The sequence below is a fragment of the Pseudomonas sp. KNUC1026 genome (assembly GCF_021650705.1).
Taxonomy (GTDB): Bacteria; Pseudomonadota; Gammaproteobacteria; order Pseudomonadales; family Pseudomonadaceae; genus Aquipseudomonas.
In genome coordinates, this window is sequence record NZ_CP087138.1 from 3,150,470 (window position 1) to 3,264,990 (window position 114,521).

Genomic DNA, 114,521 nt, shown 5'->3' on the forward strand with positions numbered 1-114,521 from the left:
AGCCCCCTGCCAAGGAGCACTCGATGTCCGATGTGAAGACGATGTTTCAACTCAGCGGCCGCGGCCATTCGCCGTTCACGCTGAGCAATGCCACCCTGCTGATCATAGACGCGCAGAAGGAGTACCTCAGCGGCCCTCTGCAACTCTCTGGCATTGAAGACGCCGTCGAACACATCGCGCAGCTGCTCCAGGCTGCGCGCGCTGCCAACCGCCCCATCGTCCACGTCAAGCATCTAGGCACCGTGGGCGGGCTGTTCGACCCCCAGGGCGAGCGTGGCGAGTTCATCGAAAAAGCCGCCCCGCTCGAGGGTGAGCGGATCATCGAAAAGCGCATGCCCAACGCCTTCAACAACACTGGCCTGCACGATGTGCTGCAAAGCCTGGGTGGCGTCGACCTGATCGTCTGCGGCTTCATGACCCACTCGAGCATCAGCACCACGGTGCGTGCATCCAAGGACTACGGCTACCGCTGCACGCTGGTGGAAGACGCCTGCGCCACCCGCAACCTTCCCTACAAAGGCGGCGTGCTGAGCGCTGAACAGGTCAAGCAGGTCGGCATGGCAACCATGGCTGACAACTTCGCTGCAGTAGCCATGACCGCCGACGTCATCTGACCGCCTATCCGCCCGGCCTACCCAGAACCATGCAATTGCACGCCAGATCGGAACCTCGAGCGCCAACCCGGGTCGAACCGCCGATATCTATCCATGAGAATCGGACGACAGAATGAAGCTATCCGACGACGGTTTTGACGCTCGCCGTCTTCGCCCCCGCGGTCCCCGGCACTGGCGTACGCGCATCGGCGCAGCCTTCGCAGCACTGCTGGCGACCCTCGGCATCCTGCTCAGCCTGGCCGGCGCGGCCAATCTGCTTGGCAACCCTCCTGCCCTGCAAAGCCTGGACACCACAACCGGTGGCGGCATCACCATGCTGGTGATCGGCCTGGTACTGCTCTACCTGGGCATCGCCTTGTGGCGCCGCAGCCGCCGGCGCCTGCGCCGCAGCCGCAGCGACCTGGAGATGGCTCCGGGCCTGATGAAAAAACACGACTGACTCAAGGCCGCTCACGTAAACTGCCCCACTTGCGTGGAGGCCGAAGATGCAAGACGACGATTTTTCCCTGTTCAAGAGCCAGATGCAGGGGGTCAAACCCCACAAGCACGAACGTGCCGAGGTGGGAAAACCCAAAGCCGACCGGCAGAGGCTCGAAGCCCTGCGCCAGGCCGCTACGGTGCGCACCGGCACCACCACGGTCGACGGGCTCTCTCGATCAGTTCGTCATCGACGTGGGCGCCGAAGACGAGCTGTACTGGGCCCGCGATGGCGTGCAAGACAGCCAGATGCGCAAGGTCAAGGCCGGCCAGGTGAGTTTCGAGGGCAGCCTCGATCTGCATGGCATGAATGTGGAGAAGGCCCGGGAAACGCTTTGGGCATTCCTCGCCGAGGCAGCCAAGTACGAAATACGCTGCGTTCGGGTAACCCATGGCAAGGCGGCACGCCTGGACGGCAAACGCCCGATGATCAAGAGTCATGTCAACACCTGGCTGCGCCAGCACCCTCAGGTGCTGGGCTTCACGTCCTGCCTTGCCAAGCACGGCGGCACCGGTGCGCTGTATGTGGTGCTCAAGCGCACGATGCTCGAAGGGCGCGACGAATAAACCCCTCACGATGGCCGCACTTGCAGCCGCACTTGCAGCCGCACTTGCCCACGGCAAGGCGCGGCCTTACCCTGTGCGCCTGCGATAACACCTACAGGTAGATCCATGTCCCTGGAACAGCAATACACCGCGATTCTCGGCCAGATCGGCGAGGACGTGACCCGTGAAGGCCTGCTCGACACCCCCAAGCGCGCCGCCAAGGCAATGCGCTATCTGTGCCGCGGCTATGAGCAAACGCTGGAAGAAGTCACCAACGGGGCGTTGTTCAGCTCCGATAGCAGCGAAATGGTCATGGTCAAGAACATCGAGCTGTACTCGATGTGCGAGCACCACATGCTGCCGTTCATTGGCAAGGCCCATGTGGCCTACATCCCTTCAGGCAAGGTGCTGGGCCTGTCCAAGGTTGCGCGCATCGTCGATATGTATGCCCGGCGCCTGCAGATCCAGGAAAACCTGAGCCGCCAGATCGCCGAAGCAGTGCAGTCGGTGACCGGCGCTCTGGGCGTGGCCGTGGTGATCGAGGCGCAGCACATGTGCATGATGATGCGCGGCGTCGAGAAGCAGAACAGCTCGATGATCACCTCGGTGATGCTCGGCGAGTTCCGCGACAATGCCTCTACCCGCAGCGAGTTCCTCAGCCTGATCAAGTGACCGGGCAGCTCACTCGAGCATGTCCACGTACCCGGCCTGCTCCGCCACGCGCGCAAGCCATGCGCGCAGTGCCGGGTAAGGTTCGAGGTCGAAGCCGCCCTCGTGCGCCACGTGGGTATAGGCGTACAACGCAATATCGGCGATCGAGAAATGCTCACCCACCAGATACGGCGTGAGCTGCAACTGCCGCTCCATCACCTTCAAGGCCTTGTAGCCGCCCTTGTGGCACGCCTTGTACTCTTCGAGCCGCTCGGCCGGCATGCCCTGATAGAACTGAATGAAGCGCGCTACAGCCACGTACGGCTCATGGCTGTATTGCTCGAAGAACTGCCACTGCAGCACCTGGGTGCGCAAGCGAGGCTCACTGGGCAACAGCGCGCTGCCTTCGGCCAGGAAGTTGAGAATGGCATTGGACTCCCACAGGCAGTTGCCGTCTTCTAGCTCCAGCACCGGGATCTTGCCGTTGGGGTTCTTGGCCAGGAAGGCGTCGGTCTGGGTATCACCGGCGAGGATGTCGATCGGCACCCACTGATAAGGCTTGCCCAGCAGATGCAGCATCAGCTTGATCTTGTAGCAGTTGCCGGAGCGGTAATCCCCATAAACCTTGTACATCGTTACACCCTCCCGTGTCGTAAGCGCCGATAACGGCGGCCTGTCGCGCATAGTGCCAAATGTTTACGCCCAGGCGATAGCGCGGCTTCGCTATGCAGTTTAACCTTGCGCTTCCCATGCCCTGTCGCAGGAAGCCCTTGCCATGCCCCAGCCAGCCCCAGCGCGCCTTCGGCCGCTGGCAGACGCCAGCCCCAGCGCCGTGGTCGCCGGCCTGATCGCCACCCTCACCGCCTACACCAGTTCGCTGGTGCTGATTTTCCAGGCCGGCAAGGCTGCGCACCTTACCGATGGGCAAATCAGCTCTTGGATCTGGGCGCTTTCGATCGGCATGGCGCTGTGCAGCATCGGCCTGTCACTGCGTTATCGCACGCCCGTGAGCGTGGCCTGGTCCACCCCTGGCGCGGCGTTGTTGATCACCAGCCTCGGCGGGGTGAGTTATCCCGAGGCGATCGGGGCGTTCATCACCTGTGCCGCCTTGATTACCTTGTGCGGCATAACTGGCAGCTTCGAGCGTTTGATGAGGCGCTTGCCCAGCTCGCTGGCAGCCGCCCTGCTGGCGGGTATTCTGTTTCGTATCGGCAGCGAGATCTTCGTTGCCGCGCAGCACCGGCTGGGCCTGGTGCTGGCGATGTTCCTGGCCTATCTGCTGGTCAAACGCCAGGCCCCGCGCTACGGAGTGCTGGCGGCTTTGCTGGTAGGTGGCGCCATAGCGGGCGCCCAGGGGCTGCTGGATTTCAGTGCGTTTCACCTGCAACTGGCAGTGCCGCAATGGACAACCCCTGAGTTTTCCCTGGGTGCGACCATCAGCATCGGCCTTCCGCTGTTTGTCGTAGCGATGGCCTCGCAGAACATGCCGGGGGTGGCGGTGCTACGGGCCGATGGCTACCAGGTGCCTGCCTCGCCGCTGGTGAGCGTAACCGGCATCGCGTCGCTGCTGCTGGCACCCTTTGGCGGCCACGGTATCAACCTGGCAGCGATCAGCGCAGCCATCTGCACCGGCCCCAATGCCCACGAAGATTCGTCCCGCCGCTATGTGGCGGCGCTGGTATACGGCAGCCTGTGCGGGCTGCTGGGTATTTTCGGCGCAACATTGGCGGGGCTGTTCACGGCGCTGCCCACGGAGCTTGTGCTGTCGATCGCGGCGCTGGCGTTGTTCGGGTCGATCGTCAACGGGCTGACCCAGGCCATGGCGGTGCCCGTAGAGCGTGAGGCCGCGCTGGTGACCTTCATGGTCACCGCCTCAGGCATGAGCCTGTTCAGCATTGGCTCTGCCTTCTGGGGCATCGTCGCAGGCGTGCTGACCTTGCTGCTGGCGCGCCGCTGAACAGCCGCTTCAACCGTGCGCCTCGGGCAGGCGCAGCAAGTGCAAAGGCACCTGCGGCTGCCCGGCGAAATAGCGCTGGGCGCGGCGCCCTACCCATTCGCAATGAAAGTACTCACGCAGCAGAGGATAGAGCGCCACCGGGTAGAGCGACGCCGTAAAGCCCTGGCCATCCTCCCCGCGGTGGCTGTAGCGAGCAAAACCTTGCCCGGCGGCCCCCCGCAGCTTCAGCCAGCGCTCGAACGCCTCGTCGTCATCGGCGCCGGGCATCAACCGTGCGGGCCAGGGGAAGCCGAACCTGCGCAGCGGCGCGACAAAATGCAAGGTCAGCTCGTTGAACAGCGAAAACTGTTCATAGGCCAGTGGGCAAGGCTCGATGCGAGCATGCCGCTCGGGCACCGAGAGGCTGTCGTTGCCTGCCTGTTCCCACTCCCATAACCAGCGGCCGGCACACAGCGCCCATTCAGGCGACATGCCCAGCGCCAACTGCACCATCAGTTGAGGATGGAGCCAGGCGACGGCGCCTTGCGTGCTCAGGCGGCGGTCCACCAGTTGCCAGGGCTGGCAGCCGACCCGCTTGGCGACCAGCGCCTGCGCCGCGCGTACCGAGCGGCTGGCAAGCCATTGCTCCTGGAGTTTTCCGATGGCCAGGCACCAGTTGGTGATACTCACAAAACCGTCCTGTTCACGCTGCAGCACCTGCAAGTCGCCCACCCAGCGTTCAATCACTCGTTCCGGCTCCACCGTTGTTCCCTCCACGTGAGCGTGCCAGCGCGAAGCTTAGAAAGGACAGGCGACATCGCAAGCCGGCTTTTTCTGAACGTCACCACCGAAAATTCTGCATTTATTGTGGGATTATTCTTGGGATCCTGATTCAAGGGAACCGATACGGCCTCCAGGCAATCCTTTCTACTGCATTGCATATGACTAACCAGGAGCTTTTCATGCCCGCCCCTCTGTTCCGCCCCCGCCTGCTTACGCTTGCCGCCAGCCTTGCGCTGGGCCTGGCTACCTTGGGTAACGCAAACGCTGCCAACAGCGCCCAGCCTGCCGCCAAACCTGCTGCGGCCAGCACCAAGGCGCAGAGTGTCAGCGCGCTGGGCGGCAAGTTCAGCTTCACCCTGCCCGCCGGTTTCGCCGCCACTGCACTGCCAGCCGGCACCGAGCAAAGCGGTACTGCCGGCGCCAAAGGCACCATGTACATGAACCAGGCGCAACGCAGCGTGGTGATGGTGACCGAAGTGCCGATCCCCAATGGCGCCACCACCGGTGACAACGACGATGAGTTCCTCAGTGGCGCCAGCGAAGGCTTCATCAAGCAACAAGGCCAGGCGCTGCCCGATTTCAAGAAAACCGGCCAGAAGCGCCTGACGGTCGGCAGCCTGGGCGTCGAACAGGTCGACAGCACCGCCAGCATGGGCGGTGGCCCTACTCGTTCATCGACGTTCCTGGCAGGCTCCGGGCCGACCATGGCACTGGTGCAGGTCATCACCAAAGCCAGCGACCAGGCCAACCATGACGCGCTCGTAAAAGCCGTCACGCACGGCAAGTGATTTTTCACAGACCATTGACGGGCTTTTCACGGCCGCTGCCGTAGCCTTCACAACAGCTCCTCAGCACACTCTTATGGCCCGCCTCTGGCGGGCTTTTCTTTGTCTGTGAATTGGCGACGCAAGCTGAAAGGCCATTTTCACTGGGAGTTGACGCGCTTTTCACAGCAAGGCGGGCATCCTGCAACCAGCTCCTCATTATTGTTGCTTCCAGCCCGCGTTCCCCAGGCGGGCTTTTTTCTGCCTGCGATTTACCAATTTCACGAATGTTCAGGCAAACAAAAAGGGCGACCCTTTCGGATCGCCCTTCAAGTGCCCGCAACGCGGGGCTTCGGATTTGGTAGGCACAATTGGACTCGAACCAACGACCCCCACCATGTCAAGGTGGTGCTCTAACCAACTGAGCTATGTGCCTGCTGTGGCGCGGCATTCTACGGGTTTTGCCGGCACTGTCAAGGGCTGTGTCACGGCAGCTTCAGCCTGGCCCCGCCTGGATGTTTGTTCACCTGCGCCCATGGCAGCACCGGCCACTCTGGCGATTCGCACGAGCGCATCACCCGAGCGAAATACGGCCCCAGGTACAGCCCCTTCTCGGTGAAATGCCAGGAAGGGAACGTCCACACCTGCGCGTCGGTGTAATCACAGTCGTCTTCGCTCTTCGGTGCCTCCATGTCGCTGGGATACAACTTCGTGAAGGCCTTGAGCAGCCAGGGAACCAGCTTCTGCTCACGGTATTGGCTCAAAGCGTCGAAGTCCTTGCTTTCGCTGCCGTCTTCAAAGTGCCGAGCCGGGCCGTCGCCGACCCAGAGCACGTCTTCCAGGGTCAGTTCCTGCCCCGTTTCGACCGAAAGGCTCAGCCCGGAATCACCTGCATCAGGGTGTGCGCCGCCGCAATAATAGCCAGTGCTGATGTTCAGGCTGACGACCGATGCGGAGAAGTAGGTGGGCGCCACACTCTGGGTGTAATCGAAATTCTCGCCACCGGTGGCCTGGCAGCTGTGCCAGGTCACTACCTCGGCCAGCAAGCGGTCGCGCAGCACGGCATTTAGCCGCTGGCGCTGTGCATCGGTGTAGCCGCTGCTCAGTTGCGGCATGCGCAGGCCCGTGACCGGTTCATCGAGCCACTGCAGGCTATACCCCATGAAACTGCCTTGCTTGCCGGGCTTGAGCGGGGTTTGCAGCAGCCGCAGGTAATCGTAAGGGGCCTTCTCGCGCTGCTCAGCCATGAAGGCACCTGCGCCATCGGGGAGCGGCGGCACCTGTGCCTTGGCCAGGGTTACAGGCAGTTGCTTGCCCTTGGCGCCCTGCCATTGCCCGGCCCAGCCGCCGTTGGTGCGCTTGAGCAGCAGCTGTGCCTTGGGCCCGTCGGTGAAACGATCGCCCTCGTCCAGCGCCAGCTCGTCACCCTTGAGCGTGCCGGCCAGAGGCAGGTCCTTATGGAATTTTTCATAGAAATAACGCCCGGTGGCCTCGCTGCCGTCGGCGTCGATCTCTACCACGATCGGCATCTTGCCCAGGGTACCGCTGAACACCTCGGGGGCTGCCTGCAGTGCCGGCGCCAGTGCCCACAATGCCAGGGCGTAATACTTGGTTTTCATGGCCATCCTTGCTGAGGGAAGTTGGCCGGCATTTTAAGGCGGCGGGCGCCACCGTCAATTGACGGTGTGCACAGCCTTCAATTGGGAAAACAGCACCTGCCCACCCTCGCTGCTGTAGCCGGTGTTGTCCTGGGTGTAGACGCCAGCCTTGAAGTACAGGGTTTCGTTTTTCCAGGCCGAGCCGATCTTGGTGCTGTAGCCCTTGTTGCGCGCAGTAACGGACAGGTCGCCGCGGGTGCCCAGATGGATCATGTAATTGAAACGGGTGTTCATCGGCACATCCTCGGCCACAGTGATCACCTGCGCATGCTTCTCGCTGGGCGTACGCCGCAGCTTGGCGACGATCTTGCCGGTCTTGTAGCCGTCGCTGTACTGGTATTCCAGCTTGAGCAAAGGGCGAGTGCTTTCATAGCAGTGGATCTGGCCGATCACCACTTTCCCGGAAGACGGCACTTTGCTGACCGTCACCTGCGCGCGCAGCATGTTGTTGGCTTCGGTGTACTTCCAGTTGCGCAACTGGCCGTCCTTGAAAGTCTCGCGCAGCTCGGTACGGGGGTAGATGGCATTGGCGGTCTTGGCCCCGGTCACCGGTGCCCAGAAGAACAGCTGGCCATGCTTGGAATTGAAATACTTGTCGTTGTAACCAGAGGTCAACTGCGGCGTTTCGACAGTTTTCGGCGGGCTTCCCACGGGGATGCTGAGGTTCCACACGGCGAGGTCGATCATGACGGTTGGGCCTTGTAAAAGAGCTGTATAACGACGTCCTTGACAGAGGAGGTGTGATCGTCCGGATCAGAGAAGGCAGGTTTTATAAGAGCAATCCGAAACGATGGAAAGATTTATTTCGATTCGAAATAAAGGCCATTCGCCAGCCTAGCAAAATGCAATTACGACCAAACGCCCAGCCTTCCACGTGTCTACCTGAAATTGCCGTTCGTCGGCGAATACGTCGATTTGTTGAACCCGCCGTTAACAAATCATGACGCCAATATTCCGGTGTCATAAAGCCATCACTTTTAACCTGTACAAAGGTGCCAGGTTTTCCAGGCCCGCAGGTTGCCGCCGTGTCCATACTGTTTCGCTTCAAGCGCCCCCTCAATTGCTGCGTCGGCTGAGCATCGGCCGCCGCCTTTTCGCCGGTTTCGGCATTACTGCGCTGCTGGTCGCGGGCCTGGGTGGCTTCTGCCTGTGGCAGATGCAGGGCATCCGCGCTCAGGGCGAGCGGGTCGAGCAAGGCCCGATGACCAGCATCGCCCAGGCCGACGCCATCGCACTGGACCTTGCCAAGCTGCGAGGCGAGGCGCTGATGCTGCAAGCGCACGCCAATGATCCCGCCGAGCTGGTTAACCGCAAGATCAACGTCGAGCAGTTGAGCAACTCGCTGAACGCTGCATTCAACGAATACCTGGGGCGCATCCCGGCCGGTGCCGAGCAGGATTCGGTGAAACTGCTGCGCGATGCCTACTTGCCCTTTCTGGAGTCGGTGAAAAAAGGCATCACCCTGGTGGAAAGCAAGCAGATCGACGACGCCGTCGCCCAGACCGGCATGGCCCTGGACATCCAGGGCGGGCTGATGGACATGCAGGTGCAACTGCTGCGCGAGCTGAACAAGCAGACCAGCGCCGAAGCGTTGGCGCAGGCAGCCAGCAACGCCCGCCAGGCACGCATCGTGGTACCGGCGATGCTGGGCGCAACGTTGGTGTTGATGCTGTTGCTGGCCTGGCGCCTGACGGTGAGCATTACCCGCCCGCTGCGCCAGGCGCTGCAGGTGGCGCGCACCGTGGCATCCGGCAATCTGGCTCAGCCTGTACTGGCGGCAGGCACGGATGAGGCCGCGCAGTTGCTCGGCGAGCTGGGCCACATGCGTGATCAGTTGCACAGCGTACTCAGCCAGATCGGCGGAACAGTCGGCCGGCTGAACTCGGCCACTCAGGAAATGGGCGCGATCATGCACGACAGCGCCGAAGGCATGCACCTGCAATACAGCGAGATCGAGCTCGCGGCCACGGCAGTCACGCAGATGACCCAGGCGGTCGAGGAAGTGGCCGGCAACGCGGTATCGACCTCCACCGAGTCGCGCAACTCCAGCGAGGCGGTGCGCAAGGGCCAGCAACAGCTGGACGACACCATGCACGACATCGGCCGCCTGGCCGATCAGGTGCAGAGCGCCGCCGAGCAGGCACGCAACCTGGCCGAACAGACCCAAGGCATCAATAAAGTGCTGGATGTCATCCGTGCGGTGGCCGACCAGACTAACCTGCTGGCACTCAACGCGGCCATCGAGGCGGCTCGCGCCGGTGAAGTGGGCCGCGGTTTTGCCGTGGTGGCCGATGAGGTGCGCGGGCTGGCGCACCGTACCGGAGTGTCGACGCGCGAGATCGAGCAGATGATGGAAGGCATTCACCATGGCACCGGCCAGGCCGTGCAAGCCCTTGCCGACAGTGCCTCGCAGGCCGGGCAGACACGCCAGCGCGCGCAAGCGGCGCGTGATGTACTGGGTGACATTTCTCGCTCGGTGGCCGGCATCGACGAGCGCAACCAGGTCATCGCCAGCGCAGCCGAACAGCAGGCTCAGGTGGCGCGGGAAGTGGACCGAAACCTTGTACGCATTCGTGACCTGTCGATGCAGAGCGCCCATGGTGCCGAGCAGACCAGCCAGGCGAGCCAGGAGCTGGGCCGCATCGCCGCCGAGCTCGATGCCACCATGGCGCGCTTTGCCCTGTAGGCAAGCCTCAGCCGCCGGTCACCTGGTTCACCAAAACCTCACCGCGGGCCAGGCGATCGATGTTCTCGGCAATGACCCGGTAGCGCCGCTCGAACAGGCCGTGGGTCCAGCCCGAGATGTGTGGGGTGCAGAACGCGTTGGGCAACGTTTCGAACGGCTGCTGCGCTGGCTGCACCGCATCGCCCTCCCCCGCCGGGTACTGATACCAGACATCCAGAAATGCGCGTGCGATGCGCTCGTCCCGGAGCGCCTGGTACAGCGCCTGCTGGTCGACCACAGCGGCGCGAGCGATATTGACCAACACTGCATCACGGCGCATCGCAGCCAATTGGGCGCTGCCAAAGGCGCCACGCGTGTGCTCGTTGAGCGGGCAACTGAGCACTACGAAGTCAGCCCGGGGCAACTGTGCGAGCAGCTCAGCCTCGGTGTAGGCCTCATCCATCGGCCCCTCTACACGGCCATCGCGAGCGCGGCTGGAGATGGCAATCACACGAATGCCGAACGCGCGGGCGCGCACTGCCACCGCCTGGCCGATGCGGCCGAAGCCCAGGATCAACAGCGTCTTGCCGTACAACTCGCCGCGCGGCCTGCGGCTCAGGTAGGCCTCGGAGAAGGTAGCGCTGTCGAACGCAGCGCCCACCCGCGCCAGGCCGATCTGATGTTCCAGCAGGCAGGCCATGGCGTACTCCGCCATCGGGATTTCGTGCTCGAACACGTTGCATACCTGGCAACCTTCTGGCAGCACCGCGAAGTCGATGCCATCGAGCCCCGCGCCAGGCACGTGCAGCAGGCGAAAGCGCGGTGCCGGTGCAGCGCGCTTGAAGCGCATCGCTACAAGCACATCGGCGCCTTCGATCTGCTCGTCCCAGGCTGCAGATTCATGCGCCTGGCGTGGCAGCGCCACGAACCGGGATGGGGTTTGCAACGCAGCGGCCAGTTCCGCTTGATGAGTGGCGGCTTCGCCGATCATGACGATCTTCATATGGATTCCTTTGAGCGATGCATCATTGGCCTGGCTGTGCGCCGACCAGTGAGGTCTTCAGTTGCAGGCGCTGGATCTTGCCCACCAGCACCAGGTAACACAGGATGGCGCCGACCGCATGGGCAGCGATGAACACCAGGGCGATGGAGAAGTTGCCGGCGTCGCTGACCAGATAGCCAATGATGATTGGCGTGACGATGCCGGCGATATTGCCGAAACCATTGAACAGCGAGCCGGCCAGGCCCGAGGCCTCCTTGGGCACCACGTCCGACATCACCCCCCAGCCTTGGGCCCCGAAGCCCTTGCCGAAGAATGACGCGGCCATCAGGGTGACAACCAGCCATTCGGTGTCGATGTAGTTGCAGATGATCATCGAGGTGCACAACAGCATGCCGGCCACCAGCGGGATCTTGCGCGCCGCGCTCAGGGAAAAGCCCCGGCGCAGCAGCCAGTCGGAAAACACACCGCCCAGCACCCCGCCCAGGAAGCCGGCGATGGCGGGGATTGCGGCGATGATGCCGGCCTTGAGGATCGACATGCCGCGGTCCTGGACCAGGTAGATGGGGAACCAGGTCAGGAAGAAGTAGGTGAGCGTGGTGACGCAGTACTGGCCCAGGAAGATGCCGGCCATCATGCGGTTGCGCACGATCTCGCCTACGCATGCCCAGGTGCGCACGCTGCCTTCTTCGCCCTTCTTGCGCCGGGTGTTCTCGGGGCTGTCCATATCGACCACCGCGCCGCCTTCGACGATGTAGTCAAGCTCCGCCTGGTTCATCCGCGGATGCTGGCGCGGCGCGTGGATCACTTTGAGCCAGATGCCCATGGTCACGAAGCCAAGGGTGCCCATCAGCAGGTACACGTACTGCCAACCGAACTCCTGGGTGATCCAGCCCATCAGCGGGGCGAAGATGACCTTGGCGAAGTACGAAGAAGACGTGAACAGCGCCGAGGTAGTGCCACGTTCCGAGGCCGGGAACCAGGTTGCGACCACCCGGCTGTTGGCTGGAAATGCCGGCGCCTCTGCAATGCCGATCAGAACGCGCAGCAGAAACAGCGCAGCGATGCCTACGGCTGCCGGCAGGCCGATGACGAAGCCCATGGTGAAGGTCAATGCCGACCACAGGCCGAAGCTGACGGCGTAGACGCGCTTGGAACCGTAACGGTCGAGCAGCCTGCCGCCAGGGATCTGCGCGAGCACGTAGGTCCAGGCAAAAGCCGAGAACAGGTAGCCGAGCGTGACTGGCGACAATCCCATGGATTTCTGAATGGCTACGCCGGTGATCGACAGCGTGGAGCGGTCGGCATAGTTCATGGCTGTCATGAAGAACAGCATGGCCATAATGCCGTAGCGCACGCGGGTGGCCTTGGCGGCCTGAGCGGTCGACTGGTTGATGGTATCGCTACCATCTGCAGCGGCCGCTGGAACGGAGTCAGTCTTGGACATGTCTGGGCCCTGGGCTGGGTGTTGTATTTATTCTTCGCGCTGGCCACCGTCGAACGATGGTAACGCAACCATCCACGCCCGAAACACTATGCCCTTTACGGCCGCCACGCAAGCCTCTGCCTACAGGCTGCTGCCTCGGGTGATGATCTGAAAGCCGATATCGCGGCACGCCGGGCCGCAGTCGCCGCCGTTGAGGCGGGCCAGCAACAGGTTGGCGGCGGCGGTGCCCATGCTCTGCCCGTCGATGCGCACCGTGGAGAGTGCCGGCCAGGTGTGGGCGGCAAAGCCCATGTCACCGAAACCGATCACGGCCAATTGCTCAGGCACCTTCAGACCGCGCGCTGCCGCCTCGGTGAGCACACCGTGGGCGATGGTGTCGGAGGTGCATACCACCATCAGCGGCTGCTCGCCGATGGGCATGTGCGCGAGTATCCGGCCAAGCCCCTCGCGCCCTTGTGCAAGGCTCGGCAGGCCGCTGAAGCGTTCGGTGTACGCCACAGTCATATTCGCGTCAGCAAGGGCCTGGCTGAACGCCTCGCTGCGCCGCGAGCCGCGGGGGTCACCTACCTGCACCACGGCGAACCGCTGGTAACCCCGGCCGAGCAGGTGGCTGGCCAATTGCTCACCTACCTGCTCATGGGAAAACCCCACCAGCATGTCGATCGGGTCATCGGTGAGGTCCCAGGTCTCGACCACGGCGACGCCATTGGCGCGCAAGCGCTGGCGGCTGGCCTCGGTGTGCAAGGTGCCGGTGAGGATGATGCCATCGGGCCGGCGACTGAGAATGACCTCCAGCAGCTCCTGCTCCCGGGCCGCTTCATAGCCGCTCATGCCCAGCAGCACTTGATAGTTGGCGCTGGCCAACCGCTCGGTGATGGCCTGGAAGGTGTCGGAGAAAATCGGGTTGGTGAGCATGGGCACGATCACCGCCACCAGCCGGCTGCGGTTCGAGGCCAGGGCACCGGCGACGCGGTTGGGTACATAGCCGGTCAGCTCGATGGCCTTGAGGACCTTTTCGCGGGTTTGCTCGCGCACGGCTTCGGGCTGGTTGAGCACCCGCGACACGGTCATGGGTGCGACACCTGCCAGCTTTGCCACATCGATGAGCGTGACACCACCGGTGTGGCGCCCACTGAGAGATTTAGGAGGCATAAGCACCTTGCCAGAAGCGGAGGCCGCATCCTACCCTGCCCCGCCCGGCCCCGCCAGCCAGCCAGCCCTGCGTGGCGGCACAGGCTTTGCACGGGCAGCCGTTGTGCTTGCCCCCGTCAGGAGTTCGACCTTGCCGTTTTTCCCCGTTCACCGCCGCAAGCGGCTGCTGCTTGCCTTCGCCGCCCTGCTGATCGTGCTGCTGCCCTATGGCTGTTCTCGGCTGGCCTACAAGGAGCGCGAGCTGATCTTCAGCATCGAGCCGGGCACCGCCAGCTGGTTCAAGGGCTTGCCAGAGGGCGTCCAGCAGCTGGACATCCCGCTGCGCAGCGCCACCAGCAGCGCCCAGCACGTCCATGCCTGGTGGTGGCCGGCGCCTTCTCGCCAGGCGCCGGTCGCGCTCTATCTGCACGGCACCCGCTGGAACCTCACCGCTCAGTTGGGCCGTATCACCCAATTGCGCGCACTAGGCTTTTCAATCCTGGCTATCGATTACCGCGGCTTTGGCCAAAGCCCGGGCGATCTGCCGTCGGAGCGCAGCGTGTACGAAGACGCCCAAGCCGCCTGGCAACACCTCGCACAGCTGCAACCCGATGCCAGCCGGCGCTTCATCTATGGGCACTCGCTGGGCGGGGCGATCGCCACCGACCTCGCCAGCCGCATCGGCGGCGGCGAGCAGCCCGGCGCCGCAGGGCTGATCATCGAGTCTACCTTCACCGACATGGGCGCCGCCGCGCAGGCAGTGATCGGTACGTCCTTGCCGGTGCGCTGGCTGCTGTCGGAGAAATTCGACTCCATCGACAAGATCGCCCACATCGGCATGCCGGTGCTGATCGTCCATGGCACCGACGACCGCTACGTGCCCGACCGCTTCAGCCGCGAACTGTACGAAGCCGCCAAAGGGCCCAAGCAGCTGCTACTGGTGCCGGGCGGCACGCACAACAACAGCATGATCGTCGGTGCCAATGCCTATGCCCAGGCCCTGCAAGAGGTGTTCGGCATGAAGACGGCGCGCAACTAACCGGTGGGATCCACAGTCTGTGATTCATCCCGACACAGAGCTACCACCATGGAAAAACCGTCCGCCCTGGAAGAACAAACACCTGGCCTCTCCGCCGATGAGCAGGAGGAAGCCGAAGAGAACCAGCAACCTCGCGCAGCGGTGCTGCACGAGATCATCCGCGCCCAAGGCGACCACGAGCTGGAACGCAACTGGGTCGCACTGTTCTGGTCGGCATTGGCCGCTGGCCTCACCATGGGGTTGTCGCTCATGGCGATGGGCCTGCTGAGCGCTCGGCTGCCCGACTCTCCCGCAAGCCATGTGCTGGCAAGCTTTGGCTACAGTGCAGGCTTTCTCGGCGTAATCCTCGCGCGCCAGCAACTGTTTACGGAAAACACCATCACTGCCGTGCTGCCGGTGATGAGCTCCCCGTCATTTCTGAATTTCGGCCGCCTGGCGCGGCTGTGGGGCGTGGTATTGGTGGGGAACCTGGCCGGCACGCTGTTGGTGGGCTGGGTGATGTTGCGTTTGCCGATCTTCGACGCCAACACCGATGCAGCCTTCCTGGAAATCGGCCGCAAGGTCCTGGAAAACGACGCCGGTACCATGTTCGCCAAAGGCATCATCTCGGGCTGGATGATCGCTACCATGGTCTGGATGATTGCCGCGCTGGATCAGGCACGCATCTGGATGATCATCATGGTCACCTGGCTGATGGCCCTGGGCGAGTTCACCCACATCGTGGTGGGCTCGCTGGAGGTGGGCTACCTGGTGTGGGCCGGTGAGGCCGGCTGGCGGGAATTTCTGCTGCAGTTCGGCGGGCCGACACTGGCAGGCAATATCGTGGGGGGGACGTTCATCTTCACCCTGATCAGCCACGCCCAGATCAGAAGCGACCATGCTTCCCCCCGCAAGGAAGGCCCAGGCCGCAAGGCCTGAGCCCCCTTCACAGGCTTATTGCAAACGCCAGGTAGTGCCGCCCTTGCCGTCCTCGAGCACGACACCGAGGGCGGTGAGCTTGTCCCGGATACGGTCGGACTCTGCCCAGTTCTTCTCGGCACGCGCCGCCAGGCGAGCCTGGATCAGTGCTTCCACCTGTGCGGCATCGACACTGGCGCCGGCCCGCAGGAAGTCGTCAGCTTCCAGTTGCAGCACGCCAAGCAGGCCACCCAGCTCGCGCAAACGGCCAGCCAGGCCGGCAGCGGCCTCGGCATCCACTTCGCGCAGGCGGTTGATCTCACGCACCAGATCGAACAGCACGGCGCATGCTTCAGGTGTGCCGAAGTCGTCGTTCATGGCTGCGGTGAAACGCTCGACGAATGCCTCGCCGCCAGCCGGCGCCACGCGCGGCAGGCCCTTGAGCGCATTGTAGAAACGCTCCAGCGCAGCCTTGGCGTCGCGCAGGCTCTCTTCGGAGTAGTTGATCGCGCTGCGGTAATGGCTGGACACCAGCAAGTAGCGCACCGTTTCGGGGTGATAGCTTTCGAGCACGTCGCGGATGGTGAAGAAGTTGTTCAACGACTTGGACATCTTCTCGCCGTCGATACGGATCATCCCGCAGTGCATCCAGCGCGCCGCGTACAGCTTGCCGGTGGCAGCTTCGCTCTGGGCGATCTCGTTCTCGTGGTGCGGGAACTCCAGGTCGCTGCCACCGCCGTGGATGTCGAAGGTGTCCCCAGGCAGCAGGTAGACATCACCGAGCACTCGATATGCCAACCCGGCCGGCCGGGGCCCCAGGGTGATTCCCAGCTCGGCTCGCCGGGCTTGACGCCCTTCCACAGCACGAAGTCGAGCGGGTCCTGCTTGGCCTCGTCGACCTCGATGCGCGCACCGATGCGCAGGTCTTCGATCTTCTTGCGCGAGAGCTTGCCGTAGCCCTGGAACTTGCCGACGCGGTAATACACGTCGCCGTTGCCCGGCGCATAGGCATAGCCTTTGTCGATCAGGGTCTGGATCATCGCGTGCATGCCCGGGATGTGGTCGGTGGCACGCGGTTCCTGGTCGGGGCGCAGGATACTCAGGCGCGCTTCATCCTCGTGCATCGCCGCGATCATGCGTTCGGTCAGGGCGTCGAACGGCTCGCCGTTGGCCTGGGCGCGGTTGATGATCTTGTCGTCGATGTCGGTGATGTTGCGCACGAAGGTCAGGTCGTAACCGCTGTAACGCAGCCAGCGGTTGACCAGGTCGAAAGCCACCATGCTGCGGCCATGGCCGAGGTGGCAGTAGTCGTACACGGTCATGCCGCACACGTACATGCGCACCTTGTTGCCATCGAGCGGGGTAAAGGCTTCCTTGGTTTTCGTCAGCGTGTTGTAAACGGTCAGCACGGCCAGTCAGCTCCAGGAGTCACGCAGGGTCACGGTCAGGTTGAAGACCGGTTTGGCGGCGGTGTGGTCTTTGAGGTCCGCGCAGAAGTAACCCTCGCGCTCGAACTGGAAGCGATCTTCAGGTGCCGCCTGAGCCAGCGACGGCTCCGCACGGCAACCGGCCAGCACGCTCAGCGAGCCCGGGTTGATGTTGTCCAGGAACGTGCCGCCTTCTTCGGTTTTTTCCGGGTTGGGCGAGCGGAACAGGCGGTCGTACAGGCGCACTTCGCATTCGACAGAAGCAGCAGCCGGCACCCAGTGGATCACGCCCTTGACCTTGCGGCCTTCGGGGTTCTTGCCCAGGGTGTCGGGGTCGTAGCTGCAGCGCAGCTCGACGATGTTGCCGTCTGCATCCTTGACGGCCTCGTCGGCGCGGATCACGTAGGCGCCGCGCAGGCGCACTTCGCCACCGGGCTCCAGGCGCTTGTAGCCCTTGGGCGGCTCTTCCATGAAGTCTTCACGGTCGATGTACAGCTCGCGGGCGAACGGCAGCTGGCGGGTGCCCATGTCCTGCTTGGGATGGCGCGCCAGCTCCAGGGTTTCGACCTGGCCTTCCGGGTAATTGGTGATCACCACCTTCAGCGGCCGCAGCACGCACATGGCGCGCGGCGCGTTGTGGTCCAGGTCTTCGCGGATGCTGAATTCGAGCATGTTCATGTCGACCACACCGTCGGAGCGGTTGGTGCCGATCATGTCGCAGAAGTTGCGAATCGACGCCGGGGTGTAGCCACGGCGGCGGAAGCCCTGCAGGGTCGACATGCGCGGGTCGTCCCAACCGGTGACGTGTTTTTCGTCGACCAGTTGCTTGAGCTTGCGCTTGCTGGTGATGGTGTAGTTCAGGTTGAGCCGGGAAAACTCGTACTGGCGCGGTTTGCACGGCACCGAGAGGTTGTCGAGGAACCACTCGTACAAAGGCCGGTGGCCTTCGAACTCAAGGGTGCAGATCGAGTGCGTTACCCCTTCGATGGCGTCGGACTGGCCATGGGTGAAATCGTAGTTGGGGTAGATGCACCATTTGTCACCGGTCTGGTGGTGGTGGGCATGGCGAATGCGGTAAAGGATCGGGTCGCGCAGGTTCATGTTCGGCGAGGCCATGTCGATCTTCGCCCGCAGCACGCGTGCGCCGTCTTCGAATTCGCCGGCCTTCATGCGCGCGAACAGGTCGAGGCTTTCTTCGACGGGGCGGTCGCGGAACGGGCTGTTCTTGCCAGGCTCGGTCAGGCTGCCGCGGTACTCACGGGCCTGTTCCGGGGTGAGGTCGCATACGTAAGCCTTGCCGGCCTTGATCAGCTCCACCGCCCAGTCATGCAACTGGTCGAAGTAGTCGGAGGCATAGCGCGGCTCGCCCGCCCACTGGAAGCCCAGCCACTGTACGTCGCTCTTGATCGCGTCGATGTACTCCTGGTCTTCCTTGGCCGGGTTGGTGTCGTCGAAGCGCAGGTTGCAGGCGCCCCCGAATTCCTGGGCCAGGCCGAAGTTCACGCAGATCGACTTGGCATGCCCGATGTGCAGGTAGCCATTTGGCTCCGGCGGGAAACGGGTGACGATGGCGGTGTGCTTGCCGGCGTCCAGGTCGGCCTGGACGATCGGCCGCAGGAAGTTGGTGGGCGCCACGGGGGCCTTGGCGGCGGAACTGTCGGCGGTAGGCTTGCTCATAGAATCCTTGAATACGGGTGTGCCAGCTATAACAAAGCGCTTATCATAGCCGAAGCTGTCAAGCCACTGACAGGCCGGCGCGGTGCCGCGCCGCCCTGCCCCTGAATTTTCGACAAGAGTACTGCATATGTCCCAGGTCAAGCTCATCACCAACCACGGCGAAATCGTCCTCAAGCTCGACGAGGCGAAGGCGCCTGAGACCGTGGCGAACTTCGTCCAGTACGTCAAGGACGGCCACTACAACGGCACCGTGTTTCACCGCGTGATCAACAACTTCATGATCCAGGGCGGCGGTTTCGCACCGGGCATGGAGCAGAAGAAAACTCGCGCCAGCATCAAGAACGAGGCCAACAACGGCCTGAAGAACAAGAAGTACAGCATTGCCATGGCCCGCACCATGGAGCCTCATTCGGCTTCGGCGCAGTTCTTCATCAACGTCGGCGACAACGACTTCCTCAACCACAGCGCGCCCACTGCACAGGGTTGGGGCTACACCGTGTTCGGTGAAGTGACCGAAGGCCAGGATGTGGTCGATAAAATCAAGGACGTTCCTACCGGTTCCAAAGCCGGCCATCAGGATGTTCCCAAAGAAGACGTGATCATCGAGACCGCAGAGATCATTGAGTGATTCTGCTGGTTTCCGATCTGCACCTGCAGGAAGAACGCCCGGACATCACCCGGGCGTTTCTGGATTTTCTCGGTGGCCGCGCCCGCGGCGCCGAGGCGCTCTACATCCTTGGCGATTTCTTCGAAGTCTGGATCGGCGATGACGCCACCAGCCCTTTCCAGGACAGCATCGCCCAGGCGCTCAAGGCGCTCGCGGAGCAAGGCACACGCCTTTACCTGATGCATGGCAATCGTGATTTTCTCATTGGCCAGCGTTTCTGCCGCGCTGCCGGCTGCACGCTGCTGGCCGATCCCAGCGTGGTGAACCTGGGCGGCGAGCCGGTGCTGCTGATGCACGGCGACCTGCTCTGCACCCGTGACGAGCGCTACCAGAAGATGCGCCGTATCCTGCGCAACCCCGTCGTGCTCTGGATGCTCAAGCACCTGCCCGTCGCCACTCGGCGCAGGCTCGCACGCAAGTTGCGCAACGAAAGCCGCCAGCAGACGCGCATGAAGGCCAGTGACATCGTCGATGTAACGCCCGACGAAGTCGCCCAATGCATGGCCCGCCACGGCACGCACACGCTGGTGCACGGCCATACTCACCGCCCGGCGATCCACCACTTGCTGGTGGAGGGCCAGGCCGCCCGGCGCATCGTGCTCGGCGACTGGGACCAGCAAGGCTGGGTGCTGGAAGTCGGCGCCAATGGCTGGCATCTGGACCCTTTCGACCTCGCACCGGCGCCCTGAGGCCCGAACCACAGGCACAGTCCCATGCCCACCAACATCATCACCCGCGAAGGTTTCGACGCGCTCAAGCAAGAGCTCGATCATCTGTGGCGTGTCTACCGGCCCGAGATCACCCAGAAGGTGGCCTGGGCCGCGTCACTGGGGGATCGCAGCGAGAACGCCGACTACCAGTACAACAAGAAGCTGCTGCGCGAAATCGACCGCCGCGTGCGCTACCTGCGCAAGCGCCTGGAGGACACCAAGGTCGTGGACTACGCCCCGGAACAGGAAGGCCGAGTGTTTTTCGGCGCCTGGGTGGAGATCGAGAACGACGACGGCGAAACCAAGTACTTCAGGATCGTGGGTTACGACGAGATCTACGGGCGCAACGACTACATTTCCATCGATTCACCCATGGCCCGCGCCCTGCTCAAAAAGCAGGAAGGCGACGACGTGCTGGTACAGGTACCCGGCGGCGAAGCCACCTGGTACATCAACCGCATCCACTACGGCGCCTGAACCCGCCAGCGTGTCACGGCGCGTCCGGCCTGCTATCTTGCCGGTGCCGTGGCGAGGTATGGCGCCACGTTTGCCGCCGGCATCGGCCGGCCGAACAGGTAGCCCTGGCCGTACTGGCAGCCCCGGTGCGCCAGCCAGTCCGGCAGGTAAGGTGTGTTGGTGTTCTCGATCCCCTCGGCAGTGACCTCGATCTGCAGGCTGCGGGCCATGCCAAGAATCGCATCGGCCATTTTCAGACCGTGGGCCTGGCCGTGTTCGAAGAACGACTGGTCGATCTTGATCTTGTCGATCTCCAGCCGCGCCAGGTGATACAGCCCGCTGTAGCCGGTGCCGAAGTCGTCCAGTGCAACGGTGATGCCTTGCGCACGCAGCACACACAGGTTGCGCCGCGCGGCATCGAGATTCTCCACCAGTGCCTGCTCGGTGATCTCGACCTCCAGCCGCTCAGGCGCAAAGCCTGCTTTTTTCAATTGCTCGACCAACTGATCGGCAAAGAAGGGCTCCACGATCATCTGCGAAGTCAGGTTCAGCGACAGCTTGATGTGCGCCGGCCAATCTGCAGCGATGGCACAAGCTTTGGCCAGTACCTGGTAGGTCATCTCGGGTATCCGCCCCAGAGCCTGGATCACCGGGATGAAGTCGCCCGGCATCACCGGCTCATCGCCCGGCCTGACCCAGCGCGTCAGGATTTCGAACCCGACCGGCGCCTGTTTGGGCAATTCCACGATCGGCTGGAAATAAGGCTCGAACTCGCCCAGCGCCAGGCCCATCAACAGGCGCTCTTCGAGGTGGCGCCGGTCGCGCTCCATCGCCTCATGGCCTGAGTCATAGAAGCTGTAGCGTGCTCGGCCGGTGCGCTTGCCCCAATACATAGCGTTGTCGGCCTTGTGCAAAAGCTCCGAGGGCGTCTTGGCATCCTGAGGCGCACGCGCGATACCTACCGTCGCCCCCACTTGCAGGGCACGGCCCTCCAGCATGATAGGGGCGTACAGCGCAGTGATCAGATGTTCGGCGAAGGCTTCCAGGCCCGCGCGCTCCCAGCGGCCGATGTGCACAAGGGAAAACTCATCGCCTCCCAACCGCGCTGCAGTAGCGCCGTGGGCCTGGGCGACAGTGTTCAGGCGCCGGCCGGTTTCAGCGATCACATAGTCCCCGCAGCCATGGCCGTAGGTGTCATTGATCACCTTGAATTTGTCCAGGTCGATGAGCATCACCGTGGTCGGCTCGCCCGCCTCCAGGCAATGCGCCAGTTGCTTCATGAAAAAACGGCGATTCACCAGGCCGCTCAGCTCGTCGACACGTGAAACGTGTTCGGACTGTTCCTTGGCGATGCGCAGCTCGCGATAGCCCATGCGGGTGTTGGCAATCAGCTTTTTCAGAAGGATCGAGGGCGAGATGATCGACAGGCCCGCGAACAGCGTCGAGGTCACCACGAAACGCCAGCGTTCGCAGTTCTGCGAGGCTTCGTCGTAAGGCAAGCCAATCCACTGCGAGAGCAGCCGCTCGAAATAGAATTCCCACACGATAGCGATGCACAGCGTAGTGAGCAGGGTTACAGCCACCAGCAACCACAGGCGAAAAGGCCGCCTCAACGTCAGGTCAAACATGGAAAACCTCCGCATACGCGGGCGTATGGCAGTGGGCACCTGTCGTCGAATGGATCGCACGGGGGCCCGGGGCCGCTGGGGTAGCGTGTCGAACGGATCCCTGTCGTTGAAAGCAACCTTGCGCACTACAGACTAACGCCGCAGCGCAAAGTGCCATCATTATGGCACTATCTTTAAAAGTCGCCCATAGCCTGCATGCCAACTGCCGACGAAACGGTGGTGCGCGCGACGAATGCCCGGCTGCCATGCGATACTGCGCCGCTCGTTGGCACATCAGGATTGCCGTGGCCAGAAAATCCCGCAGGAGCCTCGCGCTGCCTGAAAGCGCCGCATTACCAGTCACTGTCACGGATGTGGCCAAACAGGCCGGTGTGTCGCCGATTACTGTCTCGCGCGCACTGCATCGCCCTGAGCTGGTCAGCAAGGCTACCCGCGAGCGCGTGCTGGAAGTGGTCCGCCGCATGGATTACCGGCCAAACCTGCTCGCTGGCAGCCTGGCTACCAGCCGCAGCCACCTGGTGGCGATTCTGTTGCCGACCATCGCCAATTCCATCTACGCCAACGTCGTCCACACAGCCATCGACCGCCTGACCGAGGCCGGTTATCAGTCGTTGATCGGGCCAACCGGTTATTCGGCCGAAGAAGAAACACTGCTGGAGGCGATTCTCGGCCGCCGCCCCGACGGCATCATCCTGACCGGCACGTTGCATACGCCCGCGTGCCGTGATCGCCTGGCCAACGCAGGGGTGCCGGTGGTCGAGGCCTGGGACCTGTCGGATCACCCACTGGACATCCAGGTCGGGTTCTCCCATGAGGCGGTGGGCAAGCAGGTGGCCGAGCATTTTCTTGCCAAAGGCTGCCTGCGCCAGGCAATCGTTTCGGTAGACGACCCTCGGGCACGTCGGCGCAATCAGGGATTGAAGCAGGCGCTGCTCGATGCGGGCGCCCCGCAGATGCCGGAAGTCATCCTGCCACTGCCATCCACATGGGAAGTGGGCCGCCGTGGCCTGGCTACGCTTCTGAACACCGACCCCGCCCCACCTGACCTTGTATTCTGCAGTTCCGACACCGTTGCCTTGGGCGTTATCGCTGAGGCCAGCAGCCGCGGCTTGCGGGTGCCGCAAGACCTGCGCGTGCTCGGGTTCGGCGACACTCAGAATGGCCGCTTCGCCTGGCCGGCGCTGTCTACGGTGAGCGTCAACTCCCCCGCCATGGGCGAGCAAGTCGCTCTGGCGCTGTTGCGTCGCTTCGCTCAGCAGCCTACCGAGAATCGTGTCGATACCGGCTTTGAGCTCATAGAACGCGCCAGCACCTGACCGCCTGTAAAAAAACTCAGCGAGGGGGGTTGAATGATAACGTTATCTGCCTATGATGATACGGCCATTGTTGTACGACGACTAACAACGTACGTGTGACACCCGCACCGCCCCGCCAGACAAAAACAATTCGTGGGAGCTTCATCATGCAAAGCACCAAGCAGTCCCGCGTTCGCTATCTGATCCTGTTCATGCTGTTCCTGGTGACCACGATCAACTACGCCGACCGCGCCACCATCTCCATCGCAGGCTCAAGCATCCAGAAGGAATTGGGCATCGATGCCGTTTCGCTGGGTTATATCTTCTCCGCCTTTGGCTGGGCCTATGTGATCGGCCAGATCCCGGGTGGCTGGCTCCTCGATCGTTTCGGTTCGAAGAAAGTCTATGCCGCCGGCATCTTCCTGTGGTCGGTGTTCACCATCGCGCAAGGGTATGTCGGTGAGTTCGGTACCGGCGTGATCGTCGCGTCGCTGTTCTGCCTGCGCATGCTGGTGGGCCTGGCTGAAGCCCCTCATTCCCGGGCAACGCGCGCATCGTGGCGGCCTGGTTCCCTACCAAAGAGCGCGGTACCGCCTCTGCGGTGTTCAACTCGGCGCAGTACTTCGCGACTGTGCTGTTCGCGCCGATGATGGGCGCCATCGTCTACCACTGGGGCTGGCAGCATGTGTTTCTGGTGATGGGCGCGCTGGGGATCGTGATCTCGGTGGTCTGGATGTTCACCATCTACAGCCCCAAGGATCACCCGAAGATCAACGCTGCCGAATACGACTACATTGCCCAGAACGGCGCGCTGGTCGAGCTCGATCAGCCAGGCGCGAAAAAGGACGCAGGCCCCAAGTGGAGCTACATCGGCCAGTTGCTGAGCAACCGGATGATGGCAGGCATTTACCTGGGCCAGTTCTGCATCAACGCCCTGACCTACTTCTTCCTGACCTGGTTCCCGGTGTACCTGGTGCAGGAACGCGGCATGACCATCCTCAAAGCCGGCTTCATCGCCTCGCTCCCTGCGGTATGCGGCTTTATCGGCGGGGTGCTGGGCGGGATCATTTCCGACTGGTTGCTGCGCCGTGGCAATAGCCTGAGCGTCGCGCGCAAAGTGCCGATCGTGGGCGGCATGCTGCTGTCGATGAGCATGATCCTGTGCAACTACGTCGATGCCGACTGGATGGTGGTGGGGTTCATGGCCCTGGCATTCTTCGGCAAAGGCATCGGCGCCCTGGGCTGGGCAGTGATGTCGGACACCGCGCCCAAGGAGATCGCAGGCTTGTCGGGCGGGCTGTTCAACATGATCGGCAACCTCTCGTCGATCAGCACCCCGATCATCATCGGCTACATCATTGCCTCGACCGGCTCGTTCAAGATGGCCCTTGTATTCGTAGGGGTGAACGCTTTCATCGCCGCGTTCAGCTATCTGTTCATCGTTGGCGACATCAAGCGGATCGAACTCAAGGGGGTCACCCGTGACGCGCCTGCCGAGGACGGCAAGGCGCCGGTGGCGCGCTGAGGTACACACTCGCGGGCGCTGCAGGCTGGGTAACGAGCTTCACCCAGTTACTGAGGGCCCCTTGAGGCAGATGACAAGCAAAGAGGGCGCCCGCAGGCGCCCTCTTTCGTTCAGGCCACCGGTACTGGTGGCGGCTGGTCGGGGATAGTCGGCTCACCTGGTTCGGTGGGTGGCTCCGGCTGGGCCGGATAGGGGACATCCGGATCAGGCTGGCCCGGCATACCGCCGGCCTGGTACGTCGCCAGAGGGTTGGCGAGCAGCGTCCATGCCATCATGCCGATCTGGTTCGGCTGCAGATGTGCGAGTGTCGCACGGATGGTTGGGTCGAGCTTCATAGGCACTCCTGGGTCGTTGGCCTGCGCTGCGCATGGGTGCGCATCGCATGGCGACTATTCTTGGAGTACGAGAATGAGCGCAAATTCCCCCGCCTCATCAGCCTGAGGCGATTGTCAGGTTCTCGGCAGCGTTACACCGCGCTGGCCCTGATACTTGCCGCCGCGGTCCTTGTAGGACACTTCGCACTCTTCATCGGACTCAAGGAACAGCATCTGCGCCACGCCTTCATTTGCGTAGATCTTCGCCGGCAGCGTGGTGGTGTTGGAGAACTCCAGGGTCACGTGGCCTTCCCACTCGGGCTCGAGCGGAGTGACGTTGACGATGATGCCGCAACGGGCGTAGGTGCTCTTGCCAAGGCAGATGGTCAGCACGTTGCGCGGAATGCGGAAGTACTCGACGGTACGCGCCAGGGCGAAGGAGTTGGGCGGGATGATGCACACGTCGCTCTTGATGTCGACGAAGCTGCCGGCGTCGAAGTTCTTGGGGTCGACCGTGGCGCTGTTGATGTTGGTGAACACCTTGAATTCGTCGGCACAACGCACATCGTAGCCGTAGCTGGAAACGCCGAAGGAGATCAACCGGTCAGCGCCCTCGCCGCGCACCTGGCGCTCGACGAACGGCTCGATCATGCCGTGCTCTTGCGCCATGCGACGAATCCACTTGTCCGATTTGATGCTCATTTGCGGGGGCCCTGAATTAGCGAAAAGAACGAAATTGCGCGCATCTTACCGGCGCACGCAACGCAGCGCAAAAGACACGGCGCACAAGGGCATTGGCAGGGCTGTCGAAAACGGTTAAGGTGGCGCCACTGTGATGCTACGTGTCGCTGAGAATGACTGCACGATGTTAGGTTTCGATATCTCCATCTACAAGAATTTTTCCGCTCTTTGCACTCAGTCGCGTCTGGGGATGTTCCCGAGCGCTGTTAACTTAGTCCAAGGAGACTGATTCAAATGTCCAACCGTCAAAACGGTACCGTCAAGTGGTTCAACGATGAGAAAGGCTACGGCTTCATCACTCCGGAAGCTGGTGACGACCTGTTCGTTCACTACAAGGCCATCGAATCCGAAGGCTTCAAGAGCCTGAAAGAAGGCCAAGCGGTCAGCTTCGTTGCTACCCGCGGCCAGAAAGGCATGCAAGCCGAGCAAGTTCGCGTAGCCTAAGCTTCGCGGCACTGCCCAGGAAGAACCCGCCAATCGGCGGGTTTTTCTTTTGTACGCCGTGTAACGGACGCCGTGTAATGGACGCCGTGTAGCCGGCGCCCCCTCCGGCCTCAGCCGTCAGTCATCACTCACCGTGATGGTCGGCATCTGCGGCGCCTGCGCCGCCTGGCGCACGATGCGCGCGCCCACCTGGCGGGCCAGTTGCTGATAAGTCATGGCAATCAGGCTTTCGGGCTCTGCCACCACGGTAGGCCGGCCGCTATCGGCCTGTTCCCGAATCGCCATGGCAAGCGGCAACGAGGCCAGCAGCTCGACCCCGTACTGCGCCGCCAGCTTTTCTCCGCCACCCTCACCGAACAGGTGCTCGGCATGGCCGCAATTCGAGCACACGTGCACGGCCATGTTTTCCACTACGCCCAACACCGGGATGTTGACCTTTCGAAACATCTCGACGCCCTTGCGCGCGTCCAGCAAAGCGAGGTCCTGCGGCGTGGTCACTACCACCGAACCTGCGACCGGGACTTTCTGCGACAGGGTCAGCTGAATGTCGCCGGTGCCTGGCGGCATGTCGATGACCAGATAATCGAGGTTATCCCAGGCGGTCTGGGTAATCAGTTGCAACAGCGCTCCCGAGACCATCGGCCCACGCCAGACCATAGGCGTGTTGTCGTCCGTCAGGAAGGCCATGGACATCACCTCGACCCCGTGCGCCTTGATTGGCACGAACCACTTCTGCTCGCGCACCTGCGGGCGTGTGCCCTCGGCGATGCCGAACATGATGCCCTGGCTTGGGCCGTATATGTCGGCATCGAGAATCCCCACACGAGCACCTTCGCGGGCCAGCGCCAGGGCCAGGTTCGCTGCCGTGGTCGATTTGCCGACCCCGCCCTTGCCCGAGGCCACGGCGATGATGTTCTTGACGTTGGCCATCACTGGTATCTGCGCCTGGGCCTTGTGGGCAAGCACCTCGGTGCGCAGTGTCACCCTGGCGCTCGTTACGCCGGCCAACTGCTCCAGGCCAGCCTGCAAGGTCTGCGCCCAGCCCGGATGGAACTGCGCGGCCGCATAGCCCAGGCACAGCGCCACCTCGACCTGGTCGCCACTGACCTCGATACGCTCCACGCAACCGGCGCTGACCGGGTCCTGCTCGAGATAGGGGTCGGTGTATTGGCGAAGGGCCGCTTCGACGGCGGCACGGGTGACAGCGCTCATGGGGGCTCCGGAAAGGTCTGCTTGCACATTGGCCGCCTATGCTAACGCCAAAGGGCACACGCGCCTGCCCCGCAGGGTGAAGAAAACCGCCTGCCGAGATATAGTTGCCGGTCACGTTCCACACCACAGTAGCCGCCAACCATGTCCGAGCCCCGCAAGATTCTCGTTACCAGCGCCCTGCCCTACGCCAATGGTTCGATCCACCTTGGCCATATGGTCGAGTACATCCAGACCGACATGTGGGTGCGCTTCCAGAAGATGCGCGGCAACCAGTGCTACTACGTCTGCGCCGACGACACCCACGGCTCGGCAATCATGCTGCTGGCCGAAAAGCGCGGCATCACGCCCGAGGCGCTGATCGACGGCGTGTGGGCGGAGCACAGTACCGACTTCGCCGACTTCATGGTCGAATTCGACAACTACTATTCCACCCACTCGCCGGAAAACCGCGAGCTGTCGGCCGAGATCTACCGCCGGTTGCGCGAAGCAGGCTACATCGCTACCCGTTCGGTCACCCAGTATTTCGACCCTGAAAAACAGATGTTCCTGGCCGACCGTTTCATCAAGGGCACCTGCCCCGAATGCAACGCCGAGGATCAGTACGGCGACAACTGCGAAAAATGTGGCGCCACCTACGCCCCCACCGAGCTGAAGAACCCACGCTCGGCAGTGTCCGGGGCCACGCCCGTGCTGCGTGATTCCGAGCACTTCTTCTTCCGCCTCACCGCCTTCCAGCAGATGCTGCAGCAGTGGACCCGCAGCGGCACCCTGCAGGAGCCGGTGGCCAACAAGCTCGCCGAGTGGCTCGACAGCGGCCTGCAAGACTGGGACATTTCTCGCGACGCTCCCTACTTCGGCTTCGAGATCCCGGATGCGCCAGGCAAGTATTTCTACGTATGGCTCGACGCCCCGGTCGGCTACATGGCCAGCTTCAAGAACCTCTGCGCCAAGCGCCCGGAGCTGGACTTCGACAGTTTCTGGAAAGAGGGCTCAGAGGCCGAGCTCTATCATTTCATCGGCAAGGACATCGTCAACTTCCATGCCCTGTTCTGGCCAGCCATGCTCGAGGGCGCCGGCTATCGCAAGCCCACTGCGGTGAACGTGCACGGCTACCTCACCGTGAACGGGCAGAAGATGTCCAAGTCGCGCGGCACCTTCATCAAGGCGCGCACGTATCTGGACCATCTCTCGCCCGAGTACTTGCGTTACTACTACGCCTCCAAGCTGGGCCGCGGCGTCGACGACCTGGACATGAACCTCGATGACTTCGTGCAGAAGGTCAACTCCGACCTGGTAGGCAAGGTCGTCAACATCGCCAGCCGCTGTGCGGGCTTCGTGCACAAAGGCAATGGTGGGCGGCTGGTGGCTGAAAACGCGGCGCCGGAACTTGCCGCCCAGTTTCAGGCCGCCGCACCGTCGATCGCCGAGGCTTACGAGGCTCGCGACTTTGCCCGTGCCATGCGCGAGATCATGGCGCTGGCTGACCGCGCCAACGCCTGGATCGCCGAATGCGCCCCTTGGTCGCTGGCCAGGCAGGAAGGCCAGCAGGCCGCCGTGCAGGCGATCTGCGCAACCGGTATCAACCTGTTCCGCCAGCTGGTGATTTTCCTCAAGCCGGTGCTGCCGAACCTGGCCCGTGATGCCGAAGCTTTCCTCAACGAGCCAGCGCTGGAATGGGCAGGCCATACCAAATGGCTGGCCGACCACCAACTCAACCCGTTCAAGGCCCTGATGACGCGAATAGAGCCGGCCAAGGTCGAAGCGATGGTCGAGGCGTCACGTGAAAGCCTGGCCGCCGCACCCGCCGCCCCTACCGGCAACGGTGAGCTGGCTGCCGACCCGCTGGCTGCCGAGATCGACTTCGATGCCTTCGCCGCCGTCGACCTGCGTGTGGCGAAGATCCTCAAGGCCGAAGCAGTGGAAGGCGCTGACAAGTTGCTACGCCTGACGCTGGATATCGGCGACGAACAGCGCAACGTGTTCAGCGGCATCAAGAGTGCCTATCCAGACCCGTCTGCGCTGGAAGGCCGGTTGACCATGATGATCGCCAACCTCAAGCCGCGGAAGATGCGCTTCGGCGTTTCGGAAGGCATGGTACTGGCCGCAGGCCCCGGGGGTTCGGAGATCTACCTGCTCAGCCCGGACAGCGGTGCCAAGCCAGGCCAGCGCATCAAGTAATGCCCACGCCCCGGCATCTGCCGGGGCTTTTCGCCTGAACACACGACCATGACCCTGATCCAACACATCGACGCACGGCTGCCGCAAACCCAATGCGGCAAGTGCGGCCATGCCGGCTGTCGCCCTTATGCGCAGGGCATCGCTGGCGGCGAACCCATCAACCGCTGCCCGCCCGGCGGTGAAGAAACCATCGCCAGCCTGGCGCAGCTGTTGCAATTGCCTGTCATCGCGCTGGCCCCCGAGCGGGGCAAGGCCCCGGCGCAGGTGGCTTACATCCGTGAAGCGGAATGTATCGGTTGCACCAAATGCATTCAGGTGTGCCCGGTGGATGCGATCGTTGGCGCGCCGAAGCTGATGCATACCGTGCTCAGTGATGAATGCACCGGCTGCGACCTGTGCCTGGCGCCCTGCCCCGTCGACTGCATCGACCTGCTGCCGCTGCACGGCGACGGCCCAACGCCCATGGTCGGAGGCAGCGCCGATACGCCCGAACAATGGCAAGCCCGCGAAAGCCGACGCCAGCGTGCCCGTGCGCGCTTCGAGCAGCGCAACCGCCGGCTGCAGCGTGAAGAGGAGCGTAAGCGCAGTGAACGTGCCAAGCGCCTGGCGGGCCCTGAGCCCTCCCCGGCCGCCTCGTCGCCCCTTGCAGGCACCTCTGGTAACGAGCAGGCAATCAAGCAGGCGAAGATCGCTGTCGCCATGTGCCGGGCACAACTCGTGCGCTCGCAGAAGGCCTTTGGCGAGGCACCATCGCCCCCGCAGCAGCAAGTGTTGGCCACGCTCGCCCAGAGCCTGGTACAGGCCGAACACGAGCTTGCGCGCATTCAAGCACCTGCCGCCTGCATACCCGATCAGAAGAAAGCCAAGATCCAGCTGGCGATGGCGAAGGCTGATCTGGCGCGCCTTGAAACCTCGGGCACCGGCACGCCCCAGGCACTGGCTGAGGCGCGCTTGCGTGTCGAACAGGCGGGCCTTGCACTTTCCCCTATCGCCAAGCCTCAGAGCGCCCCATGAACGCTGCCAAACGCCTGGAAATCTTTCGCCGTTTCCATGATGACAACCCCGAGCCCAAAACAGAGCTGGCCTACAGTACGCCGTTCGAATTGCTGATCGCAGTGATTCTCTCTGCACAAGCCACCGACGTAGGCGTCAACAAGGCCACTGCCAAGCTGTTTCCAGTCGCCAACACGCCCGCCGCCATCTACGCACTCGGTGTCGATGGCCTCTCGCACTACATCAAGACGATCGGCCTGTACAACAGCAAGGCCAAGAACGTGATCGAAACCTGCCGCCTGTTGATCGAGCAGCACGCAGGCCTGGTGCCACAAGGCCGTGAGGCGCTGGAGGCGTTGCCGGGTGTAGGCCGCAAAACGGCCAACGTGGTGCTCAACACAGCATTCAGGCAACTGACCATGGCAGTCGACACCCACATTTTCCGGGTGGCCAACCGCACGCGCATCGCCCCCGGCAAGAACGTGCTTGAGGTCGAGCGCGGGCTGCTGAAGTTCGTACCCAAGGCTTACCTGCTCGACGCTCACCACTGGCTCATCCTTCACGGGCGCTACGTTTGCCAGGCACGCAAGCCACGCTGCGGCAGTTGCCGAATCGAGGATCTGTGTGAATACAAGGCCAAGACGTCCGACGATTGATTTTTCTGAAGAAAATCGAAACCTCAATTGAAAAACTTTTGTACCGCCGCTTTTTTTGTCGCTATAAGGTGCGCCAATGGCATCGTGCCCGGAGTGATGAATGAGCGACAAAGACGAGATCGACGTAGAAGACGACTTCGCCAGCCAGGACAGCGACGAAGCCGAAGCGCAAGCACCCGTCGAAACCAGCAAGGCCAACCTCAACAAACGCCGCACCATCGACAACCTGCTCGAGGAGCGCCGCCTGAAGCGCCAGCTGGCGGATTATGATTTCGACCTGTGAGCACCCCTTCACAGTATTCGGTTGCGCTGGGCCAGCTCGATCAGGTCGACCAGCGAGCGAGCATTCAATTTGACCAGTAACCGGGTCTTGTAGGTGCTGATGGTTTTATTGGAAAGGAACATGGTTTCGGCGATTTCCTTGTTCGACCGGCCTCGCGCCAACTGCTGCAGCACGGCCATTTCCCTGGCAGAAAGGCGCTTTACCATCTCCTTTCGCTGACATTGCCCAGGTGCGACCGTACCGAATGCAGTGCCTGGTTGGGAAAGTAGCTGTAGCCCGACAACACCGCCTTGATCGCGCTGAGCAGCTCGGTAAGGTCTTGTCGCTTGCTCACATACCCTGCCGCACCAGCCTGCATGCAACGCATGGAAAAATGCCCAGGCGCCTGCGAGGTCAGCACCAGCACACGGCAGCGCCCTGCCGTGGCCGATGCGTTGAGGCGGTCGATCACCTGCAAACCATCAAGCCTGGGTATGCCAATATCCAGAATCACAAGATCAGGTGAATAATCGCGGGCCAGCTTCAAAGCATCTGCACCGTTGTCGGTTTCCGCCACGACGTCATAGCCATGGCGCTCCATCAACATTCTGACCGCAAGCCGAATGACGGGGTGATCGTCTACGATCAACACTTTATTCATAGTGAATTCACTACCCACACTTTAATCGTTCCTACGATAGCTCAGTGAGGCCTTGGGTTACACCACAGCCTTGTAGCCACATCAGTGCTTGAGAAAATTCCTACTTACTTATAGGAAACTTCCTACAAAGTAATATGCCGCAATAAGTTCTGGTATCCATGGCGTGAACTCCTTTTCGGCATGAATGGTACGAGATCGTCCCACGGCGCCTGTCAAAATTACAATTGAGTGTGTTCTGATAAACACTTTCGAGAAGTACATAAGTACCGGATTGATTCGCTTGGGCAGGGAAGCTAGCGCCATGCATCAAGGACTGGTGAAAAAGGAGGCTCTCAATGGCCAAACTGATTCCAGGGCGCAACCCGCTGGCGCTGATCGCCATCTTCGCTGGCACCATAGAAGCCTCTGCATTGGCTAGCCTGCCGATGCTCAAAGTGCGGAAAAACAAATTTATGTCTGGTTTCTGGTTGGATTTCCACCATTCCTTACACTTTTGTTTTTTATTACTTTGAATTTCAATCATGGAGCGTTGTTTGCACCGGCAAAGGGTACAGGCCCAACCCATGCGGGCAACAACGAAACCGAAATATTTTCTAAAGTCTTGCAGCTCGATTACAACTTCTCCGAGCCGTCAGCGGAGGTGATAAGCGGCGCATCCAGAGCGCTGGAGCTGATATTTCAGCAACAATCCAGAAGCCCAGCAAAATGCAGAACTTTGAGAATCGATATTCACGCCTAAGGCATGATTGGAAGGCATGAACAGTAAAATTTTTTTACTGAAAAAGAAAACCCGGCCAAAGCCGGGTTTTCCATGTTGCCAAGGCTCGTCAGAAGAAGCTGCGGCCCTTGTTCGCTGCGATGCGCATGCGCAATGCGTTGAGCTTGATGAAGCCTGCTGCATCTGCCTGATCGTAAGCGCCACCATCCTCCTCGAAGGTCGCGATGTTCGCGTCGAACAGCGAGTCATCGGATTTGCGGCCCACCACGATCACATTGCCCTTGTACAGCTTCAGGCGCACAACACCATTTACGTTGGCCTGCGAAGCATCGATCATCTGCTGCAACATTACTCGCTCAGGGCTCCACCAGTAACCGGTGTAGATCAGGCTCGCGTAACGGGCCATGAGCTCATCCTTCAGGTGAGCCACTTCGCGGTCGAGAGTGATGGACTCGATCGCACGGTGAGCGCGCAGCATGATGGTGCCGCCGGGGGTTTCATAGCAGCCGCGCGACTTCATGCCGACATAGCGGTTCTCGACGATGTCGAGGCGGCCGATGCCGTTTTCGCCACCGATGCGGTTGAGCGTGGCCAGCACGGTCGCCGGGGACATTTCCACATCGTCCAGCGCAACGATGTCGCCGTTGCGGTAGGTGGGCTCCAGGTAGGTCGGGGTGTCCGGGGCCTTCTCCGGGAGACGGTCCAGCGCCACATGTCTTCTTCGTGCTCGGTCCAGGTGTCTTCCAGCACACCGCCTTCATAGGAGATGTGCAGCAGGTTGGCGTCCATCGAATACGGGATTTCTTCTTGCCGTGGCGCTCGTATCGGAATGCCGTGCTTCTCGGCATAGTCCATGAGCTTCTCACGCGAGAGCAGGTCCCACTCACGCCAGGGCGCAATCACCTTCACGCCGGGCTTGAGCGCATAGGCACCGAGCTCGAAACGCACCTGATCGTTGCCTTTACCGGTAGCACCGTGGGAAATGGCATCAGCGCCGGTCTCATTGGCGATCTCGATCAGGCGCTTGGCGATCAGCGGGCGCGCGATGGAGGTACCGAGCAGGTATTCACCTTCGTATACGGTATTGGCGCGGAACATCGGGAACACGAAGTCACGGACGAATTCTTCGCGCAGGTCGTCGATGTAGACTTCCTTCACACCCATTGCCTGCGCCTTGGCGCGAGCCGGCTCGACTTCCTCGCCCTGGCCCAGGTCTGCGGTGAATGTCACCACTTCACAGTTGTAGGTGTCCTGCAGCCACTTCAGGATCACTGAAGTGTCCAGGCCGCCGGAATACGCCAGAACGACCTTGTTTACGTCCGCCATGCCATCACTCCACGGGGGTTATCCGAAAACCTCGGATTCTACTCCCGATGGCCATTCATTTATAGGGGCGCGACAGCAAATGTTGTGAAGGCGACGTAACAGTCAGGCTTTAGGTTTCGCAGGCACTGCTGTTGGCGTCGAAGGCGCAGCCGCGGGCGCAGGGGCTGGCGCCGCGGGTGTGGCAGCGGGCGCTGGCGCAGGGGCTGGCGCCGCGGGTGTGGCAGCGGGCGCTGGCGCCGCCACCGGGGCAGGCACGGTCACTCGATCAAGCTGGATATTCACCCGGCGGTTGCGCGCGCGATTGGCAGGCGAGTTATCGGGCACCAATGGGTATCGCTCCCCATGAAAACGCACCACGATCTGCGACTCAGGGACGCCATGCTGGGTCAGGTAGTCCGACACTGCCATCGCGCGGCGGCGCGACAGTTCGCGATTGCTCAGGCGGTTCCCGCTGTTGTCGGAATGGCCGTCCAGCTCGATGTGGTTCACGCTCGGGTCGGCCTTCAGATACGCCAGCACCGTATCGAGGCGCTTGCGGCCCGCTGCATCCAGTTCAGTGCCCGATGGAAACGGGATCTGGCTCATGCGTACCTGATCGAAGTTCATCGGCAGCAGCTTCACGGTGCACGCCTGAAAGTCCGCCAGCGCCTGGTTGAAGCGAACCGGCAACACACGGACCTCCATAGGCCCACCCGTTTCGCCGGAAAACACCCGCACCACCACACTGCGGCCTTCCATCAAGCCATTGAACAGGCCGCTGGCCTGGCTCTGGCTACTGCTCAGCAGAGTTTCACCACTGCTCAACCTGACCGAACCCAGGTTGACATCGGAGCGCCCGGGTTGCCAGGCGGCTGCAGCGGCCAGAAGGCTGGCCGAGCCGTTCCCCAGTGCCGTGCTGTTGGAATGCAACTGAAATACTGCCTTTTCACCGGCGCGGCGTACGAACTCGCCCGTACCGAACTCAGCGATCGGTTGCGACAGCCGACACTCGAACACGTCACCCTCAACCTTCCATTGCACGTTCTCAAGGCGCGTCTGGAAGTGAATGCCATGGCGGGCCCGGCGCTCGAAAGCGCAAGCGAGCAAGGTCAGGTAGGCGAGGCAAGGCTTGCGCACGGCAGGCTCCGAGAGTTAACGATCTACAGGGGGGTATCGGTCAGGCTGGCTGAAACTCGATAGCGGATGCCGGCCGCAGCCATTTCCGGTAGCATTCCTGTCCAGTTCGCCCCCAGGATTTCCCCATGACCGACCGCCTTTCCCTCCTGCGCCCCGACGACTGGCACATCCACCTGCGTGACGGGGCTGCCCTGCCCCATACCGTGGCCGATGCAGCTCGCACCTTCGGCCGCGCGATCATCATGCCCAACCTGGTGCCACCGGTACGCAATGCCGCCCAGGCCGACGATTATCGCCAGCGGATCCTGGCCGCTCGGCCTGCGGGCAGCCGCTTCGAGCCGTTGATGGTGCTGTACCTCACCGACCGCACCAGCCCAGAGGATATCCGCGCGGCCAAGGCCAGCGGGTTCGTGTATGCCGCCAAGCTCTACCCGGCAGGCGCCACCACCAACTCCGATTCCGGCGTAACGTCGCTTGAGCTGATCTACCCGGCGCTCGAGGCCATGGCAGAGGTGGGCATGCTGCTGCTGGTGCACGGCGAAGTCACCCAGGCGCATATCGACGTATTCGACCGTGAGAAAGTGTTCATCGACCAGCACCTGCGGCCTGTGGTCGAGCGCTTCCCGAACCTGAAGGTGGTCTTCGAACACATCACCACAGCTGATGCTGCCCAGTTCGTCAGCGAAGCATCGGCGAATGTCGGCGCGACCATCACCGCGCATCACTTGCTGTATAACCGCAACCACATGCTGGTGGGTGGCATCCGGCCGCACTTCTACTGCCTGCCGATCCTCAAGCGCAACACGCACCAGGAAGCGCTGCTCGATGCCGCCACCGGTGGCGACTCCAGATTCTTCCTGGGTACCGACTCGGCGCCCCATGCCAGGCACGCCAAGGAAGCCGCTTGCGGTTGCGCCGGCTGCTACACCGCTTACGCGGCCATCGAGCTGTACGCCGAAGCGTTCGAGCAGCGCAACGCGCTGGACAAGCTCGAAGGCTTTGCGAGCCGGCACGGCCCGGCTTTCGATGGCCTGCCCGCCAATCAGGATCGCATCACCCTGGTAAAAGAAGAATCGACTGCCCCGGCCGTGTTGCCGCTGGGTGATCGCGAGGTGGTTCCGCTGCGTGCGGGCGAAACGCTGCGCTGGAAACTGCTGGAGGCTGGCGCGTGAGCGAAGATATGTACGAAGAAGATATGGACCTTCCACAATCGGCGGCCCGCGCCACCCGATGGCAGCTCGCTTTCGTGGCTACCTGCCAGTAGTGATCGACGTCGAAACCGGCGGGTTCAACAGCGCAACCGATGCGCTGCTGGAAATTGCCGCTACTTCGATCGGCATGGACGAAAAAGGCTTCCTGTTCCCCGAGCACACCTGGTTCTTCCGCGTCGAGCCCTTCGAAGGTGCCAACATTGAGGCCGCTGCGCTGGAGTTCACCGGCATCAAGCTCGACCACCCGCTGCGCATGGCGGTCAGCGAAGAAAGCGCTTTGACCGACATCTTCCGCGGGTGCGCAAGGCACTCAAGGCCAACGGTTGCAAACGGGCCATCCTGGTCGGCCACAACAGCAGCTTCGACCTGGGCTTCCTGAACGCTGCCGTCGCGCGCAACGATCTCAAACGCAATCCGTTTCACCCCTTTTCGAGTTTCGATACTGCAACGCTCGCGGGCCTCGCCTACGGCCAGACCGTACTGGCCAAGGCGTGCCAGAGCGCCGACATCGATTTCGACGGGCGTGAAGCGCACTCGGCGCGCTATGACACCGAAAAGACCGCAGAGCTGTTCTGCGGCATCGTCAATCGCTGGAAAAACCTGGGCGGCTGGCGCGACCCGGCGCTGTGAATGTTTGCCCTGGCGACCGCTCGTCTCCGAAGCGAAACCGCCGGGGCATTCTTCTTCGACACGCATTCTCATTACCATTAGTATCCCGGCATCAATCGATCACAGCGATGGTTTCAGCGCTATGTATGTTTGCCTCTGCCAGGGTGTTACCGACGGTCAAATTCGCGAAGCCATCTGATGAAGGCTGCTGCAGCTACCGTGAAGTTCGCGACGCCACCGGCGTAGGCACCCAATGCGGCAAGTGCGCATGCCTGGCAAAGGAAGTGGTTCGCGATACGCTCGCTAAGGTGCAGACTGCGCACGTAGTGAACGCGGCTTACAGCACTGAATTCACAGCTGCCTGATCGCGCAAAATCTCGAAAACCGGGCAATGCCCGGTTTTTTTATGCCTGAAATTCAACGAGTTAGCGCCGCGACGCGAGACACAAACATTCTTATTCCCATTAAAATTCACTTATTATTCAATTACTTAGGTTTGACAGCCCGGCAGGGGCGGCGCACACTTTCGCCCATAGACCACGCATACGGACCGGGCCCCTCTCATGAAAGGCGACATCAGCGTCATTCGGCACCTCAATATCATCCTCGGCAACGAGCTGATCGCGATCAACCAGTACTTCCTGCACGCACGCATGTATGAAGATTGGGGCCTGAACAAGCTCGGCAAGCACGAGTACCGTGAATCCATCGACGAGATGAAGCACGCCGACAAGCTCATCAAGCGCATCCTGTTCCTGGAAGGCCTGCCGAACCTGCAAGAGCTGGGCAAGCTGCTGATCGGTGAAAATACCAAGGAAATGCTCGAGTGCGACCTGAGGCTTGAGCAGAAGGGCCTGGCGGACCTCAAGGCAGCCATCGCACACTGCGAACAGGTTGGCGACTTCGGCAGCCGTGACATGCTCGAAGAGATCCTCGAGTCTGAAGAAGAACATATCGACTGGCTCGAAACCCAACTGGGCCTGATCGAGAAGATTGGCCTGGAGAATTATCTGCAGTCGGCCATGGGTGAAGAAGATCACTGATCCGCACCATTGAAAAAGCCCCGCCCATCGATGATGGCGCGGGGCTTTTTTATACCTGAAGCATCAGGCTTCGGCGGCGTTGGCCTTGGCGGCGGCATCCTTGATCAGGGTTTGCAGCTCACCTTTTTCGAACATTTCCAGCACGATGTCACTGCCACCGACCAGCTCACCGCCAACCCACAGCTGCGGGAAGGTAGGCCAGTTGGCATACTTTGGCAGGTTGGCCCGGATTTCGGGATTTTGCAGGATATCGACATAGGCGAACTTCTCGCCGCACCCCATCACCGCCTGCGAAGCGCGAGCGGAGAAACCGCACTGAGGGGCGTTGGGCGAGCCTTTCATGTACAGCAGGATAGTGTTCTTGGCGATCTGGTCTTTGATGGTTTCGATGATGTCCATGGGGCCCTCTCGGCTGGAACGGTAATTCGCGACACGGTGCGGCATTGTAACGGAAAGCCGAGTGCAATGCTTGGGCATTGCCCGGGCAGTCAGGAGCTGAAGGGCACCACTGGCGGCGGCCCGAGCAGTTGGATCTCGGTGATCGTCTCGACCTCTTCCTGCCCTACCTGCACGCCTGTCATGTTGCCGATCAGCTCCCAGTGACCGTCGAGCTCGCCACTGATGGTCGCCATGCGGTCAATCATGCGCCGGCCGGCATTGCGCGTAACCTCGTCGTCGCTGCGCAGCAACTCGAACGACATCGATGTCATCGCTGCGGTCAGATGGGTCAGCGTGCGGGCGGTCAGGCCCAGCAGCTCCATCAATTGTTGTTCCTTCGCTTCCATTGCGTGGCTCCGTGTCACCTGTGGATGCATTATTGCCCACGTCCAGGGTTTGTGGAATGGCGCTACTGACGAATAAAACACCCCTCTTGCGGGCAGGTGCCGATAGGCAACCGACCCCACCGGGTTTACGCGAGTTCAGGGCAACGGGCCCCGTTCAGGATCAGCGGTGGCTACCGCATGGCATGCAATCAGGCAGAGGAATGAGCAACGATGCCGCAGTCGTCAGGGCTCAAAAAAGAAAACGGACGCCTGAAAAGCCTGGAAATACACTACACACTTGAAACTACGCGACATTTTTTTATAGCATCGCGTCTTTCCCCCTGTACTTTGCCGCCTGATGCGGCCGTCACCCTGACCCTCGCGAGGCAGCTGTGATGCAATAAAGGTAGTCAATGATGAGCGCCAGGCACTTTCTCTCCCTGATGGACCTCACGCCGGATGAACTCTCGGCCGTGATCCGCCGAGGAGTAGCGCTCAAGCAACTGCGAAAGCAAGGCACTCTGTTCGAGCCTTTGAAGGGCAGGGTGCTGGGCATGATCTTCGAAAAGGCTTCCACCCGTACCCGGCTGTCGTTCGAGACGGGCATGATCCAACTGGGCGGCCAGGCGATCTTCCTTTCCAGCCGCGACACCCAGCTGGGCCGTGGAGAGCCGGTGCGCGACTCGGCGATCGTGATGTCGAGCATGCTCGACGCTGTGATGATCCGCACGTTCGCCCATGACAACGTCACCGAATTCGCAGAGCACTCCAGGGTGCCGGTGATCAACGGGCTGTCCGACGATCTTCACCCCTGCCAGTTGCTGGCCGACATGCAGACCTTCTTCGAGCACCGTGGCGTGATCGCGGGCAAGACCGTCGCCTGGATCGGCGATGGCAACAACGTCTGCAATACCTACATCGAGGCTGCCATCCAGTTCGGTTTCAACTTGCGTATCGCCTGCCCCGAGGGGTATGACCCCAACCCGCGTTTCATGGAACTCGCCGGGGACCGCGCGCGTATCGTCCGCGACCCCCATGAAGCAGTGGCCGGGGCGCATCTGGTCAGCACCGATGTCTGGACGTCCATGGGCCAGGAAGAGGAAACCGCACAACGCCTGGCACGCTTCGCGCCTTATCAGGTGAACAAGGCCCTGCTCGACAAGGCAGCCAGCGACGTCCTGTTCATGCATTGCCTGCCGGCACACTGGGGCGAAGAGATTGCCGATGAACTGTTCGGCGACCCTCGCTCGGTGGTCTGGGACCAGGCTGAAAACCGCCTGCACGCACAGAAAGCGCTGCTGGAGCTGCTGGTGCAGCCAGGCTATCGCCCCGCATGACTGAGCCGCTGCTCACGCTCGAACGTGTCGCCTGCGGCTACGCCGAGCAGGCGGTCGTGCAGGGCTTGAGCCTTTCACTTCAACCGGGCGAGATCGGATGCCTGCTGGGCCCTTCGGGCTGCGGTAAAACCACGACATTGCGCGCTATCGCAGGCTTCGAGCCACTGGCGAGCGGGCAGATTCACCTCGCCGGCCGCTGCCTGGCGCGCGACAGTTACAGCCTGGCGCCCGAGCAGCGCCAGATAGGCATGGTGTTTCAGGACTACGCGCTGTTCCCTCATCTTTCGGTCGCTGAAAACATCGCGTTCGGCCTCACCCGTGGGCCTGAAGCTGTGCAAAGGGTCAATGAACTGCTGGAGCGCGTGAACCTTGCCGGCCTGGGCGCACGCCGGCCACATGAGCTGTCCGGCGGCCAGCAACAGCGAGTCGCGTTGGCACGCGCACTGGCGCCCTCCCCTCGCTTGCTGCTGCTCGACGAACCCTTCTCCAACCTGGACGTAGAACTGCGCCGCCGCCTGAGCCTGGAGGTGCGTGGGCTGCTCAAGGCCCAAGGCATCGCGGCCATGCTCGTGACCCATGACCAGGAAGAAGCCTTCGCGGTGAGCGACAAGGTAGGGGTGATGCGCCATGGCGTTCTGGAGCAGTGGGCGACACCTGCCGAGCTTTATCAGCAGCCTGCCACACCGTGGGTCGCAAGGTTTGTGGGCCAAGGCTACTTCGTGCCTGGCCAGGTTCGTGGCAGCTGCCTGGAGACTGAACTCGGCGCCATCTCACTGCCTGGCGGCAGGTGGGCTGAAGGCAGCACCCTGCACCTGCTGCTACGCCCTGAGCACCTGATGGTGGGCGCACAGGATGGCTTGCCCTGTACGGTTGTGCACAGCTACTTCCAAGGTGCACATACCGCTTTTCGCCTGCGTACGCCTGGCGGCCTTGAGCTGGAAGCGCTATTGCCCTCGGGCGTATCGGCCCCGCCCGGCACCTGCTTGCCGCTGGCGCGCCAGCCGCTGACCGCCGTAGTGTTCAGCGGCATCAGTTGAGCGCTGCAACCAGCCTCCCGTGCGCCACCAGCGTCGCATGCCCGCCAATCCAGACCCGCTCACCCTGCACCCGGCACCATAATTCCCCGCCACGTGCAGAGACCTGCCGCGCGTGCAGGCTGTTCTTGCTGAGCCGGGAGGCCCAATAAGGGGCCAGCGCCCGGTGCGCCGAACCGGTCACCGGGTCTTCCGGGATGCCTAGCCGGGGGCAAAACAGCGGGAAACGAAATCGCATTGAGCCCCCCGCGCGGTGATGGTCACACCAGGCCACCCCAATTGCGCGACAGCGTTCATGTCTGGCCGGCAATAGCGCACGGCATCTTCTGACTCGAGCACCACCAACAAATCACTGCCTGCCAGCACATCCACCACATCAATACCGAGTGCACGTTGCACGGTCAGCGACACGCCTTCTTCCTGCAGTGGGTCGACGGACATTTCCAGCCAGAGCCGGCCCTCGTCGTAGGTCACCGGAAGCGGCCCGCTGGCACTGTCGAACAACAAAGTGCCCTCCGTGACGCCGCCCACCGTACGCAGCACGTGCGCAGCCGCGAGCGTGGCATGGCCGCACAGCGGCACTTCTGTCAGCGGAGTGAACCAGCGAATTCGCCAGCCCCCGGCCTGAGCCACGATGAAGGCGGTTTCGGCAAGGTTGTGCTCATTGGCGATCCGCTGCATCTGCGCATCCGGCAGCCAGGCATCCAAGCGGTAGACAATTGCCGAATTGCCGGCGAAGGGCCGGTCACTGAATGCATCGACCTGAAAGTAATCCAATGCCATGGCAATCCCTCGAATAGCACTGTGCTTGAGGGTAGCTTATGGCCGCCCAATAGTGGCGAACTGGCCTTGGGTGTGTTCTGCCAGCACCTGCGCAGCCAGTTCCACCTCAAGGCCCCGGCGGCCGGCGCTCACATGAATAGTGGCAAAGGCTTGGGAGCTGCTGTCGATGAACGTACGCAGGCGTTTCTTCTGGCCCAACGGGCTGATACCGCCGACCAGGTAACCGCTGCTGCGCTGCGCCGCGGCAGGGTCGGCCATGTCGCACTTCTTCGCGCCGGCCGCTTGAGCCAGCGCTTTGAGGTCAAGCGAGCCTTGCACTGGCACCACAGCCACCAGCAACTCGCCCCGTTCGGTAGCTGCCAGTAAGGTCTTGAACACCTGGGCCGGGTCCAGGCCCAGCTTTTCAGCCGCCTCCAGGCCATAAGACGCCACTTTCGGATCGTGGCTGTAGCTGTGCACGCGGTGTTCGGCGCGGGCTTTTTTCAAAAGGTCCAGAGCAGGCGTCATCGGCAACGAGTCCTTGGCCGGAGGGCAATGAGCGGCATTTTACCCTTTGGCATGAAAACGAAGAAATTTGTTCGCTTTCGACCTTTGACATTATCATTTCATGTCTATATTTTTTCGTTTGTGAATATCGCGCCCAGGCCAGGCTTTCCCCTGCGCGCCGGCAGCGTCGCCAAGGCGCAACAACAACAAAAACGAGGTGAGGGATGTCACACGCATTGTTCAAACCGACACTGGCGGGCCAGTGCCTGGCCGAGTTTCTGGGCACAGCCCTGCTTATATTTTTCGGCACCGGCTGCGTCGCAGCGCTCAAAGTCGCTGGCGCAAGCTTCGGCCTCTGGGAAATCAGCATCATCTGGGGGGTCGGCGTCAGCATGGCGATCTACCTCACCGCAGGCGTCTCGGGCGCTCATCTCAATCCGGCTGTCAGCATCGCACTGTGCCTGTTCGCAGGGTTCGAGCGGCACAAATTGCCCTTCTACATCATCGCTCAGGTGGCCGGCGCTTTTTGTGGTGCGGCATTAGTGTATCTGCTCTACAGCAGCCTGTTCTTCGAATACGAAAACGCTCACCACATCGTGCGCGGCGCTGCGTCCAGCCTGGAGTTGGCAGCCGTGTTCTCCACCTACCCACACCCTGCTCTGTCGTTCGGCCAGGCCTTCGCGGTCGAGGTGATCATCACCGCGATCCTGATGGGCGTGATCATGGCCCTTACCGATGACAACAACGGCTTGCCTCGCGGTGCGCTTGCGCCTCTGCTGATCGGCTTGCTGATCGCCGTTATCGGCAGCGCGATGGGCCCGCTCACCGGTTTCGCGATGAACCCCGCACGTGATTTCGGTCCCAAACTCATGACCTTCTTCGCCGGCTGGGGCGAAATCGCCTTTACCGGCGGCCGTTCGATCCCGTATTTCCTGGTGCCGATCTTCGCCCCCATCGTCGGCGCCTGCCTGGGCGCTGTGGCCTACCGCGTGCTGATCGCGCGCCAGTTGGTGCCAGGCAACGCTCCAGAACCCTCTACTGTCGAAAACAACAAGGAGGCCAACGCTCGCGCCTGAGGCGCAGCGCTGGCCACATACCCTACAAGAAGAAGGCAAACGCCATGACCGACAAGCAATACATCATCGCCCTCGACCAGGGCACCACCAGTTCCCGTGCGATCATCTTCGACCGCGACGCCAACGTCGTAGGCGTATCCCAGCGCGAATTCACCCAGCATTACCCGCAACCGGGCTGGGTCGAGCATGACGCGATGGAAATCTTTGCGACCCAGAGCGGCACCATGGTCGAGGCACTGGCACAGGCCAGCATCAGCCACGCCCAGGTAGCGGCGATCGGCATCACCAACCAGCGCGAAACCGTGGTGGTGTGGGACAAGGAAACGGGCCGGCCGATCCACAACGCCGTGGTATGGCAGTGTCGCCGCAGCGCCGGCATCTGCGACCAGCTCAAACGCGATGGCATGCAGGATTACATCCGCGACACCACGGGCCTGGTGATCGACCCTTACTTCTCCGGCACCAAGGTCAAGTGGATCCTCGACAACGTCGAGGGCAGCCGTGAACGCGCCCAGCGCGGCGAGTTGCTGTTCGGCACCATCGATACCTGGCTGATCTGGAAATTCACCGGCGGCAAGGTTCACGTTACCGACTACACCAACGCTTCACGCACCATGATGTTCAACATCCACACACTGCAATGGGACAAGCGCATGCTCGATGTGCTGGGCGTCCCTGAGCAGATGCTGCCCGAGGTGCGCAGCTCCTCGGAGGTGTACGGCCAGACCAAGAGCGGCATCGATGTCGCAGGCATCGCAGGCGATCAGCAGGCAGCGTTGTTCGGCCAGATGTGCGTAGCACCCGGCCAGGCGAAGAACACCTACGGCACCGGCTGCTTCTTGCTGATGAACACCGGCAGCGAAGCGGTCACCTCGCGCCACGGCCTGATCACCACCCTGGCCTGCGGCCCGCGTGGCGAGGTGGCCTATGCCCTGGAAGGCGCGGTATTCAACGGCGGCTCCACCGTGCAGTGGCTGCGCGATGAGCTCAAGATGGTCAACGACGCCTTCGACACCGAATACTTCGCCACCAAGGTCAAGGACACCAATGGCGTGTACCTGGTACCAGCCTTCACCGGCCTGGGCGCGCCTTACTGGGACCCCTGATGCACGCGGCGCGCTGTTCGGCCTGACCCGTGGCGTGAAGGTGGACCACATGATCCGCGCGGCCCTGGAGTCGATCGCCTACCAGACTCGCGATGTGCTGGAAGCCATGCAGCAGGATGCCGGCCAGCCGCTGGAGGCCTTGCGGGTCGACGGCGGTGCAGTGGCCAACAACTTCCTGATGCAGTTCCAGGCCGACATCCTCGGCACACGTGTGGAGCGCCCGAAAATGCGCGAAACCACGGCGCTGGGCGCGGCCTATCTCGCTGGCTTGGCAGTGGGCTTCTGGAGCAGCCTCGACGAGCTGCGCGAGAAGGCAGTGATCGAACGTGAGTTCGAGCCTCAGCTCGAAGCCAGCGAGAAAGAGAAGCTGTACAAAGGCTGGAAACAAGCTGTGAGCCGCACCCAGGGCTGGGCTGCCCCTGAGGCGTGATCCACTGAACCTGCGGCGCTCACAGGGCGCCGCCACCCGCCCGGCCCTGCATCGCAGGCCGGGTTTTTTGCGCCTGAGCGCAGCGAGAGCGGCCAGCCTCGCGTCAGCCTTTCAGAGAAGGCGTACGCGGCGGAGCCTGCCGGCGCTGACCAGTCGCTTCGAATGCGCTGGCATACCGCAGCAGGTTCGAATCGTCATAAGCGCGGCCGGCGAAGGTCAGGCCCACCGGCATGCCGATGTCGGCCATTACGCCCATGGGCACGGTGACCGTTGGCACGCCCAGATGGCGAATGGCGAGATTGCCGTTGGCGACCCATACGCCATTGCTCCAGGCGATATCCGCAGCGGCTGGGTCTACATCTGCATTGGCGGGTGCGACATCGGCCACGGTCGGAAAAACAACCGCGTCCAGCCCCTGGGCCTGCATCCAGTCTTCGAGGTCGAGCTGGCGCGTGCGCTCAAGCCCGCGCAGCCCGTCGGGCAGGGTCTCGATCTGATCCCACGGCACGATGCCCCGTTCGGCCATGCGCACGTATTCGTCCATGCCTGCGGCCAGGTCGCCCTCACGGTTAGGCAGCGTGCCGGGGTCGTGGGGGAAGATCAGCTCGCCCTTCACATCGGCCAGGCGATTCAGCGCAGGGTCACCGTTGGCACGCAGGAAGTCGTCGAAGCCCCAGGCGCTCAGAGCCCAGAGTTCATCGTTGAGGAAAGCTTCGCTGACCAGGCCGCGGTTGAACACAGTAGGCGCGCCGGGGCGATCGCCTTCGCAGTTCGAGACCAGCGGAAAATCGGTTTCGACCACTTCGGCACCAGCGGCGAGCAAGGCAGCGCGTGCTCGCTCCCACAACGCGATAACGCTGGCGCGCGTATGAATGCGCTGGCCGGTGGGCCCGCCGATGCCAGGGTTGGTTGAGGTGCCGGCGGCCTCGTCGCGGTTGATGAACATGCGTGGCACCGCGAAACGCTTGCCAGCCAGGCTGGACGGGCCTGCCTTGAGCTCGGCGTAGCTTGCCGGGCGCACCTGCTCCACGGTCGGCAGCGCGACCCAGGGCTGCAAACGCCATAGATCGCCGCGCGGGTCAGGGTCCGGCGCGACGATCACCTCCAGCACCTCCAACAAGTCGGCCATGCTGCGCGCATAAGGCACCACCACGTCCATCGTCGGCGTCAACGGCCAGTTGCCGCGCACCGAAATTACGCCCCGCGAAGGGGTGTAGGCGCACAAGCCGTTGTTCGAAGCAGGCCCACGGCCGCTCGACCAGGTTTCCTCGGCCATGCCGAAGGCGGCGAAGCTGGCAGCGGTCGCAGTGCCGGCACCATTGGAGGAGCCCGAGGCGAAGGGCGCAGTCAGGTAGGCTGCGTTGTAGGGGCTCTCGGCGCGACCATAAACTCCACGCTGCATGCCGCCATTGGCCATCGGCGGCATGTTGGTCTTGCCCAGGCAAATGGCACCGGCCTGGCGCAGCCTCTGGATAGTGAACGCATCGCGCTGGGCGACCAGATGCTCGAATGCCGGGCTGCCAGAAGCGGCGGTCAGGCCCTTGACCAGGTAGCTGTCCTTGGCTGTATAGGGAATGCCGTCCAGCGGGCCGAGGCATTCGCCGCGGGCACGGCGGGCATCGGAGGCGCGCGCCTCGGCCAGAGCATCGGGATTACGCACCACAATGGCATTGAGCGCCGTGGCCGTACCGGCCAGATCAAAAGCGTCGATGCGCGCCAGATAGGCTTCGACCAGTTGCACCGCAGTCGCCTGGCCGCTTTCGAGGGCCTGGCGCAACTGGGCGATGGAGGCTTCTGTAACTTCGATCATTGGACTGTGCCCCTTGCTCATCAACGCGGGCCGGCCGCGTTCGCCAGCGGCGCCAGGCCCGACAATGTAAAAGGCCATTGTGGCCATTTCGATGCTTTGAACCGATGTGCGCTTTCGACCAGATTGCCCACCAGCTCAACGCTTGAAGTGCATCACCGCATCCGAGAACCGCTGGCAGGCCTGCTCGGTCAGCGCAACGGCGCGGTACAGTGAACGGCCTTCGCCATCACGCACGATCAGCTTGCAACGGCCCTGGCGAGCCTTGTACAGATCGACCTTGCTCACTTGGCTGAAATACACCTGCACCTGGAGGTTACGCGCAACACCCTTGCGTGGCACAGCCGCCCCCTCGCCTGCCGGCCTGGCGTAAAGCGGCCCGCTGGCGTATCCGAAATATTCAGTCGTAACGAAGGTCTGGTCGGGAGCACGCTTGCCCGGCAACCCTTGCAACACCTGCAACATCGCCGCACGGGCCTCTTCGTCACCGATGGGCGCAGGGGCGTGGTCGATTGCCCGGCTCCCGCAACCGGCCAGCATCAATACGGCCAGGCCCACAATCCATGATTTCATCCTTCGCTCCTTGGTCTATCGAAGGGCGCGAAGGATACCGGCTCACCGGCTCAAAGGCCACGCTTGGCGCGGTAGGCTCGGCAGGCGTCACCGAATGCCTGGAACAGCTTGATCGACACCGGGTTGCTGGCGGCCAGCCATTCCGGGTGCCACTGCACCGCAAGCAGGAAAGAGGCAAGGTTTTCGCCACCGAACGCCTCGATCACACCGTCCGGGGCCCGGCCAAGCACCTGCAAGCCTTCGGCCAGGCGGTCAATGCCCTGGCCATGCAGGTGAGTTCACGCGAATCTCGCTGCTGCCCATAGCCTCGGCCAGCCACGAATTGGCTGCCAGGGCCACACCGTGGCTGTACACCGTACTGTTCGGCAACCGAGGCATCGGGGTTTTCGCGGTGATCCATCACCCCGGGCTGGGCGTAAAGCTTTTGATGGATATTCCCGCCCAACGCCACGTTGATTTCCTGCATGCCGCGGCAGATACCGAACAGCGGGACCTGGCCGTCCAGCGCGGCGCGTATCAAAGGCAGGTCGAAGTTGTCGCGGTCGCGGTCCTGAGGTTTTTCCGGCGTGAGGTTTTCCTGGCCATAGTGGGCCGGGTCGATGTTGGAACCCGCGCCGGTCAGGTAGACGCCATCAGCCAGGGCCAGGTACTGCTCAAGGTCATCGATGCCGCAGCAGGTGGGCACCAGCAGCGGTACGCAGCCGGCCAGCTCGACCAATGGCGTGATGTATTTGTGGGTCATCACCTGGTACGGATGGCCTTTGCGCTCCTGCGCCCCCATGGTCATGAGCACGACCGGTTTGTTACGCGAAGCTGTTGCACTGGTCACGATGGCACCGCCAAGGCTTGTTGTTTGTAGAATATCTCAATCGAAGCGATGAGATAATCGCTCTTCAAGGGCCTATTTTGGCCATTGCCTCGATCAGATGTAAACATTACTAAACAAAACGCCCAGTGGCCGGCAAATATTCCCTCGCATAAACACCAAGCCCCGAAGGGCGTGTGCCGTTCGGGGCTTGGTGATGTAACAGCAAGGCTGCCTATTTGGCCACGGGCATGGCGAACTCGGCGCCTTTCTCGATGCTTTCGGGCCAGCGCTGCATGATCGACTTCTGCTTGGTATAGAAGCGCACGCCCTCACTGCCATAAGCATGCATGTCGCCGAACAGGCTCTTCTTCCAGCCGCCGAAGCCGTGCCAGGCCATGGGTACAGGGATTGGCACGTTGATGCCGACCATGCCCACCTCGATCCGTCGCGAGAACTCACGGGCGATGTTGCCATCACGGGTAAAGCAGCTCACGCCATTGCCGAACTCATGTTCGTTGATCAAGCGCACCGCTTCGCTGAAGTCCGGTACCCGTACGCACGCCAGCACCGGGCCGAAGATTTCTTCGCGGTAGATGGCCATCTCCGGAGTGACGTGGTCGAACAGAGTCGCGCCGAGCCAGAAACCGTTCTCAAGGCCCGCTTCGGTTGGCTTGAAGCCGCGGCCATCCACCACCAGGCTGGCACCGGCATCCACACCTTTCTGGATATGGCCGGTAATGCGTTCGTGCGCAGCACGGCTTACGATCGGGCCCATTTCGGCCTTGAGGTCGCGGCCATCAGTGATGCGCAGCTCGGCGGCACGGCGGGCCAGCTCCTGAACGACCTTGTCGGCCACATCACCCACCAGCACTGCCACCGAAATCGCCATGCAGCGCTCGCCGGCACTGCCGTATGCGGCGCCCATGAGTGCATCGACCGTTTTCTCGACGTCTGCGTCGGGCATCACCACCATGTGGTTCTTCGCCCCGCCCAGGCCTTGCACGCGTTTGCCGTGGCGAGCGCCCGTCTCGTAGATGTACTGAGCGATCGGCGTCGAGCCGACGAAGCTGAGGGCCTTGACGTGCGGGTGTTCCAGCAGTGCATCGACGGCAACCTTGTCACCCTGCACCACATTGAATACGCCCTTGGGCAAGCCGGCCTCGCGCAACAGCTCGGCCATGAACAGCGACGCGCTCGGGTCGGTCGGGCTGGGCTTGAGCACGAAGGTGTTACCGGCAGCGATGGCGATCGGGTACATCCACATCGGTACCATCACCGGGAAATTGAACGGCGTCACACCCGCTACCACGCCCAGAGGCTGGCGCACCGTCCAGTTGTCGATACCGCGCGACACCTGGTCGGTGTGGTCTCCCTTGAGCAGGTGTGGAATGCCACAGGCGAACTCCAGAATGTCGATGCCACGTTCCACCTCGCCTTGTGCGTCGGTGAACACCTTGCCGTGCTCAGCGGTGATGATGCGCGCCAGGTCGTCCTTGCGCTCCTGCAGCAGCTGCAGGTAACGGAACAGCACCCGTGCACGGCGGATGGGCGGGGTCTCGCTCCACTCTGGAAACGCAGCACGCGCAGCGGCCACGGCCTGATCGACGGTTTCAGCGCTGCCCAACGCAACACGCCCGGTCACCTCGCCGGTGGCGGGGTTGCAGACGTCCTGATAGTGGTCGCCTCCGCTTACGCGGGCGTCGTCGATGTAATGCTCGATGGTGGTGCTCATGGCGAGTTTCTCTCTGTTATTGACTGGCAATGCCCCACCATAGCTTTGGTTTTTGTTCTTAACGAGAGCAGAATGCAGAACTCATTGTCTGCATCAGAGAACAATAAGCCGATGGAGCATATGCAAATCGAGGGCCTCTGGTCTCACATCCACTGGCTGGCGGTGCTGGAGGAACAGGGCACCTATACCGCAGCCGCTGCACGCCTGGGCGTGAGCAAGTCGGTAGTGAGCCAGAAAATCAGCGACCTGGAACGGGCCACCGGTACTCGCCTGGTGACCCGCACCACACGCAGCGTGCGGCTGACCGAGGCAGGCAGCACACTCACGCGCGAGGTGCGTGGCGCCTACGCCCACATCGAACAGAGCTTTCGCGCAGTACGCGATTCCGCTGGTGCCGTCGCCGGCCTGTTGCGCCTGACCGCGCCTGTCGCCTTCGCCCGCCAGCAGTTGGTGCCACATCTGGCGGGCTTCTTCGCCGCGTATCCGCAGGTGCGGATACAGCTGGATGTCTCCGATGCGCTCAGCTCCATTGCCGCGCAAGGCTACGACCTGGCCGTTCGCCACAGTTTTCAGGTGCCCGACACCCATGTCGCCTGGAAGTTGTGCGATACCGCCTCGGTGCTGGTAGCCAGCGCGCAATACCTGGCCCGTCATGGCGAGCCGGCCTCCCCACAGGCGCTGAGCGTGCACAATTGTCTTTACTATCCGCGCGGCGTCGACCAACCCGCGTGGACGTTCGAACGTGCGGCGGCAGGCCCTGGTGAAGATGCCGAGCGGGTCACTGTGCCCATCAGCGGAAGTTTTGCCACCAACAACAGCGAAGCGCTGCGCGATGCGGCCCTCAACGATATCGGCATTGCCCTGCTGCCGGACTTCAGCGCCCCATGCCGCCTTGGCCAGCGGCAGCCTGCGGCAGGTGCTGCCGGGGTGGGGAACTGAGGGGAGCCTTTGCCGGGGAGATCCACCTGATCAGGCCCTACTCGCCTCAGGTGCCGCGTGCGGTGACGGCGTTGGTGGGGCTGTTGCGGGAGAAACTGGGGGGCGGATTTTCAGTTCCGGATTGATATCTATAAAACTTGACACAAAATACGAGGCCTTCAGGTTTTACGGGCGGCTCGTTCCGACAGAAAATGGCAGCGACCCAGTTGCCCATCATTTCGGCAAGAACGAGCCTCCCATGCACGAGCACTCTCACTCCAATGCCCTGGACGTCATGAACATGATCGATTTCAAACAGGCTATTCAGACTGCCATTGAAAAAGTAGGTGAACTCGTACCCTCTGCCCAGAGCCCGGTGCTTGAGGAGGCTGTCATTTCCGAGGACGACAAGGTTTATGAGATCACCCTCAGTTACAACGTCGACGGGCCGCCACCAGCAAGCGGAGCGGCCCAGGCAGCGCTGGCAGGCCTTGCCGGGCTGTTGGCGCACCGCAGAGAGTTTCGGGTGTTCATGATCGATAAACAAAGCGGAGATTTCAGGGGTTTTCGCAGATGCAAGGAGGGCAAATGAGTGCCGCGCAGAACATCCTTGGTGCTGGACACGAATCTTTTCGTACTTATTGCTATCGGCGCAGTTGAGGGAGGCCGTCACATCAGGAACTCCGACCGCTTGGGCAAGTACAGTATTCAAGACTACGAAAAGGCTGTATCGGTGCTTGGCACGTTCGACGAAGCGTACATAACGCCCTACATCGCAGCCGAGCTGAGTAACTTGATTGACCTGACCGGCTATGCCAGAACCCTGGCGTTCAGCATCATCGCAGAGTTGACTGCGACCCAGTTCAAATGCATTTCAGTGGACGTATCGCGGGATTTCCAATCACCGCTTATCGACATCTTCGGCCTGGCCGATTGTTCGCTCATTTCCTTGGCCCGCGAGCATGTGATTTTTACGAACGACCACCGCTTGGCTGCGGCGCTCTATAAATATGCGCCCCAACACACCTTGGCGTTTCATTGCGAAAGCTGGAAATAGCGGAGGGGAAGTACTCGGCTGAAGCGTTGGGCACGATCACATCGGAAAAAACGAAAACCCCTGGATTCTTATCGAATACCAGGGGCTTACGTTGAATCGAAAGTGGCGGTGAAGAAGGGATTTGAACCCTTGATACAGTTTCCTGTATACACACTTTCCAGGCGTGCTCCTTCGACCACTCGGACACTTCACCGGGTTCGGCACAGGCTTGCTGTGCCGAGGCGCGCTAATGTAGTCGAAAGCGGCATTGATGGCAAAGGTTTTTTTGCAGAATTTTCATGCGCTTAACCAGTGGGCCAATCGCGGACCCGTGACCGGGTGGTCAGCCTTGGTGCTTTACCTGGGCGCCGGCGATGGGTAACGTCACGCACCACCCTGCCCCGGAACGGACGCACTGCCCATGACCGACCTGATCGATTACCGCCTCAACGACGGCATCGCCACCTTGATGCTCAACAACGGCAAGGTCAACGCGCTGTCGCCCGAGGTGATCGCCGCTTTCAACCACTGCCTTGACCGCGCCGAAGCTGATAACGCCGTGGTGCTGGTCACCGGCCAGGCCGGGGTGTTTTCCGGCGGCTACGACCTCAAGGTCATGAGCGCAGGCATGGCCCAGGCCACCGAGCTGGTGGCCAGTGGCTCGGCACTGGCGCGCAGGCTGTTGGCGTTCCCGGCACCAGTGGTGATGGCCTGCAGTGGCCACGCGATCGCCAAGGGCGCCTTCCTCCTGCTGTGCGCCGATTACCGCGTCGGTATAGAAGGCCCGTTCCAGATCGGCCTGAACGAGGTGATGATCGGTATGACCATGCACCATGCAGGCATCACGCTGGCACGCTCACGCCTGCAGGCGGCGGCGTTCGAGCGCGCGGTGAACAGATGCCGAGATGTTCAACCCGCAAGCGGCGGTGGCGGCGGGCTTTCTCGATGAGGTGGTGGAGCCGGCTCGCTTCCAGGACCGCGCCGAGGAGGTGGCCCTCGAACTCTCGCACCTCAACCGCAAGGCACACGCATCGACCAAGCGTAAAGTGCGCAAGGCCTTGCTCGAAGAGCTCGACCGCGCCATCGCCCTGGACCGCGAGCAACTGCTTACGGCCTGAAGCACGCCCTTCATTTGCCGACGGCGGCGCGCGACCGTACACTCGCTGCCTTAAGCACAAAGGTATGGCGCGCAATGCTTTATTTGCTCCGCATGGTCCTGGTGGGCCTGAATTTTCTCTTCGTCGGCTTCGTCGGGCTGATCATCGGTGTTCTGCGGCCGTTCAACCCGGACGACAATCGCCTGTTCGGGCGCCTGTACAGCCACCCTGCCTTGCGTATCCTCGGCCTGAAACTCGAAGCTGAAGTCGGCCCCTTGCATGACCAGCCCCCTGGATGCGTGATCATTGCCAACCACCAATCCAACTGGGATCTGTTCCTGCTTGGCACCGTCGTGCCCCGCCGCATGGCCTGCATCGGCAAGAAGAGCCTGAAGTGGGTGCCATTTTTCGGCCAGCTGTTCTGGCTGGGCGGCAACGTACTGCTCAACCGCGAAAACGCCTACCAGGCCCGCCGTGCTCTGCAAACCACCTCCCGCGTGCTGGCCGAACAGAACACTTCGATCTGGATTTTCCCCGAAGGTACACGCAACCCCGGTGAGACCTTGCTGCCGTTCAAAAAGGGGCGTTTCAGATGGCCATCGAGGCCGGCGTGCCCATCGTGCCCTTGTGTGTAAGCCGCTACAGCGGCCGCCTGAACTTCAACCGCTGGCACAGCGGTGAACTGCGCGTGCGGTCCCTGCCGCCGATCCCGACCCAAGGCCTGACCAGCAAGGACGTACCCGAGTTGATGGCCCGCTGCCGCGGAACAAATGCAATTCTGCATCGATCATCTTTCAAGCCCGGCACCGCAGAACTCCGCCGCGCCTGCCCAATCATAAGCTCATCACATAAAAAGGCCGTGCCAGCATGGGCAGAGTGGTCGCCTCGGCGGTGTATGCCGCCGGCAAAAAGCTTCGTGACATTCCAATAGACCAAGCCAGGCAATGGACTGAAGAGCCGGGTCATTTCGTATGGATAGGTGTGGAAGAGGCCGACGCGGCAATCCTGGCCACGCTGCAAGGGCAATTCAAACTGCACGAGCTGGCCATCGAGGATGCGCTGGAGCGCCACAGCCGGCCCAAGCTTGAGACTTTCGGCGATGCGCTGTTCATCGTGACCTACTCGCCCGTCCGCGAGAACGGCGTGCTGGTGTTCATTGAAACCCATATCTTCGCCGGCAAAGGCTATGTGGTGACCTGCCGCAACGGCCACTCGGCCTCCTATGCGCAGGTTCGCCAGCGCTGCGAGGCCCGCCCGCTGCTGCTGGACCATGGCGAAGACTTCGTGCTCTACGCCCTGCTCGACTTCGTGACCGAGTGCTACCACCCGGTCGCCGAAGCGATCATCAGGAAATCGAGGTGCTCGAGCGCCAGGTGCTGTCACGTCACCCGCCCGAAGACGATATTCGCCAATTGCACCAACTGCGCCGCGAGCTATTGCGCCTGGGCCGCTACCTGGCGCCGATGGTGGAGATCAGCGAAGAACTGCAACGGCTGACGTTCCCCTTCATCGACAAGAACATGCGGCCTTACTTTCGTGACGTGCAAATTCATGTGAGCAGGCAGATGGAAGACCTGGCCGGCGCACGCGACATCGCCGGGCAAACCATCGAGATCGGCATGCTGCTGGAGTCCGCGCGGCAGAGCATCACCCAGCGCAAGTTCGCAGCATGGGCCGCCATCCTGGCGCTACCCACGGCGATCGCCGGTATCTACGGCATGAATTTCCAGTACATGCCCGAGCTCAACTGGCATTACGGCTACTTCACCGTATTAGGTGTAATAGGCGGTGGCTGTTGCGGGCTTTATGTGATCTTCAAGCGCTCTGGCTGGCTTTAGCCTTGCCCTGTGCCACAAAACGCATCATCCACTCGGCCACCGTGGCACCATCGTGGTCGTGCGCGAGGCTGTCCATCGCTGCGGCATAGACGCCATCACCCAAGTGCATCTGGCGCAGTTCCAGCAGTGCGCGGGAGTAATCGTGTACAAATTCCGGGTGGCCCTGGAAGCACAGCACCTGGTCGTTGAGCTGGTAGGCGGCGAAAGGGCAGAACGCGCTGGAAGCGACCACGGTCGCCCCCTCTGGCAGTTCGGTGACCTGGTCCTGGTGGCTGATCAGCAGGGTCAGGCCTTCGGCGGCAGGCGTCATCCACTCGCTCGGCTCACCCACAGTGTAGCGGTGCGTACCCACACCCCAACCCTGATGCGCCCGTTCGGCCTTGCCGCCCAGCGTCAGCGCCAATAGCTGATGGCCGAAGCAGATACCCAGCAATTTGGCGCCCTCGGCATAGCGCGCCAATAAGAAAGCTTTCAATGGCGCAATCCAGGGATCGCTGCCGAACGAATCGGCCTTGCTGCCTGTGACCAGATAGGCATCGTACCGCTCGCCCGCTGCGGGGTATTGGCCATCGACCACGTTGAAGATCTCGAACTCGGCAGGAATCGGCTGGCGCTGGAACAGCCGCGTGAACATATGGCCATAGCCCTGGTAACGCTCCACCAACTCCGGGCGGATATGGTCAGTTTCCAGGATGCAGATTCGCAATGGCATGAACGACCTCTCAGATTAGCGGGCGGGCCCCGTGCAGAAACCGCCAAAGCCTGCAACGAAAGCGACGCGCTGGCAAGGGCTGACGAACGGTCAGCCGGCAAGCCTGGCTGCATGCGGGGCTCTAGCTGGCGAGCGGCATTGCATCGGGCAACGGTTCCATACGACTTTGGCATGAAAAAAGCTATTAGAGCGTACAAACCGCTCTAAGCTTTTTACTGATTCGTGCTTACAGTAAAGAGGGTAAGGGCCACATACACGGGGGCCTGCGACACGTTATGCATCATGCCCCGCGCACGCGGCCCAGAATGGATGGGCCTGTACTGCCGGGCAATAACAACAATGAAAGGCATGCAGCCATGTTCAGACATCCCAAAATTCGCCAGGCGAGCTTAATCGTTTTCGCTACCACGTTGGTGTTGATCCTCCCCAACCTGGGGCGTTGGTTCGGCTGAACGCCACCCACTTAAAAGGCCGGCGAAGCCGGCCTTGAAAACAGCGCAGTCAGGCGTTGAGCTTGCGCACCCGCTGCTTTACTCCCCAACCCTCGAACTCCCCTCCCAGTGGCCTTACCACCTTGGAGAAGTCGTGCTCGAACTCATCGATCCCGTCATAGGTCGCGAACATCAGCCGCGACAGCTCAAGGTGCCACCCGCCTTCTCACGCTCACGAACCTGCGCATTGAGCGACTCTCCACGGAACTGGCCCGCAGCAGCGCGAGCGGTGTCTTCATCGGGGAAGGTGGCATAGAACTCGATGGGGTGAATGCTGGCGAAATCGAAACCGCCTTCTTTCATGCGGCGCAATACTGCGGTGCTGACGTCTTCGGAATAGGCATTGCTCATGAAACGTCCTCCCAAGTTGCGATGGATTGGGCGTTGCGCGTTCCGTGGGCCTCCTGTTACGACGTTCGTGGCAGGGCTTGTGATGCGAGGTGTGAGGTGTGTGTGCATTGCGGTGTGCGAATGATGTGTTGGCAAACAGGCCTGGAGCACACCCAGGCCTGCCTTCACTGTAGCTGTAACCGGCTCAGGCGGCTATCTCCTGAATGGACGTGATCTCACCCCATTCTGCTCCTCCAGCCATTTGGCGGTAGGGGCTGTCACCCGGCCTTCGAAATCATTGAGGTCGGCTTTTTCGATCACCGGAAACAAATGTGCTCGGATCGCCAACGCAGCCTCTTCAGCGCTGGGGCACTGCTCGGAGCGAATCGGCAGGCGGGTGGGTACGCCTTTTTGATCAACGAAGGTGATCTCCCACTCTTTCATTGGCATCTCCCTCCACAGGATGATGGTGGACAGCGCCCGAGGTGGCAGCTGTTGCCCTACTCTTGACCCATGCGCCGCACTGGTTGTTCCAGCGCCGTATAGACGCAGGGGCGGCATGCGATGGAAGGCGGGAAATATCCTCGTGCCGCCGCTTGCGCCACGCCTGCCGCGTCACTACCTTAGCGCCTTTCCGTTCCCCCTGCGCAGGAGCCCCCATGTCGCGCGCGTTTGCTTTTCGTTTTGCCTCCACGGCCGTATTCGGCAGCGTGCTGGGCCTGGCCGGCTGCCAGGGCTGGCTCGACGACCGCTACGAGGGCAGCCTGCCCCCTGCGCAAGGTGTGCAGCCGCTTACCGGCCTGGGGCAGAACGTTTCGGTGCGGCGCAATGCGCTGGGCATGCCGCTGATAGAGACCAGCAACTTTCACGACGCGCTGTTCGCGCTGGGCTATGTACACGCCAGCGACCGCATCAGCCAGATGGCCAGCATGCGCCTGCTCGCACAAGGCCGGCTGTCGGAACTGGCAGGCCCGGCAGCGCTGGACGTGGACCGTTTCATGCGCACCGTCGATCTCAAAAGCCGTGCAGGGGAGCTGTACGCGGCTGCATCGCCGCGCATGAAGCAGTTTTTCGAGATCTACGCCCGCGGCGTGAATGCCTGGCTGTTCCGCTATCGTGACAAGTTGCCGATGGACCTCGCCGAGGCAGGCTATACCCCTGAATACTGGAAGCCCGAAGACTCTGCGCTGCTGTTCTGCCTGATGAACTTCAGCCTCTCGAGCAACCTGCAGGAAGAGCTCAACTCACTGGTGCTGGCGCAAAAGTAGGCGCCGACAAGCTCGCCTGGCTGTTGCCCATCTACCCCGACGAGGCACTGCCCTTCAGCGAAGCCGACAAACTCAAAGGCCTCAACCTCGCTGGCCAGTTCGCCAACCTCGATGCCGTGCGCCAGCAACTGGCTGCCTTGGGCCAGGGCGGCCTTGCGGCGTCGAACAACTGGGCGTTCGCCCCCTCGCGCAGCCGAAGCGGCAAAAGCCTGCTGGCCAACGACACGCACCTGCCGATCGGGCTGCCTTCAGCCTGGAACTTCGTACAACTGCGCTCGCCGAAATTCCAGGCTGCCGGCATCACGCTGGCCGGCGTGCCGGCCGTTGTAGCGGGCTTCAACGGTAAGCTGGCCTGGGGCATGACCATGGTCATGGGCGACAACCAGGATGTGTTCCTCGAGCAGCTCAAGCGAGATAACGGCCGTTTGATGTACCTGGAAAACGGCCAGTGGCGCCCGGCCACCGTGCGTAGCGAAACCTACTTCATCAAGGGCGAAAAACCCGTGCGCGAAGCCGTGTATTCCACTGCGCACGGCCCACTGCTCAACCCGGCGTTGGGTGAGCGCAAACTCGACCTCCAGCCGTTGGGTGTCACCAGCCGCTACGGCCTGGCGCTGAAAACACCGGATCTGAAGGGCGACAAATCCCTCGATGCCTTCTTCGACCTGACCCGTGCAGGCAGCGTTGAAAAAGCCTTCGACGCCAGCCGCGACATTCGTGCCATCGCCCTCAACCTGGTATTTGCAGACGCCCAGCACATCGGCTGGCAGGTGACCGGCCGCTATCCCAGACCGCAAGGACGGCAAGGGCCTGGTGCCTTCGCCAGGCTGGGCTGGCCAGTACGACTGGGACGGCTACGCCGATGCGATGCTGCATCCCTACGATCAGGACCCGGCCCAAGGCTGGCTGGGCACGGCTAACCAGCGCACCGTGCAGCCGGGCTATGGCATGCAGTTGTCCAGCTCCTGGTACTACCCCGCGCGCAGCGAGCGCATGGCCCAGCTGGCCGCCAATGGCAAGCAGGACGCTCGCAGCATGATCGCCATGCAATACGACCAGACGACCACCTTCGCCGCCAAGCTTCAGCAGATGTTCCAGGCTCCCGGCATGGCAGGCCCACTGAAGCAAGCGATCGAAGCGTTGCCAGAGGCCGATCGCAGCCGAGCGCGTGAAGCGCTGAGCCGGTTGATGGCGTTCAATGGCAACCTCAGCCCCACCTCAGCCGATGCGGCGCTGTATGAGTTGTTCCTGCAGGAAAGCTGCAAGCAGATCTTCCTCGACGAACTGGGGCCGGAAGACAGCCCCAGCTGGAAGGCCTTCGTCGCCAACGCCGATACCAGCTATTCGGCGCAGGCCGACCACCTGCTCGGCCGCGATGACAGCCCGTTCTGGGATGATGTTCGCACCCTCAGAAGGAAGACAAACCGGCCATCCTGGCCCGCAGCCTGGCTGCCGCCGTACGCGCAGGCGAAGCACAACTGGGCAGCGATCGCCAGGCATGGCAGTGGGGCAAGCTGCACCAGTACACCTTCACCAGCGACAGCACCAGGCTGGCGCCATGGCTCAACGCGACTCAACGCGCCAGCGTCTCGGCGCTCAGTGGCTACCTCAACCGCGGCCCGTTCCCGGCAGGTGGCGACCAGGACACCCTCAATGCTTCAGCCTGGCACTGGGGCGGCAGCAATTTCGACGCCTGGCTGATCCCGGCCATGCGGATCGTCGTCGACTTTGGCCAGCCGGAGCCCATGATGGGCGTGAACAGCACTGGCCAGTCGGGCAACCCGGCCAGCCCTCACTACGCCGACAGCATCGATGCCTGGCTCAAGGGGCGCTACGTTACCTTCCCGATGCAGCCGCAAAATTTCGACAAGGCCTACGGCACCCAGCGCTTGACCCTGGTGCCCGGCAAGTGAGCTGAAACATGTACACCCTCGACCTGTTCACAGGTCTCGAGCCCTCCCCGGCCCGCCTCGCGCTCTCGGCGAGGCGGCCTGGCACCTTCCCGGATTCGCTTTGCCTTGGGTTGAAGGTCTTTACCCTGAGCTGCTGGCCGTCCGTGCCCAGGCGCCACTGCGGCAGCTGAGCACGCCAGGCGGCGGGCGCATGAGCGTGGGCACCACCAGTTGCGGCGCATTAGGCTGGGTAAGCGACGCCCGGGGCTACCGCTACACACCTTACGATCCTGAAAACGGCCAACCCTGGCCCGCAATGCCAGCCCTGTTCGCTGAACTCGCTCGCGAGGCTGCGAGCGCGGCAGGCTTCGAGGGCTTTGCGCCGGATGCCTGCCTGATCAACCACTACCGGCCGGGTGCCGGTATGGGGCTGCATCAGGATCGCGACGAGCGCGACCTGCGCGCACCGATCGTCTCGGTTTCATTGGGCATTGCCGCCGTATTTCTTCGGGGTGGCCACCAGCGCAGCGACAAGCCGCAGCGTATAGCGCTGGCACACGGCGATGTGGTGGTGTGGGGTGGCGTGGACCGCCTGCGCTTTCACGGCGTGCTGCCGCTGGCACCAGCCACGCACCCGAGGCTGGGCGCGCGGCGGATCAACCTGACGTTCCGTCAGGCACGCGCCTGACGACGAATCAGCATCCAGGCGAAGACTGCCACCCAGATCAGCTGGCTGAAATAGTTGAAACGCTGGTAGAGGCCGAAACTGGTCTCCATCTGCGCAGCAGCCGCCATCCACGGAATGGACGCGACAGTGGCGAAGGTCAGGATGATCGACCAGAAGCCGAACCAGCGCTCTTGCACGCGGAACGCCAGCCAGCTCCACAGGGCACTGGCTGCAAGCAGGGTGAGCAACATCGCGAACCCTGCCGTGTTATGGATCAGCTGTGAGGCAGAGGGCTCCACCGGCTTGCACAGCGCATCGCAAGGGAAGTACCCGGTAAAGAGATTGGCCAAGCCATGGAGCCCGATCAGCACGCCCGTGAACCTGCCGAGCCTGGGCAGGTTCGGGGTAAAAATGACGCCCAGGGAAAAGATGATGAAGAACAGGCCCAGCGGATAGTTGTCGATCAGTGGCGATATAGCCTGCGTGGGCGAGCCTACCGCACCCAAAGCGCTCATCGCCTGGTTGATGTGGCTGTAGCCGGGGTAAAAATGGCTGGTGACGATCAGGCCCAGCAGCAGCCAGAAAGGAATGATCAGGCCCACGGCGTAGGCCGGGGTGCGTCCGTTGACGGGCATGACGGGAGGCGTCCGTTGAAAATGGGGACAAGACCTTACAACAGCGGGGTGAGCAGCACAACGCAAGGCTCGCCCGGCTCCACCATTTCCAACGCGCAAAGAAAAAGCCCGCATCTATCGATGCGGGCTTTTTTATATGGCGCACTCGAGAGGATTCGAACCTCTGACCGCCCGGTTCGTAGCCGGGTACTCTATCCAGCTGAGCTACGAGTGCGTGTTGGTATTTTTAGACCAGATCACCACTGGTTTTACCTGAAGCCAACGTAACTAGGTTAGTTGACTTCGGATATGGCGCACTCGAGAGGATTCGAACCTCTGACCGCCCGGTTCGTAGCCGGGTACTCTATCCAGCTGAGCTACGAGTGCGTATTTCGTGTGGCGCATTGTAGAGATTTTCTTACTGCTGTCAAACTCTTTTTCTCAGTGATTTCAATCACTTAGGTTTTTGAGCCAGACTGCCGAGGTTCTACAACACAACCTTGAATAATGGCGGAGAAGGGGATTCGAACCCCGACACCCTTTTGAGGTGTACTCCCTTAGCAGGGGAGCGCCTTCGGCCACTCGGCCACCTCTCCGCAACACGGGGCGTATATTAACCAGCTTCCTCCCCGTTTGCAAACTAAAAAACGATAAAAATTAAAGGCTTGGTTCTTCGTCTTTCTCTTTCTTGATGCGCTGGTAGATTTCCTCGCGGTGAACTGCCACTTCCTTGGGCGCATTCACGCCAATACGCACCTGGTTGCCCTTCACGCCCAGCACGGTCACAGTGATCTCGCCATCGCCAATCACCAGGCTTTCCGCACAGCGGCGGGTCAAAATCAGCATTTACTACTCTCCTACGTACAACAGTCGGTAACCGACACGTCTGCGAAAAATGCGGGGCTGCGCAGTGGCAGCAGAAAAACAAAAGGCGCGCCACGAAGGCGCGCCCGGAAGCGAAACGGGTTTATTCCGCCTGGCTGTTGCTGGCGTCCAGTTCGAACGCGGTATGCAGCGCGCGCACGGCCAGCTCCAGGTACTTCTCCTCGATCACCACCGACACCTTGATTTCGGATGTCGAGATCATCTGGATGTTGATGCTCTCCTTGGCCAGTGCCTCGAACATGCGGCTGGCAACGCCGGCATGGGAGCGCATGCCTACGCCTACGATCGACACCTTGGCGATCTTGGTGTCACCGATCACTTCACGCGCGCCGATTTCCTGAGCGGTGGCTTCCAGCACCTGCTGGGCCTTGACGTATTCGTTGCGGTGCACGGTGAAGGTGAAGTCGGTGGTGTTATCGTGCGAAACATTCTGCACGATCATATCGACCTCGATATTGGCCGCGCTCACCGGGCCAAGGATCTTGAAGGCCACGCCCGGGGTATCAGGCACGCCACGGATCGTCAGCTTGGCTTCGTCGCGGTTGAAAGCGATGCCGGAAATGATCGGCTGTTCCATGGTTTCCTCTTCGTCGATGGTAATGAGGGTACCGGGCCCCTCCTGAAAGCTGTGCAACACGCGCAGCGGGACGTTGTACTTGCCGGCGAACTCCACGGCGCGAATCTGCAGCACCTTGGAACCGAGGCTGGCCATTTCGAGCATTTCCTCAAAGGTGATCTTTTCCAGCCGGCGCGCCTGGGCCACCACGCGCGGGTCGGTGGTGTAGACGCCGTCGACGTCTGTGTAGATCTGGCACTCGTCAGCCTTGAGGGCTGCGGCAAGCGCCACGCCGGTGGTGTCGGAGCCGCCGCGGCCGAGCGTGGTGATGTTGCCCTGCTCGTCCACACCCTGGAAGCCCGCGACCACGACCACGCGGCCCTGCTTGAGGTCGGCGCGGATACGCTGGTCGTCGATCTGCTGGATACGTGCCTTGGTGTGCGAATCGTCAGTGAGGATGCGCACCTGGTTGCCGGTATAGGACACCGCCGGCACGCCGCGCTCGATCAGCGCCATGGCCAGCAGGCCGATGGTCACTTGCTCGCCGGTCGAGACGATCACATCCAGCTCGCGCGGGCTGGGCTGCTCGCTGATCTGCGTGGCCAGGCCTATCAGGCGGTTGGTCTCGCCGCTCATGGCCGACACCACCACCACGATATCGTGACCTTCAGCGCGGAATTTCTTGACCTTCTCGGCCACCTGCTGGATCCGCTCGACCGTGCCGACCGAGGTGCCCCCAAACTTTTGTACGATCAAAGCCATCTTAATTGCCGCCTCAGCCCGTGAAGGGCGCCCATTAAACTATCAAACCCAGCTCGGCCATAGCCCGGCATGCTGGCGCCGAGCCTGTGGCCGGTTGCTTAAAGCCCTTGCTCGACGAAAGGCACCGCCAACGCCAGCGCGCTGTCCAGTGCGCCGATGTCGACTCCGCCGCCCTGAGCCATGTCCGGGCGGCCACCGCCCTTACCGCCGACCGCTGCGGCAGCCTGTTTCATCAGGTCGCCTGCCTTGACCTTGGCCGACAGTTCCTTGGAAACGCCGGAAACCAGAACGACTTTACCTTCGTGCACGCCGCCCAGCAGGATCACGCCCTGCCCAAGCTTGTTCTTGAGCTGGTCGACCAGCGCCAGCAGGCCTTTGCCGTCCACGCCATCCAGGCGCGCGGCCAGGACCTTGGCGCCTTTGACGTCCAGCGCCTGGGCGCTGAGATCGTCGCCGGCGGCACTGGCTGCCTTGGCCTGCAACTGCTCGAGCTGCTTTTCCAACTGGCGGTTGCGCTCAAGCACTGCACCCAGCTTGTCGACCAGGTTGTCGCGGCTGCCCTTGAGCAGGTTGGCGGCTTCCTTGAGCTGGTCTTCGGCACTGTTGACCCAGGCCAGCGCGGCGGCGCCGGTGATGCCTTCTACACGGCGAACGCCGGAGGCTACACCGCCTTCGCTCACAATCTTGAACAACGCGATGTCGCCAGTGCGCTTGGCATGAATACCGCCGCACAGCTCGACGGAAAAATCACCGCCCATGGTCAGCACGCGCACGCTGTCGCCGTATTTCTCGCCGAACAGGGCCATGGCGCCCTTGCGCTTGGCGCTCTCGATGTCCATCTCCTCGGTTTGCACCGGAGTGTTGCGGCGGATCTCGGCGTTGACGATATCTTCGATCTGGCGCAGTTGCTCAGGCTTGATCGCCTCGAAATGGCTGAAGTCGAAGCGCAGGCGCTGCGAGTCCACCAGCGAGCCTTTCTGCTGTACGTGATCACCGAGCACGATACGCAAGGCGGCGTGCAGCAGGTGCGTGGCGGAGTGGTTCAGCGAAGTGGCCTGCTGCAAGGCAGCCTCGACCTGGGTGCCGACTTTTTCACCGACCTTCAACGCGCCGAGGGTGATCACACCATGGTGCAGGAACGCACCGCCGGTCTTGGTGGTGTCGCGTACTTCGAAGCGCGAATTGGCGCCTTGCAGGTAGCCGCGGTCGCCGATCTGGCCGCCGGATTCTGCGTAGAACGGCGTCTGGTCGAGAATCACCACGCCTTCCTCGCCCTCTGCCAGCGCGTCGACCACCTGGCCGGCCTGATACAGCGCCACCACGGTGGCTTCGCCGGTGTGCTCGCGATAGCCGGTGAACACGGTGTCCTTGTCGACCTTGACCAGGCTGTTGTAATCCATGCCGAAGGCGCTGGCCGAACGGGCGCGCTCACGCTGGGCCTGCATCTCGCGCTCGAAGCCGGCCTCATCCAGAGAGTTCGCGTTCGCGGGCGATGTCGCCGGTCAGGTCCATGGGGAAGCCGTAGGTGTCGTAGAGCTTGAAGATCACCTCACCTGGTACGACGTTGCCCTTGAGCTCGGCCAGGTCCTGTTCGAGGATCTTCAGGCCTTGCTCCAGCGTCTTGGCAAATTGCTCTTCCTCACCTTCGAGCACGCGCTCGATGTGCGCCTGCTGGGCGTTGAGCTCAGGGAATGCCACACCCATCTCGCCGACCAGTGCGGCGACGATACGGTTGAAGAAGCTGCCCTTGGCGCCAAGCTTGTTACCGTGGCGGCAGGCGCGGCGGATGATACGGCGCAGCACATAGCCACGGCCTTCGTTCGAGGGCAGCACGCCGTCGGCGATCAGGAAGCCGCAGGAGCGGATGTGGTCGGCGACGACCTTCAGCGAAGGCTGCCCCTCGTTGGCGCAGCCGATGGCCTCGGCTGCTGCGGCCAGAAGGTTCTGGAACAGGTCGATCTCGTAGTTCGAGTGCACGTGCTGCAGCACGGCGCTGACGCGCTCAAGGCCCATGCCGGTATCGACCGACGGCGCCGGCAGCGGGTGCAGCACACCATCGGCGGTGCGGTTGAACTGCATGAAGACGTTGTTCCAGATCTCGATGTAGCGGTCGCCGTCTTCTTCGGGCGAGCCGGTGGGCCACCCCAGATGTCCGCGCCGTGATCGTAGAAGATCTCGGTGCACGGGCCGCACGGGCCGGTGTCGCCCATGGTCCAGAAGTTGTCCGAAGCGTAGGGTGCGCCCTTGTTGTCACCGATGCGCACCATGCGCTCGGCGGGGACGCCGATTTCCTTGGTCCAGATGTCGTAGGCTTCGTCGTCCGTGGCGTAGACGGTCACCCAGAGCTTTTCCTTGGGCAGCTTGAGCCAGTTTTCGCCGGTCAGGAACGTCCAGGCGAAGGTGATGGCGTCACGCTTGAAATAGTCGCCGAAGCTGAAGTTGCCCAGCATTTCGAAGAAGGTGTGGTGGCGCGCCGTGTAGCCGACGTTTTCCAGGTCGTTGTGCTTGCCGCCGGCGCGGACGCACTTCTGGCTGCTGACCGCGCGGGTGTAGGCGCGCTTCTCCTGGCCCAGGAAGCAGTCCTTGAACTGGTTCATCCCCGCGTTGGTGAACAGCAGGGTCGGGTCGTTGTTGGGGATCAGGGAGCTGGAGGCGACACGGGTGTGGCCTTGTTCTTCGAAGAAGCTGAGGAAGGCTTCACGGATTTCTGCGCTTTTCATAGGTTCTTCCACGGAGACTGCGGCCCAGGGCGTGGGCTGAACGTCGGATCGACGGCAAAGGGCCGCATTATATCGGCCCTGTCGGCTGGGTACAGCGGGTTTGTACGATTGGGACCATAGTTTTACACGGGGCCTTTTCCCCGCGACATTGGCATGCTCGGCAGCGCCACCGCTTGCGGTGTGCCCTGCGCGAACTCGAGGCCTGAGTCTAGCGCAGGCGTTGTCGGCCGTGGCCAGCGCTGTTCAGCGCGCTGATAACTATGGTAATAATTGGTTCGCCGCACCCTGTGCGGTAACGTTCTCAGGGCGGGGTGCGATTCCCCACCGGCGGTAATGGCGCACAACGCCTAGCCCGCGAGCGCTTCCCACACGGGGAGGTCAGCAGACCCGGTGCGATTCCGGGGCCGACGGTCATAGTCCGGATGAAGAGAGAACGGGATTCACGCCCAAGGGCCGCCCGCGCGTACCCTTAAGATCCCCTTCGATCCGATGCCCTGTTTCATTTATGAACAGGAGATTCGCCATGCAACCCGTTTCATTCGACAGCAAGCACCACGAGCGCATCGCTTTCGTGCAGGCCTGTTGGCACAAAGATATCGTCGACCAGGCGCGTTTGGGCTTCATCGCCGAAATGGCTCAGTTGGGTTATCAGGAACAGGACATCGACTTCTTCGAAGTCGGCGGTGCCTACGAAATCCCGCTGCACGCGAAACTGCTGGCCAAGAGCGGCCGCTACGCAGGTGTCATCGGCGCCGCATTGGTGGTCGACGGCGGCATCTACCGCCACGACTTCGTGGCGCAGACCGTGGTCGGCGCCCTGATGCAGGTGCAGATTGGAAACCGAGGTGCCGATGTTTTCGGTAGTGCTCACCCCGCATCACTTCCATGACGGCAAGGAGCACCACGATTACTTCTTCCGCCACTTCGAGCTCAAAGGCCAGGAAGCGGCACGCACCTGCGCCGATACACTCGCCAAGGTGCGCAGCCTGCGCCGCCTGAGCGCGCCTCAGAAAGTCGCCGTCTGATCAGGACAGCCGCCCGTTGCACGTCGATCTTCAAGGCTTTGTCGCCCGTTACACGGCGTCCGGCCAGCCGGCCTCCCACTTGATTGAAGGGCTCTGCCGAGCCTAGGTGGGAGGCCGGCTTGCCGGACGCCGTGTAACGGGCGACGTGTAACGGACGCCGCGTATCAAGCGACGTACAGGCCTCACCCACACTGAATCACAACGGCACCACCACCAACCCCGCGCGCATGCCATTGCGCACCCGCGCGCTGGGTAACACCAACCGCTCGCCCTGCTCTTCTACCAGCCAACGCGTGGCCTCATCGACTGCCAGCAACGTGCCCCGAGGCAGCTCGCTGAAATGCTCGATGCCCTCGCCCAGGCGCCACTGGAAAGCGTCGCTGTGCTTGACGATCTCCCGCACTACGCGAAAAGGTTGCAGCTCATCAGCCAGCGACTCGTCCGGCAGTGCGCCCTCGCCCTGGATCAGCCCGCGCAGGCGTTGTTCGAGCGCTGTGTAAAACCCGTGGCTGGCTGGCAGGTTGCCCATTTCGAGATTGAACGCATCCACCCCCAGATGCTGCCGGCTGTAACCACTGAAGGTCGGAACCTCGGCGCGGTGATAGAGCACCCCGCGCATGCCCAGGGTTGCCAACCGCGCCAGTTGCGCACGCGAAGGGCTTGCACTCTCATGCCATGGAGAGATCGCGAACGGGCCAATGGCCGAAGCGCGTACCGAGGTGTGCAGATCGTAATGCAGCCGCGCTCGCCCTGGCTGAGCAAAGAAGGCATCGGCCAACCGCTCCAGCTCACCGGCACGAATCGCATCCGGCCCGGACGATAGCTCATGGCCGCCGCAGAACAGGCGATTGAGATCCTGCTCCAGATAGCGGCCGCCGCGGCGCAACGCACCCGGGCTACCGAACAGGAAAAGTACCCGCGCGCGAGGCTGCAGCTCGCCCCGGGCGATGGCGTGAATCAATTCGTCGAGCAAAGCCACCGGTACGGTTTCATTGCCGTGCAGCCCTGCCGACAGCAACAGATCGAGCCCGCAGTCACGGGCGACCGAGGGCGTCACCTCCAGTGCCCCCTCGGCCAGCCAGCGCAAGCGGGTGCCGGCAACGGTCATCTGGGTTTGCTGCGCAGGCTCCCGGCCCGCCAGCGTCAGTTCAAGCAGCTTGCCGAGTGAAAGCATCGGGCGAATCCTTGTGCCGGTAAGCCGGAGGAACCGGTCAGCTGATGGTGGCCGCAGTCAGGGCCATGCACATGCCCATCTTCGTCATCGTCACCGGCGTCGGCAGGTTCCATCTCCAACTGCAGGCTCACAAGGTTGGTCGCCATCGGGCGCAGCACCAGATTGGCATATTCGGTATCGCCGTCCTCGACGTCGACCCCGATCAGCAACTGGCCGCTGCCATCCTGCTGAATCCACAACTCCTTGCCCTGCCACACCACCGCCATGCGCGTGCAGGAGGTTTCCAACTGGGTACCGTCGTCGTCTTCGAGGATCAGGCGCAGTGCATCAGCCATGTGTTCGTTCCCTTCTGGTCATCGTTGAAAGGGATAGACCGACCCGATCCCCAGGATCGTGGTCAGCTCATCCAGCGCGGTTCGGCATTCTTGCAGCAACTGAGGGTCGGCCAGGTCCGCTTCGCTCAGGCGATCACGGTAATGGCGCTGCACCCAGAGGTCGAGCCGCTCATGCAATTGCGCGGTCATCATAACCCCTGGCGTGACCGCTGCCAGCTCCTTCTCGTTGAGCACCACACGCAGGCGCAGGCACGCCGGGCCACCGCCATTGCGCATGCTCTGCTTGAGGTCAAAGGGCAGCACCCGGGTGATTGGCCCGCCACTGGCGAGCAACTGCTGCAGGTAACGCCATACACCGGCGTGCTGGCGGCACTCCTCGGGCACCAGCAGGCACATGCCGCCCTCGGGCAAGGTCAGCAATTGGCTGTTGAACAGGTAGAGCGCACCGCGTCTTCCACAGAGACCTGATCGCCCAGCACGCTGATGGCGTGCAACTGCCCACCGCGCAAGGCCAGCCGAGCCCGTAGTGCTTCCATTACACGCTCGCTGTCGACGAACGCCTGTTCGTGATGCAGCAGCACGGGGCCATTGGCCACCGCGATCACATCGTTATGGAACACGCCCTGGTCGATTACATGCGGGTTCTGCTGAGCGAACACCACAGCAGCCCCATCCAGGCCGTGCAGGCGGGCCACGGCCTGGGAGGCCTCAAGCGTCTGGCGTGCGGGATAGTGCAGGGGCGAGGGTTTACGCCCGTCATAGGCACTGCGGCCATACACGAACAGCTCCACACCCGGGCTGGCATGGCTGGCGCACAATCGGCCGTGGTTGGCCGCGCCTTCGTCACCGAACGCCTGCACAGCAGGCAGCGCCGGGTGGTGAGCGAAATGTGCCGGGTCGTTGAACATGGCCTCCAGCAAGCGGCTGGTGGTGCTGTGCTCAAGGCTGCGATGGAACTTGCAATTGAGGTTGGCAGCGGTGAAGTGCACGCGGCCATCCGCCGTGTCGGAACTCGGGCTTACCGTGGCAGCGTTCGCCACCCACATGCTCGACGCCGAACTGCTGGCCACGAGCAACGGCAAAGCCTGGCGTGCGGCTTTTTCGATCACCTGAGCGTCGCTGCCGGCAAAGCCCAGCCTGCGCAGCGCCGCAACGTCCGGGCGTTCCTGCGGCGGGATCACGCCTTGGTGCAAACCCATGTCCATCAGCGCCTTCATTTTCGAAAGGCCCTGGCGCGCAGCTTCGCGCGGGTTCGCCACGGCCTGGCCATTGCTCTGCGAGGCCAGGTTGCCCCACGACAAGCCACCGTAATTGTGCGTCGGCCCCACCAGGCCATCAAAATTGACTTCGAACGCTCTCATCGGCGCGGCTCCGAGCTTCACTCTCATCAGGCGGCAGGCTCTGGTGGCCCGCTCGCCGGGTATTCAGCCCGCCAGCGGCACAGCACGCACCTGGTCGCCCGGGTACAGGCGCAGGCGCTGGGCGGTGGCCGGGTCGACCACCAGGGTACCGGCGGCCACGCGCGCCGGGGCCGCGACGATGCGGCACTCTTCGCGCAGGCGGTTATGGATCAGATAAGGCGCCGCGCTCTCACCTGCGGTGCCCACTGCCAGGATCAATACCTGGCTGTCTCGTACCGCGCGAATGCGCGCGGTTTCGCACTCAACTGCTGGGCCTGCGTCGAAGATGTCGACATAACCCTGGTAGCTGAAGCCTTCGGCCTCCAGCATCGCCAGCGCCGGTTCCGATTCGGGATGCACCCGGCCGATCACTGCGCGCGCCGCGTCCGAAAGGAAACAGGTGTAGAGCGGAAACTTGGGCATCAGCTCGGCGATGAACGCACGGTTGCCGACACCTGTGAGGTAGTCGGCCTGGCTGAACTCCATCCTGAAAAAATGCCGGCCAAGGCTCTCCCAGAACGGCGAGCGACCGGTTTCATCGCTCATGCCGCGCATTTCGGCCATCACGCGGCGCCCGAACAGCTCGGGGTATTGCGCCATGAACAGCAACCGAGCCTTCGCCAGCAGTCGGCCATTGAGGCCTGTGCGCATGTCCTGGCGCAGGAACAGCGAGCACAGCTCGGAGTTGCCGGTCAGGTCGTTGGCCAGGAACAGCGTAGGGATTTCACGGTAGATGTCGAGCTCGCGCGAGGCATTGACGGTCAGCCCCACGCGGTAGTTGTACCAGGGCTCCCGCTGGCCGACTGCGGCGATGATGCCGCTGATGCCGACCACCTTACCGCTGTCGCTTTCCAGCACGAACAGGTAGTCGGCATCGGCGCGCTCAGCCTCGCCGCGGAAGGCTTTTTCAGCCGCAGCCACACGCTCGGCCAACCGCGTTTCGTTAGGCGGCAAGGTGGTCAGGCCAGTGCCGGCGCCGGCCCCGTGGGCCAACTCGATCAGCGCTGGCAGGTCACTGCCGCGCACAGGGCGAACGATCATGCTTTCTCCTAAGGCTGCCCGGCGAGGGTCTCAAACCGGTATCAGGCGCACGCTGGCGCCATCGCTTACATTCAGCGCTTGGGCCTGGGCCGCGCTCAGGGTCAAGGGCTGGCCAGGTGCCCAGTCCAGTGTCAGCATCACCGCGCGATAATCCTGCAACTGCTCGTTGCTGAGCAAGTAAGGCCGCCCGTGGCTCGGCTCGCCCTCACCCAGCCGCACCGCCACCAGGCGGCTTTGGGCAATCGAGCGGATGCCAGACACCCGCGCGTTAAGAGTAGGGCCGCCGTCGAAGATGTCGATGTAGTGGTCGGTCTCGAAACCTTCGCGCATAAGGATATCGAAGGTCACCTGCGCGCGCGGGTGCACCTGGCCCATGGCTTCCTGGGCAGTGTCGGGGAGCAGCGGCACGTAGATGGGATAGTGCGGCATCAGCTCGGCGATGAAGGTACGGCTGTTGAGCCCGCACAGCCGTTCGGCCTCGGCATAGCTGATGTTGAAGAAGTTGCGCCCTACCGCATTCCAGAACGGTGAGTCACCGTTTTCGTCGCTGTAGCCGACGATCTCGGTCACCACCGATTCGGCGAAGCGTTCCGGGTGCCCGGCCATGAACAGCAGGCGCGCGCGAGAGTTGAGCTCGGCCCACGCGCTGCGCACCAGTTCCGGCACTACATAGAAGCTGGTCAGCAGGCTGTTGCCGGTCAGGTCATGGCAGGGCGAAAGCACGTGGATCTTGTTGTGGATCGCCAGCTCCCGCGACGCGTGCACGAAAGTCTCGTTGCGAAAGCTGTAGAACGGCTCGCTGTACCCGGCCGACGCCACGATGGCGGAACAGCCCATCGAACGAGCGGTGGCGAGGTCCTCGAGCACGAAGAAGTAGGTTTCCTCGCCATTGAACATCACCTCAGCAGCGAATGAAGATTCCGACGCAGCGATCTTGTCGGCCAGGCGCTGGGCATCGTTGGGCAAGGACGTGACGCCGATAGGGCTGTCAGCCGCCAGCCGCTGCACCTCCTGAAGGTCCGCCATTCGCGCAGGGCGCATCACCAGCATCGTGCCACTCCTAAGAAAACAAGGGTACAGGCCGGGGGCACGCCCCCGGCGCAAGGGCTCAGGCCCCGGTCAGCTCGGCCACGGCGCGCTCGAAGCGGTCCAGGCCCTCGTCGATGTCGGCGTTGTCGATCACAAGGCTCGGCGCGAAACGGACGACGTCCGGGCCTGCCTGCAGGATCATCAAGTCATGCTTTTCAGCCATCTTGAAGAACTCGCCGGCCTTGCCCTTCCAGGCCTCGGTGAGCACACAGCCGATCAGCAAGCCTTTGCCGCGCACCTGGCTGAACACGCCGTAGCGCTCGCCGATGCCGCGCAGGCGCACGTTGAAGCGCTCGGCACGCAATTGCACGCCTTCGAGCACTTCCGACGTATTGACCACATCCACCACCGCCTCGGCCACCGCGCAGGCGAGCGGGTTGCCGCCATAGGTGGTGCCGTGCACACCGACGCTGAAATGCCTGGCCAGCGCCTCACGGGTGAGCATGGCGCCGATCGGAAAGCCCCCACCCAGGCTCTTGGCGCTGGAGAGGATGTCCGGCACCACGCCGTAGTTCATGTAGGCGAACAGCTTGCCGGTACGGCCCATGCCGCTCTGCACTTCGTCGAACACCAGCAGCGCATTGTGCGCATCGCACAGCGCGCGGGCGCCTTCGAGGTAGGCCTGGTCGGCCGGCAGCACGCCGCCTTCGCCCTGGATCGGTTCGATCACCACGGCGCAGGTTTTTCGGAAATGGCCGCTTCCAGCGCTGCCAGGTCGTTATAGGGCACGTGAGTGATGCCTTCGATCTTCGGCCCGAAACCATCGGAATACTTGGGCTGGCCACCCACGCTTACGGTGAACAGCGTGCGCCCGTGGAAGCTGTTGAGGCAGGCGATGATCTCGTTTTTCTCCGGCCCGAAGCGATCATGCGCAACACGCCGCGCCAACTTGAACGCAGCCTCGTTGGCTTCGGCGCCGGAGTTGGAGAAGAACACCCGGTCGGCGAAGGTGGCGGCTACCAGCTTCTTGGCCAGGCGTAGCGTCGGCTCGTTGGTGAACACGTTGGAGACGTGCCATACCTTGTGCGCCTGCTCGGTGAGCGCCTTGACCAGCACCGGGTGCGCATGGCCCAGCACGTTGACCGCGATGCCACCAGAGAAGTCGACCAGTTCTCGGCCTGCCTGGTCCCACACGCGGGAGCCAGCGCCTCGCACCGGAATGAAGCCGGCAGGGGCATAGGTAGGCACGATGACTTGATCGAAGTCGGTGCGCTGCACCGCGGGGTGCTCAACGGACATTGCAGTCTCCTGAAACGAAGCGCGCACCCGGCGAAGGTGGCGATTGGGGAAGAAAGTGTAAGGATTGGCCGGGCCAGGGCCTTGTCGCCAGGCGACAACTTGTTACAACCTGAACCCGTCACGCCCCGAGGCTTATATCCAGGCGACATAAAACTACGGGAATGCGCAGTTTATACGTTGCCGAGGGCGTTTTGGAACGGGGTATTTCGAAGCGTGCTGGATTTACGTTGCGCACGCGCTGCACTTGCGCTGCACCCGCGCCGCACCCTCAATCCAGCACCACGTGCGGCAGGAAGCGGCTGCTGTCCTTGGTGATCAGGCTGTCGTCTTCTCGGATGCCGATACCGGCAGGCACATCCCCCACCACCCACGAACCGATCAGCGTGTAGCTGTCGCCAAAGCGAGGCAGTGGCGCCATGGCCTGCAGGATGTAGGGGGCGTCGGTGTAAGGCCCGCTCTCCTCTACCCGCTGGCCCTGTTCGGTACAGAGTTCGATATTGGCGCCTTCGCGAGAGAAAAACGGCTTGCGTACCCGACCCTGCGCGACCGGCTTCGCGGGGGCCGGGTCGACGAACGCTGGCAGCAAATTCGGGTGGCCCTCGAAGAACCGCCACAGCAAGGGCAGGATCCCCTTGTTGCTGATGATCGCCTTCCAGGCTGGCTCGATGAACTGCGTGCCGCTGGCGGCCACTGCCTGGCCGAACGGCTCCTCGAAGATGTGCTCCCAGGCGTGCAGCTTGAATAGCCGGGTGATCGGCTCGCCCGCCAGATCAATGAAGCGGCCCTGGGTATCCAGCCCGATGTCCTGCAGGTCGATGTGGCGCGTGTCGATGCCGGCGTGCGCCGCCATGCGCCGGAGGAAGTCGGTGGTGCCGCGGTCCTCGCTGGAACCGGCGATGGCGGAGAACCACCAGGGGCTGGCGTTGCCGAAGGTCGCCAGCGCCCTCACCAGGTCCTCGGCAAGGGTATTGAACTGGTTGGCCTGCGCTGGCAGCTCGCCGCTGGCAATCTGCTCCTCGAGCCACAACAGCTGAATGGCGCCGGCCTCGAGCAATGAGGTCGGTGTGTCGTAGTTGGCCTCCAGCAGCTTGGCCGGGCCGCTACCGTTGTAGGAAAAATCGAAGCGCCCGTACAGATGCGGCTCGGCCCTGCGCCACGAGTCGCGCACCAGATCATGAAAAGCGGCGGGAATCGAAAGCTCGGTGAGCAACTGCTCGCTCTGAACGACACGATCAACGACCTCCAGGCACATCTGATGCAACACCCGAGTGGGCGATTCCAGGTCATGCGTCACCTGCCGCTCGGTGAAGCGATAGTAGGCGCGCTCATCCCAATAGCGCTCGCCGTCGAAGGTGTGAAAGCCAAAGCCCTGGGCTTCCACACGCGCCTGCCAGTTCGGGCGCTCGGCGATCCGGATCTTTTCCATGCTCAGCCGCCGGAGCTGAAGCCGCCCGGGTGGAGCTGCCCCAACCGCTGCGTGCGGTGGCGGAGCTGCCAAAGCCCCCACGCGATACCGCCGAACCGATCGACTCGCTACGCCCGAGGGTCTGCGGCACGTAGCTGCCGGTGCTGCGCGCCTGGGTCGAGCGGCTGAAGGTCTGGCCGTTACCCGCCTGGCGCGACAGGGTGGAGGTCGAGTAACCGCCACTGCGATTGCGCATATCGTAGATGGGCTCGGAGTAATAGCGGTTGCCCCCGCCGCCGAGCATCTGCCCCAGCAGCAGCCCAGTGAGCATGCCGTTGCCACCATCACCGCCCTGGGCGCGCGCCTGTTCCGCGGCCTGCCGCGGTACGTCGCCCGACATCGCCAGCTCGAAACCACCCAGGCGAGGCACGTACGTGCCATCGGAGGTGACCTGGCAATAGCCAGGCACGAAGTCTTCGTCGCACGCGGCCTGGTCGTCATAGGTGGGCGCTATCTTGCGGTGGTCGTCCAACGCATGCATGTACGCGTTGGAGCACACATCTACTGGTACCTTGGCGTCCACACACTCCTGCACGGTCTTGAAATCCTTGCGCGCGGTGACATTCACCGAGTCATCGCAGCCGGCCAATGCCAAGGGCAGCGCGCCGACCAGCACCAGCGTCGCGCAGCTTCGGTTTCTCATCGCATTCTCCTTGTGCGAGGTGGGCTCAGGCCGCTGGCGTCATGCAGGCGGAATTGAGCAGGCCGACACTGATGGCGACGGCTGCCGAATAGATGGCTGCCGACAGCTCACCGCGAGCGATGCGCGCCGACAGCCCCTTGAGCACCAGGCTGGTGGCGCCAAAGGCCAGCAACTGCACGACCGCTGCGATCAACACCCACACGGTGAAATCCAGCACGCTGATGCTGTAGGCGATGATGTTGCTCGCCGGCAGCGCGAAGCCCACCAGCGAACCGCCCAGGGCCACGGCGGCAGCCACGTTGTTTTCGCGGATCAGCTCGAATTCGCGGTGCGGTGTGATGCGGGTGTAGATGAACTGGAACAGGGCAAAGAGCGCTGCCGCAACGGCGATGTAGACGATGAAGCCAAACACGGCCGTGGCATTGAGCGACAGGGCGAGTGCGTCGAGCATGGGGGATGTCCTTGTCAGAGAACCTGAAGGTCAGGCAGTTGCAGGGTCACACCCACCGCAGTGGTGAGGGTGACGTTGCCCTGCTCGTCTTCCTCGACGGAAAACAGCAGGTATTCCTTGCGATTCACCAGGCCGATCTCGCGCGCGTAGAGCATCGCGTGGTGCTTGACCGTATAGCGGGCCTCGGGGCTGGTCACCGATTCGAGCAAGGGTACCAGTTCGGCGAGGCCCGTTTCACTGCCCCACTGGCGCTCGAAGATTTCCCCTCGTGCTCCAGGGTCGGCAGGCCGACAGTCGCGGTCAGCCGTTGCAGTTCAGCCTTGCTGGTGACGCTCAGCGCGCTGAAGTAGCCGAACAGCTGCACCTCATCGATAGCCTCATTGCCTGGGCCGCCCATGACCACCTGCAGGAAGTAATCTTCGTCGTCCAGGTAATAACGCAGCAGGCGGCTGCCCTGCCCCAGCTCGATGCTGCCGCGAGCGCAGATCTTTTCATCACCGGGCACCACCACATAGGAATGGCCGCCAAGCAGGCTCGCCAATGACGACGAGAAGCTCGGCATACGCCCGATGTCCAGGCCAAGCGGCCCATCCGCCCCGGCTTGCGGCGCCGCCTTGGCCGCTGGCGCCTCCAGGCCCAGCATGCGTTTGATCAGGCCCATGGCCTCGCTCCTTGCTTGAGGGGGCGCAGACGGGAGCCTGCGCCGCGCCAGGTTACTGCGGTGGGTTCTGCTTGGCCTTCAGGCGGGCCAGCACATCGGCGCCACTGGTAGCGGATGCCCCGATGCCAGCCTGCTGCAGGCGCCGCTCCAGGTCGCCACCGTTGGCAGCGTTGGCCAGCTCTTCGGCGGCTTCGAGCTTGGCGTCCTGCTCGTCCTGGCGTTGCTTGATACGGGCCAGCGAGTCGACGGCTGTTTCCAGCTTGCCATTGGCACCGCCGGTGGCTGTGGCAGTGGCTACGCGGGCCTGCTGCACGCTTTCGCGAGCCTTGGCCATTTCAACCTGCTGCTTGAGGCCCTTGATCTGCGCCTCGGCCTTGCTCAGCTGGGCTTGCAGGGCATTGGCCTGCTGCCCGAACTGGTCGGCCAGCACCTGCTCCTGATTGCGCTGGCCTTCGATCTCGGCGACCTTGGCGGCGCACTCGGTGGCCAATGCTTCTTCGCCCTTGTTCAGCGCGGCCATGGCCTTGCCTTCCCAGTTGGCGATGTCGTTGTTCAGCGCGTCGAGGCGCTGCTGCGAGAGCTTGTGCCGCGCCTTGATATCGACCAGGCCATTGCGCGCCTTGAGCAGGGCTGCCTCGGCATCGCGTTGCTCCTGTTCGAGAATGCGGATGGCGTTTGCGTCGACGATCGCCTCACCGGCTTCGGACACGCCGCCACGTACGGCAGTGATGATTTTTTTCCAGATACTCATGAAAGGCGGCTCCGGTCAGGCAGTGAAATGGTCGGCGAAGGCTTCGCTGGCGCGTACCAGGTTTTCGGCGAGTGTATCGATCTCGCGCACGATCACCGGCAGCGGCGATTCGGCGCTCAGTGCGCCGAACAACCCGTAATAGGCGATGCCACCCACCTGCTCGATGCACACCGCCGACAGCGGGAACAGTTCGCGGCTGCGCAGCACGGTGTCGTTGAACGCGGCGCGATCCTCCACCTTGCTTGCCTCCACCAGCAGGCCGTCGACCAGTACCTGGTCACCGGAGATCGCCAGTTCCAGGGCAAAGCCGTTGAGGTTGAGCCGCAGCACCGGTGCCGGGCCTTCCTGCAGGGCCAGCGCCAGGGCACCGCTGGTCACACGTTCATGTTGCTGCAAGGCCTGGTGCAGCGATGTGATGGACCACGCTGAGGTATCGCTCATGAGCACTCCTTTTCTTCCGCAATGGCACCTGCAGGCGCCGGGCTTGAATGGCGAGATTCGCGTTACCGACGAACTCTTTCCTTGTGCGCGCAAACTACAGCGCTCGGGCACGGCTGAACAGCGCCGCGCCACTATCCGCTGACTTTTCTTACAGAACAATCATGACAAGATCGGTCAGCCGCGCTCTGCCGGTGCCGACGCCAGCTCGAACGGGCTGCCGCCGCGGCGCTGGTTGCGGTCTTCGCGGGGGGTGGCACCGAAAAAATTGCGATAGGCGCTGGAAAAGTGCGGCCCGGACGAGAAACCGCACGACAGGCCGATCTGGATGATCGACTTGCTGGTCTGCAGCAACATCTGCCGCGCCTTGTTCAGGCGCAGCTCCAGGTAGTACTGGCTGGGCACGCGGTTCAGGTACTGCTTGAAGATGCGCTCCAGTTGCCGGCGCGACACGCACACGTGCTGGGCAATTTCGTCGGTGGTCAGGGGCTCTTCGATATTGGCCTCCATCAGCACCACCGCCTGGGTCAGCTTGGGGTGGCTGGAGCCCAGGCGATTCTGCAGGGGAATGCGCTGGCGCTCACCGCCCTCACGGATACGCTCCACCACCAGCTCTTCGGACACCGCGCCGGCGAGCTCGTTACCGTGGTCGCGCGCCAGCATCGCCAGCATCAGGTCGAGCACGGCGATGCCGCCACAGGCGCTGAGGCGGTCGCGATCACAATCGAACAGGTGGCTGGTGGCGATGACCTTGGGAAAACGCTCGGCGAAGTCGTCCTGCCAGCGCCAGTGCACTGCTGCCCGGTAGCCGTCGAGCAGGCCTAGTTGCGCCAAAGGATCAGATGCCCGCCCCCAGAGCGCCCATCACGCAGCCGCTTCGCGCCAGTTGCTTGAGCGCGGTGCCCAGGGCCGGGGGCAAAGCCTGTGGTGGTTCATCGGCCACCAGGAAAAGCCGCTGGCACCCCTCGAGCGCACCTGCCCATTGCCCACCAGGCAACTGCCAGGCGCCCGCAGCCTGCGGTTGGGCCTGGAAGAACGACAGCTCGTAGCTCACATCCGGATGTACCCGGGCCGCGACCTCCAGCGCTTCTTCGGCCAGGGCCAGGGTCATGGGCCTGGTGCCGGGCCAGATCAGAAAACCGATTCGCGGTGGAGTCATGGGGGCAATTACGCTCACAGGCTAGAGGCGACTATTTAAGACTACCGGAAAGGAATTGGCGCAGCCGCGCCGATTTCGGATCGCTAAGCACCTCGCGGGGTGCGCCCTGCTCCTCGATCAGGCCCTGATGCAGGAAGATCAACTGGTTCGATACTTCGCGAGCGAAACCCATCTCGTGAGTGACCACCACCATGGTGCGCCCCTCGCGGGCCAGCGACTGCATCACGCCCAGCACGTCGCCCACCAGCTCAGGGTCGAGCGCCGAAGTGGGTTCATCGAACAGCATAACCTCCGGCTCCATGGCCAGGGCGCGGGCGATGGCTACGCGTTGCTGTTCGCCGCCGGACATGTGTGCAGGATAAGCGCCCTTGCGGTGGGCCACGCCGACCTTGGCAAGGTAATGCTCGGCACGCTCGCGGGCCTCGGCCTTGCTCACCCCCAGCACCTGAACCGGGGCCTCCATGACGTTTTCCAGCGCGCTCATGTGTGCCCACAGGTTGAAGTGCTGAAACACCATCGAGAGGCGCGAACGCATGCGCTGCAACTGGGCGCGGTCGGTGGCATGCAACGCCCCGTCCTTGCCTGGCGCAAGCTTCAGGGCCTCGCCATTGAGGCTGATGACGCCAGCGTGGGGCTGTTCGAGCAGGTTGATGCAGCGCAGAAAGGTGCTCTTGCCCGAGCCACTGGAGCCGATGATGCTGATCACATCGCCGGCACCGGCCGCGAGCGAGACGCCCTTGAGCACTTCGTTGTCGCCGAAGCGCTTGTGCAGGTCCTGGACCTGAAGCTTGTACATAGGGTTGGTATCCGTCGATTCAGTCACTGAGCAGCCGCCCTTCGCGAAGCGGCTGGGCGCCGGCCACCTTGGCCAGCCACACCCCGGGCTGGGCATAGCGCAGGCGCTCCACCGCGAACAGCACGCCGGCGATGGTGGAACGCACCACAGTGGCCCGGTCGCCCAAGGGGTCGATCACCTCGAACAGCGCATCGCCCGGCTGCACCTGGGTGCCTGGCTGGCTCAGGTAGCTCACGACCCCGGCGTGGGGCGGGTAATACAATTGCGTGCCGGCGAACGGCAGGCCCTCGCAGGAAGGCTGGGCCGCGATGGGTGCCTCGCCTGCGATCAGCCCTTGTTCGGTCAGAAACGCCAGGATGCCTTCAGCGTGAGCCTCGGCCTGCGCCGGGCCAGTGTCGGCCTGCCCGCCGAGTTCCAGCGTGGTCGCCATGCAGGCCAGCGGCACGTGGTCGAATTGGCGAGACAAACGCAGCCAGGGCAGTGAACAGGCCTCATCGAAGCTGCTGCCGCCGGAGTCCTCGGCCAACAGCCCGACCGCCATGCCCAGGTGAGCGGCCAGCGAGCGCCACTGGGGCCAGTGCTGCGGCAGGGCGTACATGTGCAGTGCCGCCTCGGCGTCGCAATGCAGGTCGAGCATGATGTCGGCGTCGCAGGCGTGGCTGAGCAACAGGCGCTGCAGCCCCTCGAGCGCTGTGCTGGGTGCACGCAGGCTTGCCAGGTGGTCGCGCATCGCCTGGCGGATCATCTGGGTATTGGCATGTGGATCGTCGCCGAGGCGGCCTTGCAGCGCCTCGGCCACGGGAGCAGACAGCTCGACGAAGTCCCGATTGAAATTGCGCCCGCTACCCTGCTCGAAACGCCCCTGATGCACGCCTTGTAGCAACTGCCCAAGGCCCAGCGGGTTGGCCACGGGCACCAGCTCGATGGTACCCAGCAGGCGCTGCTCGGCTTCAAGCCTGGCCAGGCGCTGCTTCAGTGCCCACGCCGTGCGCATGCCCGGCAGCTCGTCGGCATGCAGGCTGGCCTGGATGTAGGCCTTGCGCTCACCCTGGCCAAAACGGAATACGCTCAGGGTACGTTCGGTACCCAGGCTGCTCCAGGGCAGGCGGTGGTCGATTCTTTGCATGGTTCAGCCCCTGCGCGGAGAAAGGTAGGCGAGCCAGCGCCGCTCGGCCAGGCGAAACAGCCGCACCAGCAGCAGCGTCAAGGCCAGGTAGAAGGCCCCAGCGGTGACATAGGCTTCGAACGGCAGGTAGTACTGCGCGTTCACCGCCCGTGCGGCGCCGGTGAGATCCATCAGCGTGACGATCGACGCCAGGCTGGTGGTCTGCAGCATCATGATCACTTCATTGCTGTACTGCGGCAGCGCACGGCGCATCGCCGAGGGCAGCAGGATACGCCGGTACATCGTGGCCGGCGACATGCCCATGGCCCGCGCGGCCTCGACTTCACCCGACGGCGTGGCGCGCAGGCTGCCGGCGATGATCTCGGCGGTGTAGGCGCTGGTATTGATGGCAAAGGCAAGGCAGGCGCAGAAGGTTGCACTTGAAAGCCACGGCCACAGCACGCTCTGGCGAACCGCCTCGAACTGCGCCAGCCCGTAGTAGATCAGGAACAACTGCACCAGCATCGGCGTGCCGCGGATCACGTAGGTGTAGCACCAGGCCGGCAGGTTCACCCAGCGCCTGGGCGACACCCGCATCAATGCCAGCGGCAGCGCCACCAGCAACCCGAACGCCAGCGCGATTGCCAGCAGCTTGAGGGTTTCGAGCAGCCCGGCAAGATACATCGGCAGGCTCGCCCACACCACGGTGTAGTCGAAAATCACAGGTTCACCTCTTCACGCCGTGGCTGTAGCGCCGCTCGACCCACTTGAGCAGCAGCAACGATACGCTGGTGATGACCAGGTACAGCGCCGCCACCACCAGGTAGAACGTGAACGGCTGGCGCGTGGCATCGGCTGCCTGCTTGGCCTTGAACATCATGTCCTGCAGGCCCACCACGCTCACCAATGCTGTGGCCTTGGTCAGCACCAGCCAGTTGTTGGTGAAGCCCGGCATTGCCAGGCGCACCATCTGCGGCACCAGCACGCGGAGGAACACCTGCAGCGGGCGCATGCCATAAGCCATGCCCGCCTCGGCCTGGCCGGCGGGAATCGCCAGGAAGGCGCCGCGGAAGGTCTCCGACAGGTACGCGCCGAAGATGAAACCCAGGGTGAAGATTCCGCATGCCAACGGATCGAGGTCGATGTAGTCGTCATGGCCCAGCATGGGTGCGACACGATTGAGCAGGTCCTGGCCGCCGAAGAAGATCAGCAGGATCAGCACCAGGTCGGGAATGCCGCGAATGACCGTGGAATAAACGTCGCCCAACCACGCCAGCGGCCGCACCGGGGACAACCGCAAGGCAGCCCCAGCAGGCCCAGCGCGATCGCCAGAGCCATCGACGCCAGCGCCAGCTGCAGCGTAAGGCCAACGCCCTCGACGATCAGTTCAGCGTAACCGCTCAGCATGGCCGCACACCTTCAAAACCCATCGACATACCGGTCACTTGCCGTAGATGTCGAAGTCGAAGTACTTGTCCTGGATCTGCTTGTAAGTGCCGTTGGCGCGGATTGCGTCCAGGGCACCATTGAGGGCGTCGAGCTGATCCTTGCTGCCCTTGCGCACGGCGATGCCGACGCCGTCGCCGAAATATTGCGGGTCGGTGAAGGCCGGGCCTGCGAAGGCGAAGCCCTTGCCGGCGTCGGTTTTCAGGAAACCGTCCTGCAGCAGGGTGGCATCGGCCAGGGTGCCGTCGACGCGGCCAGCGGCCAGGTCCAGGTAGACTTCGTTCTGCGAGCTGTAGGGCGCCACTTCCACGCCCTTGGGCGCCAGCACTTCGCGGGCGAAACGCTCGTGGATCGAGCCGCGCTGCACGCCGATCTTCTTGCCGGACAGGCCCGACAGGTCGTCACCGACCGTGATGCCGTCCTTCATCACCAGGCGAGCCGGGGTGTTGTAGTACCTGTTGGTGAAATCCACAGACTTCTTGCGGTCATCGGTAATCGACATCGAGGACAGGATGGCGTCGATCTTGCGCACCTTGAGCGCGGGGATCAGGCCGTCGAATTCCATCTCGACCCATTGGCACTGGGTGTTCATCTGCTTGCACAGGGCATTGCCGATGTCGTAGTCGAAACCTGCGATCTGCCCTTCTTGCGTTTTATAGGCGAAGGGCGGGTAAGCCGCTTCGATGCCGATACGCAGCGGGCGATCGGCAGCCGAAGTGCCGAACGAAAGGACGGACAGCGCCAAGGCACCCAACAGGGCGAGCTTTTTCATCGAAACACTCCAGAAAGGCAGAAAGCGCCAGCCAAGGGTGTTGGCCGGGCAAGGTGATCGGGGCGGGGGTGGCCCGCGAAAGGGGCGCATTTTAGCGGCGGAGAGGCGACAACATATTGCGTTTAAGCGACAACTTGTTACAGAGCACTAAATCGAAGCCCACGCACCTATTGACCAGGTGCGTGGGCCTGCGTTAATGCCGCCGGCGATCAGGCCGAGGCTTTGCTCATCTGTTTGTGCGTGTCGATCAGGTGCTGCACCACGCCTGGGTCGGCCAGCGTAGAGATGTCGCCGAGCGCGTCATACTCACCCGTGGCGATCTTGCGCAGAATGCGGCGCATGATCTTGCCCGAGCGGGTTTTGGGCAGGCCAGGCGCCCACTGGATGACGTCCGGCGATGCAATCGGGCCGATTTCCTTGCGTACCCAGTTCTTCAGCTCGATTCGCAGAGCCTCGCTGGACTCTTCACCACCGTTGAGCGTGACGTACACATAGATGCCCTGGCCCTTGAGGTCGTGCGGCACACCGACCACCGCCGCCTCGGCGACTTTGGGGTGGGCGACCATGGCGCTTTCGATCTCGGCGGTACCCATGCGGTGGCCGGAGACGTTGAGCACGTCATCGACTCGCCCGGTGATCCAGTAGTAGCCGTCTTCGTCGCGCCGCGCGCCGTCACCGGTGAAGTACATGCCACGGAAGGTCTTGAAATAAGTGTCGACGAAGCGGTCGTGGTCGCCGAACAGCGAACGTGACTGGCCCGGCCAGGAGTCCAGAATCACCAGGTTGCCCTCGGTGGCGCCCTCCATGATATTGCCCAGATTGTCGACCAGGGCCGGCACCACGCCGAAGAACGGGCGAGTCGCCGAGCCCGGTTTGAGCGCGGTGGCGCCTGGCAACGGGCTGATCAGGATGCCGCCGGTTTCGGTCTGCCACCAGGTGTCGACGATCGGGCAGCGTTCCTTGCCGACGGTCTTGTAGTACCAGCCCCAGGCCTCGGGGTTGATCGGCTCACCCACCGAGCCCAACAGGCGCAGGCTGGAACCATCGGCGCCGCGCACGGCTGCATCGCCCTCGGCCATCATGGCGCGCACGGCAGTGGGGGCGGTATAGAGGATGTTGACCTTATGCTTGTCGACCACCTGCGCCACACGGGTGATGTCCGGGTAGTTGGGCACGCCTTCGAACAGCAAGGTAGTAGCGCCATTGGCCAGCGGGCCGTAGACGATATAGCTGTGGCCGGTGACCCAGCCCACGTCGGCAGTGCACCAGTACACCTCGCCTGGGCGGTAGTCGAACACCCGCTCATGGGTGAGCGCCGCGTACAGCAAATAGCCACCGGTTGTGTGCAGCACACCTTTGGGTTTGCCGGTGGAGCCGGAGGTATAAAGGATGAACAGCGCCTCTTCAGCGCCCATTTCTTTAGGTGCGCAGGTAGAAGAAGCGACTTCGAGCAGCGCGTGGTACCAGATGTCACGATGGCGGTTCCATTCGATCTCGCCGCCCGTGCGTTTGCACACGATCACCTGTTGCACAGTGAAGGTGTCGGGGTTGGTCAGCGCTTTGTCGACGTTGGCCTTGAGCGGAATCTTGCGCCCACCGCGCACGCCCTCATCGGCAGTGATGACCACTTTCGAGCCGCAATCGATGATGCGCCCTGCCAGAGCTTCAGGCGAGAAGCCGCCGAAGACCACCGAGTGAATGGCACCGATCCGCGCGCAGGCCAGCATCGCAACCACAACCTGAGGAATCATCGGCATGTAGATGGTCACCACATCGCCGCGGTGCACATCCTGGCCACGCAGGGCGTTTGCGAACTTGCACACTTCCTCGTGCAGTTCGCGGTAGGTGATGTTGCGGCTTTCGCTGGGGTCGTCACCTTCCCAGATGATCGCGACCTGATCACCGCGCTCGGCCAGGTGGCGGTCCAGGCAGTTGTAGGCCACGTTCAGCGTGCCGTCGGCGAACCATTTGATGTCGACGTGGTGGTCGTCGAAGGAGGTCTGCTTGACCTTGGTGAAGGGTGTGATCCAGTCCAGGCGCTTGGCCTGGTCACGCCAGAAGCCGTCCGGGTTGATCACCGACTGTTGGTACATGGCCTTGTAGGCCGCCTCGTCGGTGAGGGTGTTTCTGGCAACCTCGGGAGGTACGGGATACAGAGAAGCCGCAGTCATCGCTTTACACCTCGGGGCAATCATTGTTTTTGTATGGCTTTGTTTTTAGCGGAGTCAACCGCCAACGGGCCATTCGACCATGGTCTTACGATCATCGCAGCATAGCCCAGTTCCCCGCCGAAGGCTGCGCGCCAGAGCGGGCCGATTATTGCGCGGATGCGCAACAGTGTTTATCAGAAGTACTTGTAGGCATGTCCGAATCACCGGCTTAAACTTCGCCTCGCCAACCGGCACTGTGCAACTTCCACGACAAGTTGCACTTTTCTTCCCATATCAGGTTCTATCCGCAGCGCCACCCTGGCTGCGGCGCGGGCGGCCGCTCGCTGACAAGGCCAAGGCCGCCTTCAACTTACTCACGAGAGGTTCCAAAGATGAAAGTTGCACTGTGGGCATTCGCAGTCTGTGGCATCAGCGCCGCGGCCATGGCGGATCAACCCCCGGCAGCACCGGCGCAGGCCACAGAAGTGGTCGAGCATTATCAATACGGCATGAAGCTGGACGTGGCCCAGGTGCTGGCACAGGACCGAGTACCCTACGTCTGCGGTACAGTGCCGGTACACATGACCTACCTCGACTCCCAACATCAGCGGCATGTGATGGAATATCTGGTCATGGGCAACGGTTGCAATAACGGATAAGCCCTATTCTTTTACAGCCAGTGGCATGCCCCCGATGCAGCAGCATCAGCGGCCCCAGAGGCCAGACGGCCTCGCTTCGATGGAGCCTGGACATGCCCCTGAACCCTGTGCGCGAATTACCTGAAGAGCCTGCTTTTTCCGGCAGCGATCTAAATACCCTGCAGCGTGAAGCACTCTCCACACTGACCGCCCATATTGATGTCATCTTTGCGCTGGACTTGAAGTTCCCGGGAGCGCTCAGTGACGATGCTCTTTCAACTGAAGCTGAACAGGCATTGTCACGGCCGGCCATCGACGATTACTTCATCACTGTCTTCAACTTGCCCACAGGTGCAAGGCTTGAACTTTCAGAAAAAAAATCCTTGGCCAGGGCGCTGTGCACAACTGCACTTCCTTATGGTGGCGCACCCTGGTTGAGCAAACTTGAAGCCTTACCTGTTTCTGTATCGGGCTATCGCATCGCCTACCTTGCACAGTTGCTGGTTCCGGTCCTGTCGGCCCGCATTTCAGCCCACTCGGCCTGGCCTGCATTTGCAATCGCGGCATTATTGCTCGACCCACCTGCGATCACTGAACCCTCGCCAGCCCGCTCTCGGCTTGACGTTAGCGACACGCTTGAACTGGACAGGCTCGTTGCCTTCATGCTGAGGTCGCCGGAGCCTGCGAAAGCGCTATTGGGGCAACTTGAACTCGATACCTACGCGCTCGCGTACTATCTGCGCCCCCTGACTGCGGAGGAAGCCGCGGCGGGCGTATCACCGGACCATGCAGGCAAACGCGTGATACGCGATGCATTGCCGCCGGGGAAAGAACACCAGGCACTGGACGCCTTGTTGACCTCGCCAGCCTTCGAGCGTTGGGCCGCGAACCTGGCCGAGCACGCCGGGTGGTCGGTTGCCGCACAGGCACGCCCAGCCAACCATGCACTGGCCGCGCAAGCGCTGGTCGATACGCTGTACCCCATACGCCAACGGATGCCGGGGCAGATCATGGGCCTGGACCTGTTCGACCCAGCACGAGCCCAGGTGCCTTTCGAAGACGTGCGTGCAGACCTTGCCAATCACATCATGCAGACACTGGGGTGCCCTCTTTCACACGCGCAGATCGCAAGCCAGGCGTTGTTGCGGCACCTGGCGCCAGAACTGCTGATCGATGATGTGCCAGGCAGTTACCTCTACCAGCCGAGCTTGCCCTGGGTGTCCCTCCGGCTGGGCGCCTATGCACTGCTCGACGACGGCAAACCGTTGAGCTTCCAAGCCGCGATGCAGGCGGTAGCAGCAGCGGCCCAGGCGCTTGAGTTTCCGGTTCTCTATTCTGAGCGATTCAATGAGGTGGCCTGGGTATGGGCCACCCAGAATTCGATCATCGACCCTTCGATACCCCACCTCGACGATACTCGCCACTACGCAGAGCAGCGCCTCTTGCAGGCAATGGCCATGGAGCAATTGAGCGACGTTCCAAATCGCGCCGCAGAAGCCTGGCACCGCCTTGTCGACGCCGGCGTCGATCACCAGCAGCTACCGGAAATGATGCGCTGCTACCTTGAGAATCACGGCCGGTTCGAGCTGCCAGGCAGTAAAGGGCAGAGCCTGGATGACATCAACCCGTGGTTCGAAGAGCGCTTCGAAACCTATCTGAACAGCGCACGCCACACGTTCAAGGCCGTCCTGAGCAGGCTGATCGCATTATTGCCGCTTGCCCGGCTACAGCACTTCCACACGCTGCCGGGCACCGCCTACGCCGTGACCTGGCCTCACTACAAGGGCGGCGTGAAGGGCGGTGTACCCGGCTTTGCCGACTCCCCCCAGGTGACTGGGCCTACGTGACCGCCACTCAGGGCGTGCTGGTGCATCTGGTCGACACTCAAGCCCATCACTTGTACGAGTTGTTTCCCGAGACGCTGACATTTCGGCACACCCTTGTCGATGACCCGCAGCAACTGGAGCGACTGGCAGACGCTTCACTGCACCCTCTCATCCTGCCTGCGCTGTTGCGAGGCAGCCCGGCGCAGTACATGGGCCATCCATTGCCCTTCCAGGCGGCCGATTTCCCCGGCCTGCGCCACGCAACCCTGCTCCCGGGCGATGGCACCCCCGACGCACTCGGAGCGCTTTACAGCCAGCACATCGCGCTGGCCAATCACCCATCGCTGCGCCTGCTCGCGCGCGGGCTGACCCCTTATGAGCTGGCCAGAGATCGCTGGAGCAAGCGCACCGATTTCGAATACGCATGGTCGCTGATCAAGTCGACAGTCCCCCTGGCCAGCTGCTTCGATGTCAAGTCGGGCGAGGATGCCCTTTCATGCGCCCTTGATGGGATCCCTGGGCTGGGCGCGGCAGTCAGGATCGCCAGCAAATCACTGAAAGCCGGCCAACGCTTGATCGCGGCCGGAGCCTTGCTGAGAACCACAACCTACCGGGACGTCGCCAGGCTCAACAGTGCCTGGGCGGCGTCCAGGCCTGCCAGCCAGGCAACACCCCCCTATCCTGGGCTGCGGCGCTGGGCGAGCGCTCCTCAATTGAGCCCCGACAGCATGACGTGGGTAGATGGCCATCTACAGCCGGTACGGCATGGCACTCCAGCACGCCTGCTCGACGATAGCGGGCAACAGGCCTACGGCCCAGCGCTCGAGCAGCTGGAAAGTGCAACAGGCGGCTGGGTAAGTACACTGCCAGTCGCACGGCCGGGCCTGGCACCAGGGGCATTCGTCATCGTTCCCGACGCCTATGACGCTCCCACGGTGGCGGTGCAAGGGTTGCCTTCTCCGCGCAGGGTTTTCCGAGGTGAGGGGGTAGTCGACCTGATGGTCGATGGCCGGCCCTGATCGCTACCGCTATGGCCAGGCCGAAAGCCTGGCCGTCAGGGCGGACCACGCAGCCCTGCCAGGTTCTGCCGCCTCGCCTTACCTGATGCCGCAGCCGAGCCGGTTACCCTACCCCACCCACCCCGCTTCAGCCTCGTTGGCGCTGATGCTGCAACTCAAGCCCATACCTTATGATCGCCCGTTCCCCGGCCAGATACTGAGCCGTGCGTTCATGGCCAGGCGCATCGAAACCCTCCCGGCCTACTATCGCAGCGGCGATATACACGAACACCGCCTGGGGCAGGTATTCGTGTTCGACAACCGGCTGGTGAGCTATGTCGACAACCTGATACCCGCCAAGGGGCACCGGCCGGCCAGTGTTCAAGGCAAGAGGCTGGAGGCCATCGCCACCGATCAAGCGCCTGCTCGGCTGAACCTGCCGGGGGCGATCCGCTACCGGGATCGCATCACGCTTGAGCTGACCTGCGAATTCGAGTTCGGCCTGCAAGGCACGGTATCGGTACCGCAACTCCAGAGCTTCGCGCAACAATGCCCAACGGTACGCCTGGGCAGTTTCGTTCAGGGCGTCACTGATCGGCGCAGCCTGCGGGCACTGGTTCTAGGCTGGGAGAATCAGACTTGGCTGGTGGTGGAGGCAGATACCGGCATTTTCTACGCAACCCGCTACGTCGAACCCAGTTGGTATACACATCGCGTGAAAGGGCTTGCTACTGCGCCCTCGGCACTGGCAGAGCGGTATGGCCCCATGCACTTGAGCCGTGTGCGGCATTCCAGCCTGATAGATGCCTATCTGGACCTGAGCGAAACCTATCGACAAGTCGCTAACCGAGCCACGCTCGATTCGGACGTCACCAATGTGACCGGGCTGCTGAGGGACTGGATCGTGCACCGTTCACTGATCCACCGCGGCAACCCCTCCATCGCACTGGATGACTTGATCGAACTCGACCCCCATGGCCTTCGGGAGTGTGCGCGGAACATTCTCACGCGAGGGCTGGAGCAGGACATTCTGGTGGGTTCGGCCGGCAGGCGCCTGCCAGGGCTGACGCACTCGATCATTCCCGACTGGCTGCCATTGAGCGAGCGCCCTCTGCTCATCCAACAGCAGCATGCCGATACCCTCGCGCAACTGCTTCCAGTCACCGAGGGCGCGCGGCGACCCGCACCCAGCCGGATCACACTCAGTGAGCTGATGACCCCCGAAGGCGCCAACACGCTGCGGCTGCATCTGGGAGGCGCCAACCTGGCTTACGCCAGGATCGGTTTGAGCAGCGGCGAACAACGGGTGTACTACGCGCTGTCAGGCGGCCGAGCGCATAGGGGGCTGGTCATCACGCCTCCTGCACGAGCGCAGGCACTGTACATCGACGCCCGCGCGATCATGGCCGATGCCCCGCTCGACCCTCGTTTCACCGACCTGCCAGTGTTGCGCGGCACCGAGCATTTCAGGCCACATGACCACAGCCGTGGCCTGGATTCGGAGCGAATGATCGCCAGCGTGATCAATCGCGACCTGCTCGATCATCCCGATCAGGTGCAATCGATCCAGGTGTTCTCATTACTCGATGCTTGCCGCTCCTGCGGTGGTTTCGTGCTGCCGAGGCTGCGCCTGGATTACCCGGCAGCGCAGTTCAGCATTACCTGGCTGATTCCTTACGGATGAACATCGCGTGAACCGCCAGGCATCGGCCCGTCGATGCCTGGCGGATCGTTTCAAGCATCTGCAACCCGGCGGCGCTATCATGGGCGGCCCAAGCGTTTACCGGACCCCTCCATGCCTGATGCCGCCTCTCCTTCGCTCGCTATCACCTTGCGCGTGATGTCGATCGTGCTGTTCACCTTCATCGGTTACCTGAACATCGGCGTCCCCTTGGCTGTATTGCCTGGCTTCGTTCACACCACCCTAGGCTACGGTGCTGTGCTGGCAGGCCTGGTGATCAGCGTGCAGTACCTGGCCACACTGGTCAGCCGCCCTTTCGCCAGCAAGGTGATCGATAACCTGGGCTGCAAAAAAGCCGTGATCTACGGGCTGCTGGGCTGCGCCGCAAGCGGCCTGTTCATGTTGCTGGCGGCCCTGTTGCAACAATGGCCGGCGTGGAGCCTGGGCTGCCTGTTCATAGGGCGTGTGGCACTCGGTATCGCCGAAAGCCTGGTCGGCTCTGGCTCGATTGGCTGGGCAATCGGCCAACTGGGGGCTGCACACACCGCGCGGGTGATTTCCTGGAACGGCATCGCCAGTTATGGCGCGCTGGCCATCGGCGCGCCGTTGGGCGTGGTGCTGGCCGAGCACATGGGCGTGTGGAGCATTGGCCTGAGTATCCTGCTGGTCAGCGGCGCGGGCCTGGCCCTGGCCTGGCGGCGTGTGGGCGCGCCCATCGTCGCGGGGGAGCGGCTGCCATTCATTCATGTGCTGGGGCGAGTATTTCCCCATGGCATGGGGCTGGCGCTGGGCGGCATTGGTTTTGGCAGCATCGCCACGTTCATCACGCTGTACTTTGGCAGCAAGCAATGGCCGAACCCTGCCCTGTGCCTGAGCCTGTTCGGCGGCTGCTTCATCGTTGCGCGGCTGCTGTTCGGCAACATGATCAACCGCCTGGGCGGGTTCCGCGTGGCCATGGTATGCCGAGTGTCGAAACCCTTGGCCTGTTGCTGTTGTGGCTAGCGCCCAGCGTGGAACTGGCGATGCTCGGCGCTGCCCTGACCGGCTTTGGCTTCTCGCTGGTATTTCCGGCCTTCGGGGTGGAAGCAGTGAACCTGGTGCCGGCCGCCAGCCGTGGCGCTGCGGTGGGTGCCGATTCGCTGTTCATCGACCTGTCACTGGGGATCACCGGCCCGCTGGCGGGCGCAGTGGCCTCACACTTCGGGTTCGTGTCGATCTTCCTGTTCTCGGCCATGGCTTCGGCGATGGGGCTTGGCGTATGCGTGCTGCTCTACCGCCAGGCGCTGAGGCTTCATGCTCAATAGTCGACCTTGCCGCGCCCGGCCTTGATGTCGCCGCGCCGGCTCTTGCCATCCAGCCGGCGGGTCTTGGAACCCCGGGTAGGCTGGGTAGGCCGGCGCTTCTTCTGCACTATCGCGGCTGCCACTACCAGCTCACGCAAACGCGCCTGAGCGTCGGCGAGGTTCTTTTCCTGGGTGCGAAACTGCTGGGCCTTGATCACCACCACGCCGTCTTCGGTGATGCGGCTGTCACGCAGCGCCAGCAGGCGCTCCTTGTAGAAGGCCGGCAGGCTCGACGCCTGGATGTCGAAGCGCAGGTGCACCGCACTGGACACCTTGTTCACGTTCTGCCCGCCGGCACCCTGAGCGCGGATGGCCGACCACTGGATCTCGTGGTCGGGAATGCTCACCAGGCTCGAAATTTCTACCGCCATGTTCAGGCCCTGCGCCTAATCCTGTGAATGAAGTACATCGCCGCCACCCACACCGGCATCGCGTAAACCGACACGCGGATGCCGTCGATCATCAGCATGATCACCAGAATCAGCGCCACGAAGGCCAGCACCAGATAGTTGCCCCAAGGGTAGAACAGCGCCCGGAACAAAGGTTTCCAACCCGGCTGGCGAGCCTGCTCACGGCGAAATGCCAGGTGCGACAGCGCGATCATTGCCCAGTTGATGACCAGCGTGGCCACCACCAGGCTCATCAACAGCTCCAGCGCATCGTGCGGCACGAAGTAATTGAGTGCCACGGTGAAGGCGGTGACTGCCGCACTTGCCAGGATCGCCAGCACAGGCACGCCGCGCGTATCGATGTGGCCCAATGCTCGCGGGGCGTCGCCCTGCGCCGCCATGCCCACCAGCATGCGGCCATTGCAATAGGTGCCGCTGTTGTAGACCGACAGCGCTGCAGTGAGCACCACGAAGTTGAGCAGATGCGCCGCGTTGCTGCTGCCAAGCAGCGAGAACACCTGCACGAAGGGGCTGCTGCTGTAGCTGTCCCCATGGGCGTTGAGGCTGTCGACCAGCACATTCCAGGGCGTGAGCGAGAGCAGGACCACCAGCGAGACGATGTAGAAGATCAGGATGCGCCAGATGACCTGGTTGATCGCCTTGGGAATCACCTGCCGTGGCTGGCTGGCCTCGGCAGCGGTGAAGCCGAGCATCTCCAGGCCGCCGAAGGAGAACATGATGAACGCCAGGGCCATCACCAGCCCCGCTACCCCATGGGGAAAGAACCCGCCGTGGTCCCAGAGGTTGCTGACCGCCGCCTGCTCACCGCCCTGGCCACTGAACAGCAACCAGCCGCCAAGCAGGATCATGCCCACCACCGCCACCACCTTGATGATGGCGAACCAGAATTCCGCCTCGCCGAACACCTTGACGTTGGCGAGGTTGATCGCGGTAATCAGGATGAAAAAGCCCGCCGCCGATACCCAGGTGGGAACCTCCGGCCACCAGAACTGAATGTACTTGCCCACCGCCGTGAGCTCGCTCATACCCACCAGGGTGTAGAGCAGCCAGCAGTTCCAGCCGGCGAGAAAGCCCGGGAAGGCGCCGCCATACTTGTGCGCGAAATGGCTGAAGGAGCCCGCCACAGGCTCCTCGACGATCATCTCGCCCAGCTGGCGCAGGATCAGGAATGCGATCACGCCGCACAGGGCGTAGCCGAGGATCATCGACGGGCCGGCGCTTTTGAGCACCCCGGCCGAGCCCAGGAAAAGGCCGGTGCCGATGGCACCACCCAAGGCAATGAGTTGGATGTGGCGGTTTTTCAGGCTGCGCTGCAGGCTGCCGGAAGAGGAAGTGTGTGCACTCACGAAAGGTGTCGCCTGTGGTGATTCAAGCCATGGGCACCTGGTGTGGCGGTGCCTTCAGGAGGCGCGAAATGCGCCGGCCGCGCAGTTTACACAGCGCGGCCGGGCAAGGTTCAGCGAGGTTGGGGCAAGGTGTTTCAATCAGCCCCGTGGCGGTTTGCGCTTGCTGCGAACAGCGCTCGGGCGCTCGGCCACTTGCGAGCCGCGTGGCTTGCGTGGCGCTGCCTTGCCGGCAGCCGGCTTGCCTTCGGCAGGCTTGCGCTCGCCGCCCTCATGCGCCGGGCGCAACTGCCGCACGCGCTCGCCACGGCCCAGCGGGCGCGACGATTTGCGTTGCAGGCGCTCCATCTTTTCCTTGTCGCGGCCAGGTTGCGATGGCAGCGCCACCGGCTTGAGGCCCACTTCGCCGGCGAGGATGTCGATCTCGCCCTGGCTCATTTCGCGCCAGCGGCCCATCGGCAGGTCGGAGTTGAGGAACACCGGGCCGAAGCGCACCCGCTTGAGGCGGCTCACCACCAGGCCCTGCGATTCCCACAGGCGGCGCACTTCGCGGTTGCGCCCTTCCATCACCACGCAGTGGTACCAGTGGTTGAAGCCGTCGCCGCCAGGCGCTTGCTGGATGTCGGTGAACTTGGCCGGGCCGTCTTCGAGCTCGACGCCCGCCTTGAGGCGCTCGATCATCTCGTCGGTGACTTCGCCGCGCACGCGCACGGCATACTCGCGGTCCATCTCGTAGGACGGGTGCATCAGGCGGTTGGCCAGCTCACCGTCGGTGGTGAACATCAAAAGGCCCGTAGTGTTGATGTCGAGGCGGCCGACGTTGATCCAGCGGCCTTCGCGCGGGCGCGGCAGGCGGTCGAATACGGTCGGGCGGCCTTCGGGGTCGTCACGGGTGCAGATCTCGCCGTCGGGCTTGTTGTACATCACCACGCGGCGCACCTGCTCGGCGGCCTTTTCGCGCTTGATCAACTGGCCGTCGACGCTGATGGCGTCGAGCGAATCGACGCGCTGGCCAAGGTTGGCGACCACGCCATTGACCTTGATACGGCCTTCGCTGATCCAGGCCTCGACGTCACGGCGCGAGCCGACGCCGATGCGGGCCAGTACTTTCTGCAGTTTTTCGCCCGAAGGCGGGATGACGACGGCGTCGTCGGAATGCTGTTCAGCCATGAGTGAGCACCTCCCGGTGTGTAAGCTGTAAAGGGGCGCGCATCATACGCTGCGGGCAACGCCTGCGCACCTTGATTGTGGCCTTATTGCGCCGGTTCGTCGGGCCGGTCGTCGGCTGATTCATCACTGGCCTGCTGCTGCTCGGTTTCAGGCTCTGGCCGCAACAGGTCATCGAAGTCGGTCTTGATGCCCTGCTCCATGGTGTCGAGCTCGGCCAGCAGTGTGCGGAAGCTGGTCTGCTCGCGGGCCTCGCCGCCGAGTTCGCCGTCCACCTCCTCACCTTCCAGCGCAACGCTGGCATCGGCCAGCGCCTGCAGGTGGGCAGGCACCGGCGCATCGTCGTCGCCCTCTTCCGGCACGATCTGCGGCTCCAGCTCGCGCAGCTCGGCGAGCGGCGGCAAGTCCTCGAGGCTTTTGAGGTTGAAGTGATCGAGAAACGCCTTGGTGGTGGCGAACATCGCCGGCCGGCCGGGCACATCGCGATAGCCGACCACGCGGATCCACTCGCGCTCCACCAGGGTCTTGACGATGTTGCTGTTGACCGCCACGCCACGCACGTCTTCGATTTCACCCCGGGTGATGGGCTGGCGGTAAGCGACCAGGGCCAGGGTTTCGAGCAAGGCACGGGAGTAACGCTGCGGGCGCTCCTCCCAGAGCCGGCCGACCCAGGGCGCGAACTTCTCGCGAATCTGCAAGCGATAGCCGGAGGCCACTTCCACCAGCTCGAAAGCACGGTTGTCGCAAGACTTCTTCAACAGCTCCAGCGCACGCTTGAAGACATTCGGACCCGGCCGCTCGGCTTCATCGAACAGCTCATAGAGTCGATCCAGGTTCTGTGGCTTGCCGCTGGCCAGCAGGAAAGCTTCCAGCAGCGGCGCCAACTCACGGGGCTCGTTCAGGTTCATCAGGGCACTCGGTCACTCGGCGGTGGGGGCTTCGGTGCGGGTACGCACATGGATGGCGGCGAAGGGCTCATTCTGCACAAGTTCGATCAGCGATTCCTTGACCAGCTCCAGGATCGCCATGAAGGTCACCACCACGCCCAGCTTGCCTTCTTCGGCGCTGAACAGCGAAACGAAGGGCACGAAGGCGCCATCGCGCAGGCGCTCGAGCACCTGGCTCATGCGCTCGCGGGTCGACAGCGCCTCGCGGCTGACCTGGTGGCTTTCGAACATGTCGTTGCGCCGCAGCACGTCGGCCATGGCCAGCAACACCTCCTGCAGCGCCACCTCCGGCAGCAACTTGCGGGCTTTGGCCAGCGGTGCATCCAGGCTTGGCACGACGATCTCGCGGCCGACCCTCGGCAGCCCGTCGATCTGCTCGGCTGCGCCCTTGAAGCGTTCGTACTCCTGCAGGCGGCGGATCAGTTCGGCACGCGGGTCGCCCTCTTCTTCCTCTACCTCGGCCGAGCGCGGCAGCAGCATGCGCGACTTGATCTCGGCGAGCATGGCGGCCATCACCAGGTACTCGGCGGCGAGCTCCAGGCGCACGGTTTTCATCAACTCCACGTAGCTCATGTACTGGCGGGTGATCTCGGCCACGGGGATGTCGAGCACGTCGATGTTCTGCTTGCGAATCAGGTACAGCAGCAGGTCGAGCGGGCCTTCGAAGGCTTCAAGAAACACTTCCAAAGCGTCGGGCGGGATGTACAGGTCCTGCGGCAGTTCGGTGACGGCCTCGCCGTACACCAGCGCCAATCGCAGCTGCTGCGGAGCCGTGAGCTCCACGGCCTCGGTTTCGCTCACGCCGCGCCCCCGAACGGCGCCGGGTCGCCACACCCCACGCGCACTACTTGCGGTTCGTCCTCGGTCATGTCAACCACGGTGGAGGCCGAATGGCCGCCGGCGCCGCCGTCGATGATCAGGTCGACGTGGTGCTCCAGCCGCTCGCGTATCAGCTCAGGGTCGTTCAGCGGCTCGGCATCGCCTGGCAATACCAGCGTCACGCTCATCAACGGCTTGCCCAGTTCCTCCAGCAGCGCCAGCGCAATGGGATGCCCCGGCACCCGCAGGCCGATGGTACGGCGCTTGGGGTGCAGCAGCAGGCGCGGCACTTCACGGGTAGCGTTGAGAATGAAGGTGTACGGCCCTGGTGTGTAGGTTTTGAGCAAGCGGAACTGCCCGGTGTCGACCTTGGCGAACAGGCCCAGTTGCGACAGGTCGCGGCACAGCAGGGTGAAGTTGTGCCGGTCGTCGAGTTGGCGCAGGCGCCGAACGCGCTCCACTGCGGACTTTTCACCGATGCGGCAGCCAATGGCGTAGGAGGAGTCGGTGGGATAAACCACCACTCCGCCACGGCGAATGATGTCCACGGCTTGCTTGATCAGCCGCGTTTGGGGGTTTTGCGGATGAATCTGGAAAAACTGGCTCACCGTATCTACCTCAGGCCAATGCTGGCTCATGTCGGAAACGCGCCCACAAGGGCGGCAGGTCTTCGGGCAAGGGGCGATAACTGCCGATTTCGCCCCACAGGCCCGGGCCGTGGAAGTCGCTGCCGGCGCTGGCCAGCATGCCGAATTCACGGGCCAGGATCGACAGCGTACCCACCTGCTCGGCCGCCTGCATGCCGTTGACCACCTCCAGCGCATGCCCGCCGGCGCCCAGGAAGTCGGCCACCAGGCGCCGGCGCTTGCTGCGGGTGAAGTTGTAGTGCATCGGGTGCGCCAGGCTCACCCAGGCGCCAGCTTCGCGCAGCGTGCGCACGGTGGCTTCCAGGGTCGGCCAATGCAGCTTCACATCGCCCAGCTTGCCTGCGCCCAGCCAACGCTGGAAGGCCGTGTTGCGGTCGGCGACGAAGCCAGCCTGCACCAGGTATTCGGCGAAATGCGGCCGGGCCGGTGCGTTGCTGCTGTCGCCCAGGGCTTGCTGGACTGCGCGCGCACCGGCCAGGGTATCGGGCATGCCCTTGGCCGCCAGCCGCCGGTCGATTTCTTCGGCGCGCAACCAGCGGCCATGGTGCAGCGCGTGCAGCGCTTCAGCCAACGGCGGAGCGTCCAGAGCAAAGTGATAACCCAGCACATGGATGGTTGCCCCGCCCCAGGTGCAGGACATCTCGACGCCGCTGACCCACTGCATGCCCAGCGCCTTGGCGGTGTCACGCGCCTGGGGCAGGCCTTCGAGGGTGTCATGGTCGGTCAGCGCCAGGGTGTGAACGCCGCGTTCGTGGGCACGCGCCACCAGCTCGGCAGGCGCGAGCAGCCCGTCGGAGGCGGTGCTGTGGCAGTGCAAATCAACGATCATCGGCGGCGCTTTCGCAGTCTGGAAGGTTTGCTATTATGCCGCCACGTCCCGTCGCTGGCTGCTACCGTGAAGCAATTAATCGATTTCATCCCGCTGTTCCTGTTTCTCATCGTCTACAAAGTCGCCCCGCAAACCTTCGATGTCGCCGGCATTCCTTTCAGCGTAGGCAATATCTTCAGCGCCACGCAGGTGCTGATCGCCAGCTCCGTGGTGGTCTACGGCGCACTGTTCATCAAGCAGCGGCGGCTGGAGAAGGGCCAATGGTTCACCCTGCTGGCATGCCTGCTGTTCGGCAGCCTTACACTGGCCTTCCACAGTGAGACCTTCCTCAAATGGAAGGCGCCGGTGGTGAACTGGGTATTCGCGCTGGTGTTCCTGGGCAGCCACTTCGTCGGTAACCAAGTGCTGGTCAAGCGGGTGATGGGCCATGCACTCACCTTGCCCGACGCGGTCTGGGCACGCCTTAACCTGGCCTGGGTAGCGTTCTTCATCATCTGCGGGGCCGCCAACCTGTTCGTGGCGTTCACCTTCGAGCGCTTCTGGGTCGACTTCAAGGTCTTCGGCAGCCTGGGCATGACGCTGATCTTCCTGCTGTGCCAAGGCGTCTACCTGTCCCGCCACCTTCACGATGCCAAGCCCGACCAGGAGAAATGACATGCTCTACGCAATCTTCGCCACCGACGTGGCCGACTCGCTCGAAAAGCGCCTGAGCGTTCGCCCTGCCCACCTGGAGCGGATCAAGCAGCTGCAGGCCGAAGGCCGCCTCGCACTTGCCGGCCCATTGCCCGCTATCGACAGCAACGACCCGGGGAGCGCCGGCTTCACCGGCAGCCTGGTGGTGGCCGAGTTCGCTTCGCTGGAAGCAGCCAAAGCTTGGGCGGCTGCGGACCCTTACGTCAGCGCCGGTGTCTATGCCGATGTGGTGATCAAACCGTTCAAACAGGTGCTGCCGTAAACCATGAGCGATGTGCTGCTGATCGACGACGACGTCGAGCTGTGTGAACTGCTGAGCAGTTGGCTGGCCCAGGAAGGCTTCAGCGTGCACGCCTGCCATGACGGTGCCAGTGCCCGTGCGGCACTTTCCGAAATGCCGCCGCAAGCGGTGGTGCTCGATGTGATGCTTCCCGACGGCAGCGGCCTGGAAGTGCTCAAGCAGCTGCGCGCCGAGCGCACCGACCTGCCGGTGGTGATGCTTTCAGCTCGCGGCGAGCCGCTGGACCGCATTCTGGGCCTGGAGCTAGGCGCCGACGACTACGTGGCCAAGCCCTGTGACCCGCGCGAGCTTACCGCCCGCCTGCGCGCAGTGCTGCGCCGCAGCCACCCCACCGCTACCACCACGCAGCTCGAACTGGGCGACCTGGTGTTCAGCCCGGCGCGCGGTGTGGTCACTGTCGACCAGCGCGACATTTCCCTGACCGTTTCCGAAAGCCGCCTGCTCGAGGCCCTGTTGCGCCAGCCGGGCGACCCGCTGGACAAGCAGGCGCTGGCGCAACTGGCGCTTGGCCGCAAGCTCACCCTGTACGACCGCAGCCTCGATATGCACGTGAGCAACCTGCGCAAGAAGATCGGCCCGCACGCCGACGGCCGCCCGCGAATCGTTGCCTTGCGTAGCCGTGGCTACTTCTACGCGCAATAGCGCCGGCGTTTACCAACCCTTTACGTAGGCCTGACCGCCGCTGACGCAGCCCTGAGTAATCTGAGCTCATCCGGTAACCACATACCACCGGGCCCAGACCACCAGGAGAAACACACCATGCGCAAGACCCTTGCCGCCTTGATGCTCGCCGCTACCCTGCCCACCCTCGCCATGGCCGCACCGCCTGCCGGCCCTGACGGCGTGCCACCACCTCCACCCTTCGAACACGGCCCGATGATGGATCGTGGCCCGATGCTCGAACATGGCCGCCCTGGCCCGGACATGTTCCGCGAGCTGGACCTGAATCGCGAACAGCGCATGCAGATCGGCAAACTGATGCGTGAGCAGATGCACCAGCGCCATGAGATCACCCGGTCGTTCCTCGACAAGCTGCCGGCGGCCGACCAGAAGGCCATGCAGGACCAGATCAAGGCCAACGAGGACAAGAACCGCGATGCCGTTCGCGCCGTGCTCACCCCTGAGCAGAAGAAGCAGTTCGACGAGATCAAGAAGGAACAGGACGCTCGCCGCGCCGAATGGGCCGAGTTCCAGGCCTGGAAAGCGCAAAAGGACAGAGAAAGCCCAGTAAACTGCGCCTCTGACTGTTCAACCGGCCCGGCCCTCTTCAACGAGGCCGGGCTGCCTGCGTTCGAGGTGCCTTTTGCGTTCATTGTTCTGGCGGATCCTTGCAAGCTTCTGGCTGGCCATCGCCCTGGTATCCGGGCTTTCGGTGCTGATGGGCCATGTGCTCAATCAGGACGCCTGGATTCTCAGCCGGCACCCGGTGCTGAAGGATTTCGCCCAGCAGTGGGTGGACACCTATGAAGGCCAGGGTGCCGATGCCGCCCAGGCACTGCTCGAACAGCGAAAGCGCGAGTTCCACATCGATACCCAGGTGCTCAACGACAGCGGCGACGCCGTGGTGCCCGGGACCTTCCCGCGCCGTGCACAGGCCATGGAAGCCCACAACAATGACGGGCGGCCCCTGCCCTGGCGCCGCCTGACCACCGAATACACGAGCCCCAACAGCCAGGACACCTACCTGCTGATCTACCGCATCCCGCACCCGCTGATCGACGACTGGCACCGCGAAAGCCTGACCGGCCCGATCGGCGGCTTGATCATCGCGCTGGTGGTGCTGACTTTGTTCAGCCTGCTGGTGACACTCTCGATCACCCGCCCGCTGAGCCGGCTGCGCGGGGCGGTGCACGACCTGGGCCAGGCCACCTACCAGCAGAACAGCCTGGCCAAGCTTGCAGCGCGGCGCGATGAGTTCGGCGTGCTGGCCAACGACTTCAACCGCATGGGCTCACGCCTGCAGAGCCTGATCGGCAGCCAGCGGCAGTTGCTGCGCGACGTGTCGCACGAACTGCGTTCACCGCTGGCGCGGCTGCGCATCGCCATGGCGCTGGCCGAACGCGCTGAGCCTGCACAGCGTGAACAGCTGTGGCCGAGGCTCACGCGTGAGTGTGACCGGCTGGAGGCGTTGATCAGCGAAATTCTCGAGCTGGCGCGGGTCGATGCCGAACAGGCGCACCCCGAGACCGTCGACCTGAACCAGATCCTGGGCGGTATCCGCCGCGACGCGCAGCTCAGCGCCCCGGACCAGAACGTGAAGGTCGAGGCCGAACCCGGCCTGCAATTGCAGGGGTGGCCAACGCTGGTAGAGCGCGCTCTGGATAACCTGGTGCGCAACGCATTGCGCTTCAACCCGGCCGATCAGGCCATCGAGATCAGTGCGTCGAGCGAGGGAGAGGGCTTGCTCATCAGCGTTCGTGACCACGGGCCGGGTTGCCCGCCGGAACACCTGGGCCAATTGGGCGAGCCGTTCTACCGCGCCCCTGGCCAGAGCGCTGCGGGCCATGGCCTGGGCCTTGCCATCGCTCGGCGTGCAGCCGAGCGCCACGGCGGCAGCCTCATATTTGCCAATGACCCAAGTGGAGGGTTCACCGCTCGTATGCAGTTGCCGAAAGTACCTGCACCCGCGAGATTGACGTAGACAATCCGTAGGAGCGCAACTTTCCGCTTGCCTGCGGCCTTTCGAAACCGGCACATCACCGCGTCGCCCGGCGTAGCCGAGCTCCTGCAATACAGCGAAGGGGTCAGCGGGCTGCCAGGCTCGGAGCGGCGCCGGTATTCGACCAACGGCTGTAAGTCTCACGCGCCCGGTCCAGCCAGATGCGCCACTGCTGCTCGTCCAGCAGGCAGAAGTCTCTCAACGCGTAGAGGTAACCCACGGTCGAGGTGTAATTGCTCAGCGCCAGCGAATCGAAGCCGGCCGACGCAATAGCGTCGATGCGGGCCTCCACACGGCTGGTAACTGATTCGGGTACGTCGGCCATCAGGCGCTCCAGAATGCTCGGATAGGGCGAATTCAGGAGGTAGGAGCGCCCATGGCCTTTACAAGTTCCTGCCCCTCAGCGCTGGGCGACGACGAACAGGCGGGGAAAAGGCAGCAGCACGCTGCCATCGGGCAGCACCTCGTACGCCTTGGCAAGTTCGGCATGGTACTGGGCAACGAAGGCTTCGGCCTGGTGCGCATCGAGCTGGGAAAGGTACGGGCCCAGCGCCGAGCCCCTGAACCATTCCACCACCGCAGAGATGCCTCCAGCCAACGGATGATGGTAAGTGGTGCGCCACACATCCACCTGCTGGCACAGCGGCTTGAGCAGCCGATAGTAGAAGCTGGCGCCATGCCGGGGCGGCAATGCGAACCCGGCAAAACGTTCGGCCCATGGGCCACTCTCTGCAACCTTGCGCAGTGCCCGGTGGGCAGGCTCTTCAAGGTTATCGGGCGTCTGCACGGCGAGGGTGCCACCGGCCGCCAGCTGCGCGACCAGATGCGGATAGAGTTGATCGTGATCGGGCAGCCACTGCAGCGACGCATTGGCCAGGATCACATCCTGCCGCTGCGCAGCCTGCCAATGGCCAATGTCGCCAGCCTCGAAGCTCATGTGCGGCAAGCGCTCGCGTGCGGCCTGCAGCATGTCGGCTGCCGAATCCAGGCCACTGATGTGCGCCTGCGGGAAGCGCTGGGCCAGGATCTCGGTGGAGTTGCCCGGGCCGCAGCCCAGGTCGATGGCGTTGCGCACCACTGCAGTGGGGATGGCGGCGATCAGGTCACGTACCGGGCGGGTGCGCTGGGCTTCGAATATCGAGTACTGCTGGGCGTGCCAACTCATCATGCCTCCTTGGCGGGGTTTACTGGCGAAAGTCTCCGGTGCCGAACACGCGCTCGCGGCCTTTGTCGTTCTTCACGGTCAGGCGCGTACGCTGTTCACTCCAGCTGATCTGGCCGTCTTCATGGCGGTCATGCCAACGGCCCCAGTTTTTCTTGTCGTCGATGTAACTGGCCCACAGCACCTTGCCCTCTGCCGGGAACTGGCAACGGTAGCGGCTGCGCTGGCGGGTAGTGGCATGAGTAAAGACGATTTCCGGCGTATTGCCGCCGCGGGTGATCCGCAACCGGCCAAGATCATGGTTCAGTTCCAGTGCCAGCACCGCCTTGCACACGTCGGCGTGGGTGTAGCCGCCGGCAAAGGCGTTGCCGCTGGCGAGCACCAGGGCGGAGGACAACAACAGCGACGCCTTCATGAACCATCCTTAAGATCAGAAAATTCGGCAATGCCACCACTGTAACCAAGCCCGCTTGCGGCAGCCAGTAGGCTTCAGGCTGTTTCATCGCTTCGCTGTGGAGCGAACCCTTGTGCGCCTGCCGGGTCAGCATCCTCAAGGACCCTTCGGAGACACCGCCATGACCGAAATGCAGGCACTGACAGCCACCCTTGAAAAGCTCTACGAAAACCAGGTAGCGCTGGCCGCGTCCATTGAAGAGCTGGCGTTGTGGGTGGAGGTGCGCGGCGAGGACGCCGCCACTGCCGACAACGTGCGCGGCGCTCTCGAAACCCTTGACCGCAACGCCGACAGTATCAGCGCTGCAGTGCAACTGCTGCGTGGCGCGAAGGGTCAGTAACCTTCCTGGGTCAACAGTTCGCCCACGCTTCGCTTGGCCGGGCGACCATAGAACTGCAGCAACTGCGCGGCGCGGTTGGTGAAGATGCCGTCCACGCCTGCGTCCATGACTTTTTTATAATCGACCGGGTCATCGACGGTGTACGCGTGCACCAGCAGGCCCTTGTCATGGGTGTAGCGGTTCATCCAGGGCTGCACCAGGTCCATGTAGCTTTGGTCTCCGCCTTGGGTAAGTGCTGCGGAGGGGCCGGTACCGACCGCACCTTGCGCCTTGGCAAAATCAACCCATTGCTCGAACGCCGCCTTGTCCTTGGGCTGCTGGCGGGCATACCAGGCGGCTTTGTCTTTCTCGCCGGACTGGGCGAAGGTCTGGTTCGAGGCGGGTGTGATGCTGCCCTCGCCCACCCACAGCAGCAGGATCTTCGGCACCTTGGGCATTTCCTTGGCCAGCAGCTGCAGGCTGGGCTTTTCGAAGGTTTGCAGGATGATCCGCTTGCCGGGCGCCACCTCGCCGCCCGCCGTCAGCCAGCCGCGCTGCTCCAGTTTGAGCTTCAGGTCATGCTCGATGCCGGGAAACAGGCCTGGCACTTTGGTTTCCATGTAAAGCCCGGGCTTGTGCTGCGGGCTGCCCTCGGCGATGTCGATGATCTCGTCGAGCGTCTGCACCTGCAGCCCTTTGAACTTGGGCCGCGCGCGGTCGGGGTAGGCGCTGTTGAACCAGCTGCCGGCATCGAGCTGCTTGAGCTCGGCCAGGGTGAACTCGCTGACCGGCTTGTCCTTGCGCTCGGGGAAGCGCGTGGCGATGTCGGTGGTGCGCTGCAGGTTCTCATCGTGCAGGGCGATCAGCACGCCGTCCTTGGTGCGTTGCAGGTCCATTTCCAGGTAGTCGGCGCCCAGGTCGCGGGCAGTCAGGTAAGAAGCGCGGGTCGACTCCGGTGCGTCGAACGAAGCGCCGCGGTGGGCGATGACTGCCGGATGCGGGATGTTCGCGGCGCGGGCGAGCTCGGCGGGCGACTGAGCATGCGCCACGCCTGCGCAAAGCGCAGCGCCGAGGGTGAGGGTGAGGGAACATGCTGCGCGGGAGAGCTTGAAGGTCATTGGCTGCCGATTCCATATACGGTCGAAGGACCCAAGCATAGTCGGCGCGGCGGATGACAGCGGCGTGTCACATGCTACAGTCGCGCCCCACACAGGTTTTGCAACGAAGATGACCATGGCCACCCCCGAATTCGACGCCCACCTGCCCGCCTGGGCCGACCTCGCCTCGGCCTGCACCGGCATCCTGCTGGGCAACGGCGCCAGCCGCGCATTGTGGCGCGCCTTCAATTACCACTCGCTGTTCGAGCTGGCCTGCACGGTGCGCAACAAACCGCTGGGCAAAACCGACAAGGCCCTGTTCGAGGCGATGGGCTGCGAAAGCTTCAACCAGGTGCTGGTGGCGCTCAACGCCACCGCACGGGTGAACGCAGCGCTGGCGATCAGCTCCACGGCGCCCTTGAACCGCTACTACTCGATCAAGGAAGCGCTGATCCACGCCGTGCGCAGTGTACACATCCCGTTCGGGCGGTTGCGCCCGGAGGCGCTGGCGGCGATGAACAACGAGTTGCGCCGTTACCGTACGGTCTACAACAGCAACTACGACCTGCTCACCCACTGGGCAACGTGGCATGCGCCAGAGGGTTTCGAAGACCTGATGGATGCCGACCAGAGCTTCGACCCGCGCCGCTTTCATAATGAAGGCACCCGCGTGCTGCACCTGCACGGCGGCCTGCACCTGATCCGCAACCGCGACGGCAGCACGCGCCGGCGCAGTGCCGGCGGCGCCGAGCTGCTCGATGGGTTTGCCATCAACACGCCGGGCGACCTGCCGCTGCTGGTGAACGAAGGCCGCTGTGAGGAAAAACGCCGCAGCATCGGCGAGTCGGCCTACCTGAGCCTGGCCTTGCAAGCGCTGGCTACGCACCAGGGGCCGTTGTGCCTGTTCGGCCACCAACTGAACACTCAGGACGGGCACTTGCTGGAGGCGATTCGCGCCGCTGGCCCCGAGCAGGTCGCTGTGTCGATCTTTCCGCTCAGCGCGCCCTGGGTGCAGAGCCAGAAGGCGCGCTTCCACCAGTTGCTGGGGGATGTGACGCGGCTGGCCTTCTTCGACGCCACCAGCCACCCGCTGGGCGCACCGGCGCTGCTGCACAGCGCTTGAGGTTCAGAGCAACGCGTCGGCCTTGAGCAGGCCTTCAAGGCAGTGCCGCTCGATGCCGTAGAACGCCTTGAGCGCGTCGATCTTTTCCAGCAGCGCGGCGTTGCTGCGTGGCTGGGCGCGCTTGACCGCCAGGATCATCTTGTTCTTGCTGGTGTGCTCCAGCGAGACGAATTCGAACACCTTGGTGTCGTAGCCGCAGGCCTCCAGGTACAGCGCGCGCAGCGCATCGGTGGCCATCTCCGCCTGTTGGCCCAGGTGCAGCCCGTATTGCAGCATCGGCGCCAGCACCTGCGGGCTGTGCATCTGCGGGCGGATTTCCTTGTGGCAGCACGGCGAGCACAGCACGATGGCGGCGCCGGCGCGGATGCCGGTATGGATGGCGTAGTCGGTGGCGATGTCGCAGGCATGCAGCGCGATCATCACATCGACATGCTCGGGCACCACGCTGCGTACATCGCCACACTCGAACACCAGGCCTGGCTGCTCCAGCGGCGCGGCGGCACGGTTGCACAGCTCGACCATGTCCGGGCGCAGCTCCACACCCAGCACCTGAGCCTGCCGGCCGAGGCCATGGGTAAGGTGGTCGTGCACGGCGAAGGTGAGGTAGCCCTTGCCCGAGCCGAAATCCGCAACGCTCACGCGTTCGGCGCAGGCCAGGGGGCTGGCGGCCAGCGCATGGTCGAACACCTCGACGAACTTGTTGATCTGCTTCCATTTGCGCGACATGGCCGGCACCAACTGGCCTTGTGCATCGGTGACGCCCAGCGCACGCAGGAACGGCCGTTCCAGGCTCAAGTAACGATGTTTCTCACGATCATGGGCCTGAGGCTGCGCAACGATAGGCTGAGCATTGGCTGCACGATGCAGCATCGGCTTGCCCTTCTTGCTGAAGTCCAGTTGCAGGGTTTCATCCTGCGTCACCAGGTGGGCGTTGCGAAACGCTCCTGGCAGCCAGGTTTCCACCTGATCCAGTGCTTCTTCCAGAGCCAGATGGCGGGTGACGTCGCGGGTCTTGTAGCGCAGCACCAGGCCCAGCCGTGGCTGGCCCTTGATCTGCATCGGCTTGATCGTCACCCGCTGCAGGTCGGGCTCTTCGCCCACGTGCCGGGCCAGCACCAGCTTGGAAAGCCGCCCATGTTCTACACTGTGGCGCAGCGAAGCGAGGAACCGCTGGCGAGCATCGGGGTCGGTGTTTACGGCGGGCATGGCAGGCAAGGCCTCGGTTTCGGCGGCAGACATAAAATGGAACATTCTACCGCCATCAGCACGGGGCGTCTTGGCCGGCTCAGCTGGCGAAGCGAGCCCCGATGAGTTACAACGTGCCAGCTCCGTCATCACAACAGGCGCGCGCACGCGCCGCTGCCGTCATATCGCAGTCACCGGGGAATCCGTTATCCATGAACAAGCTGTACCTGCTCGGCCTGGTCGCAAGCCTGGCCTGGCCCACCGCACATGCCGCCGACTACACACCGCCCACCCAGAGCAAAGCCACCTTCATCAATGATTTGATGAAGCGCATGACCCTGGATGAAAAGATCGGCCAGTTGCGCCTGATCAGCATCGGCGACGACGTGACTCTGGAGTCGATCCAGCGCGACCTGGCCGCAGGCCACATCGGCGCCACCTTCAACTCGGTCGTGCCGTGGGACAACCGCTTGATGCAGGATGCCGCGCTGCGCAGCCGGCTGCACATCCCGATGTTCTTCGCCTACGACGTGATTCACGGCCATCGCACCCAGTTCCCCATCAGCCTGGGCCTGGCCGCCAGCTGGGACACCAGCGCCGTCACCCGCGCAGCGCGCACCGCTGCCGCCGAGGCCAGCGCCGACAGCCTCGACATGACCTACGGGCCGATGGTCGACATCGCCCGCGACCCGCGCTGGGGCCGCACCAGCGAAGGCTTCGGCGAAGACACCTACCTGGTGTCGAAAATGGGCGAAGCGATGGTCCATGGCTTCCAGGGCAAGGGCCCGGAGGAGCCGGGCAGCATCATGGCGATCGTCAAGCACTTCGCCCTCTATGGGGCAGTAGAGGGCGGGCGTGACTACAACATCGTCGATATGAGCCCGCAGCGCATGTACAACGACTACCTGCCGCCCTACCGCGCCGCACTCGATGCCGGCGCCGGCGGTGTGATGGTCGCGCTGAACTCGATCAACGGCGTGCCGGCCACCGCCGACACCTGGCTGATGCAAGACCTGCTGCGCAAGCAATGGGGCTTCAAGGGCCTGACCGTAAGCGACCACGGCGCCATCCTGGAGCTGGTCAACCATGGCGTGGCCGCCGACCCCACCGACGCCGCGCGCCTGGCCATCAAGGCCGGCATCGACCAGAGCATGAACGACAAGGCCTATGGCGTCGCGCTGCCGGCGCTGATCAAGGACGGCAAGGTGCCGCTGGCCGAAGTCGACGCTGCTGTGCGCGAAGTGCTCTCGACCAAATGGGACCTGGGCCTGTTCGCCGACCCGTACCGGCGCATCGGTAAAAAGGCCGACGACCCGGTCGACATCAATGCCGAGAGCCGCCTGCACCGCAGCGATGCCCGCGAGGTGGCACGGCGCACGCTGGTGCTGCTGAAGAACGCCAACGGCACCCTGCCACTGAAGAAGCAAGGCACTATCGCCGTGGTCGGCCCGCTGGCCGATTCGCACACCGACATGCTCGGCAGCTGGTCGGCCGCCGGCCTGCCCAAGCAGACCGTCACCGTGCTCGATGGCGTCCGCGCAGCAGTGGGCAACCAGGCCAAGGTTGTGTACGCACGGGGCGCGAACGTGACCGATAACGCCAAAAGCATGCGCTTTCTGAACAACATCATCCTCGACCACACCGAGATCGAACCCGACAGCCGCAGCGCTCAGGAACTGATCGACGAAGCGGTGAAGGCCGCATCGGGCGCCGACGTGATCGTCGCGGCGGTGGGTGAGTCGCGCGGCATGTCCCATGAGTCGGCCAGCCGCACCACGCTCGACATCCCAGCCACCCAGCGCAAGCTGATCGAAGCCCTGCGCGGCACCGGCAAGCCGCTGGTGCTGGTGCTGATGAACGGCCGCCCGCTGTCGCTGGAGCGTGAGAACGCCGAGGCCGATGCGTTGCTGGAAACCTGGTTCTCCGGCACCGAAGGCGGCAATGCCATTGCCGATGTACTGTTCGGCGATTACAACCCTTCGGGCAAGCTGCCGATCACCTTCCCCCGTTCGGTCGGGCAGATCCCGATGTACTACAGCCACCCCACCATTGGCCGCCCCGCCGAGCCGGGCGGGCCTGGCAACTACCGCTCGCAGTACTTCGATGCCGAGACCTCGCCGCTTTTCCCGTTCGGTTATGGCCTGAGCTACACCCAGTTCGAGGTGTCCGACATCACCCTCTCCGGCAACAGCCTCAAGGCCGGCGGCAAGCTTACCGCCAGCGTCACGGTGCGCAACACCGGCAAGGTGGCCGGGCAAACCACGGTGCAGCTGTACCTGCATGACAAGGTCGCTTCGATCGCGCGGCCGATCCAGGAGCTCAAGGGCTTCGAGCCGGTGATGCTGCAGCCCGGCGAGTCCAGGCAAGTGCAGTTCAGCATCGACGAGCCGATGTTGCGCTTCTACAACTCGCAACTGAAATTCGCCTCTGAACCTGGCGAGTTCGACCTGCAGATCGGCCTGGACTCCCAGGACGTGAAGCACGCCGGCTTTCGCCTGCTCTAAGGCCGCCCGCACATGAGCCATCGCCGCCTGCGCCTGGCGGCGATCGTTCTGCCGGCCTTGCTGGGCACCCTGCTGTGCGGGGTGCTGGGCGCGCACTACAACGCCCGCCAGGCACTGCTTGGCGAATCCCGCGTGTCCGAGCAGCGCCTGAACCTCTACGCCAACAACCTCACCACGCTCATCGAGCGTTATCGGGCACTGCCCACCGTGCTGGCGCTCGATCCGGAGGTGGCCCGCGCCCTGCAAGGGCCGCTGGATCGCAGCAGCCAGTTGCGGCTGAACCTCAAGCTCGAACAGCTCAACCAGGCGGCGCAATCCTCCTCGCTCGAACTGCTCGACCGCGACGGCATGGCGGTGGCGGCGAGCAACTGGGATACCCCGTTCAGCTACGTGGGCCACAATTACGGCTTTCGCCCTTACTTTCAGCAGGCTCGCGTGCAGGGCGCCGGTCGCTTCTATGCAGTGGGCGTGACCAGCGGCATACCGGGGTACTTCCTCTCCAGTGCCGTGACCACACCCGGCGGCGCGTTTCTCGGCGCCTTGGTGGTCAAGCTGGAGTTCGCTCTGGCCCTGCAGCAGTGGCCGCAGGATCGCGACATCCTGCTGATCAGCGATGAGCGGGGTGTGGCCTTCATCGCCAGTGACGCTCGCTGGCGTTATCGCCTGCTGCGCCCGTTGAGCGAGGACGACAGAGAAGCCCTCGCCGCCACCCGCCAGTACCATCACCAACCCCTGGCACCGCTGGCCTGGGACACTCTGGAAACCCTGGGCGAACAGCATCGGCTGGTGCGCATCGAGCGCGCCGATTACCTCTGGGAAAGCCGCGCCCTGCCCACAGAAGGCTGGACGCTGCACGTGCTGCGCCCCTGGCAGCCGGATGCGCGCGGGCAGTGGCTGGCGGCCCTCGGCGCGGGCAGCGCCTGGCTGTGTGCGGTGTTCGCGCTGTTGGTTGGGTACCAGCGCCTGCGCCTGGCGCGGCTACGGCGCAATGCCCAGCGCGAGCTGGAGCGCCTGGTGCAGGCCCGCACCCTTGACCTGCGCGAAGCTCAGGATGGGCTGGTGCATTCGGCACGCCTGGCGGCATTAGGGCAGATGGCCGCAACGCTTGCCCACGAGATCAACCAGCCGCTGACCACCCAGCGCATGCAACTGGCCAGCCTGCGCCTGCTGCTGGAGCGCGGCCGCGTCGACGAGGCCCATGCAGCGGTGCGGCCGCTGGAGCAGATGGTCGAGCGCATGAACGCGCTGACCCGCCACCTCAAGAATTTTTCTCGCAAAAGCCCGCAAGGGTTGCGCGAACCCCTGGACCTGGCCGCAGTGCTCGACCAGGCCCTGCACCTGCTGGCCAGCCGCCTGCGTGAGCAACGGCCTGAGGTGATGCTGCAGGTCGCGCGGCCGGCTCAGGTGCGGGGCGATGCATTGCGGCTGGAGCAAGTGCTGATCAACCTGTTGGGTAATGCGCTGGACGCACTGGCCACCGTGAGCGAGCCGAAGCTGTGCATCACCCTCGAACGACTTGGCAATGAGTGGCACCTGGCCGTTATCGACAATGCTGGCGGTATCGCAGAGGATGCGCTGCCCCGGGTGTTCGACGCCTTCTTCACCAGCAAGCCGGCCGGCCAGGGCCTGGGATTGGGCCTGGCGGTCTCGCGCGCCATCGCCGAAGAACAGGGCGGACGCCTGAGCGCCGAGAACCGCAACGGCGGCGCGTGCTTCACCTTGCAATTGCCGGCAGCTTCGGAGGCCCCGTGAACCCTGCCCTGACCATTGCGGTCATCGACGACGAAGCCAGCATTCGCGCCTCGATCGAACAGTTCCTTACGCTCTCGGGCTTCACTGTGCGCACTTTCGAAAGCGCCGAGGCGCTCCTCGCCCAGCCCTGCCCGAGTGGTATGGGCGCGGTGCTCAGCGACGTGCGCATGGCCGGCATGGGCGGCCTGGCGCTGCTCAGTGCGCTTCAGGCACTCGATGTCGACCTGCCGGTGATCCTGCTCACTGGCCATGGTGATGTACCTATGGCTGTAGCCGCGCTGCGCGACGGGGCTTACGACTTTCTGGAAAAACCCTTCGACCCCGATCGCCTGAGCCACGCACTGCAACGGGCCCTGGAAAAACGCTCGCTGGTGCTGGAAAACCGCCAATTGCACCAGCGCGCCGATGCGCACGGTGAATTGCAGGCGCGGCTGCTGGGCCAGTCTCCGGCAATGGTTGCCCTGCGCCAGCGCCTGTTGGACATGGCGGCGCTGCCGGTCAACGTGTTGATCCGCGGTGACACCGGCACCGGCAAGGAACTGGCAGCCCGTTGCCTGCACGATTTCAGCCCCCGCGCTGGCGGGCCCTTCGTGGCGCTGAACTGCGCCGCGATTCCCGAGGCATTGTTCGAAGCCGAGTTGTTCGGCCATGAGAGCGGTGCATTCACAGGCGCCCAGGGCAAACGCATCGGCAAGCTGGAGTACGCCAGCGGCGGCACGCTGTTTCTCGACGAAATCGAAAGCCTGCCACTGGCTCAGCAGGCCAAGCTGTTGCGCGCGCTGCAAGAACGCAGCATCGAGCGCCTGGGCGGCAACCGCAGCATCGCGATCGATCTGCGGCTGATCGCGGCGACCAAACCCGACCTGCTCGAAGAAGCCCGTGCCGGGCGTTTCCGCGAAGACCTGGTGTACCGGCTGAACGTGGCCGAGCTGCACCTGCCACCCCTGCGCCAGCGCCGTGAAGACATCCCCGCGCTGTTCGATCACTATGCCAGGCGCAGTGCCGAGCAGGCCGGCCGTACCTGGCCAGGGCTTGCGCCAGCGCAACTGGCGGGCCTGCTGGCGCACGAGTGGCCTGGCAATGTGCGCGAGCTGGCCAACGCGGCCGAGCGGCTGGCGCTGGGCCTGGGCGAATCGCCCACCGTTGCCGCAGGCGGCGGGTCGCTCAGCGCCCAGGTGGAAGCCTTCGAAGCCCAGTGCCTGCGGGCAGCGCTGGCACGCCATCGTGGCGACATCAAGGCGGTGATGGACGACCTTCAACTGCCCCGGCGCACCCTCAACGAGAAAATGCAGCGCCACGGGCTGTTGCGTGAGGCCTTTCTCGACTGATAGGCAAAAAACCGCTCATCGAATCCGTATCCATGAGCGGGTTATTGCCTAACACAGACCTGAACCTTCCTGATTCCGGGGCTCACGGCCCTTGGCACGGGCCGTGCAATCGGCCCTGCACCGGTGTTCAGCCTTCGCGCTGCGACGCCCGCCAACAACAAGAGAAGGTCTCACTGATGAACTCGATTCCCCCTGCCGGGCCGGCTGCCACGGCCACTCCCGTTCGCGCGCGCTCGCGGCTCAAATCCATCTTCAGCGGCTCGGTCGGCAACCTCGTCGAATGGTACGACTGGTATGTCTACGCGGCGTTCTCGCTGTACTTTTCTGCGGTGTTCTTCCCCAAGGGCGACCCCACTGCGCAGTTGCTCAACACTGCTGCAATCTTCGCTGTCGGCTTTCTGATGCGCCCGTTGGGCGGCTACCTGATGGGCCTGTACGCCGACCGTAAAGGCCGCAAGGCCGCGCTGCTGGCGTCGGTGCTGTTGATGTGCTTCGGCTCGCTGCTGATTGCGCTCACGCCCGGCTATGAAACCATCGGCGTGGCTGCACCCATCCTGCTGGTGGTCGCGCGGCTGCTGCAAGGTCTCTCGGTAGGTGGCGAGTACGGCACCTCGGCCACTTACCTGAGCGAGATGGCCGACCGCAAGAACCGTGGTTTCTGGTCGAGCTTCCAGTACGTCACCCTGATCAGCGGCCAGCTCATTGCCCTGGCGGTGCTGATCGTGCTGCAACAAACCCTTACCGAAGAGCAGCTCTACAGCTGGGGCTGGCGCGTGCCGTTCGTGATCGGCGCCATCTGCGCGGTCGTTGCGCTTTACCTGCGCCGGGGCATGGAAGGACCGAGTCGTTCACCAAAGGCGCCGAAAAACGCAAGGAAAGCGCCCTCGCCCAATTGCTGAAACACCCACGTGAGCTGTTGACCGTCGTGGGCCTGACCATGGGCGGCACGCTGGCCTTCTACACCTACACCACCTACATGCAGAAATACCTGGTCAACAGTGTCGGCATGAGCAAGGCAGATTCCACGTTGATCTCGGCGGCCACGCTGTTCCTGTTCATGTGCCTGCAACCGGTGATGGGCGCGTTGAGCGACCGCATCGGCCGGCGCCCGATCCTGATCGGCTTCGGCGTGCTCGGCACGCTGTGCACCTATCCGATCCTGAACACGCTGAGCACCGTCAGCACCCTGTGGGCGCCTTCTGGCTGATCATGGCGGCGCTGGTGATCGTCAGCGGCTACACCTCGATCAACGCCGTCGTCAAAGCCGAGCTGTTCCCGGCCGAAGTGCGCGCGCTTGGAGTTGGCCTGCCCTACGCGCTGACCGTCTCGATCTTCGGCGGTACCGCCGAGCTGGTGGCCCTGCAATTCAAGCAGGCAGGCTACGAAAGTGGCTTCTACTGGTACGTCACCGCCTGCATCGCCGTGTCGCTGCTGGTGTACGTGTTCATGAAAGACACCCGTACCACTTCGCGCATCGAAACCGACTGACCGCACCGGAGCCGCGAAGGATGGTCTATTGGCCATCTTTCGCTTCGTGGGGTGATCAATGGACGATTTCGGTACCCGTGTCCTGGCCGTTCTGGCCAAGGAATTTTCCGACCTGACTGACCTGGACAACTGTGTGCGCCTGCTGGCGCGCCTGCTGCTGGCTGCTGTTCTGGGCGGGCTGCTGGGCCTGCAACGCGAACTCAGCGGCAAGGCCGCAGGGCTACGCACCCACATGCTGGTGTGTACCGGCGCTGCCCTGTTCGTGCTCGCCCCCGGGCTTAACGGTGCCGGCCCCGACGCCCTGAGCCGCGCCATCCAGGGCGTGGTGGCCGGCATCGGTTTTCTGGGTGCCGGCACCATCCTCAAGGGCAACGAGCAGGACACCCACAAGGTCAAGGGCCTGACCACTGCAGCAGGCTTGTGGATGACCGCCGCTATCGGTGTGGCTGCCGGCATGGGCCATGAAGGC

At 63.1% G+C, this 114,521-nt stretch carries 92 protein-coding genes, 5 tRNA genes, 27 pseudogenes and 1 riboswitch (1 of these 125 cut by a window edge); of the genes and pseudogenes, 57 read left to right on the forward strand and 67 right to left on the reverse strand.

Annotation, left to right across the window (positions count from 1 at the left end; translation table 11 throughout):
• Positions 1-23 precede the first annotated feature (23 nt).
• The 4 genes and pseudogenes from LN139_RS14530 (at position 24) to folE (ending at position 2,309) form a co-directional block, all read left to right on the forward strand.
• A complete protein-coding gene (locus LN139_RS14530) occupies positions 24-614 on the forward strand; it encodes a cysteine hydrolase family protein (RefSeq protein ID WP_236354576.1) in 591 nt (196 codons plus the stop codon).
• A 112-nt stretch (positions 615-726) separates the two neighbouring features.
• Entirely contained in the window at positions 727-1,053 is a 327-nt protein-coding gene (locus tag LN139_RS14535) for a hypothetical protein (RefSeq protein ID WP_236354580.1), read from the forward strand.
• Between the two features lie 46 nt (positions 1,054-1,099).
• Positions 1,100-1,658 (forward strand): annotated as a pseudogene (locus tag LN139_RS14540) (Smr/MutS family protein).
• 105 nt (positions 1,659-1,763) lie between these two features.
• Complete coding sequence (folE, locus tag LN139_RS14545) at positions 1,764-2,309, forward strand: GTP cyclohydrolase I FolE (RefSeq protein WP_236354581.1); 546 nt, start codon at positions 1,764-1,766, stop codon at positions 2,307-2,309.
• Positions 2,310-2,318: 9 nt separating this feature from the next.
• Here folE and LN139_RS14550 read toward each other — a convergent pair whose 3' ends face one another.
• A complete protein-coding gene (locus tag LN139_RS14550; protein WP_236354582.1) occupies positions 2,319-2,921 on the reverse strand; it encodes a glutathione S-transferase family protein in 603 nt (200 codons plus the stop codon).
• A gap of 142 nt (positions 2,922-3,063) precedes the next feature.
• Here LN139_RS14550 and LN139_RS14555 point away from each other — a divergent pair, with 142 nt between their 5' ends.
• The gene (locus LN139_RS14555) at positions 3,064-4,245 is read left to right on the forward strand and encodes a benzoate/H(+) symporter BenE family transporter (RefSeq protein WP_236354583.1); all 1,182 of its coding nucleotides are present in this window, start codon (positions 3,064-3,066) and stop codon (positions 4,243-4,245) included.
• Between the two features lie 9 nt (positions 4,246-4,254).
• Here the strand turns inward: LN139_RS14555 and LN139_RS14560 are convergent, their stop codons facing one another.
• Positions 4,255-4,971 (reverse strand): hypothetical protein, encoded by a 717-nt coding sequence (locus LN139_RS14560; RefSeq protein ID WP_236354585.1) that lies wholly within the window; start codon positions 4,969-4,971, stop codon positions 4,255-4,257.
• A 215-nt stretch (positions 4,972-5,186) separates the two neighbouring features.
• Here LN139_RS14560 and LN139_RS14565 point away from each other — a divergent pair, with 215 nt between their 5' ends.
• Positions 5,187-5,795 (forward strand): hypothetical protein, encoded by a 609-nt coding sequence (locus LN139_RS14565; RefSeq protein WP_236354587.1) that lies wholly within the window; start codon positions 5,187-5,189, stop codon positions 5,793-5,795.
• 335 nt (positions 5,796-6,130) lie between these two features.
• On the opposite strand, the gene LN139_RS14570 is transcribed toward LN139_RS14565, so the two are convergent.
• From LN139_RS14570 to LN139_RS14580, 3 genes are all read right to left on the reverse strand, one after another.
• Positions 6,131-6,207 (reverse strand) — tRNA-Val (locus tag LN139_RS14570).
• 49 nt (positions 6,208-6,256) lie between these two features.
• A complete protein-coding gene (locus LN139_RS14575; protein WP_236354589.1) occupies positions 6,257-7,390 on the reverse strand; it encodes a hypothetical protein in 1,134 nt (377 codons plus the stop codon).
• A 54-nt stretch (positions 7,391-7,444) separates the two neighbouring features.
• On the reverse strand, positions 7,445-8,116 hold the full coding sequence (locus LN139_RS14580; RefSeq protein WP_236354590.1) for a polysaccharide lyase family 7 protein: 672 nt from the start codon (positions 8,114-8,116) through the stop codon (positions 7,445-7,447).
• Positions 8,117-8,369: 253 nt separating this feature from the next.
• Here LN139_RS14580 and LN139_RS25760 point away from each other — a divergent pair.
• Both LN139_RS25760 and LN139_RS25765 read left to right on the forward strand, forming a co-directional pair.
• Positions 8,370-9,257 (forward strand): annotated as a pseudogene (locus tag LN139_RS25760) (MCP four helix bundle domain-containing protein); the annotation flags it as partial.
• 102 nt (positions 9,258-9,359) lie between these two features.
• Positions 9,360-10,115: a methyl-accepting chemotaxis protein gene (locus LN139_RS25765; protein WP_442964442.1), complete on the forward strand. Its 756-nt coding sequence runs from the start codon at positions 9,360-9,362 to the stop codon at positions 10,113-10,115.
• 7 nt (positions 10,116-10,122) lie between these two features.
• Here the strand turns inward: LN139_RS25765 and LN139_RS14590 are convergent, their stop codons facing one another.
• The 3 genes from LN139_RS14590 to LN139_RS14600 form a co-directional block, all read right to left on the reverse strand.
• On the reverse strand, positions 10,123-11,097 hold the full coding sequence (locus tag LN139_RS14590; RefSeq protein ID WP_236354596.1) for a 2-hydroxyacid dehydrogenase: 975 nt from the start codon (positions 11,095-11,097) through the stop codon (positions 10,123-10,125).
• 22 nt (positions 11,098-11,119) lie between these two features.
• On the reverse strand, positions 11,120-12,541 hold the full coding sequence (locus tag LN139_RS14595) for an MFS transporter (RefSeq protein ID WP_442964321.1): 1,422 nt from the start codon (positions 12,539-12,541) through the stop codon (positions 11,120-11,122).
• 120 nt (positions 12,542-12,661) lie between these two features.
• Entirely contained in the window at positions 12,662-13,693 is a 1,032-nt protein-coding gene (locus LN139_RS14600; RefSeq protein WP_236354600.1) for a LacI family DNA-binding transcriptional regulator, read from the reverse strand.
• 130 nt (positions 13,694-13,823) lie between these two features.
• Between LN139_RS14600 and LN139_RS14605 the strand changes: the two genes are divergently transcribed.
• Both LN139_RS14605 and LN139_RS14610 read left to right on the forward strand, forming a co-directional pair.
• Positions 13,824-14,711, forward strand: a complete 888-nt coding sequence (locus LN139_RS14605) for an alpha/beta hydrolase (protein ID WP_236354601.1) — start codon at positions 13,824-13,826, stop codon at positions 14,709-14,711.
• Positions 14,712-14,759: 48 nt separating this feature from the next.
• A complete protein-coding gene (locus tag LN139_RS14610) occupies positions 14,760-15,629 on the forward strand; it encodes a formate/nitrite transporter family protein (protein ID WP_236354602.1) in 870 nt (289 codons plus the stop codon).
• Positions 15,630-15,644: 15 nt separating this feature from the next.
• Here LN139_RS14610 and cysS read toward each other — a convergent pair.
• Positions 15,645-17,017: pseudogene (cysS, locus tag LN139_RS14615) on the reverse strand (cysteine--tRNA ligase).
• Between the two features lie 6 nt (positions 17,018-17,023).
• Positions 17,024-18,712 carry a glutamine--tRNA ligase/YqeY domain fusion protein gene (locus tag LN139_RS14620; RefSeq protein ID WP_236354603.1) on the reverse strand — a complete coding sequence of 563 codons (1,689 nt, stop codon included), beginning with the start codon at positions 18,710-18,712 and terminating at the stop codon, positions 17,024-17,026.
• Between the two features lie 127 nt (positions 18,713-18,839).
• On the opposite strand from LN139_RS14620, the gene LN139_RS14625 reads away from it, so the two are divergent.
• From LN139_RS14625 to greB, 3 genes are read left to right on the forward strand one after another with little or no spacing between them, the layout of a single operon-like run.
• Positions 18,840-19,340, forward strand: a complete 501-nt coding sequence (locus LN139_RS14625; RefSeq protein WP_236354604.1) for a peptidylprolyl isomerase — start codon at positions 18,840-18,842, stop codon at positions 19,338-19,340.
• A complete protein-coding gene (lpxH, locus tag LN139_RS14630) occupies positions 19,337-20,068 on the forward strand; it encodes a UDP-2,3-diacylglucosamine diphosphatase (protein ID WP_236354609.1) in 732 nt (243 codons plus the stop codon). The genes LN139_RS14625 and lpxH overlap by 4 nt, the downstream gene beginning before the upstream one ends.
• A 24-nt stretch (positions 20,069-20,092) precedes the next feature.
• Positions 20,093-20,566 carry a transcription elongation factor GreB gene (gene greB, locus LN139_RS14635; protein ID WP_236354610.1) on the forward strand — a complete coding sequence of 158 codons (474 nt, stop codon included), beginning with the start codon at positions 20,093-20,095 and terminating at the stop codon, positions 20,564-20,566.
• 32 nt (positions 20,567-20,598) lie between these two features.
• Here the strand turns inward: greB and LN139_RS14640 are convergent, their stop codons facing one another.
• Positions 20,599-22,173, reverse strand: coding sequence for a putative bifunctional diguanylate cyclase/phosphodiesterase (locus LN139_RS14640; protein ID WP_236354611.1), 1,575 nt, complete (start codon positions 22,171-22,173; stop codon positions 20,599-20,601).
• Positions 22,174-22,457: 284 nt separating this feature from the next.
• Here LN139_RS14640 and LN139_RS14645 point away from each other — a divergent pair, with 284 nt between their 5' ends.
• Entirely contained in the window at positions 22,458-23,489 is a 1,032-nt protein-coding gene (locus LN139_RS14645; protein ID WP_236354613.1) for a LacI family DNA-binding transcriptional regulator, read from the forward strand.
• 146 nt (positions 23,490-23,635) lie between these two features.
• Positions 23,636-24,993 (forward strand): annotated as a pseudogene (locus LN139_RS14650) (MFS transporter).
• Between the two features lie 110 nt (positions 24,994-25,103).
• On the opposite strand, the gene LN139_RS14655 reads toward LN139_RS14650, so the two are convergent.
• Together LN139_RS14655 and dcd are read right to left on the reverse strand one after the other, a co-directional pair.
• Positions 25,104-25,328 (reverse strand): hypothetical protein, encoded by a 225-nt coding sequence (locus LN139_RS14655; RefSeq protein ID WP_236354615.1) that lies wholly within the window; start codon positions 25,326-25,328, stop codon positions 25,104-25,106.
• Positions 25,329-25,442: 114 nt separating this feature from the next.
• Positions 25,443-26,009: a dCTP deaminase gene (gene dcd, locus LN139_RS14660; protein WP_017902778.1), complete on the reverse strand. Its 567-nt coding sequence runs from the start codon at positions 26,007-26,009 to the stop codon at positions 25,443-25,445.
• 273 nt (positions 26,010-26,282) lie between these two features.
• Between dcd and LN139_RS14665 the strand changes: the two genes are divergently transcribed.
• Entirely contained in the window at positions 26,283-26,492 is a 210-nt protein-coding gene (locus tag LN139_RS14665) for a cold-shock protein (protein ID WP_236354616.1), read from the forward strand.
• Between the two features lie 117 nt (positions 26,493-26,609).
• Here the strand turns inward: LN139_RS14665 and apbC are convergent, their stop codons facing one another.
• Positions 26,610-27,704, reverse strand: a complete 1,095-nt coding sequence (apbC, locus tag LN139_RS14670; RefSeq protein ID WP_236354617.1) for an iron-sulfur cluster carrier protein ApbC — start codon at positions 27,702-27,704, stop codon at positions 26,610-26,612.
• Positions 27,705-27,845: 141 nt separating this feature from the next.
• Between apbC and metG the strand changes: the two genes are divergently transcribed.
• From metG to LN139_RS14690, 4 genes are all read left to right on the forward strand, one after another.
• Positions 27,846-29,882, forward strand: a complete 2,037-nt coding sequence (gene metG / locus LN139_RS14675; RefSeq protein WP_236354626.1) for a methionine--tRNA ligase — start codon at positions 27,846-27,848, stop codon at positions 29,880-29,882.
• Between the two features lie 48 nt (positions 29,883-29,930).
• Positions 29,931-30,896 (forward strand): RnfABCDGE type electron transport complex subunit B, encoded by a 966-nt coding sequence (locus LN139_RS14680; RefSeq protein WP_236354629.1) that lies wholly within the window; start codon positions 29,931-29,933, stop codon positions 30,894-30,896.
• Complete coding sequence (nth, locus tag LN139_RS14685; RefSeq protein ID WP_236354631.1) at positions 30,893-31,531, forward strand: endonuclease III; 639 nt, start codon at positions 30,893-30,895, stop codon at positions 31,529-31,531. The genes LN139_RS14680 and nth overlap by 4 nt, the downstream gene beginning before the upstream one ends.
• A 100-nt stretch (positions 31,532-31,631) precedes the next feature.
• Positions 31,632-31,814 (forward strand): PA3496 family putative envelope integrity protein, encoded by a 183-nt coding sequence (locus LN139_RS14690; protein WP_236354633.1) that lies wholly within the window; start codon positions 31,632-31,634, stop codon positions 31,812-31,814.
• 8 nt (positions 31,815-31,822) lie between these two features.
• Here the strand turns inward: LN139_RS14690 and LN139_RS14695 are convergent.
• Positions 31,823-32,454, reverse strand: a pseudogene (locus LN139_RS14695) (response regulator).
• Positions 32,455-32,789: 335 nt separating this feature from the next.
• Here LN139_RS14695 and LN139_RS14700 point away from each other — a divergent pair.
• Positions 32,790-32,966 (forward strand): hypothetical protein, encoded by a 177-nt coding sequence (locus tag LN139_RS14700; protein WP_442964322.1) that lies wholly within the window; start codon positions 32,790-32,792, stop codon positions 32,964-32,966.
• A 315-nt stretch (positions 32,967-33,281) separates the two neighbouring features.
• Here LN139_RS14700 and LN139_RS14705 read toward each other — a convergent pair.
• Together LN139_RS14705 and LN139_RS14710 are read right to left on the reverse strand one after the other, a co-directional pair.
• Positions 33,282-34,498: pseudogene (locus LN139_RS14705) on the reverse strand (argininosuccinate synthase).
• Between the two features lie 102 nt (positions 34,499-34,600).
• Positions 34,601-35,614, reverse strand: a complete 1,014-nt coding sequence (locus tag LN139_RS14710) for an OmpA family protein (RefSeq protein WP_442964323.1) — start codon at positions 35,612-35,614, stop codon at positions 34,601-34,603.
• A gap of 125 nt (positions 35,615-35,739) precedes the next feature.
• On the opposite strand from LN139_RS14710, the gene pyrC reads away from it, so the two are divergent.
• From pyrC to bfr, 4 genes and pseudogenes are all read left to right on the forward strand, one after another.
• Positions 35,740-36,786: a dihydroorotase gene (pyrC, locus tag LN139_RS14715; RefSeq protein WP_236354635.1), complete on the forward strand. Its 1,047-nt coding sequence runs from the start codon at positions 35,740-35,742 to the stop codon at positions 36,784-36,786.
• Positions 36,787-36,794: 8 nt separating this feature from the next.
• Positions 36,795-37,455, forward strand: a pseudogene (rnt, locus tag LN139_RS14720) (ribonuclease T).
• A gap of 121 nt (positions 37,456-37,576) precedes the next feature.
• Positions 37,577-37,799 (forward strand): annotated as a pseudogene (locus tag LN139_RS14725) (bacterioferritin-associated ferredoxin).
• A gap of 198 nt (positions 37,800-37,997) precedes the next feature.
• A complete protein-coding gene (gene bfr / locus LN139_RS14730) occupies positions 37,998-38,477 on the forward strand; it encodes a bacterioferritin (protein ID WP_236354643.1) in 480 nt (159 codons plus the stop codon).
• 63 nt (positions 38,478-38,540) lie between these two features.
• Here bfr and grxD read toward each other — a convergent pair whose 3' ends face one another.
• Both grxD and LN139_RS14740 read right to left on the reverse strand, forming a co-directional pair.
• Positions 38,541-38,876: a Grx4 family monothiol glutaredoxin gene (gene grxD / locus LN139_RS14735; protein WP_236354645.1), complete on the reverse strand. Its 336-nt coding sequence runs from the start codon at positions 38,874-38,876 to the stop codon at positions 38,541-38,543.
• 89 nt (positions 38,877-38,965) lie between these two features.
• Positions 38,966-39,262, reverse strand: coding sequence for a hypothetical protein (locus LN139_RS14740; RefSeq protein ID WP_236354647.1), 297 nt, complete (start codon positions 39,260-39,262; stop codon positions 38,966-38,968).
• Between the two features lie 395 nt (positions 39,263-39,657).
• On the opposite strand from LN139_RS14740, the gene argF reads away from it, so the two are divergent.
• Both argF and LN139_RS14750 read left to right on the forward strand, forming a co-directional pair.
• Complete coding sequence (gene argF / locus LN139_RS14745) at positions 39,658-40,578, forward strand: ornithine carbamoyltransferase (protein WP_236354649.1); 921 nt, start codon at positions 39,658-39,660, stop codon at positions 40,576-40,578.
• Positions 40,575-41,615: an ABC transporter ATP-binding protein gene (locus LN139_RS14750; protein WP_236354651.1), complete on the forward strand. Its 1,041-nt coding sequence runs from the start codon at positions 40,575-40,577 to the stop codon at positions 41,613-41,615. The genes argF and LN139_RS14750 overlap by 4 nt, the downstream gene beginning before the upstream one ends.
• Here the strand turns inward: LN139_RS14750 and LN139_RS14760 are convergent.
• A pseudogene (locus tag LN139_RS14760) lies at positions 41,608-42,395 on the reverse strand (PhzF family phenazine biosynthesis protein). The gene LN139_RS14750 and the pseudogene LN139_RS14760 overlap by 8 nt on opposite strands.
• Positions 42,396-42,431: 36 nt before the next feature.
• Positions 42,432-42,902 carry a Cys-tRNA(Pro) deacylase gene (gene ybaK / locus LN139_RS14765; RefSeq protein ID WP_236354665.1) on the reverse strand — a complete coding sequence of 157 codons (471 nt, stop codon included), beginning with the start codon at positions 42,900-42,902 and terminating at the stop codon, positions 42,432-42,434.
• 203 nt (positions 42,903-43,105) lie between these two features.
• Here ybaK and LN139_RS14770 point away from each other — a divergent pair, with 203 nt between their 5' ends.
• Positions 43,106-43,957 (forward strand): MIP/aquaporin family protein, encoded by an 852-nt coding sequence (locus LN139_RS14770; protein WP_236354668.1) that lies wholly within the window; start codon positions 43,106-43,108, stop codon positions 43,955-43,957.
• A gap of 44 nt (positions 43,958-44,001) precedes the next feature.
• A pseudogene (gene glpK / locus LN139_RS14775) lies at positions 44,002-45,493 on the forward strand (glycerol kinase GlpK).
• A 103-nt stretch (positions 45,494-45,596) separates the two neighbouring features.
• Here the strand turns inward: glpK and LN139_RS14780 are convergent.
• The 4 genes and pseudogenes from LN139_RS14780 to LN139_RS14795 form a co-directional block, all read right to left on the reverse strand.
• Positions 45,597-47,303, reverse strand: coding sequence for an amidase (locus LN139_RS14780; RefSeq protein ID WP_236354671.1), 1,707 nt, complete (start codon positions 47,301-47,303; stop codon positions 45,597-45,599).
• 135 nt (positions 47,304-47,438) lie between these two features.
• On the reverse strand, positions 47,439-47,873 hold the full coding sequence (locus tag LN139_RS14785; protein WP_236354672.1) for a hypothetical protein: 435 nt from the start codon (positions 47,871-47,873) through the stop codon (positions 47,439-47,441).
• Between the two features lie 50 nt (positions 47,874-47,923).
• Positions 47,924-48,660, reverse strand: a pseudogene (locus LN139_RS14790) (gamma-glutamyl-gamma-aminobutyrate hydrolase family protein).
• Between the two features lie 253 nt (positions 48,661-48,913).
• Positions 48,914-50,413, reverse strand: a complete 1,500-nt coding sequence (locus LN139_RS14795) for a CoA-acylating methylmalonate-semialdehyde dehydrogenase (protein WP_236354673.1) — start codon at positions 50,411-50,413, stop codon at positions 48,914-48,916.
• 111 nt (positions 50,414-50,524) lie between these two features.
• Between LN139_RS14795 and LN139_RS14800 the strand changes: the two are divergent.
• The 3 genes and pseudogenes from LN139_RS14800 (at position 50,525) to LN139_RS14810 (ending at position 52,388) form a co-directional block, all read left to right on the forward strand.
• Positions 50,525-51,477 (forward strand): annotated as a pseudogene (locus LN139_RS14800) (LysR family transcriptional regulator).
• Positions 51,478-51,590: 113 nt separating this feature from the next.
• On the forward strand, positions 51,591-51,923 hold the full coding sequence (locus LN139_RS14805; protein WP_236354675.1) for a hypothetical protein: 333 nt from the start codon (positions 51,591-51,593) through the stop codon (positions 51,921-51,923).
• On the forward strand, positions 51,924-52,388 hold the full coding sequence (locus LN139_RS14810; RefSeq protein WP_236354679.1) for a hypothetical protein: 465 nt from the start codon (positions 51,924-51,926) through the stop codon (positions 52,386-52,388).
• A 103-nt stretch (positions 52,389-52,491) separates the two neighbouring features.
• Here LN139_RS14810 and LN139_RS14815 read toward each other — a convergent pair.
• Positions 52,492-52,581 (reverse strand) — tRNA-Ser (locus tag LN139_RS14815).
• 207 nt (positions 52,582-52,788) lie between these two features.
• On the opposite strand from LN139_RS14815, the pseudogene LN139_RS14820 reads away from it, so the two are divergent.
• The 3 genes and pseudogenes from LN139_RS14820 (at position 52,789) to LN139_RS14830 (ending at position 55,302) form a co-directional block, all read left to right on the forward strand.
• Positions 52,789-53,485, forward strand: a pseudogene (locus LN139_RS14820) (crotonase/enoyl-CoA hydratase family protein).
• A gap of 74 nt (positions 53,486-53,559) precedes the next feature.
• Positions 53,560-54,099 (forward strand): lysophospholipid acyltransferase family protein, encoded by a 540-nt coding sequence (locus LN139_RS14825; RefSeq protein ID WP_442964324.1) that lies wholly within the window; start codon positions 53,560-53,562, stop codon positions 54,097-54,099.
• A gap of 232 nt (positions 54,100-54,331) precedes the next feature.
• Positions 54,332-55,302: pseudogene (locus LN139_RS14830) on the forward strand (magnesium and cobalt transport protein CorA).
• On the opposite strand, the gene LN139_RS14835 reads toward LN139_RS14830, so the two are convergent.
• The 3 genes and pseudogenes from LN139_RS14835 to LN139_RS14845 form a co-directional block, all read right to left on the reverse strand.
• Entirely contained in the window at positions 55,280-56,014 is a 735-nt protein-coding gene (locus LN139_RS14835) for an amidotransferase (protein WP_236354682.1), read from the reverse strand. The pseudogene LN139_RS14830 and the gene LN139_RS14835 sit on opposite strands and share 23 nt — an antisense overlap.
• 501 nt (positions 56,015-56,515) lie before the next feature.
• Positions 56,516-56,856 (reverse strand): annotated as a pseudogene (locus LN139_RS14840) (ribonuclease E inhibitor RraB).
• 192 nt (positions 56,857-57,048) lie between these two features.
• Positions 57,049-57,279: a hypothetical protein gene (locus LN139_RS14845; protein WP_236354687.1), complete on the reverse strand. Its 231-nt coding sequence runs from the start codon at positions 57,277-57,279 to the stop codon at positions 57,049-57,051.
• Positions 57,280-57,494: 215 nt separating this feature from the next.
• Between LN139_RS14845 and LN139_RS14850 the strand changes: the two are divergent.
• Positions 57,495-60,016: pseudogene (locus LN139_RS14850) on the forward strand (penicillin acylase family protein).
• Between the two features lies 1 nt (position 60,017).
• A complete protein-coding gene (gene alkB / locus LN139_RS14855) occupies positions 60,018-60,683 on the forward strand; it encodes a DNA oxidative demethylase AlkB (protein ID WP_236360432.1) in 666 nt (221 codons plus the stop codon).
• On the opposite strand, the gene LN139_RS14860 is transcribed toward alkB, so the two are convergent.
• From LN139_RS14860 to alaS, 7 genes and pseudogenes are all read right to left on the reverse strand, one after another.
• Positions 60,668-61,297: a DUF998 domain-containing protein gene (locus LN139_RS14860; protein WP_236354689.1), complete on the reverse strand. Its 630-nt coding sequence runs from the start codon at positions 61,295-61,297 to the stop codon at positions 60,668-60,670. The two genes, alkB and LN139_RS14860, sit on opposite strands and share 16 nt — an antisense overlap.
• Positions 61,298-61,434: 137 nt before the next feature.
• Positions 61,435-61,511: transfer RNA gene (locus LN139_RS14865), tRNA-Arg, on the reverse strand.
• A 75-nt stretch (positions 61,512-61,586) separates the two neighbouring features.
• Positions 61,587-61,663: transfer RNA gene (locus tag LN139_RS14870), tRNA-Arg, on the reverse strand.
• A gap of 121 nt (positions 61,664-61,784) precedes the next feature.
• Positions 61,785-61,872 (reverse strand) — tRNA-Ser (locus tag LN139_RS14875).
• 61 nt (positions 61,873-61,933) lie between these two features.
• Positions 61,934-62,122, reverse strand: coding sequence for a carbon storage regulator CsrA (gene csrA / locus LN139_RS14880; RefSeq protein ID WP_097085511.1), 189 nt, complete (start codon positions 62,120-62,122; stop codon positions 61,934-61,936).
• A 121-nt stretch (positions 62,123-62,243) separates the two neighbouring features.
• The gene (locus LN139_RS14885; RefSeq protein WP_236354691.1) at positions 62,244-63,479 is read right to left on the reverse strand and encodes an aspartate kinase; all 1,236 of its coding nucleotides are present in this window, start codon (positions 63,477-63,479) and stop codon (positions 62,244-62,246) included.
• A 98-nt stretch (positions 63,480-63,577) separates the two neighbouring features.
• Positions 63,578-66,199 (reverse strand): annotated as a pseudogene (gene alaS / locus LN139_RS25770) (alanine--tRNA ligase).
• A 293-nt stretch (positions 66,200-66,492) separates the two neighbouring features.
• Positions 66,493-66,638, forward strand: a riboswitch (FMN riboswitch).
• A gap of 84 nt (positions 66,639-66,722) precedes the next feature.
• Between alaS and LN139_RS14905 the strand changes: the two are divergent.
• A pseudogene (locus LN139_RS14905) lies at positions 66,723-67,224 on the forward strand (6,7-dimethyl-8-ribityllumazine synthase).
• A 196-nt stretch (positions 67,225-67,420) separates the two neighbouring features.
• On the opposite strand, the gene LN139_RS14910 reads toward LN139_RS14905, so the two are convergent.
• From LN139_RS14910 to LN139_RS14970, 12 genes and pseudogenes are all read right to left on the reverse strand, one after another.
• Positions 67,421-68,398: a succinylglutamate desuccinylase gene (locus LN139_RS14910; protein ID WP_236354694.1), complete on the reverse strand. Its 978-nt coding sequence runs from the start codon at positions 68,396-68,398 to the stop codon at positions 67,421-67,423.
• A gap of 50 nt (positions 68,399-68,448) precedes the next feature.
• A pseudogene (locus tag LN139_RS14915) lies at positions 68,449-68,733 on the reverse strand (topoisomerase II); the annotation flags it as partial.
• 18 nt (positions 68,734-68,751) lie between these two features.
• Positions 68,752-70,094 (reverse strand): annotated as a pseudogene (gene astB, locus LN139_RS14920) (N-succinylarginine dihydrolase).
• 63 nt (positions 70,095-70,157) lie between these two features.
• The gene (gene astA / locus LN139_RS14925) at positions 70,158-71,174 is read right to left on the reverse strand and encodes an arginine N-succinyltransferase (RefSeq protein ID WP_236354697.1); all 1,017 of its coding nucleotides are present in this window, start codon (positions 71,172-71,174) and stop codon (positions 70,158-70,160) included.
• A 30-nt stretch (positions 71,175-71,204) separates the two neighbouring features.
• Positions 71,205-72,224: an arginine/ornithine succinyltransferase subunit alpha gene (aruF, locus tag LN139_RS14930; RefSeq protein WP_236354700.1), complete on the reverse strand. Its 1,020-nt coding sequence runs from the start codon at positions 72,222-72,224 to the stop codon at positions 71,205-71,207.
• A 58-nt stretch (positions 72,225-72,282) separates the two neighbouring features.
• Positions 72,283-73,502 (reverse strand): annotated as a pseudogene (locus LN139_RS14935) (aspartate aminotransferase family protein).
• Positions 73,503-73,770: 268 nt separating this feature from the next.
• A complete protein-coding gene (locus LN139_RS14940; protein WP_236354702.1) occupies positions 73,771-74,928 on the reverse strand; it encodes a glutathionylspermidine synthase family protein in 1,158 nt (385 codons plus the stop codon).
• Positions 74,828-75,610, reverse strand: coding sequence for a DUF1190 domain-containing protein (locus LN139_RS14945; RefSeq protein WP_236354705.1), 783 nt, complete (start codon positions 75,608-75,610; stop codon positions 74,828-74,830). Before LN139_RS14945 ends, LN139_RS14940 begins: the two co-directional genes overlap by 101 nt.
• A 25-nt stretch (positions 75,611-75,635) precedes the next feature.
• On the reverse strand, positions 75,636-76,061 hold the full coding sequence (locus LN139_RS14950) for a DUF350 domain-containing protein (RefSeq protein WP_236354706.1): 426 nt from the start codon (positions 76,059-76,061) through the stop codon (positions 75,636-75,638).
• A gap of 14 nt (positions 76,062-76,075) precedes the next feature.
• Positions 76,076-76,722: pseudogene (locus LN139_RS14960) on the reverse strand (DUF2491 family protein).
• Positions 76,723-76,774: 52 nt separating this feature from the next.
• Positions 76,775-77,473: a PspA/IM30 family protein gene (locus LN139_RS14965; protein ID WP_236354717.1), complete on the reverse strand. Its 699-nt coding sequence runs from the start codon at positions 77,471-77,473 to the stop codon at positions 76,775-76,777.
• A 15-nt stretch (positions 77,474-77,488) separates the two neighbouring features.
• Complete coding sequence (locus LN139_RS14970) at positions 77,489-77,914, reverse strand: DUF2170 family protein (protein ID WP_236354720.1); 426 nt, start codon at positions 77,912-77,914, stop codon at positions 77,489-77,491.
• Here LN139_RS14970 and LN139_RS14975 point away from each other — a divergent pair.
• Positions 77,913-78,056: a hypothetical protein gene (locus LN139_RS14975; RefSeq protein ID WP_236354721.1), complete on the forward strand. Its 144-nt coding sequence runs from the start codon at positions 77,913-77,915 to the stop codon at positions 78,054-78,056. The genes LN139_RS14970 and LN139_RS14975 overlap by 2 nt on opposite strands.
• Positions 78,057-78,088: 32 nt before the next feature.
• Here LN139_RS14975 and argR read toward each other — a convergent pair.
• From argR to acs, 7 genes and pseudogenes are all read right to left on the reverse strand, one after another.
• Positions 78,089-79,070, reverse strand: a pseudogene (gene argR / locus LN139_RS14980) (transcriptional regulator ArgR).
• A 31-nt stretch (positions 79,071-79,101) separates the two neighbouring features.
• On the reverse strand, positions 79,102-79,866 hold the full coding sequence (locus LN139_RS14985; RefSeq protein ID WP_236354737.1) for an ABC transporter ATP-binding protein: 765 nt from the start codon (positions 79,864-79,866) through the stop codon (positions 79,102-79,104).
• A 19-nt stretch (positions 79,867-79,885) separates the two neighbouring features.
• Entirely contained in the window at positions 79,886-80,992 is a 1,107-nt protein-coding gene (locus LN139_RS14990; protein ID WP_236354739.1) for a succinylglutamate desuccinylase/aspartoacylase family protein, read from the reverse strand.
• 3 nt (positions 80,993-80,995) lie between these two features.
• Positions 80,996-81,694, reverse strand: a complete 699-nt coding sequence (locus LN139_RS14995; RefSeq protein WP_236354742.1) for an ABC transporter permease — start codon at positions 81,692-81,694, stop codon at positions 80,996-80,998.
• A 4-nt stretch (positions 81,695-81,698) separates the two neighbouring features.
• A pseudogene (locus LN139_RS15000) lies at positions 81,699-82,378 on the reverse strand (ABC transporter permease).
• Positions 82,379-82,412: 34 nt separating this feature from the next.
• Entirely contained in the window at positions 82,413-83,189 is a 777-nt protein-coding gene (locus LN139_RS15005; RefSeq protein WP_236354746.1) for an ABC transporter substrate-binding protein, read from the reverse strand.
• A gap of 209 nt (positions 83,190-83,398) precedes the next feature.
• Positions 83,399-85,360, reverse strand: a complete 1,962-nt coding sequence (gene acs / locus LN139_RS15010; protein ID WP_236354749.1) for an acetate--CoA ligase — start codon at positions 85,358-85,360, stop codon at positions 83,399-83,401.
• Positions 85,361-85,731: 371 nt separating this feature from the next.
• Between acs and LN139_RS15015 the strand changes: the two genes are divergently transcribed.
• The 5 genes and pseudogenes from LN139_RS15015 (at position 85,732) to LN139_RS15035 (ending at position 91,786) form a co-directional block, all read left to right on the forward strand.
• Positions 85,732-85,998: a DUF2790 domain-containing protein gene (locus tag LN139_RS15015; RefSeq protein WP_236354752.1), complete on the forward strand. Its 267-nt coding sequence runs from the start codon at positions 85,732-85,734 to the stop codon at positions 85,996-85,998.
• A 92-nt stretch (positions 85,999-86,090) separates the two neighbouring features.
• Positions 86,091-87,824, forward strand: a complete 1,734-nt coding sequence (locus LN139_RS15020; protein WP_236354753.1) for a hypothetical protein — start codon at positions 86,091-86,093, stop codon at positions 87,822-87,824.
• Positions 87,821-88,822, forward strand: a complete 1,002-nt coding sequence (locus LN139_RS15025; protein WP_236354756.1) for a hypothetical protein — start codon at positions 87,821-87,823, stop codon at positions 88,820-88,822. The genes LN139_RS15020 and LN139_RS15025 overlap by 4 nt, the downstream gene beginning before the upstream one ends.
• Entirely contained in the window at positions 88,809-90,485 is a 1,677-nt protein-coding gene (locus tag LN139_RS15030) for a deaminase domain-containing protein (protein WP_236354760.1), read from the forward strand. Before LN139_RS15025 ends, LN139_RS15030 begins: the two co-directional genes overlap by 14 nt.
• Positions 90,486-90,596: 111 nt before the next feature.
• A pseudogene (locus LN139_RS15035) lies at positions 90,597-91,786 on the forward strand (MFS transporter).
• On the opposite strand, the gene arfB reads toward LN139_RS15035, so the two are convergent.
• The 7 genes from arfB to LN139_RS15070 form a co-directional block, all read right to left on the reverse strand.
• Positions 91,780-92,196: an alternative ribosome rescue aminoacyl-tRNA hydrolase ArfB gene (arfB, locus tag LN139_RS15040; protein WP_236354762.1), complete on the reverse strand. Its 417-nt coding sequence runs from the start codon at positions 92,194-92,196 to the stop codon at positions 91,780-91,782. The pseudogene LN139_RS15035 and the gene arfB overlap by 7 nt on opposite strands.
• Before the next feature lie 2 nt (positions 92,197-92,198).
• Entirely contained in the window at positions 92,199-93,581 is a 1,383-nt protein-coding gene (locus LN139_RS15045; protein ID WP_236354764.1) for an amino acid permease, read from the reverse strand.
• A 138-nt stretch (positions 93,582-93,719) separates the two neighbouring features.
• Entirely contained in the window at positions 93,720-94,748 is a 1,029-nt protein-coding gene (rluB, locus tag LN139_RS15050) for a 23S rRNA pseudouridine(2605) synthase RluB (protein ID WP_236354766.1), read from the reverse strand.
• A gap of 83 nt (positions 94,749-94,831) precedes the next feature.
• Positions 94,832-95,653, reverse strand: a complete 822-nt coding sequence (scpB, locus tag LN139_RS15055) for an SMC-Scp complex subunit ScpB (RefSeq protein ID WP_236354768.1) — start codon at positions 95,651-95,653, stop codon at positions 94,832-94,834.
• Between the two features lie 12 nt (positions 95,654-95,665).
• Positions 95,666-96,379: a segregation and condensation protein A gene (locus LN139_RS15060; protein ID WP_236360437.1), complete on the reverse strand. Its 714-nt coding sequence runs from the start codon at positions 96,377-96,379 to the stop codon at positions 95,666-95,668.
• Positions 96,380-96,489: 110 nt separating this feature from the next.
• A complete protein-coding gene (locus tag LN139_RS15065; RefSeq protein ID WP_236354779.1) occupies positions 96,490-97,119 on the reverse strand; it encodes an L-threonylcarbamoyladenylate synthase in 630 nt (209 codons plus the stop codon).
• Between the two features lie 10 nt (positions 97,120-97,129).
• Positions 97,130-97,987, reverse strand: a complete 858-nt coding sequence (locus tag LN139_RS15070) for a PHP domain-containing protein (RefSeq protein WP_236354780.1) — start codon at positions 97,985-97,987, stop codon at positions 97,130-97,132.
• Positions 97,988-98,053: 66 nt separating this feature from the next.
• Between LN139_RS15070 and LN139_RS15075 the strand changes: the two genes are divergently transcribed.
• From LN139_RS15075 to LN139_RS15095, 5 genes and pseudogenes are all read left to right on the forward strand, one after another.
• Positions 98,054-98,641, forward strand: a complete 588-nt coding sequence (locus tag LN139_RS15075) for a septation protein A (protein ID WP_236354787.1) — start codon at positions 98,054-98,056, stop codon at positions 98,639-98,641.
• Between the two features lies 1 nt (position 98,642).
• Positions 98,643-98,942 carry a YciI family protein gene (locus LN139_RS15080; RefSeq protein ID WP_236354790.1) on the forward strand — a complete coding sequence of 100 codons (300 nt, stop codon included), beginning with the start codon at positions 98,643-98,645 and terminating at the stop codon, positions 98,940-98,942.
• Between the two features lie 3 nt (positions 98,943-98,945).
• Positions 98,946-99,623, forward strand: coding sequence for a response regulator transcription factor (locus LN139_RS15085; protein ID WP_236354795.1), 678 nt, complete (start codon positions 98,946-98,948; stop codon positions 99,621-99,623).
• Positions 99,624-99,740: 117 nt separating this feature from the next.
• A pseudogene (locus LN139_RS15090) lies at positions 99,741-100,193 on the forward strand (Spy/CpxP family protein refolding chaperone); the annotation flags it as partial.
• Between the two features lie 91 nt (positions 100,194-100,284).
• The gene (locus tag LN139_RS15095; RefSeq protein WP_236354798.1) at positions 100,285-101,622 is read left to right on the forward strand and encodes a HAMP domain-containing sensor histidine kinase; all 1,338 of its coding nucleotides are present in this window, start codon (positions 100,285-100,287) and stop codon (positions 101,620-101,622) included.
• 103 nt (positions 101,623-101,725) lie between these two features.
• On the opposite strand, the gene LN139_RS15100 is transcribed toward LN139_RS15095, so the two are convergent.
• The 3 genes from LN139_RS15100 to LN139_RS15110 all read right to left on the reverse strand — a co-directional run bounded on the left by LN139_RS15100 (position 101,726) and on the right by LN139_RS15110 (position 103,217).
• On the reverse strand, positions 101,726-101,965 hold the full coding sequence (locus LN139_RS15100; protein WP_236354803.1) for a hypothetical protein: 240 nt from the start codon (positions 101,963-101,965) through the stop codon (positions 101,726-101,728).
• Positions 101,966-102,040: 75 nt separating this feature from the next.
• On the reverse strand, positions 102,041-102,805 hold the full coding sequence (gene tam / locus LN139_RS15105) for a trans-aconitate 2-methyltransferase (protein ID WP_236354804.1): 765 nt from the start codon (positions 102,803-102,805) through the stop codon (positions 102,041-102,043).
• A 19-nt stretch (positions 102,806-102,824) separates the two neighbouring features.
• Positions 102,825-103,217, reverse strand: a complete 393-nt coding sequence (locus LN139_RS15110) for a hypothetical protein (RefSeq protein WP_236354806.1) — start codon at positions 103,215-103,217, stop codon at positions 102,825-102,827.
• A 160-nt stretch (positions 103,218-103,377) separates the two neighbouring features.
• Between LN139_RS15110 and LN139_RS15115 the strand changes: the two genes are divergently transcribed.
• Positions 103,378-103,596: a hypothetical protein gene (locus tag LN139_RS15115; RefSeq protein WP_236354809.1), complete on the forward strand. Its 219-nt coding sequence runs from the start codon at positions 103,378-103,380 to the stop codon at positions 103,594-103,596.
• On the opposite strand, the gene LN139_RS15120 is transcribed toward LN139_RS15115, so the two are convergent.
• Positions 103,590-104,693, reverse strand: a complete 1,104-nt coding sequence (locus LN139_RS15120) for a glycerophosphodiester phosphodiesterase (RefSeq protein WP_329610960.1) — start codon at positions 104,691-104,693, stop codon at positions 103,590-103,592. The genes LN139_RS15115 and LN139_RS15120 overlap by 7 nt on opposite strands.
• A 115-nt stretch (positions 104,694-104,808) precedes the next feature.
• Between LN139_RS15120 and LN139_RS15125 the strand changes: the two genes are divergently transcribed.
• Complete coding sequence (locus tag LN139_RS15125; RefSeq protein WP_236354811.1) at positions 104,809-105,795, forward strand: DUF4917 family protein; 987 nt, start codon at positions 104,809-104,811, stop codon at positions 105,793-105,795.
• A 3-nt stretch (positions 105,796-105,798) separates the two neighbouring features.
• Here the strand turns inward: LN139_RS15125 and LN139_RS15130 are convergent, their stop codons facing one another.
• Complete coding sequence (locus LN139_RS15130; protein WP_442964443.1) at positions 105,799-107,010, reverse strand: class I SAM-dependent methyltransferase; 1,212 nt, start codon at positions 107,008-107,010, stop codon at positions 105,799-105,801.
• A gap of 182 nt (positions 107,011-107,192) precedes the next feature.
• Between LN139_RS15130 and bglX the strand changes: the two genes are divergently transcribed.
• From bglX to LN139_RS15155, 6 genes and pseudogenes are all read left to right on the forward strand, one after another.
• On the forward strand, positions 107,193-109,484 hold the full coding sequence (gene bglX / locus LN139_RS15135; protein WP_236354813.1) for a beta-glucosidase BglX: 2,292 nt from the start codon (positions 107,193-107,195) through the stop codon (positions 109,482-109,484).
• 12 nt (positions 109,485-109,496) lie between these two features.
• Positions 109,497-111,236 (forward strand): ATP-binding protein, encoded by a 1,740-nt coding sequence (locus LN139_RS15140; RefSeq protein ID WP_236354822.1) that lies wholly within the window; start codon positions 109,497-109,499, stop codon positions 111,234-111,236.
• Positions 111,233-112,564 (forward strand): sigma-54-dependent transcriptional regulator, encoded by a 1,332-nt coding sequence (locus LN139_RS15145; protein WP_236354830.1) that lies wholly within the window; start codon positions 111,233-111,235, stop codon positions 112,562-112,564. The genes LN139_RS15140 and LN139_RS15145 overlap by 4 nt, the downstream gene beginning before the upstream one ends.
• A 176-nt stretch (positions 112,565-112,740) precedes the next feature.
• Positions 112,741-113,771: pseudogene (locus LN139_RS15150) on the forward strand (MFS transporter).
• Entirely contained in the window at positions 113,753-114,052 is a 300-nt protein-coding gene (locus LN139_RS25220; protein WP_329610961.1) for a hypothetical protein, read from the forward strand. Before LN139_RS15150 ends, LN139_RS25220 begins: the two are co-directional and overlap by 19 nt.
• Positions 114,053-114,110: 58 nt before the next feature.
• A protein-coding gene (locus tag LN139_RS15155; RefSeq protein ID WP_236354833.1) for an MgtC/SapB family protein crosses the window boundary here: on the forward strand, positions 114,111-114,521 show its 5' portion. The gene runs 69 nt beyond the window's last position; only the first 411 of its 480 coding nucleotides appear in the window; its start codon is at positions 114,111-114,113; the stop codon falls past the right edge of the window.

What these genes read in the sequence shown, in the direction of transcription:
- LN139_RS14530 (WP_236354576.1), top strand. Translation starts at nt 24, where the DNA reads ATGTCCGATGTGAAGACGATGTTTCAACTCAGCGGCCGCGGCCATTCG.
- LN139_RS14535 (WP_236354580.1), top strand. Translation starts at nt 727, where the DNA reads ATGAAGCTATCCGACGACGGTTTTGACGCTCGCCGTCTTCGCCCCCGC.
- folE (WP_236354581.1), top strand. Translation starts at nt 1,764, where the DNA reads ATGTCCCTGGAACAGCAATACACCGCGATTCTCGGCCAGATCGGCGAG.
- LN139_RS14550 (WP_236354582.1), bottom strand. Translation starts at nt 2,921, where the DNA reads ATGTACAAGGTTTATGGGGATTACCGCTCCGGCAACTGCTACAAGATC.
- LN139_RS14555 (WP_236354583.1), top strand. Translation starts at nt 3,064, where the DNA reads ATGCCCCAGCCAGCCCCAGCGCGCCTTCGGCCGCTGGCAGACGCCAGC.
- LN139_RS14565 (WP_236354587.1), top strand. Translation starts at nt 5,187, where the DNA reads ATGCCCGCCCCTCTGTTCCGCCCCCGCCTGCTTACGCTTGCCGCCAGC.
- LN139_RS14575 (WP_236354589.1), bottom strand. Translation starts at nt 7,390, where the DNA reads ATGAAAACCAAGTATTACGCCCTGGCATTGTGGGCACTGGCGCCGGCA.
- LN139_RS14580 (WP_236354590.1), bottom strand. Translation starts at nt 8,116, where the DNA reads ATGATCGACCTCGCCGTGTGGAACCTCAGCATCCCCGTGGGAAGCCCG.
- LN139_RS25765 (WP_442964442.1), top strand. Translation starts at nt 9,360, where the DNA reads ATGCACCTGCAATACAGCGAGATCGAGCTCGCGGCCACGGCAGTCACG.
- LN139_RS14590 (WP_236354596.1), bottom strand. Translation starts at nt 11,097, where the DNA reads ATGAAGATCGTCATGATCGGCGAAGCCGCCACTCATCAAGCGGAACTG.
- LN139_RS14595 (WP_442964321.1), bottom strand. Translation starts at nt 12,541, where the DNA reads ATGTCCAAGACTGACTCCGTTCCAGCGGCCGCTGCAGATGGTAGCGAT.
- LN139_RS14600 (WP_236354600.1), bottom strand. Translation starts at nt 13,693, where the DNA reads ATGCCTCCTAAATCTCTCAGTGGGCGCCACACCGGTGGTGTCACGCTC.
- LN139_RS14610 (WP_236354602.1), top strand. Translation starts at nt 14,760, where the DNA reads ATGGAAAAACCGTCCGCCCTGGAAGAACAAACACCTGGCCTCTCCGCC.
- LN139_RS14620 (WP_236354603.1), bottom strand. Translation starts at nt 18,712, where the DNA reads ATGAGCAAGCCTACCGCCGACAGTTCCGCCGCCAAGGCCCCCGTGGCG.
- LN139_RS14625 (WP_236354604.1), top strand. Translation starts at nt 18,840, where the DNA reads ATGTCCCAGGTCAAGCTCATCACCAACCACGGCGAAATCGTCCTCAAG.
- greB (WP_236354610.1), top strand. Translation starts at nt 20,093, where the DNA reads ATGCCCACCAACATCATCACCCGCGAAGGTTTCGACGCGCTCAAGCAA.
- LN139_RS14640 (WP_236354611.1), bottom strand. Translation starts at nt 22,173, where the DNA reads ATGTTTGACCTGACGTTGAGGCGGCCTTTTCGCCTGTGGTTGCTGGTG.
- LN139_RS14655 (WP_236354615.1), bottom strand. Translation starts at nt 25,328, where the DNA reads ATGAAGCTCGACCCAACCATCCGTGCGACACTCGCACATCTGCAGCCG.
- dcd (WP_017902778.1), bottom strand. Translation starts at nt 26,009, where the DNA reads ATGAGCATCAAATCGGACAAGTGGATTCGTCGCATGGCGCAAGAGCAC.
- LN139_RS14665 (WP_236354616.1), top strand. Translation starts at nt 26,283, where the DNA reads ATGTCCAACCGTCAAAACGGTACCGTCAAGTGGTTCAACGATGAGAAA.
- apbC (WP_236354617.1), bottom strand. Translation starts at nt 27,704, where the DNA reads ATGAGCGCTGTCACCCGTGCCGCCGTCGAAGCGGCCCTTCGCCAATAC.
- metG (WP_236354626.1), top strand. Translation starts at nt 27,846, where the DNA reads ATGTCCGAGCCCCGCAAGATTCTCGTTACCAGCGCCCTGCCCTACGCC.
- LN139_RS14680 (WP_236354629.1), top strand. Translation starts at nt 29,931, where the DNA reads ATGACCCTGATCCAACACATCGACGCACGGCTGCCGCAAACCCAATGC.
- nth (WP_236354631.1), top strand. Translation starts at nt 30,893, where the DNA reads ATGAACGCTGCCAAACGCCTGGAAATCTTTCGCCGTTTCCATGATGAC.
- LN139_RS14690 (WP_236354633.1), top strand. Translation starts at nt 31,632, where the DNA reads ATGAGCGACAAAGACGAGATCGACGTAGAAGACGACTTCGCCAGCCAG.
- LN139_RS14700 (WP_442964322.1), top strand. Translation starts at nt 32,790, where the DNA reads ATGGCCAAACTGATTCCAGGGCGCAACCCGCTGGCGCTGATCGCCATC.
- pyrC (WP_236354635.1), top strand. Translation starts at nt 35,740, where the DNA reads ATGACCGACCGCCTTTCCCTCCTGCGCCCCGACGACTGGCACATCCAC.
- bfr (WP_236354643.1), top strand. Translation starts at nt 37,998, where the DNA reads ATGAAAGGCGACATCAGCGTCATTCGGCACCTCAATATCATCCTCGGC.
- grxD (WP_236354645.1), bottom strand. Translation starts at nt 38,876, where the DNA reads ATGGACATCATCGAAACCATCAAAGACCAGATCGCCAAGAACACTATC.
- LN139_RS14740 (WP_236354647.1), bottom strand. Translation starts at nt 39,262, where the DNA reads ATGGAAGCGAAGGAACAACAATTGATGGAGCTGCTGGGCCTGACCGCC.
- argF (WP_236354649.1), top strand. Translation starts at nt 39,658, where the DNA reads ATGAGCGCCAGGCACTTTCTCTCCCTGATGGACCTCACGCCGGATGAA.
- LN139_RS14750 (WP_236354651.1), top strand. Translation starts at nt 40,575, where the DNA reads ATGACTGAGCCGCTGCTCACGCTCGAACGTGTCGCCTGCGGCTACGCC.
- ybaK (WP_236354665.1), bottom strand. Translation starts at nt 42,902, where the DNA reads ATGACGCCTGCTCTGGACCTTTTGAAAAAAGCCCGCGCCGAACACCGC.
- LN139_RS14770 (WP_236354668.1), top strand. Translation starts at nt 43,106, where the DNA reads ATGTCACACGCATTGTTCAAACCGACACTGGCGGGCCAGTGCCTGGCC.
- LN139_RS14780 (WP_236354671.1), bottom strand. Translation starts at nt 47,303, where the DNA reads ATGATCGAAGTTACAGAAGCCTCCATCGCCCAGTTGCGCCAGGCCCTC.
- LN139_RS14785 (WP_236354672.1), bottom strand. Translation starts at nt 47,873, where the DNA reads ATGAAATCATGGATTGTGGGCCTGGCCGTATTGATGCTGGCCGGTTGC.
- LN139_RS14795 (WP_236354673.1), bottom strand. Translation starts at nt 50,413, where the DNA reads ATGAGCACCACCATCGAGCATTACATCGACGACGCCCGCGTAAGCGGA.
- LN139_RS14805 (WP_236354675.1), top strand. Translation starts at nt 51,591, where the DNA reads ATGCACGAGCACTCTCACTCCAATGCCCTGGACGTCATGAACATGATC.
- LN139_RS14825 (WP_442964324.1), top strand. Translation starts at nt 53,560, where the DNA reads ATGCTTTATTTGCTCCGCATGGTCCTGGTGGGCCTGAATTTTCTCTTC.
- LN139_RS14835 (WP_236354682.1), bottom strand. Translation starts at nt 56,014, where the DNA reads ATGCCATTGCGAATCTGCATCCTGGAAACTGACCATATCCGCCCGGAG.
- LN139_RS14845 (WP_236354687.1), bottom strand. Translation starts at nt 57,279, where the DNA reads ATGAAAGAGTGGGAGATCACCTTCGTTGATCAAAAAGGCGTACCCACC.
- LN139_RS14860 (WP_236354689.1), bottom strand. Translation starts at nt 61,297, where the DNA reads ATGCCCGTCAACGGACGCACCCCGGCCTACGCCGTGGGCCTGATCATT.
- csrA (WP_097085511.1), bottom strand. Translation starts at nt 62,122, where the DNA reads ATGCTGATTTTGACCCGCCGCTGTGCGGAAAGCCTGGTGATTGGCGAT.
- LN139_RS14885 (WP_236354691.1), bottom strand. Translation starts at nt 63,479, where the DNA reads ATGGCTTTGATCGTACAAAAGTTTGGGGGCACCTCGGTCGGCACGGTC.
- LN139_RS14910 (WP_236354694.1), bottom strand. Translation starts at nt 68,398, where the DNA reads ATGCTTTCACTCGGCAAGCTGCTTGAACTGACGCTGGCGGGCCGGGAG.
- astA (WP_236354697.1), bottom strand. Translation starts at nt 71,174, where the DNA reads ATGATCGTTCGCCCTGTGCGCGGCAGTGACCTGCCAGCGCTGATCGAG.
- aruF (WP_236354700.1), bottom strand. Translation starts at nt 72,224, where the DNA reads ATGCTGGTGATGCGCCCTGCGCGAATGGCGGACCTTCAGGAGGTGCAG.
- LN139_RS14940 (WP_236354702.1), bottom strand. Translation starts at nt 74,928, where the DNA reads ATGGAAAAGATCCGGATCGCCGAGCGCCCGAACTGGCAGGCGCGTGTG.
- LN139_RS14945 (WP_236354705.1), bottom strand. Translation starts at nt 75,610, where the DNA reads ATGAGAAACCGAAGCTGCGCGACGCTGGTGCTGGTCGGCGCGCTGCCC.
- LN139_RS14950 (WP_236354706.1), bottom strand. Translation starts at nt 76,061, where the DNA reads ATGCTCGACGCACTCGCCCTGTCGCTCAATGCCACGGCCGTGTTTGGC.
- LN139_RS14965 (WP_236354717.1), bottom strand. Translation starts at nt 77,473, where the DNA reads ATGAGTATCTGGAAAAAAATCATCACTGCCGTACGTGGCGGCGTGTCC.
- LN139_RS14975 (WP_236354721.1), top strand. Translation starts at nt 77,913, where the DNA reads ATGAGCACTCCTTTTCTTCCGCAATGGCACCTGCAGGCGCCGGGCTTG.
- LN139_RS14970 (WP_236354720.1), bottom strand. Translation starts at nt 77,914, where the DNA reads ATGAGCGATACCTCAGCGTGGTCCATCACATCGCTGCACCAGGCCTTG.
- LN139_RS14985 (WP_236354737.1), bottom strand. Translation starts at nt 79,866, where the DNA reads ATGTACAAGCTTCAGGTCCAGGACCTGCACAAGCGCTTCGGCGACAAC.
- LN139_RS14990 (WP_236354739.1), bottom strand. Translation starts at nt 80,992, where the DNA reads ATGCAAAGAATCGACCACCGCCTGCCCTGGAGCAGCCTGGGTACCGAA.
- LN139_RS15005 (WP_236354746.1), bottom strand. Translation starts at nt 83,189, where the DNA reads ATGAAAAAGCTCGCCCTGTTGGGTGCCTTGGCGCTGTCCGTCCTTTCG.
- acs (WP_236354749.1), bottom strand. Translation starts at nt 85,360, where the DNA reads ATGACTGCGGCTTCTCTGTATCCCGTACCTCCCGAGGTTGCCAGAAAC.
- LN139_RS15015 (WP_236354752.1), top strand. Translation starts at nt 85,732, where the DNA reads ATGAAAGTTGCACTGTGGGCATTCGCAGTCTGTGGCATCAGCGCCGCG.
- LN139_RS15020 (WP_236354753.1), top strand. Translation starts at nt 86,091, where the DNA reads ATGCCCCTGAACCCTGTGCGCGAATTACCTGAAGAGCCTGCTTTTTCC.
- LN139_RS15030 (WP_236354760.1), top strand. Translation starts at nt 88,809, where the DNA reads ATGGCCGGCCCTGATCGCTACCGCTATGGCCAGGCCGAAAGCCTGGCC.
- arfB (WP_236354762.1), bottom strand. Translation starts at nt 92,196, where the DNA reads ATGGCGGTAGAAATTTCGAGCCTGGTGAGCATTCCCGACCACGAGATC.
- rluB (WP_236354766.1), bottom strand. Translation starts at nt 94,748, where the DNA reads ATGGCTGAACAGCATTCCGACGACGCCGTCGTCATCCCGCCTTCGGGC.
- scpB (WP_236354768.1), bottom strand. Translation starts at nt 95,653, where the DNA reads ATGAACCTGAACGAGCCCCGTGAGTTGGCGCCGCTGCTGGAAGCTTTC.
- LN139_RS15070 (WP_236354780.1), bottom strand. Translation starts at nt 97,987, where the DNA reads ATGATCGTTGATTTGCACTGCCACAGCACCGCCTCCGACGGGCTGCTC.
- LN139_RS15080 (WP_236354790.1), top strand. Translation starts at nt 98,643, where the DNA reads ATGCTCTACGCAATCTTCGCCACCGACGTGGCCGACTCGCTCGAAAAG.
- LN139_RS15085 (WP_236354795.1), top strand. Translation starts at nt 98,946, where the DNA reads ATGAGCGATGTGCTGCTGATCGACGACGACGTCGAGCTGTGTGAACTG.
- LN139_RS15100 (WP_236354803.1), bottom strand. Translation starts at nt 101,965, where the DNA reads ATGGCCGACGTACCCGAATCAGTTACCAGCCGTGTGGAGGCCCGCATC.
- tam (WP_236354804.1), bottom strand. Translation starts at nt 102,805, where the DNA reads ATGAGTTGGCACGCCCAGCAGTACTCGATATTCGAAGCCCAGCGCACC.
- LN139_RS15110 (WP_236354806.1), bottom strand. Translation starts at nt 103,217, where the DNA reads ATGAAGGCGTCGCTGTTGTTGTCCTCCGCCCTGGTGCTCGCCAGCGGC.
- LN139_RS15115 (WP_236354809.1), top strand. Translation starts at nt 103,378, where the DNA reads ATGACCGAAATGCAGGCACTGACAGCCACCCTTGAAAAGCTCTACGAA.
- LN139_RS15120 (WP_329610960.1), bottom strand. Translation starts at nt 104,693, where the DNA reads ATGACCTTCAAGCTCTCCCGCGCAGCATGTTCCCTCACCCTCACCCTC.
- LN139_RS15125 (WP_236354811.1), top strand. Translation starts at nt 104,809, where the DNA reads ATGGCCACCCCCGAATTCGACGCCCACCTGCCCGCCTGGGCCGACCTC.
- bglX (WP_236354813.1), top strand. Translation starts at nt 107,193, where the DNA reads ATGAACAAGCTGTACCTGCTCGGCCTGGTCGCAAGCCTGGCCTGGCCC.
- LN139_RS15140 (WP_236354822.1), top strand. Translation starts at nt 109,497, where the DNA reads ATGAGCCATCGCCGCCTGCGCCTGGCGGCGATCGTTCTGCCGGCCTTG.